This window comes from Flammeovirgaceae bacterium SG7u.111 (assembly GCA_034044135.1).
GTDB lineage: Bacteria > Bacteroidota > Bacteroidia > Cytophagales > Flammeovirgaceae.
Map to the genome: position 1 here is coordinate 4,592,375 of CP139021.1, position 115,343 is coordinate 4,707,717.

The 115,343-nt window shown below is 41.5% G+C and carries 79 protein-coding genes and 1 tRNA gene (1 of these 80 cut by a window edge); 26 read left to right on the forward strand and 54 right to left on the reverse strand.

The window, feature by feature from the left end:
* Positions 1-163: 163 nt before the first annotated feature.
* On the reverse strand, positions 164-889 hold the full coding sequence (locus tag R9C00_18050; GenBank protein ID WPO33608.1) for a LytTR family DNA-binding domain-containing protein: 726 nt from the start codon (positions 887-889) through the stop codon (positions 164-166).
* Positions 886-2,019, reverse strand: a complete 1,134-nt coding sequence (locus R9C00_18055) for a histidine kinase (GenBank protein ID WPO33609.1) — start codon at positions 2,017-2,019, stop codon at positions 886-888. Before R9C00_18055 ends, R9C00_18050 begins: the two co-directional genes overlap by 4 nt.
* 258 nt (positions 2,020-2,277) lie before the next feature.
* On the opposite strand from R9C00_18055, the gene R9C00_18060 reads away from it, so the two are divergent.
* Positions 2,278-4,743 carry a TonB-dependent receptor gene (locus R9C00_18060; GenBank protein ID WPO33610.1) on the forward strand — a complete coding sequence of 822 codons (2,466 nt, stop codon included), beginning with the start codon at positions 2,278-2,280 and terminating at the stop codon, positions 4,741-4,743.
* A gap of 149 nt (positions 4,744-4,892) precedes the next feature.
* Here R9C00_18060 and R9C00_18065 read toward each other — a convergent pair whose 3' ends face one another.
* From R9C00_18065 to R9C00_18080, 4 genes are all read right to left on the reverse strand, one after another.
* A complete protein-coding gene (locus R9C00_18065) occupies positions 4,893-5,861 on the reverse strand; it encodes a zinc-binding alcohol dehydrogenase family protein (protein WPO33611.1) in 969 nt (322 codons plus the stop codon).
* A 189-nt stretch (positions 5,862-6,050) separates the two neighbouring features.
* On the reverse strand, positions 6,051-6,590 hold the full coding sequence (locus R9C00_18070) for a DUF2911 domain-containing protein (protein WPO33612.1): 540 nt from the start codon (positions 6,588-6,590) through the stop codon (positions 6,051-6,053).
* A 194-nt stretch (positions 6,591-6,784) separates the two neighbouring features.
* Positions 6,785-7,171 (reverse strand): VOC family protein, encoded by a 387-nt coding sequence (locus R9C00_18075; protein ID WPO33613.1) that lies wholly within the window; start codon positions 7,169-7,171, stop codon positions 6,785-6,787.
* Positions 7,172-7,246: 75 nt separating this feature from the next.
* Positions 7,247-8,062: a helix-turn-helix domain-containing protein gene (locus tag R9C00_18080; GenBank protein WPO33614.1), complete on the reverse strand. Its 816-nt coding sequence runs from the start codon at positions 8,060-8,062 to the stop codon at positions 7,247-7,249.
* A gap of 247 nt (positions 8,063-8,309) precedes the next feature.
* Here R9C00_18080 and R9C00_18085 point away from each other — a divergent pair, with 247 nt between their 5' ends.
* From R9C00_18085 to R9C00_18095, 3 genes are all read left to right on the forward strand, one after another.
* Positions 8,310-9,515, forward strand: a complete 1,206-nt coding sequence (locus tag R9C00_18085) for a hypothetical protein (protein WPO33615.1) — start codon at positions 8,310-8,312, stop codon at positions 9,513-9,515.
* Positions 9,516-9,845: 330 nt separating this feature from the next.
* Positions 9,846-10,175, forward strand: a complete 330-nt coding sequence (locus R9C00_18090; protein ID WPO33616.1) for a helix-turn-helix transcriptional regulator — start codon at positions 9,846-9,848, stop codon at positions 10,173-10,175.
* On the forward strand, positions 10,172-12,787 hold the full coding sequence (locus R9C00_18095) for an FtsX-like permease family protein (GenBank protein WPO33617.1): 2,616 nt from the start codon (positions 10,172-10,174) through the stop codon (positions 12,785-12,787). The genes R9C00_18090 and R9C00_18095 overlap by 4 nt, the downstream gene beginning before the upstream one ends.
* Before the next feature lie 20 nt (positions 12,788-12,807).
* Here the strand turns inward: R9C00_18095 and R9C00_18100 are convergent, their stop codons facing one another.
* From R9C00_18100 to R9C00_18130, 7 genes are all read right to left on the reverse strand, one after another.
* Positions 12,808-14,007 carry an aspartyl protease family protein gene (locus R9C00_18100; GenBank protein ID WPO33618.1) on the reverse strand — a complete coding sequence of 400 codons (1,200 nt, stop codon included), beginning with the start codon at positions 14,005-14,007 and terminating at the stop codon, positions 12,808-12,810.
* A 74-nt stretch (positions 14,008-14,081) separates the two neighbouring features.
* Positions 14,082-15,329 carry a glycosyltransferase gene (locus R9C00_18105; GenBank protein ID WPO33619.1) on the reverse strand — a complete coding sequence of 416 codons (1,248 nt, stop codon included), beginning with the start codon at positions 15,327-15,329 and terminating at the stop codon, positions 14,082-14,084.
* 43 nt (positions 15,330-15,372) lie between these two features.
* Positions 15,373-15,930, reverse strand: coding sequence for a DUF1572 family protein (locus tag R9C00_18110; protein ID WPO33620.1), 558 nt, complete (start codon positions 15,928-15,930; stop codon positions 15,373-15,375).
* A gap of 94 nt (positions 15,931-16,024) precedes the next feature.
* Positions 16,025-16,549, reverse strand: a complete 525-nt coding sequence (locus R9C00_18115) for an N-acetyltransferase (protein ID WPO33621.1) — start codon at positions 16,547-16,549, stop codon at positions 16,025-16,027.
* 63 nt (positions 16,550-16,612) lie between these two features.
* Complete coding sequence (locus tag R9C00_18120; GenBank protein WPO33622.1) at positions 16,613-17,149, reverse strand: DinB family protein; 537 nt, start codon at positions 17,147-17,149, stop codon at positions 16,613-16,615.
* A gap of 56 nt (positions 17,150-17,205) precedes the next feature.
* Complete coding sequence (locus R9C00_18125; protein ID WPO33623.1) at positions 17,206-17,529, reverse strand: type II toxin-antitoxin system PemK/MazF family toxin; 324 nt, start codon at positions 17,527-17,529, stop codon at positions 17,206-17,208.
* On the reverse strand, positions 17,520-17,765 hold the full coding sequence (locus R9C00_18130; protein ID WPO33624.1) for an AbrB/MazE/SpoVT family DNA-binding domain-containing protein: 246 nt from the start codon (positions 17,763-17,765) through the stop codon (positions 17,520-17,522). The genes R9C00_18125 and R9C00_18130 overlap by 10 nt, the downstream gene beginning before the upstream one ends.
* 404 nt (positions 17,766-18,169) lie before the next feature.
* Between R9C00_18130 and R9C00_18135 the strand changes: the two genes are divergently transcribed.
* Complete coding sequence (locus R9C00_18135; GenBank protein ID WPO33625.1) at positions 18,170-18,703, forward strand: dihydrofolate reductase family protein; 534 nt, start codon at positions 18,170-18,172, stop codon at positions 18,701-18,703.
* Between the two features lie 63 nt (positions 18,704-18,766).
* On the opposite strand, the gene R9C00_18140 is transcribed toward R9C00_18135, so the two are convergent.
* From R9C00_18140 to R9C00_18155, 4 genes are all read right to left on the reverse strand, one after another.
* On the reverse strand, positions 18,767-19,345 hold the full coding sequence (locus R9C00_18140; GenBank protein ID WPO33626.1) for a PhnA domain-containing protein: 579 nt from the start codon (positions 19,343-19,345) through the stop codon (positions 18,767-18,769).
* A gap of 239 nt (positions 19,346-19,584) precedes the next feature.
* The gene (locus R9C00_18145) at positions 19,585-20,040 is read right to left on the reverse strand and encodes a MarR family transcriptional regulator (protein ID WPO33627.1); all 456 of its coding nucleotides are present in this window, start codon (positions 20,038-20,040) and stop codon (positions 19,585-19,587) included.
* Positions 20,040-20,525, reverse strand: coding sequence for a glutathione peroxidase (locus R9C00_18150; protein WPO33628.1), 486 nt, complete (start codon positions 20,523-20,525; stop codon positions 20,040-20,042). The genes R9C00_18145 and R9C00_18150 overlap by 1 nt, the downstream gene beginning before the upstream one ends.
* The gene (locus tag R9C00_18155) at positions 20,525-20,947 is read right to left on the reverse strand and encodes a hypothetical protein (GenBank protein WPO33629.1); all 423 of its coding nucleotides are present in this window, start codon (positions 20,945-20,947) and stop codon (positions 20,525-20,527) included. Before R9C00_18155 ends, R9C00_18150 begins: the two co-directional genes overlap by 1 nt.
* Positions 20,948-21,291: 344 nt before the next feature.
* On the opposite strand from R9C00_18155, the gene R9C00_18160 reads away from it, so the two are divergent.
* Positions 21,292-23,940, forward strand: a complete 2,649-nt coding sequence (locus tag R9C00_18160; GenBank protein WPO33630.1) for a carboxypeptidase-like regulatory domain-containing protein — start codon at positions 21,292-21,294, stop codon at positions 23,938-23,940.
* Between the two features lie 71 nt (positions 23,941-24,011).
* Here R9C00_18160 and R9C00_18165 read toward each other — a convergent pair whose 3' ends face one another.
* The 5 genes from R9C00_18165 to R9C00_18185 form a co-directional block, all read right to left on the reverse strand.
* Positions 24,012-26,900: an OmpA family protein gene (locus R9C00_18165; GenBank protein WPO33631.1), complete on the reverse strand. Its 2,889-nt coding sequence runs from the start codon at positions 26,898-26,900 to the stop codon at positions 24,012-24,014.
* Positions 26,901-27,327: 427 nt separating this feature from the next.
* Positions 27,328-27,744 (reverse strand): BrxA/BrxB family bacilliredoxin, encoded by a 417-nt coding sequence (locus R9C00_18170; protein ID WPO33632.1) that lies wholly within the window; start codon positions 27,742-27,744, stop codon positions 27,328-27,330.
* A gap of 47 nt (positions 27,745-27,791) precedes the next feature.
* Positions 27,792-28,103: an SUF system Fe-S cluster assembly protein gene (locus tag R9C00_18175; GenBank protein WPO33633.1), complete on the reverse strand. Its 312-nt coding sequence runs from the start codon at positions 28,101-28,103 to the stop codon at positions 27,792-27,794.
* Positions 28,104-28,149: 46 nt separating this feature from the next.
* Positions 28,150-28,584: a SufE family protein gene (locus tag R9C00_18180; protein WPO33634.1), complete on the reverse strand. Its 435-nt coding sequence runs from the start codon at positions 28,582-28,584 to the stop codon at positions 28,150-28,152.
* Positions 28,585-28,607: 23 nt separating this feature from the next.
* Complete coding sequence (locus R9C00_18185) at positions 28,608-29,840, reverse strand: cysteine desulfurase (GenBank protein WPO33635.1); 1,233 nt, start codon at positions 29,838-29,840, stop codon at positions 28,608-28,610.
* Between the two features lie 303 nt (positions 29,841-30,143).
* Between R9C00_18185 and R9C00_18190 the strand changes: the two genes are divergently transcribed.
* A complete protein-coding gene (locus tag R9C00_18190) occupies positions 30,144-30,557 on the forward strand; it encodes a MerC domain-containing protein (GenBank protein ID WPO33636.1) in 414 nt (137 codons plus the stop codon).
* Positions 30,558-30,599: 42 nt separating this feature from the next.
* A complete protein-coding gene (locus R9C00_18195) occupies positions 30,600-32,105 on the forward strand; it encodes an MFS transporter (protein WPO33637.1) in 1,506 nt (501 codons plus the stop codon).
* On the opposite strand, the gene R9C00_18200 is transcribed toward R9C00_18195, so the two are convergent.
* Positions 32,090-33,469: a DUF4173 domain-containing protein gene (locus R9C00_18200; protein WPO33638.1), complete on the reverse strand. Its 1,380-nt coding sequence runs from the start codon at positions 33,467-33,469 to the stop codon at positions 32,090-32,092. The genes R9C00_18195 and R9C00_18200 overlap by 16 nt on opposite strands.
* 574 nt (positions 33,470-34,043) lie before the next feature.
* Here R9C00_18200 and R9C00_18205 point away from each other — a divergent pair.
* Positions 34,044-36,317, forward strand: coding sequence for a sulfatase-like hydrolase/transferase (locus R9C00_18205; GenBank protein WPO33639.1), 2,274 nt, complete (start codon positions 34,044-34,046; stop codon positions 36,315-36,317).
* An 85-nt stretch (positions 36,318-36,402) separates the two neighbouring features.
* Here the strand turns inward: R9C00_18205 and glgP are convergent, their stop codons facing one another.
* Positions 36,403-38,037 (reverse strand): alpha-glucan family phosphorylase, encoded by a 1,635-nt coding sequence (glgP, locus tag R9C00_18210; protein WPO33640.1) that lies wholly within the window; start codon positions 38,035-38,037, stop codon positions 36,403-36,405.
* A 503-nt stretch (positions 38,038-38,540) separates the two neighbouring features.
* Between glgP and R9C00_18215 the strand changes: the two genes are divergently transcribed.
* From R9C00_18215 to R9C00_18265, 11 genes are all read left to right on the forward strand, one after another.
* The gene (locus R9C00_18215) at positions 38,541-39,839 is read left to right on the forward strand and encodes a T9SS type A sorting domain-containing protein (protein ID WPO33641.1); all 1,299 of its coding nucleotides are present in this window, start codon (positions 38,541-38,543) and stop codon (positions 39,837-39,839) included.
* Positions 39,840-40,310: 471 nt separating this feature from the next.
* Positions 40,311-40,664, forward strand: coding sequence for a PadR family transcriptional regulator (locus tag R9C00_18220; GenBank protein ID WPO33642.1), 354 nt, complete (start codon positions 40,311-40,313; stop codon positions 40,662-40,664).
* Positions 40,661-41,266: a hypothetical protein gene (locus tag R9C00_18225; GenBank protein WPO33643.1), complete on the forward strand. Its 606-nt coding sequence runs from the start codon at positions 40,661-40,663 to the stop codon at positions 41,264-41,266. The genes R9C00_18220 and R9C00_18225 overlap by 4 nt, the downstream gene beginning before the upstream one ends.
* A 173-nt stretch (positions 41,267-41,439) precedes the next feature.
* On the forward strand, positions 41,440-42,063 hold the full coding sequence (locus tag R9C00_18230) for a Crp/Fnr family transcriptional regulator (GenBank protein ID WPO33644.1): 624 nt from the start codon (positions 41,440-41,442) through the stop codon (positions 42,061-42,063).
* Positions 42,064-42,216: 153 nt separating this feature from the next.
* Positions 42,217-43,107 (forward strand): universal stress protein, encoded by an 891-nt coding sequence (locus tag R9C00_18235; GenBank protein ID WPO33645.1) that lies wholly within the window; start codon positions 42,217-42,219, stop codon positions 43,105-43,107.
* A 22-nt stretch (positions 43,108-43,129) separates the two neighbouring features.
* Positions 43,130-43,696 carry a YeeE/YedE thiosulfate transporter family protein gene (locus R9C00_18240; GenBank protein ID WPO33646.1) on the forward strand — a complete coding sequence of 189 codons (567 nt, stop codon included), beginning with the start codon at positions 43,130-43,132 and terminating at the stop codon, positions 43,694-43,696.
* Positions 43,697-43,717: 21 nt separating this feature from the next.
* Entirely contained in the window at positions 43,718-44,131 is a 414-nt protein-coding gene (locus R9C00_18245) for a DUF6691 family protein (protein ID WPO33647.1), read from the forward strand.
* Positions 44,132-44,251: 120 nt separating this feature from the next.
* Positions 44,252-45,976: a solute carrier family 26 protein gene (locus R9C00_18250; protein WPO33648.1), complete on the forward strand. Its 1,725-nt coding sequence runs from the start codon at positions 44,252-44,254 to the stop codon at positions 45,974-45,976.
* Between the two features lie 110 nt (positions 45,977-46,086).
* Positions 46,087-47,496: a rhodanese-like domain-containing protein gene (locus tag R9C00_18255; protein ID WPO33649.1), complete on the forward strand. Its 1,410-nt coding sequence runs from the start codon at positions 46,087-46,089 to the stop codon at positions 47,494-47,496.
* Positions 47,497-47,708: 212 nt separating this feature from the next.
* Entirely contained in the window at positions 47,709-48,230 is a 522-nt protein-coding gene (locus R9C00_18260; GenBank protein ID WPO33650.1) for a hypothetical protein, read from the forward strand.
* Between the two features lie 496 nt (positions 48,231-48,726).
* On the forward strand, positions 48,727-51,075 hold the full coding sequence (locus R9C00_18265; protein WPO33651.1) for a glycoside hydrolase family 3 N-terminal domain-containing protein: 2,349 nt from the start codon (positions 48,727-48,729) through the stop codon (positions 51,073-51,075).
* A gap of 63 nt (positions 51,076-51,138) precedes the next feature.
* On the opposite strand, the gene R9C00_18270 is transcribed toward R9C00_18265, so the two are convergent.
* The 12 genes from R9C00_18270 to R9C00_18325 form a co-directional block, all read right to left on the reverse strand.
* Entirely contained in the window at positions 51,139-55,326 is a 4,188-nt protein-coding gene (locus R9C00_18270; protein WPO33652.1) for a two-component regulator propeller domain-containing protein, read from the reverse strand.
* A 232-nt stretch (positions 55,327-55,558) separates the two neighbouring features.
* Entirely contained in the window at positions 55,559-58,759 is a 3,201-nt protein-coding gene (locus R9C00_18275) for a VCBS repeat-containing protein (GenBank protein ID WPO33653.1), read from the reverse strand.
* Positions 58,760-59,080: 321 nt separating this feature from the next.
* The gene (locus R9C00_18280; GenBank protein WPO33654.1) at positions 59,081-60,637 is read right to left on the reverse strand and encodes a RagB/SusD family nutrient uptake outer membrane protein; all 1,557 of its coding nucleotides are present in this window, start codon (positions 60,635-60,637) and stop codon (positions 59,081-59,083) included.
* Between the two features lie 33 nt (positions 60,638-60,670).
* Complete coding sequence (locus R9C00_18285) at positions 60,671-63,733, reverse strand: TonB-dependent receptor (GenBank protein WPO33655.1); 3,063 nt, start codon at positions 63,731-63,733, stop codon at positions 60,671-60,673.
* A 498-nt stretch (positions 63,734-64,231) separates the two neighbouring features.
* The gene (locus tag R9C00_18290) at positions 64,232-65,251 is read right to left on the reverse strand and encodes an L-rhamnose/proton symporter RhaT (protein ID WPO33656.1); all 1,020 of its coding nucleotides are present in this window, start codon (positions 65,249-65,251) and stop codon (positions 64,232-64,234) included.
* A gap of 42 nt (positions 65,252-65,293) precedes the next feature.
* Positions 65,294-66,325 (reverse strand): aldose epimerase family protein, encoded by a 1,032-nt coding sequence (locus R9C00_18295; protein WPO33657.1) that lies wholly within the window; start codon positions 66,323-66,325, stop codon positions 65,294-65,296.
* 58 nt (positions 66,326-66,383) lie between these two features.
* Positions 66,384-67,475, reverse strand: coding sequence for a mandelate racemase/muconate lactonizing enzyme family protein (locus R9C00_18300; GenBank protein WPO33658.1), 1,092 nt, complete (start codon positions 67,473-67,475; stop codon positions 66,384-66,386).
* A gap of 8 nt (positions 67,476-67,483) precedes the next feature.
* Positions 67,484-68,932, reverse strand: a complete 1,449-nt coding sequence (gene aldA, locus R9C00_18305) for an aldehyde dehydrogenase (GenBank protein WPO33659.1) — start codon at positions 68,930-68,932, stop codon at positions 67,484-67,486.
* Positions 68,933-69,047: 115 nt separating this feature from the next.
* On the reverse strand, positions 69,048-69,812 hold the full coding sequence (locus R9C00_18310) for an SDR family NAD(P)-dependent oxidoreductase (protein WPO38777.1): 765 nt from the start codon (positions 69,810-69,812) through the stop codon (positions 69,048-69,050).
* Between the two features lie 42 nt (positions 69,813-69,854).
* Positions 69,855-70,874, reverse strand: coding sequence for an alcohol dehydrogenase catalytic domain-containing protein (locus R9C00_18315; protein WPO33660.1), 1,020 nt, complete (start codon positions 70,872-70,874; stop codon positions 69,855-69,857).
* 69 nt (positions 70,875-70,943) lie between these two features.
* The gene (locus R9C00_18320; GenBank protein WPO33661.1) at positions 70,944-72,152 is read right to left on the reverse strand and encodes a glycosyl hydrolase; all 1,209 of its coding nucleotides are present in this window, start codon (positions 72,150-72,152) and stop codon (positions 70,944-70,946) included.
* A 44-nt stretch (positions 72,153-72,196) separates the two neighbouring features.
* Positions 72,197-74,728, reverse strand: a complete 2,532-nt coding sequence (locus R9C00_18325; protein WPO33662.1) for a glycoside hydrolase family 2 TIM barrel-domain containing protein — start codon at positions 74,726-74,728, stop codon at positions 72,197-72,199.
* A gap of 204 nt (positions 74,729-74,932) precedes the next feature.
* Here R9C00_18325 and R9C00_18330 point away from each other — a divergent pair, with 204 nt between their 5' ends.
* Positions 74,933-76,576 carry a tetratricopeptide repeat protein gene (locus R9C00_18330; GenBank protein ID WPO33663.1) on the forward strand — a complete coding sequence of 548 codons (1,644 nt, stop codon included), beginning with the start codon at positions 74,933-74,935 and terminating at the stop codon, positions 76,574-76,576.
* A gap of 22 nt (positions 76,577-76,598) precedes the next feature.
* Here R9C00_18330 and R9C00_18335 read toward each other — a convergent pair whose 3' ends face one another.
* The 8 genes from R9C00_18335 to R9C00_18370 form a co-directional block, all read right to left on the reverse strand.
* Entirely contained in the window at positions 76,599-78,821 is a 2,223-nt protein-coding gene (locus R9C00_18335; GenBank protein ID WPO33664.1) for a T9SS type A sorting domain-containing protein, read from the reverse strand.
* 91 nt (positions 78,822-78,912) lie between these two features.
* Positions 78,913-80,469, reverse strand: coding sequence for a hypothetical protein (locus tag R9C00_18340; protein ID WPO33665.1), 1,557 nt, complete (start codon positions 80,467-80,469; stop codon positions 78,913-78,915).
* A 30-nt stretch (positions 80,470-80,499) separates the two neighbouring features.
* Complete coding sequence (locus R9C00_18345) at positions 80,500-82,263, reverse strand: RagB/SusD family nutrient uptake outer membrane protein (GenBank protein ID WPO33666.1); 1,764 nt, start codon at positions 82,261-82,263, stop codon at positions 80,500-80,502.
* A gap of 86 nt (positions 82,264-82,349) precedes the next feature.
* Positions 82,350-85,469, reverse strand: a complete 3,120-nt coding sequence (locus R9C00_18350; protein WPO33667.1) for a TonB-dependent receptor — start codon at positions 85,467-85,469, stop codon at positions 82,350-82,352.
* Between the two features lie 352 nt (positions 85,470-85,821).
* A complete protein-coding gene (locus tag R9C00_18355; GenBank protein ID WPO33668.1) occupies positions 85,822-88,209 on the reverse strand; it encodes an ABC transporter permease in 2,388 nt (795 codons plus the stop codon).
* A gap of 200 nt (positions 88,210-88,409) precedes the next feature.
* Positions 88,410-88,483 (reverse strand) — tRNA-His (locus R9C00_18360).
* A 47-nt stretch (positions 88,484-88,530) separates the two neighbouring features.
* Positions 88,531-89,868, reverse strand: a complete 1,338-nt coding sequence (locus R9C00_18365) for a dihydroorotase (GenBank protein ID WPO33669.1) — start codon at positions 89,866-89,868, stop codon at positions 88,531-88,533.
* A gap of 149 nt (positions 89,869-90,017) precedes the next feature.
* On the reverse strand, positions 90,018-90,311 hold the full coding sequence (locus R9C00_18370; GenBank protein WPO33670.1) for a KTSC domain-containing protein: 294 nt from the start codon (positions 90,309-90,311) through the stop codon (positions 90,018-90,020).
* A gap of 422 nt (positions 90,312-90,733) precedes the next feature.
* Between R9C00_18370 and ligA the strand changes: the two genes are divergently transcribed.
* Positions 90,734-92,782, forward strand: coding sequence for an NAD-dependent DNA ligase LigA (gene ligA / locus R9C00_18375; protein ID WPO33671.1), 2,049 nt, complete (start codon positions 90,734-90,736; stop codon positions 92,780-92,782).
* Between the two features lie 141 nt (positions 92,783-92,923).
* Complete coding sequence (locus R9C00_18380; GenBank protein ID WPO33672.1) at positions 92,924-93,391, forward strand: NfeD family protein; 468 nt, start codon at positions 92,924-92,926, stop codon at positions 93,389-93,391.
* Positions 93,392-93,469: 78 nt separating this feature from the next.
* Here the strand turns inward: R9C00_18380 and R9C00_18385 are convergent, their stop codons facing one another.
* Positions 93,470-95,266, reverse strand: a complete 1,797-nt coding sequence (locus R9C00_18385) for an SUMF1/EgtB/PvdO family nonheme iron enzyme (GenBank protein ID WPO33673.1) — start codon at positions 95,264-95,266, stop codon at positions 93,470-93,472.
* A gap of 306 nt (positions 95,267-95,572) precedes the next feature.
* Here R9C00_18385 and R9C00_18390 point away from each other — a divergent pair, with 306 nt between their 5' ends.
* Entirely contained in the window at positions 95,573-96,076 is a 504-nt protein-coding gene (locus R9C00_18390) for a DUF2750 domain-containing protein (protein WPO33674.1), read from the forward strand.
* 116 nt (positions 96,077-96,192) lie between these two features.
* Here the strand turns inward: R9C00_18390 and R9C00_18395 are convergent, their stop codons facing one another.
* Together R9C00_18395 and R9C00_18400 are read right to left on the reverse strand one after the other, a co-directional pair.
* Positions 96,193-96,531: a hypothetical protein gene (locus tag R9C00_18395; protein ID WPO33675.1), complete on the reverse strand. Its 339-nt coding sequence runs from the start codon at positions 96,529-96,531 to the stop codon at positions 96,193-96,195.
* 27 nt (positions 96,532-96,558) lie between these two features.
* Positions 96,559-96,729 (reverse strand): hypothetical protein, encoded by a 171-nt coding sequence (locus R9C00_18400; protein ID WPO33676.1) that lies wholly within the window; start codon positions 96,727-96,729, stop codon positions 96,559-96,561.
* A 312-nt stretch (positions 96,730-97,041) separates the two neighbouring features.
* Between R9C00_18400 and R9C00_18405 the strand changes: the two genes are divergently transcribed.
* Complete coding sequence (locus R9C00_18405; protein WPO33677.1) at positions 97,042-99,405, forward strand: glycoside hydrolase family 2 TIM barrel-domain containing protein; 2,364 nt, start codon at positions 97,042-97,044, stop codon at positions 99,403-99,405.
* A gap of 115 nt (positions 99,406-99,520) precedes the next feature.
* On the opposite strand, the gene R9C00_18410 is transcribed toward R9C00_18405, so the two are convergent.
* The 5 genes from R9C00_18410 to R9C00_18430 all read right to left on the reverse strand — a co-directional run bounded on the left by R9C00_18410 (position 99,521) and on the right by R9C00_18430 (position 109,732).
* A complete protein-coding gene (locus tag R9C00_18410; GenBank protein WPO33678.1) occupies positions 99,521-102,064 on the reverse strand; it encodes a membrane or secreted protein in 2,544 nt (847 codons plus the stop codon).
* A 70-nt stretch (positions 102,065-102,134) separates the two neighbouring features.
* Positions 102,135-103,349, reverse strand: coding sequence for a glycosyl hydrolase 53 family protein (locus R9C00_18415; GenBank protein ID WPO33679.1), 1,215 nt, complete (start codon positions 103,347-103,349; stop codon positions 102,135-102,137).
* Between the two features lie 84 nt (positions 103,350-103,433).
* The gene (locus tag R9C00_18420; protein ID WPO33680.1) at positions 103,434-105,149 is read right to left on the reverse strand and encodes a SusE domain-containing protein; all 1,716 of its coding nucleotides are present in this window, start codon (positions 105,147-105,149) and stop codon (positions 103,434-103,436) included.
* A 5-nt stretch (positions 105,150-105,154) separates the two neighbouring features.
* Complete coding sequence (locus R9C00_18425) at positions 105,155-106,711, reverse strand: RagB/SusD family nutrient uptake outer membrane protein (protein ID WPO33681.1); 1,557 nt, start codon at positions 106,709-106,711, stop codon at positions 105,155-105,157.
* Positions 106,712-106,729: 18 nt separating this feature from the next.
* Positions 106,730-109,732, reverse strand: coding sequence for a SusC/RagA family TonB-linked outer membrane protein (locus R9C00_18430; GenBank protein WPO33682.1), 3,003 nt, complete (start codon positions 109,730-109,732; stop codon positions 106,730-106,732).
* Positions 109,733-110,147: 415 nt separating this feature from the next.
* Between R9C00_18430 and R9C00_18435 the strand changes: the two genes are divergently transcribed.
* Entirely contained in the window at positions 110,148-114,257 is a 4,110-nt protein-coding gene (locus R9C00_18435) for a two-component regulator propeller domain-containing protein (GenBank protein WPO33683.1), read from the forward strand.
* Here R9C00_18435 and R9C00_18440 read toward each other — a convergent pair whose 3' ends face one another.
* On the reverse strand, positions 114,258-115,133 hold the full coding sequence (locus R9C00_18440) for a DMT family transporter (GenBank protein WPO33684.1): 876 nt from the start codon (positions 115,131-115,133) through the stop codon (positions 114,258-114,260).
* A 196-nt stretch (positions 115,134-115,329) separates the two neighbouring features.
* On the reverse strand, positions 115,330-115,343 hold the 3' end of the coding sequence (locus R9C00_18445) for an energy transducer TonB (GenBank protein ID WPO33685.1). It continues 814 nt past the right edge of the window; only the last 14 of its 828 coding nucleotides appear in the window; the start codon falls outside the window, past its right edge; it ends in the stop codon at positions 115,330-115,332.

Here is a 115,343-nt window from a genome sequence, read left to right on the forward strand (position 1 = left end):
TTATTGAAAGTATCTAAAATTGATCCTAATCCAAAACTAATAGCTATTAAAAAAGAAACAAGCACATATTAAGAAACTCGACCTGCAAACTGGACCAGCTTCTGAACAAGGTAAAAGGGAGCCCGTCTTATCAAAAAAACATATACACCCCCTATACTTTTTACTACTTTTTCCAGAGCTTTCCTCCCAGCACTTTCTGAAGTACATCGTCACGGTAATTTCGGCTAATGGGCACTCGCGCCCCGTCCATTAGCAGCTCGTTATTTTCTATGCACTGTACTTTGAGAATGGAGGCTATATAGGATTTATGCACACGTACAAAGGGTTGCCCTTTCAGGTTTTCCTCAATGGTTTTCATATTGAGAAGGGTAACATATTTCCCCATTTCGGTATAGATGACAACATAGTTTTGCATGCCCTCTATGTACTTTATATCCTTAAAAAATATTTTCTCAAATTTGTAATCGCACTTCACAAAAAAATAGGAGTCTTGAAGTTCCGAAGGGGCTTCGGTTGCCAAAGAATTACACAAAAGTTGGTAGTACTCTTTCGCTTTGGCAGCTCCTTTAAAAAAGCGGTTGAAGGTGATGGGCTTCACCAAATAATCGAGCACATCGAGCTGGAAACCTTCCAAGGCATAACTGGGGTAAGCGGTAGTAATAATGACCATGGGTGGCTTTTTGGTCACTTTCAAATATTCTATGCCGTTCATGAGGGGCATTTGAATATCTAAGAAAACCAAATCCACATCTGTTTCTTCCAGCAGCTTGGTGAGCTCTATGGGATTGTTTCCCGTACCTGCCAGTTCCAAAAAATCAACCTTTTGCACATAATCAATAATGCATTCCCGTGCCAAAGGTTCATCGTCTATTACAACACATCTGATCATAGTTTTTCGCTTAAAACAGGTTCTGGTTTGATTAAGGTTTTTTCTTGAAGTTCCAAGCTGAGTTTTACTTCGTACTGCCCATTGGTTTTCCCAGTAGCCAACTCGAATTTGCCAGGATAAAGGAGCGCCAGCCTTCGCTTCACATTTTCCAAGCCCAGCCCTCCATACTCAATTGCTTCTTTTGCACTTTCGGAGCTAGCTGTGTAGCTATTCGCTACGTTAAAACTCATTTTATTATTCTGAATTCCTAGATGAATAGCAATCCAGTTTTTCTGATCGATATGCTGGGAAACATGCTTGAAAGCATTTTCAATAAAAGGCATTAAAATAAACGGAGCGATCATTTGGTTACCCGTTGCCTGCAAGGGAAGATCCACTTTCACTTCAAAGCTTTCGTCCAGCCTCAATTTTTCCAATTCAATAAACCCTTCCAGATACATTACTTCCCTAGAAAGAGGAATTTGCGCTTCGTTGCACTCGTACAACTGATAGCGAAGCAAACTCGAAAACTTAGCCAATGACTCGGTAGCCATCTCGGTGTTTTTGTTGATCAGTACAAAAATAGAATTGATCGTATTGAACAAAAAATGCGGGTTGAACTGCGACTTCAAAAACTTCAGTTCCGTTTCCAGTTTCTCTTGGGCTAATTCCTGTTCCCGCTTTTGCGATTCGAGGTAATTCTTTGCCAATTTTATACTCATGCCCAAGGTCATGCTGCCTATTGCAGAAGGAAACGAATTGTGGATAAAAATATCTATACCCGTCAGCCCTGGCTTTTGGTACAACTCGCCTACCTCTTTACCAATTAAAAAAGAACTAAGGTAATAACCCGACATAACCGTTAGCCCCATGGCTACCAACGTCGCTCCAAGGGCAAGAAAAAAGAGGGTGTATTTTCCCTTTTCCAAAAATCTGGGAATAAGAAAATAGAGACAGAAATAGACTCCTATGGCTTGGAAAACAACATAAAAGGAGAATTTAATGGCAAAAGGAGGATAGCTGATATTATTGACAGTTTTTACCGCATCGCCGTTTTCAAACACCAGCCACCAAAAAAAGTGGTACGCTGCCCAAAAGAGTAAGTGATGTAGTTTGTACTTAAAAATCCAGCTATAGTTATGTGTGCTCATGTCAATTGTGGCTATTCAACAACTTCTAATCTAAGTTGTTTTTTAAACTCTATTCCATATTAATTTACAACAAGTCCTTTTTTATTGATGAAATGCAGATAAGTTTATACATACGGTATGCTAATTACAAATTAGCTGATTTTTAGCGACTTATCAACGTTTCTTGCATCTCGTCAAAAATCCCAGCCCTCTTATCATTCATACTTTTAGCTCTTCCAGCTAAATGCTTGATTTGACCAAACCCAAATCAGAAGAAGTATGAAACGAATAACTATCACCCAAATAGCCCTCCAACTCTTGTTCTTGTTCTCTTTTGCTGTTGCCTTTGCACAGGTCCAAGGCAAGATCTACGACAACAAAGGCACTTCTTTGCCTTATACCAACGTGATTTTGATGAACGCCACAGACTCCTCTTTTGTAAAAGGATCGGTCACTGATCCAAGTGGAAATTTCCTAATTAATAACATCCCTAACGGCAAGTATTTTCTTAGTATTTCCTCCATCGGCTACCGCAAAATGTTCACAAATACTTTCTTTATAAATACGGAAACCAAAGCTAAAACATTTGATGACTTATCCCTTGAAGAAGAAGCTACCTACCTAGAAGGAGTGGAGGTACGAGCCCAAAAAGTGATGGTAGAACAAAACCCAGAAGGAATGGTGGTGAACGTGGAAAACAGCATCATGACCAAAGGAAGCTCTGCCTTGCAATTGATAGAACGATCGCCTGGGGTAGTGCTCGACCAACGAAATAATACGCTGACTTTGAATGGGCAAAGCGGTACACTGATCATGATTAATGGTCGCCCAGTGAGGATGTCGGCAGAGGAGATCACCAACCTACTAAAAGGCATGAGTGCCGATAATGTCCAAAAAATTGAGCTACTGACCAATCCCTCCGCCAAGTACGATGCCGATGGAGGAGCGGGGATCATCAACCTTGTGCTCAAAAAAAATGAAAGCCAAGGCACAAACGGCTCGGCTTCGGTTAGCTTTGGTTATGGCTACGGACAAAAAGAAACGGTGAGCCTCAACCTTAACCACCGCACGGGCAATACCAATTACTTTGGTACCTATGCCTTTTCCAACGACGATACCTACTCCAATTGGCGAGGAATAGGCACAAGTGTCATGTCGGTTTTTGATGGAAAAACAGCGTATGATTTCAAAAGCCAAACCGAACAAAACAACAAAAGCCACAACCTTCAACTGGGCATGGAACGGGAAATGAGCGAGAGTTTGTTTGCTGGAGCTACGCTGATGTACAACCATTCGGTGATCAAAAACGATGTGCTCAACGAGGCCGACTACTGGTTTGCAAACGATCCGTTTATGAGCGCCCAAATCAATATAAATGGGCAAAATACCTGGGATAACCTCAACGCTACTTTTTATGCTGAAAAAACCTTTAGCGAGAAATCAAAGCTCAAGCTAGATGCCGATTACCTCTATTATTCAAACAATTATCCCACAGTTGTCTACAATGAATTCTTTGACGAAAATGGACAACCGTTCGATCCCTCGAATGCAGTATTTGTGGAAAACAACCGAGGGGAAAGCGGTACCGATATTCAAATTGGGGTGCTGAAAATGGACTGGGAAAAGACCTTAAACGATAAAATAAACATTGAAACTGGCGTAAAGGGCTCTTATTCTGAGACCAGTAATTTTGCCATTATAGAAGAAGCTCGGGACGGGGAATGGGGGCTAGACCCTCGCAACAAAACCGAATCGCAGATTGATGAAATAATAGGAGCTGCCTATGCCTCCCTATACTACTCGCTGGACAGCAACACCAACATTACGCTAGGCGCTAGGTACGAACACTGGACCAGAGACTTTGGCGACCCTGCACTAGACCAAAACTCTGGTAAGCTCTTCCCTTCCCTCTTCATCAATAGAAAATTAACTTCTAACACAAGCTTGCAGTTTGTGTATAACAGGAGGATTTCCCGACCAAGTTACAACGACCTTGCCGCCAACCTGACCTATAACAGTCCAACTTCAGTTCTTGCAGGAAATCCCTATTTGCAGCCTACCATAGCGGATAATCTGAGGCTGAGTTACCTGATCAAAGACATCAACATTGCCTTGGTTTATACGCACGAAACGAACCCCATCGTCAGGTATCAAGTATCTGAACTAAAAGATACCGAGTTGGCAGTAATAGCTCCGCAGAACATGACCTACCAAAAGAATTTTGCCTTGCAAACCAACATCCCTTTGCAGCTTTTTAGTTGGTGGTCGGTAAATGTGGGAGGCAGCGTAGGCATCCGAGAATTCCAGCTTTCGCACACCAAGGAACAAGTAGTGAAAGACTATTTCGCCTACAACACCTATGGGAGCAATACTTTTTCCCTCCCCTTCAACATCACCGCAGAGATCTCTGGTTTCTATAACAGCGACCACTACTACGGCAGTATGAAAGCCCAAGGTTTTGGGCAAATGAATATTGGGTTGAAAAAGAACTTGAAAGACAACAAGGGCAGCTTCCAGTTTTCGATCACCGATGTATTCGAAACTATGCAATACGAAAACGAACTAGGAACACTCACCGAAGAAGCCTACAACTCTCAATTTAATGTGATATTCAGACCAGAATCGGGCGATACAAGAATCTACAGGCTCACTTATAGCAAAACTTTTGGCAACACAAAACTGAAAGGCAAAAAGCAACGCCAAGGAGGCTCTAATGAGGAAAAATCGAGGGTAAACAAAGGATAGCAGAATCAACAACATTACACCTATCTACAATATTCCACTTTCAGAAAGGTGTATTAAACTCTACTCAAGTATTTATAGAGTTTTATATTAGTAAACTAAGCACCCTTTCAAGCTTCTTGAACGGGTGCTTCTATTTAACCAGTTCTTGGCTAAACCTCCACCACTACCTTCCCTTTTGCCTTGTTATCTTCCATGTACTGATGTGCTTCTGCTACTTCAGAGAGGGTAAAAACCTTATCTATGTTCAGGCTTACTTGACCATTCGCCACTTCGTCAATGAACTCTTGGAGCAACTCTTTTGAAAGGTTTTTCGATTCGCCCATGTAGACGGTAAGCCTGCCCAAAGATGGAATATCGCCCATGGGGCTAAAGTCCGACATGGTCCATTCATTGCCCAAGATGCCTGTCATGCACACCATGCCTTTGTAGCCGATGCACTTGAGGGAATCTTTCAGCGTGCGTGTGCCTATTAGCTCCAACACTTTGTCCACTCCCTCGGGAAATAAGGCGCGCAGTTTTGGCGCAACAGTTCCATCGTCGATGAGCACATGGTCTGCCCCATTGGCAAGCAGCGCTTCTTCTTTGGCTGGGTTTCTCGTGGTGGAAACCACGGTCAAGCCCTTGGCTTTTGCCAACTGGCAAGCCAACATTCCTATGGAAGAAGTCCCGCCCCTAATGAGCAATTTTTCTCCTTTCTCAATTTCCAAAGCTTGATTGAGCGAACCCGAAACAGTTTGAAACATTTCAGGGATTGCCCCTAAGGTAGACCAAGGCAACGAGCTGGTAAATGGAAAAACGATCTCCAAAGGAACAAGGCTGTACTCGGCATAGCCACCGTCAAAAAAGCGCCCCATACCACCCATAATCGCCGCCACTTGCTGACCTTTTGGGTAAGTGCCAGAAGGGTCATTTTCCACTATTCCCACACATTCTATCCCTTGGATTCGGGGAAAGTCCACACCGGGCGAATCGCCACGGCGGGTAAATAACTCGGAACGGTTCAAACCAAAGGCCTTCACCTGAATAAGCACCCAACCTGATTTCACGTCAGGCTTGGGTACTTCTTTTACTTCAATTACGTCGGGGTTTCCCGCCTTTAGGGTAACTGCTGCTTTCATTTATTTTTGAGGGCTAATTTTGTTAAACATGTATCGGGCAATTTTTATGATAGTAAGAATACAAACAAGCTTGACACAAGCTATCAATTAGCTTTCGCTATTTTTCCAAGCAAAAGCAGAAAAAAAGCAACTACCGACTTTGCGATAGTTGCCTCAATATTATTTTGCAACAAATCTGTTAGAAACACCTTACATAAGCTTGATGGGAACAGTAAGTTTTTCCCATTTCAACACCAATGCATCGCCATCCATAACATATTCCAATGTTTCGGAGCTTTCGCCCACAGCCTTAGGGCTCACTGTTACTTTCAATACATCTTTGTCGGCATTGTGCTTGTAAGCACCCCACTGCTTAGGCTCTGAGTTAAAAATGATTGTCCACTCAGTTTCTCCAGGGATAGTGAAAAAGCTGTATTTTCCAGCTGCTAGCGTTTTCCCTTCTACTTTCACGTCTTTCGAAAGTTCAATGGTCGTAGCTTCGTTGGCACCAGCTCTCCAAACTTTGTCGTAAGGAACCAAGCCTCCCCACACTTCTCTTCCTTTCACCGATGGGCTTCCGTAAACCACTGTTACGGTAGCATCACCCACCATGGCTTTCATCTCCTTTTTAGGGCTAGGGATATCTCCTTTCAATACTTTTGTTTCATAAGCATCTTGCGCTTGGGCAAAACCGACAAAGCAAAACAAGGCAACAAGCATACTGCTAATAGTAATCGAATTACGTTTCATTTTTTTTTAAGTTTTAGATTTAAAAATGCTGATGAGTATTCACGTGGATTAGTTTATCAGCATTTTAACATCCGCTCTTTTGAAGTGTTCGGATTTTAAGGTTTTTTAAGATTTGAAGCTCTATAAATCACGCCTTATGGTGGATAATCCTGCACCCATTCTTGAAATAGGACTAAAGTGCATTTGTAACCTATCTACCCTTCTTGCGGCTGGTAGCGCACCAAGTCAATGGCTACCCCATTGGGATCAGTTATGGCAAAATGCCTATCCCCCCAAGGCTCATCCCTTAGCTCAATCTTTATTTCCGTTCCCTTGCTTTTTATTTCCTCGTAAAGCGCGTCTACATCTTCTACTTCAATGGTGAGGTAAACGCCTCTTCCACCAAAAGCTGGTTGGAACAAGGCTTTTTGGCTTGGGTGGTTGGGCAAGAGAAATGAGAGTTCCGCCTGCCTATTTGGTGTGTGCATGAGCAAGTAAAAATCATTTTCGAAGGTGATGCCAAATTCCAGCGTTTCTGTGTAGAACTTTTTGGTTTCTTGCAGTTTTTCGGTGATAATTCCAGCATTTAGTTTCATCGTCATTTTTGTTTTTAAGTTAAACTTATGACACAAAACTAGCGGGGAGCTAAACGATTTCTTTGTAAAAAACGGACATAATCAATGAAGTGCCGAGCTGGGAGTTTCCCCATACATATGCTTGAATTCTTTTACAAAATGGGCATGATCGTAATAGCCCGCATCGTAAAAGACCTTGTTTTTCCTCAAACTTTCTTTTGAAGGTTTTGCATTCAAAAACTGTTGAAAACGAACAATTTTGGCAAAGGTTTTTGGTGACTCACCAATGTAAAAGCTGAACAAGCGCCTTAGCTGCCTTGGGCTTATCCCCGTATCAAGTTCTTCTTGCACTTTCACCAGCCCTTTCGATTGTAAAATCAAACTAACTGCATGGCCAAACCTTGGATCCAACACTAAATCTGAATTGCCCAACACTTTTAGCAAATAGGCATCTAGCTTAGGTTTCAGCTCACCCAACGTTTGAACACCATCGGCTACTTCAGCAATCTCTTTGGACAAACTTGGCAACACCTCCTCCAAAAAGGCAAAGCGATCGGTGAGTTCTGAAGCCGCAACTCCGAAGAGGATGGGGAAAGCAGAGGGCAAAAAGCGCAAGCCGAAATAGTGGAATGAATTGTTTAGAGGAAATTCGGTGTAGGAATTTGAAAACCCGATGATGAAGTTATCGGAAGGGTTGGCTGTTTCCCAAAGCAGGTCAATGCAGCCATCGGCTACTACTCGGTACACAAAAGACTGGGAAAGAGGCTGTCCTGTTTTCAATTCCCAATAGCAATGCACCAAATTGGAAAGCCCAATTGCTGGAGTAGCTTCCACATAGGTCACATTTCCGCCCGTGCTCCCCACCGTAGGCTGGATGGGGGAAAACTGATTTTTGATAGAGGTGAATAGTTTGTCCATAGCACGCAATGAAATCCCCCACCAAATAACAAAAAAAAGCCTCCCCGTTCAAGTAACAAAAATTAATAGTTATAGAATTGGGCTAGGGTTTGAAGTCAATTCTTGTACGATAGAAGGCTTCACTTCTTTTCTTTGGGACATATCAATGGGGATGTCAATCGGAAAAGAATAACGCCTTCTCCTCGGAAAAACAATTCTCCTTCGCTAGATTTAGAAAGACAACCACCATAAACAGACACCTACTCAAATGCCAAATAAAAAGAAAGAGGACTCCGATTTGCAAAGCATTACCCGCTTGATAACGGATGCCACTTTAGGGGTGACAGATATGGTGGAAGCCATGCACAAGCGAGTGGTTCACCCTCCTCTTTTGCCATCGACCCCTATCCAACACCTAATCACCAAAATTGCTGGCTTCACTTTTAAAAATATCAGGTGGAGCACTCAACGCATAGGCGGTGGTTTAGATAAAGCGTTAGGGCAATTAGCCCCCATCCTTGGGAACATAAAGGCTACCGACGAAAGGGAGGCTCTCCGCTCAGTGCTGAACGGAGTAGTCGGTGACCATTTGGAAAAAAAAGAAAACCCTCTAAAAATCACGATGCAATTCAGGCATCGCTCAAAGGCAGTACCGCTCTATAACACGAGCCTTGCTGCTGCTTATCCCGCTATCAATGGCAAAATCCTTCTGATGGTGCACGGCTTGTGCATGAACGATATCCAGTGGACCAGAAAAGAGCACAACCATGGAGAAGCCCTAGCAAAAGAATTGGGGAAAACGCCCATTTACCTGCATTATAATAGCGGTCGGCATGTCTCGTCAAATGGGAAAAGCTTCAGTGAACTGGCAGAAGAGTTGGTGAAGCATTGGCCCGTACCCGTTGAAGAACTGGTCATAGTAGCACACAGCATGGGTGGTTTGGTGGCTCGCAGTGCTGTTCACTATGGTCAAATGCAACAGAAAACATGGACAAAACACCTCAAGAAAATCGTTTTCTTGGGAACGCCCCACCATGGTGCTCCTCTGGAACGAATAGGAAATTATGTGGATGTGATTCTTGAGACTATCCCGTATACAAAACCTTTTGCCCGATTGGGCAAGATCAGAAGTGCAGGCGTAACAGACTTGAGGCATGGCAACCTGATTGATGAGGACTGGCAGGGAAAGGATAGGTTTGAACAACAAGGAGACCAAAGGCAGCACATCCCCTTGCCAAAACAAATAACCTGTTATAGCATTGCCGCCGCTATTGGAAGTGAATTAGATCCAGTATCGTCTCGGGTAGTAGGAGATAGTTTGGTGAATGTAAAAAGTGCCTTAGGGCAACACGAGAACCCTGCTAAAAGCTTGCACTTTGAGCCGAATAACACGTGGGTTGCATACAACAACAACCATTGGGATTTATTGGATAACCCTAAAGTTTATGAGAAATTGAAGGCTTGGTTGGGCTAGGGAAAGAAGACCTGTTTAATTAAATCTGCTATTAAATTAATTATGCCATACCTACGGCGTTGTTTATTCCTCTTTTCTCATTCCTACAATTATGAAACTCCTTCGGGGTATTTATCCTGAACAGCCTACCTCGTAGAGGCTACAAAATTGTAGAAAAGGCTGACCAAACGGATTCAACCCAGTATGGGTTGCACAAATCTTCCCCTCCCCTTTTTTCCACCTATCCACTCATTCCATCCCACTCACAAAGGATATTTTACACTTATGTAAAATATATAAAATACCCGAGTTATTATTTTTACATTTATATAAAATATAGTTTAAACACCAATGAAAGGATATTACCTAGGAGAGTTTGAAGAAATTGTGTTGCTCACGGTTTGTGGCTTGCAAGAGGGCGCCTATGGCAATGCGGTAAAAGAAGAGATAAACCGCTGCTCGCACAGGCAAGTGGGGCTGAGCGCAATCCATGCGGCACTGTACCGAATGGAGCGCAAGGGCTACCTCACTTCGCAAAAGGGAGAGCCTACCAAAGAGCGTGGCGGAAAACGAAAGAAATATTTCTCGATCACTCCCTTTGGGGTGAAAGCCTTAAAAATGGCGGAAGAAACCCGACAAGAACTTAGAAGTGCTATTCCTAAAATCATCTGGCAGGTATGAAGCAAGTAATAGAAAACTACTGGAAAATCAGGCTTTTCCGTAACCTGCTCCGCCTTTTCTGCCATCCCGACCTACTCGAAGAAATAGAAGGCGACTTGGAAGAGGCATTTCAAAAAGACAGCCAACATCTGGGAGTTAAGAAAGCGACTTGGAATTATATCCTGACTGTGCTCACCTCCTTTCGCCCATATATGTTCCTCCAAAGAAATTATATACCTAATAGCTATAAAACTATGTTCAACTCAACAAGTATCTTGAGCACCATTCGGGTGTTGAAAAAACAAAAAACATTTACTTTCCTCCATGTTACGGGGCTTACTATCGGCATAGCCTGTGCCCTATTGGTGGGCATTTATGTTTCATATGAGCTTTCGTACAGTACTTCTTTTTCTGAAACAGATAATATTTACCGCTTAAACCTTGACGAGGATAACACGAAAATAGCTATTTCCCCTAACATCGTTGGCCCACTTGCAAAAAGAGAATTACCTGCTACTGAGTCTTTTTGCCGAATGTATGTGTGGGACAAGACGTCTTTTACCATTGACGGAAAGAGCTGGGTAGAGCCCACCTATTGCGTGGACTCTAGTTTCCTTGAAATGTTTTCGTGGGAAACCTTGGCTGGCAACCCGGATAAAATGTTGAAAGCCCCTAAAACATTAGTACTCACCGAATCCACTGCAGAAAAATACTTTAGAGATCTTAGCCCTACCGATGTAGTTGGACAAACATTGATGGTCGATGGAAAAACCCCTTACCTCATTGAAGGGGTGATAAAAGACCCACCTGCCAACTCAGATTTTTCATTTACTATGTTGAGTCCATTTTACGACCTCACTTGGGCACAAGAGGAGACATGGGGCAATGCTAACTACCAAACATTCGTCAAGTTGATAGAAGGAGTTTCCCCAGAAAAATATTATGCTGATTTGACAAATCTTGCCGATGGAAAACAACAAGATAAGGTCAAAGAATTCCGTCGGATGCCTTACTTGCAACCTTTTCAAGACATCCACCTTTCGAGTGGAATTGACTATGATTTTGACACAAAAACTGATAGCCAATATTTGTATACTTTTGCAGGGATTGCATTGCTCATCTTAGTGATCGCCTGCATCAATTACATCAATCTATCCACGGCTAGGGCTACCGAAAGAGCCAGAGAAGTAGGCGTTAGAAAAGTATTGGGTGCGCACAAAAGCCAGTTGTTTTTCCAGTTTTTCTCCGAAGCATTGTTGATCGTGCTCTTTAGCTTTGCACTTGCCATATTCCTCGTTTGGAACTTGCTCCCTTCGCTCAATAGCCTCATTGACAAACAGCTTAGTTTTCCTGCATTTTTCAACCTAGAAAATTCTCTTTGGATTGCGGGTGGACTTTTGGGCATTTCCTTACTTTCGGGAGCATACCCATCGCTATTACTGACTTCCTTTCGCCCTCTCGTAATCATGAAAAAGAATTACAAGGCTTCCAAATCGGGGGTGATCCTTCGGAAATCATTGGTAACGGTGCAGTTTGCCGCCTCGGTGTTCTTGTTACTCGCCACGTTCACGGTGGGAAGGCAATTGGCGTACATCCAAGAGAAAAACTTGGGTTTCGATAAGCAAGTATTCAGCCACTATTACCAATCTTCTACAATGGGTAGCCGCGATGCATTCAGAAATCAACTCAGCAATATTTCTGGGGTAAACAAGGTCTCTTTCGCTTCAAATACTCCCGAAAGTATTTCTTCGGTGTGGGATATGAGAACTGGGTCCACTGATGACGACTGGGCGCCAGTGTATTTAGCACGGATCGATGAATATTATTTGGAAACTTGTAAAGTAAAGTTATTGGAGGGCAGAAATTTCACGAAATCTAGTAGTATATTCCGAGATGATGACGATGAAGGACTTACGGAGTATATCATTAACCGTCCCGCCATGGAAAAACTGGGCTATACTCTCGAAAACGTTCTGGGACAAACGATAGCAGTTTCCGAAGAACGGGGAACTGTTATTGGTGTGGTGTCTGACTTCCATTTTGCGAATCTGAAAAAGGAAATAGAACCTTTGATATTTGCTTACAACCCTGAGGATACATGGCGAGTACTGGTGAGCATGAATGAAAACCAAGCGGCCGAAATCCTACCAAAAATAGAAGAGGTTTTTGCAGAACTTGCCCCCAACTATCCTTTCGACTACAGCTTTTTGAGCGACTCGTTTGAAAAACGGTACAGGCTTGAAAGCCAACTTGGCACTATCAGCAGCATACTTTCGGGAATAGCCATTATTGTTGCCTGCCTCGGGCTCATCGGCTTAACGTCTTTCACCACCCATCAGCGTTCGAAGGAAGTCAGTATTAGGAAAGTGCTTGGGGCTTCTATTCCAGATATTATTGTACTGCTTTCCCGTGAGCTTTTCTGGTTGTTGGTCGTTTCCATCGTGCTCGCCATACCGCTGGCATGGATGTACATGGATAATTGGCTCAATGAATACGCCTTCCATATAGAGCTTTCTTGGTGGATGGCTCTGCTGCCAGTAACTATGATTGTGCTGTTCACCTTTTCTACCGTGGGCTACATGCTCCTGAGGTCAGCAAACCAGAACCCAGCGAATAATTTAAGGTCGGAGTAAAACTCCTAAGTGCGGAATAATTAAAGTATTTTCTCTTTTTTGAGACGAATTAGAATTGGTTTGTTATTTCGAATCAATTCTAATTCAATATACTCGGAATTTGGGACTCGGAATCCCTCTATAAACCCACAATAGCTGGAGAAGTTATATTCCTTGCCATTAACCTTACCGATGGCATCTCCTGCCTTTATTCCTTTTGTAAAAGCTGTACTTGGCTCATAAACATAGCCTATCACTACTTTTCTGTCTTTATAATCGAAACTAAAACCATAAGAATAAATCGCATGATCTTGATCTCTAAAATTGGCAATTGCTTCGAAATACATCGCATTCTCTGAAAGGTCAAACAAGACTTTATATCTTTCAAAAATTTTACTGCCTAACAAATTACTAGATGCATTTTGCCTAGACTCCGCTACAACATTGTTTAATACCAAACCATTTACATCTACATTGTTCACCTTTATCAATTTGGAATCCGAAAATGTAACGCTGTTTCCCGCATTGCTTCTATTACCAACTTTGGTGACAGATAAAAGTGTATCAAAGGAAGAGATTCCCGAAACGTTTTGCAGGCCTAAAAACCCATTGAATCCAGAATCGAAACCTAGTGTACTGTTGAATGAGCCTATGCTAAAATCAATACTTGGTTTGTAAACATTATCAGTTTTTATCTCGACCTTTATGCCTTTTGATAGGATTGGAAGCCGAGTTCTGTTATCAGTAAAAACAAGTTTTTTCGCTTCATTATCAAATAACCAAAGGCATTCTTTCATGATGTTGGGACCTAAAGTCCCGTCAATCCCTAAACATTTAAACCATTCCGATTCGGTAAATCCAATTTTCGCAAAGCCAACATCCGCAAATGAAATATCACCAATTTCAAGCTTGTTTACTGTATAAGTTTGTATTCTTTTAGTTACACTATTTCCGTCCTTTACATCTATGTAACTCATTTTCCGAACATCCTTTAAAGAATTGACGAGTTCTTCGGAAAAGACCGTATATCCACCAGTATCGAACATAAAACGATATACGTTGCCTTCAATAGTCACATCGAATAACTGTAAGTTCGATACGACTTCATAATCGATTTCTTCATAAAAATCAGATGCTTCAATACTTGCCCGCACCAAGATGTTATTAGACCTGACCCGATGATAGGTAGCACAATTTGTTGTGCAAAACACCAACAAAACGATTTGGAATATTCTTTTCATATGAAGTATTTTAACTAGCTTCGATTCAAGCCACCCTCTTCTTGTCCCATAAAATATTTTAATGACTTCCCTCCTCACCCCACAATCTCGCCGCATAATTCCTCACTCAAATTTTCCTCGGCCATTTTTCTGGCTATCTCCTCTGCTTTTTCCTTGTAAGAAGGGTTGTTTATCAGCCCCAACAGCAAGGGCTCAAGTAGCTTCTTGGAAACCTTTCCTATCTTAATACCCAAAGGGCCTGCCCCAAGTTTACTAATAAGTTTGTTCCACAAGAATTGGTCAATGATATGGGGAATAATAAGCGTAGCGCATCCGTGTTTGAGTGCCATATGTGTAGTTCCTGACCCACCATGATGGACTATAGCGGACACTTTAGGAAATACCCAATCGTAGGGGATTCGATCTACGAAATGAACCAACTCTTTATCATAAAAAGCAGGTTCTGCCAAACCTCCTGCAGCGGTATTGATGATTGCAGGAATTTTATGTTTGGTAAGAATATCCAAAATGATCTTTGTCTTTTCCCCAGGTTTGGGGTTGGTCATGCTCCCAAAGGTGATAAAAAGAGGCGTCGGATGTTTTTCCAAAAATGCAAGCAATTCTTTACTTGGCGTCCAGTTCACCGTCTTGTTCCGTTCGTGGTAGCCCAGTACGTTGAGGTTAGGTTTCCAATACTCTGGTCTTGGGTAAAGTTGAGGTGAAATGGTATATATGACTTTGTGGTTGGCAATTACTTCCTTGATCTGCTGCTTCTTTATATTGGAAATGCCAAGCAATTTCAAAGAACTCATGATGGTTTTTATCAAACCCCAGTCGGCTATTTTAAAAGTGAGTTTGTTTAAGAACTCACCATAATTGCTATTGAAAGCCAAGTGTGTATTCCCTTTTACATAGTGTAAATTGGGAACAGGGCTTACGAATATAGTTTTATCTGGATGGGTTACATCCCAAATTACTGGGTACATCGCTTTGCCGTTGTGGACTATTCTGTCAGGTTTTTCCCTTGTGGCCACCTCTTGCTGTAGCTTTACCAAAAGCTTATTGTTCTTCGACTGGATCTTAGCTAGCTTCGTGTAGGCTAGTATCTTTTTCCATTGCGAACCACCACCGCCCAAAGCTGCTTTGCCTGCATCGCTTTCAAGCATTTCAATGAATTTAGTTCCTAGCGAGGCAAATCTCATGTTTGAATCTTCCACAAGATCCCTGAACTGTTCTGGAAATAAGCAAACAACATCATGCCCTTTCTGTTCCAGCATTTCGCCAATAGCCAAAAAAGGCTCCATATCTCCGCGTGTACCTATGGAAGTTAAAAGTATTTTCATTTTAAGAATCCAATTAGATTGACATTTAAATGCAACAACTTTATTATTTCAGATCATCTGAAAAATGACCTCCATGCTTTCCCTTTGCAAATTTGGCTTTATTAAATTCCGACGATCCCCCTTTTGGGATTGACAAACTCTGCCATTTGCTACCTTTTATCATTCTACCGATAAATATGATTTGACCAATATGGCTGGAATAGTGAGCCAATTGGCGGTTGATTGCATCAACAATGGTATGAGATTGATTTCTTATATAAACTTCTGTTCCAAAATTTTCTTTGTTTACAGAATCAAGGGCATCGAACAGGCACTTCCAGCCCTCATCCCACTTAGCCAGAAGTTCTTCTTTCGTTTTAATTATTGATTCAAATTCCTGGTCACGGTTTCGCCATTCTTTTTCCCCGTCGGCAATCAGGAAATCAGTCCAGCGCGATTTCATATTACCCCAAAGATGATTGACGATGATCGCGATCGAATTTGATTCTCCATTGTACTGCCAAAACAACTCCTCCTCATTGAGCTGATCAAAAGTCCGCTCTCCGAGAGATTTGTAATAGTCAAATTGCTTTTTGACGCTATAAAGATAGGTTGATTCCATGCTTCGTTTTTATCTAAAAAAGGTAGTAAAAATTAAATTCACAATGGAGGGAAGTGTATATTGAAGAAAAACCCGAATATTTTATACCCTTAATTCACACGTACTTCCTATTAAACCACGCCATCGGAATATCCGCTTCAAAGGTGTCGGTTTTGTTATCGATCCTCCTTTCAAAACGACCTTCTATTTTGAAGCCTAACTTTTTATAAAAAGCAATCGCTTTCTGGTTGCTTTCCCTTGCAATAAGTTCTACCCGCAAAATATCAGGGCGATGCTGTTCGATGTGCGTGAGCAAAGTCGAAAACAACTCTTTTCCCAAGCCTTGACCCTGATAGCTAGGGTGTACGGCAATGGTAAGCTCGGAAAGAACATGATCGAACACCCTTGGGGTTAGTTTGTAGCAATGAATCTCTGCGACCAACTCCTCTCCATTGGAAAGTTCCACTACGTAGCTTACTCCATTCTTCAGTGAATTGGTGAGATTCTGTATTATATATTCTTGTGATATTTCATCTTCTTCTCGCGCCATGCCACCAACGGTTTTGGCTACTTCCTTGTATAGCTGTAAGAGTTTATGCGCATCTGATAGAAGAGCTGGTCTGATGATGTGGTAAGCCATAAAAAAGAGAGTACTTAATCAATACAATTTCTTAAAATATTGCTTTTAGAATGATTATTAAAGTTACCCATTTCGCTGCAAATACACATTCTCTATCCTATCAATATGATGTAAATCGTGTCCAAGAATATGATACCCTAAAGCTCGTACACTAGCCTGGTTACCATTGGCAACCCCTTTTCTTCTGAGAGCTACTTCAGAAAACCCTTCGTATAATTTAATAGTAGAAATTCTCAGCGCTTCATATTCCTCCATTATGTTTTCAATTGTTCGCTCAGCTGCCCCCGAATTTGTATTATAATCCTCTTGCTCAAATCCCGGCAAGTTAGTTTTATCATTTCTTGCAAAGGCAAGGGCTCTATACCCATAGATTCGCTCATCATCAATAATATGAACCAATAGCTCTTTTATTGACCATTTATCTTTAGCGTAACTGAAATCCAATTCTTCATCGGTTAAAGAACCGATCAACTCTTTTGTTTTCTCTAAACTTTTTTTGAATTGCTTTAAAAGGCTCCCGTCTTTTTTGTACCATTTCATATACATTTCTGCATAGCTTGGATACTCTTCTTTCGATGGAAACCCAATATGTGTGCTCATAGTTATTTTAGTGGTTTTAATATGTACTCCGAACAAAACAACCGTATTGGCAGCAGTTAATCGACAAATGTCTCTCGGATAACTGCTTTAGTCTGGTTGATTTCCTTAGGACTCAAGCTGTTGTAAACCTCTACAATCCGCTGCTTATCTATGGTCCTAATTTGATCGATAGCCGCCCAGCCTTTTTGATTTTTGTGCTTCACCTCTACCCTTGTAGGGTAATTCTTGTTTTTGGTGGTCATAGGTGCAACCACTACCGTTTTGAGGTGCTTGTTCATTTCATTGGGGGAAATTACTACACAGGGGCGCGTCTTTTTGATTTCACTACCCACCGTAGGGTCAAGGTTGACAAGAACTATTTCGTACTGGCTTACTTCCATTCTCCAAACTCTTCATCTTCAAACACATCGCCCATTAATAACTCGTCATCGCCATTATCATGCATTTTCTTGAATGCTGTATCCCAACCCTTGCGAGGCTCAGCTTTTGGCTTGATAATAATAAATCCTTTTTCGAGTACAAGCTCAGCCGTGTCTTTAAAATTATACTTTTCTAGTACGGTCTTGCTCAACCTAATCCCTTTCGAGTTTCCTATTTTCACTATTGAAACATCCATAATTTATTCTTTGTGTAATTACAAAGTTAATACAAAATACAATTGGATTAAGTTCACTTTTTAAGATTCTTGATAAGGATGGCCTCTAAGAAGATTAAACCTAATGAAAGCACATACACACAAATCTTCAATGACAAACTTAGGGTAATAAAATAAGCAGTCGGGCCATCTGCCGCACCAATTACTCCCATTGAAAAAGAAGACCCGAATAAAAGATAACCTGAAATTGTCAACACAACCAGAAGTAACAATGAATTAACAACCAATACAATTATACTCAATAGCTTCATAGACCCTAAAAATAACTTCCGCACTGCTCAATAGCATAATTGCTATTGAGAAAAGTAGATATATCATTATATTAGATTTCATAGCATAACCAATCTACATTTGACCAAACACATATGAGACAATTAATCTATTACGTAGCGATCTCCCTCGATGGGTTTATTGCCAGACTAGACGAGGATATTTCAGGCTTTGTGCAAGGCGGAAATGGCGTTGAAAAATACATGAACGATCTCAAGGATTTTGATACGGTAATAATGGGCAGAAAGACCTACGAATTTGGGTATAAATATGGGCTACAGCCCGGGCAACCTGCCTATCCGCACATGAAACATTATATTTTCTCCACCTCTTTGTCTTTTGAAAACCAATACGAGCAGGTTCAGGTTTGCCCGCTAGATTTGAAGATTATCAAGGATTTGAAGGCGGAGGGAGGCTCGCCTATTTACCTCTGCGGCGGTGGCGAATTTGCCGGCTGGCTCTTGGAAAACCAACTGATAGACCAACTGAAAGTCAAACTCAACCCTCTGCTGATTGGGGAGGGAATCCCACTTTTTGGTTCTTCCAAAAAGCAGTATAAATTGGAGTTGCTAGAAGGGCAAGCGTATGAAAATGGGCTTCAAATCCTGACTTATGAAATCGGATATTGAAAAATTCAACACCCATCTTCGCCCAATGAGAAAACTGCTGTACGAAGATGGGTAATCGCCCAATTACGATTTCTTCACGAACTTGGTAAGGATCACGATCTGCTGCCCATTCACTTTCCCCTCAATATGCTCAGGGTTATCGGCTACAAGGGAAATACCCCTCACGGCAGTTCCTCTTTTTGCTGTAAAGCCCGCACCTTTCACATTCAAATCTTTAATAAGCACTACGCTATCGCCCGCTTGTAGCTCGGTTCCATTGCTATCGATGTGTTTTACTCTGTCTTCTTCGGCGATTCCTTCACCCGTAGCTTTTGCCCATTCCAAAGTTTCCTCATCGAGGTAGAGCATGTCCAGCAAATCTGCCGGCCAGCCTTCGGTGCGCAACCTACTCAGCATTCGCCAAGCCACTACCTGCACAGCGGGAACGGTACTCCACATACTGTCGTTGAGGCACCTCCAATGGTTCGGGTCCATTTTAGAAGCATCTTCTATTTGCTCTAGGCACACTCCACAAGCCATCAGGTTTTCGTAGTCATTCCCATTTTCTTTTGGAGGCACTTCGTATATTTTTAAGTCGTCTGCTCCACCACACAGCTCACATTTCGAGCCACTTCGCTCCATAATTTCTTTTTCTAAACTCATCTTGGTTTTCTATTTTGTGTCAATTGGTTGCCAAAAATAGCCATTTATTTACTGAACTGAAGCGAGACTGAGAGCGTGTTTAAAATTTAAGTTTTCCGAAGTGTCGGTTCGGTAAAAAATTTTCTTTTGAAGATACATTTCCAAACAGCGAACTGATTTAAACTTTTGGCTAAAGCCTCTTTTAATTAGGTCGAAAATGTACGACCTAAAGGTCGCACCTATTTATAAAAAAGAAGCAATTAACTAGCTTTCTCTTTGAACATGTTCAACATTTTGGAAAGCGTTGATCGAAACGCAACTACTTCATCCATACTCATATCTTCCGAATTAAATTCATTGATGATCATGGAAGGAATACATTCAGCCTCTTTTTTCAAGTCTTTTCCTTGTTCGGTAAGCGAAATCATCACCTTTCTTTCATCTTCAACAGATCGTTTTCGTTCTACCAATTGTTTTTCTTCCATCCGTTTGAGCAAAGGGGTCAGCGTATTGGATTCCAAAAACAATACTTCGCTCAATTCACTAACAGTTTGCTGCTCCCGTTCCCATAACACCAACAATACTAAATACTGTGGATAGGTAATATTTAACTTTTGAAGGAAAGGGCCGTATAGCTTTGTAATGAACCTAGATACGGCATATACTGGAAAACAAATCTGGTTTTCTAGCAACAGAGCTTGGTTGTCTTTATCCATTATGCAATCAATTTTTCCAAATATACATCTATCTTTTCCGGCTTGTCCGTAGGGGCAAACCTTTTGATGGGCTCACCATTTTTGTCGATAAGGAATTTGGTGAAATTCCATTTTATTCTGCTCACAAGCGTTCCTTTTTGCTTACTTTTCAGGTATTTGTAAATGGGATGGGCATTTTTACCGTTCACATCAACCTTTGCAAACATAGGAAAAGTAACACCATAATTTATGCGGCAACCTTGCTCAATGGAGTCTGCATCGCCAGGTTCTTGGTTGGCAAATTGGTTAGAAGGAAATCCAAGTACCACGAAGCCCTTATCCTTGTATTTCTGATACAACTTTTCCAATCCATCGAACTGAGGAGTTAGCCCACATTTACTAGCGGTATTCACCACCAACACAGTTTTTCCCTCAAAGTCGCTCATTTTAACATTGCTTCCTCTTAAATCAGAAGCTTCAAAATCATAAAACCGTTCGTCTTTCATTACGCTTTATTTTTTTTAAGTAAATAACCAAGAGCACCGCTTGACCACAATGCCCAAAGAATAAGTATAGGCTGGAAAAACAGTCGGATTAGTCGAGCCTTGTCTGTATCTAGCCCAAACGCATCCGTCCCGTTGAGGTATTGGGCAATATTCCCAGGGAAAATCAACACATAAAAAATAGCTAGTGCCAAACCTACCCGCACTTTTTGTTTCGTCCAAAAAACCATCCCAAGTCCCAATGAAATCTCAGCTATCCCAGATAGGATAACTACTAAGTCTTTGCTCAAAGGCAACCAATTAGGCACCTGGGCTTGAAATTCTGCGCGCTGAAACGTGAAATGCCCTATGGCAGCCATAACCATAAAGAGCCCTAAAACAATTCTTAAAATATTCTGGATGATATTTGTTTTTGGATTATTCATTACAAAAACATTTAAATCTTTATCGATTATATCGTGCACGATTCAAAATTATGAAACTAATCTGTCACATCCAAGAAATGAGACAAGAGCATTTTAAAAACTTTGCCATTTACTTACCGTTGATAAGCCTAATACTTTACGATTTACAGCTCATTTTGAGTAGTATATTCAGGAAGTATTTGAGCTTCCTGAAGAATGATGTATTTTCACAAATGGACAATTGAAAGAAGAAATTGAAATTGCATACAACCTTACGAAGATAGGGGTTGTCTTGCTCTTAATCGATAGCTTATTTTTACCGTGAAGGCTTCGATAAACCGGCGTTAACCTAAAGAATTGCACTTTTGGACACAACTAAAACTATAACCATTAACATTTTTTCTGCCGCACTACTAACTTTTATTTTTCTGTTTACTAGCCAGCTCGAAGCACAGTTGCTTCTAAAACAGCGGGTAAATGTAAATTGGGAAAAGAAGCCGTATTCGGAGGCTTTGGAAGAGCTTAGAGATGTTTATGGTTTTAGTTTTGTTTATAGCGATGATCAGCTCCCTTCCCGCTTACTCTCCTATCAGGTGCAAAATATGCCTTTGGAATATGTTCTTCTCCAGATGTTCAAAAACTCTAAAAATAACTTTAAGGAAATAAATGGGGAGATCATTATTTCCCATTACATACCCGGTAATCCTATACCCAAATACACCATTAATGGTAAAGTGACGGAGACTATTTCTGGAGAAGAACTAATAGGTGTGACGATTTGGCTCAAGGGAACTCCCGAGGGCGCAATCAGTAACTTTTACGGGTTTTATTCCCTCACTTTGCCTGAGGGCATTTATGAATTGGAATTTTCTTACCTTGGCTACAAAGACATTGTAGTGCCCATTCAGCTTGATAGTAACATAACGCTCGACATGGAAATGAAAGAGTCGGAAATCCAGCTAGAAGAGGTAGAAGTAGTTGGGAAAGAGCTGGAAGAGGATGTTAATATAAAGCAGGCTCAAATGAGTATTTTCAGGATGAATGCCAAAGTGCTGAAAGAAGTTCCTGTATTTTTCGGCGAGCCCGATGTTATCCGTACTATCCAGCTTCTTCCTGGGGTTCAATCTATTGCCGAAGGCAGTACGGGGATTTTCGTAAGAGGTGGGACGGCTAGTCAAAATCTGCTCCTTATAGATGAAGCCCCTGTTTTCAATGCCTCACACTTTGGGTTATTTTCAATATTCAATCCTGATGCGGTAAAAGAAATAGAGTTTGCCAAAGGTTCTATCCCTGCAAGTTATGGAGGAAGGCTTTCGTCTGTGTTGGATGTAAGGATGAAGGAAGGGAACTTTGAAAAACCCGTTTTTACGGGAGGAGTTGGGACACTTTCTACCCGACTTTCTTTTGAAGCCCCTCTCAAAAAAGATAAAGGTTCTTTCTTTGTGGCCGGCAGAAGGAGCTATGCAGATTTTTTCCTCAATAGCTTCCCTAGTCAAAGTTTTGGAGGTGGCAACACCCTGTATTTTTATGATCTTAATGGACGGTTTGACTATCGGTTCAATCTCAAAAACAAGGTTTCCGTTTCAGGTTATTTGGGAAGGGATAGGCTCGGATTCGATGACCTTTATGGGGTTTCTTGGGGCAATCAAAGTATTTCAGCTAGGTGGAACCACATTTTTAATCCCAAGCTTTTTTCCAACCTCACCTTCTATACCAGCTCTTTTCAAAACAGAAACATTGTCGACTTGGTGCAAGATTTTGGTTATGTTTCTCGCTCGAATATAAGGCATACGGGAATCAAGCAGGATTTTTCTTATTTCATCAATCCCAGCACTCAACTAGATTTTGGGTACGATATCAACAGGCATCGTTACTTCTTTGGAGAGGTAACACCCACAAACGAAACTTCGGTAATCCAAGAAGAATTCATAGACCCTTCCTTTGCCATCGAAACTTCGGTTTATGTAGGTTTCGAAAAAAACATTGGAGATAGGATAGACATCTACGCTGGACTACGCTACTCCCGCTTCGACAATGTAGGGCCAGGCAGAAAGTATATCTACGACACAGAAGATGTACTATCACCTGAAACTTCTGAAGAAAATATTATAGATTCTGTATCCTACGACTGGGGAGAAATTATCAATACATACCAAGGGCTAGAACCTCGGTTTTCACTCAGGTATTCTTTCAATAACAACACCTCGGCAAAGGTTTCTTATAACCGAACTAGGCAATATCTCAACCAAATGAGCAATACCAACACCCCTTCCCCTGTGGATATGTGGGCGCCAGTCAACAGCTATATCCCTCCTCAAATTGGTGACCAAATAGCGCTTGGTCTATTTAAAAATTTTGATGATAATACATTTGAAACTTCCATAGAGGGGTATTACAAGTTTATGGACAACCAAGTCGAGTTTAAACCTTTGGCAAACCTATTGCTCAACGACCACCTCGAAACAGAGGTGCTATTGGGGACGGGGATTTCTTACGGAGCAGAGGTTTTTATACGGAAGAAAAAGGGCAGGTTCACGGGCTGGACGGGATATACCCTTTCTAATACTACACGCGAAACACCCGGGATCAACCTTGGCGAACCTTACCCCGCTTCGCATGATAGGCGACATGATTTTTCTATAGTAGGAAATTACAAATTCAATGAGCTAATAAGCGTATCTGCCAATTGGGTTTACTCTTCTGGAGTTGCCTATACCTTCCCCGTAGGGAAATATGAGAAAGATGGCTTCCTGGTACCCTATTACAGTACTAGAAACGGATTTCGCTTACCTCCTACCCACCGGCTAGATATCTCGGCTACTTTCTTTAGGAAAATGAGCCCCGAGAAAAAGAACGAAAGCAGCTTCAATTTTTCTATTTACAATGTGTATAACAGAAAAAACACTTATGCATACATCTTCAGGCAAAACCAAGAAGACCGTTCTCAAACCGAAGTTGTCAAGATTTACCTCTTTAGTATTATCCCATCTTTCACCTATAATTTTAAATTCTAGGCACAAAAAAAGTGACCATTGCTGGTCACTTTTCTTTAATTTTCCAAAACTTCGGCTTTCAGACCAATAAACTATTTATCTGTCACTGTTGACAGACCACTATTGAGTTTCTTCTTTTCTTTGGCGTAATCCATCCTCATTACTTTAAACTCACAACGCCTGTTTTTAACCCTTCCTTCTTGCGTATCGTTATCGTAGCGAGGCGCATCTTCACCATAAGCCTTCACAAAGAAACGGTCAGAAGTGACACCTTTTTTCAGCATTTCCCTAGCGACTACTTCTGCTCTCTTTTTAGAAAGTCGTGCATTAAATTCGGCTGCACCACTGCTATCACTATGCCCACCTATTTCAATATATAAGCCAGGGTGTTTATCAAGGATTTTACAGGCTTCATTTATTATTTCATAACCAGAAGTAGAGATATCGAAGGAGTTGATATTGAAGAATACGATTGGCTTCAACCTTTTCCCTGGCATCAAATCTTCAAAAGGGATAATATTAGCTTCTTGCGCCAATAACTCATCTATTCTTCTTCTCATATCATCTTCAGGGTTCAATAATTTGAATTGCACCCTTAAGTTCTGGAGGTTTTCCGTATTACCGCCATCTGCAATCAGCTCCGAATCACCATAACCTTTGATAATGATCCTATCTTTAGAGATCCCATTGTAGATAAGCTTTTGAGCTACCAAACTTGCTAAACGGTAAGAAAGACTATCTTTAAAAACCTTATCCCCTTTGGCCATCGTGTGTCCACCTACTTCCACTTTCATTAATGGGTTTTCATCCATTAGCGTGACTAACTCCCTAATAGCCAACTCTGCTTCTAAATCCAAGATGTTCGCACCTGTTTTGAAACTAACCGAGTTTTGAAGTAAAATCTCATCGCCAATAGTGTTGATGGCAGTAGGCTCTTTATCCAAAAGAGCCGGGTCAATTGCCAACTGCGCATAGATTTTGGCATAATCAAATGAAGGAGTATCTTCTGTTATTTTCCTAAATACATATTCAACCCTTTTATTCTGCTTTCTACCAAGGTTTGTTTTGTTCGATGCCAGTGGAAAGGCAGAACCATACCCATGGCCTTTAGCTTCCAACCTGTCACCAGCAGAGCCTAAGCTTACCAATTCGGTTACCAAAGCTTCAGCTCTTGCTTTGGTTTTGTACAAATTCAATAGACTGTCTTCAGAGTTGGCTGAGTGAACAACCATTTCCACCCTGTATCCATCGTTATTATCCATCAGATCTTTCAAGGCTTGCAACTCTGGGAAACTACTTGGCAATACTTCTATTCCATCTCCCTCGGAGAAGAAAATATTCTCTAGCTCAACCACTTGGTAATCGCCAACCTCTTTCATTTGAAAGTCTTCCTTGATTTCCAAGTACTCAAACTGGTCTGATACATTTATATTTCTGGAGGCAAACAAATAGCCCTTGCGCTTCACCCTTACTCCATAATTCTTGTTAGGCTTGAGGTAAGCGGCATATTTGCCATTGAACCCATTACTATTGACAATATTTACAATTTTCTGAGTTTCGTTGTCTATAATTTCGATAGTAGCGGCCAAGGCTTTACCAGTTTTATCATCTACTACCTTACCCTTCAGTACAATCATTTTTTTGCGCACCTCAGGCAACATGATGATGTACAAATCTTGGTCACCATAGCTATCCGACTTATTGGTAGAAAAATACCCACGTGTCCCATCGGTTGACCAGGTCACAAAAATATCATCGTTAGATGTATTTACAGGATAACCCATATTCACAGGCTTCGACCATTTATTCTCTCGCTCATTATATTTTGAATAGAAAATATCATATCCACCCATTCCGTCATGCCCTTTTGAGCTAAAATACAAGGTTTTTCCATCGGCAGTAATATAAGGAGAGTCCTCATCGTAAGGTGTATTGATCACATCTCCTAAGTTTTCAGGCTCAGCCCAAGTAAGATCTGGCAACCTTCTCACAATATAAATATCTTTTCCCCCGAAGCTATTCTCGACAGTTCTATCACTACTGATAAACAGCACTTGTTCATCGGCCATAATTGCCGCATGTGTTTCCTGAGCCCTAGAATTCACTCCTTTCTGCATCATCTCAGGAGCAGACCATTGTTGATTTTTGAACACTGAAGAATAAATATTTCCTGAACTTTGCCCACCCATGGCCAAAGCACTTCTATAGATAAAAAGCTCATCACCATCTGGAGCCAAGCCAATAGATGCGTCGTGGTCAGGCGTATTGATTTCAGTCATATTCACAGGCTTTCCCCACTTTCCATCCTTGCCTTTTTCAGAAATATACACGTCCTCATATGGCAAATTATCTACAGGATCAAGCTCTGGGTTTTCATTGCTTGGCCTTCTTGAAGTAAAGATCAACCGGGATTCGTCTGCCGAAATTACCGGGGCAAAATCTGGATAAGGGCTATTAATATGATCGCCCAAATTATATATTTCAACATTTTTAGGTCTTGCCATCAAGCTCTTTCCAGTCTTACACTGGGCTATCAAATACGTGACTTCTTTTTCCCCTGCCTCTTCCTTCGCCAAGCTCTCTTGGTAATAATAGATAGCAGAATCGAATTGATGTGTACGATGAAAAGCAGTACCCAAGTAATAATGGATATTTTCGAAAGAACTATCTTTACTATAGGAGTACCTCAGCTTAGAAAAAGCCATCTGCTCCTCGCCAGTTTTCAAATAAATCACCCCTAGGAGGTAGTGGCACAAAGCATCGTTAGGAAGTTGGCTGTCGTACTTTTTGAGCTGAGGAAGGGCATAGTCAAATTCACCTACTCTCACAAGCTCTTCAGCATCGGCCAGCATGCGCTTAGCTTGTGCTAATTCTTTTTTAGATAGCTCCTGAGCTTGCAGCTGCGAAAGCTGTAAAAGGAATAGGCATCCTATAAATAATAAAGTACCTAATTTGAGTGTAAATCTGCTTGATGATGACATGGTCATTTTTTCGTTTGTATTTTGAAAGTCGTCTGTTGTTAGTTTCGTAGTTTTTGCCAGTTTGCAGCACAGCAAAAGGTCAATTACTCATTTCTCTTTCAGATAACTGTGGATCAATAGGAGGTATTGTAAGGTTTCGGTAAAAAACACACGAAAACCAGACCTACTTGCATATGTTAACAGAGATGTTTTAAGACTTAAATTCCATTCAATTGTACTTTTCCGACAATTAACCAAACATACAGCCTACGGGTCTTGGTTAAGAAACCTTTTTATATTTTGCCATATACACAAAAAGCCCAGCATTTCTACTGGACTTTTCAAACAACACTTACTTTTTATACTAATACCTTACACTTACAACCTGTATTGGCTTCACCTCAAGTCAAAAACTCAGTTTCACCTATGCAAGATTCTGAAGAAATTGTTAGCAATATTCTTCGAAAACAGCTACCAAATGTCCTCCGATCATGTCAGCCGAACGACCTTCTATGTGGTGTCTTTCTACAAAGTGTATCAATTCTGACCCTTTGAAAAGAGCAATAGAAGGAGAAGAAGGAGGGTAAGGCAGCATAAACTCACGAGCTTTAGCAGTTGCTTCCTTATCTACCCCAGCAAATACAGTAGCTAACTTATCTGGCTTCTTTGAAGAGTGCTGAACCGCCAACTTCACTCCTGGGCGGCAAGTTCCCGCTGCACAGCCACACACAGAGTTTACCACCAATAGCAAAGTTCCTTCATTATTCTCGATAAGTTCAGTTACTTCCTCTGCCGTTTTCAAATCGGCAAATCCAGAAGAAACCAAGTCTTCTTTCATAGGTATTGTCAAATGCTCTGGATACATATTCGTCTATTTATAAATTTTAGATTAAATTATTCGCAATCACACTATTACATAAAGCCTAGTTCAAGCTTTGCCGCCTCAGACATCATATCAGAAGTATAAGGAGGATCAAACGTAAGCTCTACTGTTACATCATTCACCCCATCTACTTCACGTATCTTCTGCTCAATCTCTCCCGGGATTTGCTCGGCAGAAGGGCATGAAGGCGAGGTAAGTGTCATGAGCACATAAACATTGTTTACAGGAAAAACATTCACTTCGTAAATCAGTCCTAGCTCGTAAACATCTACCGGTATCTCTGGGTCGTACACAAGCTTTATGGCTTCAACCACATTCTCTTTAAGTTCTCTATCGGTCATTTTAATATGAAATTAGAATCAATACCATGTTTTATCGAACGGGGAATTAACTTCCCGCATCTATCTTAGCTTTATAAGCAACAGCAAACAGCCTCATTTGCTTCACCATGGCCGCCAAGCCATTGGAACGCTGCGAGCCAATTACATTTTGCAAACCTATTTTTTTGAGGAAATAAAGATCTGCATCTAATATTTCCGCTGGTTTGCGCCCTGACAACACCCTGATAAGTAGCTGAATGAGGCCTTTAGTCAATGCTGTATTACTATCAGCCTCAAACTTAATTTTATCCCCTTCAAGCTCCGTTATCAACCACACTTTCGACTGGCAACCTTTAATGATATTGTCATCTATCAAGTGTTCTTCAGGCAATGAAGCGGCTTTCTCTCCTATTTCCATGATATAAAATATCATGCTCTCACGGTCATCACCTAGTATTTCAAACTCGCTAACTATTTCGTCTTGTACTTCGTTAATGCTCATTCAACTAGCTCTAAAAAAATCTATTAAACACTTATTTTTGTTCTAAACCTCGAGGCAATTCTATCGAGGGATTTCCCCACTCTTTCCACTTCCTCTTTGGTATTATACACCGCAAAAGAAGCCCTTGCCGTACCTTCTATACCAAACCTTTCCATCAGCGGTTGGGCACAATGGTGGCCAGTCCGGATGGCAATGCCTGTAGCATCCAATGCCATCCCTATGTCATAAGCATGGATTCCGTCGATAAGGAACGAGAGGACACTTACCTTTTCTTTTGCCTGCCCTACTATTCTTAAGCCATCTATGCTTTCAAATATTTCAGTAGCATAAGTGAGCAAGTCATTTTCATGGTCTGCAATATTTTGTTTACCGATCTGGTTCACATAATCAAAAGCCTTTTTCATGGCAATGGTATCGGCGATGTTGGGCGTACCTGCTTCAAACTTGAAAGGCAATTCATTGAACGTAGTCCCTTTAAAGCTTACCTCTTTTATCATTTCCCCACCACCTATAAATGGAGGCATTGCTTCTAGCAAAGCTTTTTTACCATAAAGCACTCCCATACCCGTAGGGCCATATACTTTATGAGAAGAGAACACATAAAAATCGCAGTCCATTTTCTGAACGTCAACATCGAAATGGGGGCTTGATTGTGCTCCGTCTACCAATACAGGCACATCTAGTTTGTGGGCTGCTTCTATAATCCTTTCCACAGGGTTGATAGTGCCCAAGGCATTGGACACATGCACCACAGCCACCAACTTGGTCTTTTCGGAAAGTAACTTTTCAAACTCTTCAAAAATGATTTCTCCCTCATCGGTAATCGGAATCACCTTCAAGATTGCGCCCTTTTCTTCACACAACATCTGCCAAGGAACAATATTGGAGTGATGCTCCATGGTGCTGATGATAATCTCATCGCCTTTTTGGATTTGGCTTCGACCAAAAGAATAAGCTACGAGGTTAATTCCCTCCGTAGTTCCTTTGGTAAAAATAACCTCTTCTGTGCTAGAAGCATTGATAAATTGCCTTGCTGCCTCTCGCGTATCTTCAAACTGACCAGTAGCAATATCGGCCAGCGTATGTGCCCCCCGGTGAACATTAGAATTCACACCAGTATAATAACTGTTGAGCGCATCAATAACCACTTTAGGTTTTTGAGAGGTAGCAGCATTATCGAAATAGACTAGCGGAAAGCCGTTTACTTCTTGCTGTAGGATCGGAAAATCTTCTCGTATCTTGTTTATATCAAACATATTCAAAATCTGTCTATCGTTTCTTCCAGCCGAAAGGCATACAAAATTAGGGAATAATCGAACACTCTTTGCCGTTTATTTAAACTTTTTCTAAATAAACCAAGTACCAAGAAGATAGTTCAATAGATTTTCAATTTGATTCTCCTAAAAGACTTATGCATAGAAGTGATTAAGCAAATCGACTATACTCACCATTATTTTACTTTTCCATGAATTATTCTTTTAGCAAAGATGTTATGCAACAAGGTTGCAAAAAAGACGTAATAACTGTAATATTGCACAAGAATTTGATTTTGGAGACAAATGAAGGAAAGGTTACTAAAATATGCTGATTTAATAGGGATTTCAGGCTCCGTACTATGCCTAATACACTGCTTGGCCGTGCCCATCATAGCCCTTTTTAGCGCTGGTCTCACTTCTGCCCACCAGCACCTTGGAGTTGGCAATGATATTATTTTCATGTTTGTTTGCCTAGTAGCTGTATATTTCGCTGTACGTACTGCTGCATCCAGTAGTATCAAAATTGCCCTTTGGGTATTCATGGGCACATTTTTTATTTCCATGTCTTTGGGAAGAAACTTTCATGAATTAGAATGGATGGAATACTTAGCCCACATTTCTACATTAGGACTAATCATCACCCACATCGTCAATATTAAAGAAAAGAAAAAGACGGTTCATTGCAAAATCCCCATGAGGCAGGTGGAGAAAGTATAAGCTCTAGATATATTCCCCCAAGCATTCAGGTACCACCAAACCATGATGGAAGAAAAAGAATTACAATCAACTTTGCGTCATTGTTGGATCGTCACATCTGTAGAAAGTCACATACAGGGCTTTTGGGAGCTTGAAACAGAATCATTCGATTTTCAAGAGTTAAAACTGGAAAAGGACGCTGTAGAAGGGGACTGGTTTTTAAGTAAACTCAACACACAGTTTATCATAGGAGTAAAAGGAAATGAATCCTATTACACAATCAACAAAATAGGAAAGGGCGATTTGAACTTAACCAGCTACTACAAGAGTCCTCAAAAAGAAGTAGGTTTGATAAAACTTGCCACCTTTTCTCTATCTTATAACATGAACCCCATCCCCAAACGAATACTTCCCATCATCGTTATTTCCCAGTTTTGCTGCACCTCGCTTTGGTTTGCTGGCAACGGGGTTATGGGCGACATAGTCCGTGAATTTGGCTTAGCCGAAAATGCCCTTGCCCACCTTACTTCATCGGTGCAGTTTGGCTTTATAAGCGGCACTTTGGTCTTCGCCTTTCTTTCCATAGCCGACCGGTTTTCTCCCTCCAAGGTGTTTTTCACTTGTGCATTGCTAGGTGCAATTTTCAATGCCGCTTTTGTATGGAAAGGAAATACATTTCCAACTTTGCTACTGCTCCGCTTCCTCACAGGCTTCTTTTTGGCAGGAATTTACCCAGTTGGAATGAAAATAGCAGCCGATTATTATGAGAAAGGTCTGGGCAAATCGTTAGGTTTTTTGGTGGGGGCATTAGTAATAGGTACAGGTTTTCCCCACTTGCTCACGAGCGTGGGCAGTTCCTTTTCCTGGACTGCCACTCTGTTTAGCACCTCCAGTCTCGCAGCTTTGGGGGGCTTGCTCATGGTCAGCTTCGTACCCGACGGTCCACATAGAAAACCCGCGCAGTCGCTCGACTTTTCCGCCATGTTCAACATCTTTGGAAACAAAGAATTCCGCTCTGCCGCTTTTGGTTACTTTGGGCACATGTGGGAACTTTATGCTTTTTGGGCTTTTGTCCCCATCATACTCCAGACCTACGCCAACTTACACCCGCAGGCAACATTGAACATACCCCTTTGGTCATTCGCCATTATCGGAATTGGCAGCCTTGCCTGCGTGCTTGGCGGCTACCTTTCCGAAGCGTTCGGCACAAAGCGAGTAGCCTTCATTTCCTTGCTACTATCCGGAATACTTTGCCTCGCATCTCCCCTTCTCTTCTCCATAACCAGCCCATTCATTTTTCTTGCTCTCCTTCTTCTTTGGGGGATGGCGGTCATTGCCGATTCCCCTCTTTTCTCCACTTTGGTAGCTCAAAACGCTTCCCCTCAGATAAAAGGAACTGCCCTCACCATTGTCAACTGCATAGGATTTTCCATCACCATCTTTAGCATCCAACTCCTCTCCTATTTGCTCCAATCCTTTAATCCCACCTTAATCTATCTCAGCTTGGCAGCTGGACCAGCCCTAGGCTTAGCAGCATTGCTGAGGGGAGGAAATCAATCTTTTAAATAACTCGATAAATACATATTCCAACTTTGCCATTTGCCCTCTTTTGCTTGTTCATTTAATTCCAGAATTTTAGCCTCCGACTTGTAGTAAAGTACGGTATATTTCTGTCCCGATTTTTCAAGATACCTCTTTACCTCCTTTAAGTCAGCATGGTTTAGCTTTAGCAAATATGCAATATCCTTTGTTTGGGAATACTTAAGGTTATACTCTGTAATGATATGATCAAAAGGCACTATAGAAATCACAACCGAACAGATAAAAGCATAAAAAGCTACTCTATTGAAATATAACCAATTGGTTGAAGGAATTTTTATCTTACGAAAAGAAAGCAGCAACCCGATTAGTGTACAAGCCAAACATAGAAATACAGCAACCCGCTTATAAGTTAAACCATAGACTTCCACATAAATCATGTTTTTATATGCAGTAAGCATAGCTAAGGCTATATTTTGAGAAATCCATACATAACTTGCCAACCTTAACTTTTGAATATTTTCCATAAAATTTAACTGATTACGGAAGAAGTAAACAATCAAACCAATAGCCAAACTCAATGAGAGGATCAGTATGTTAAACCCTTGATGGACATATTCTGAATAAGTCATGTTTTCAGGAAGCTTTCCTCCAAATAGGACTACAATATCCATCGTATTCACCACACACAATACCCCTGCAATAATCCAGATACTCAAATTGGCAATATTAAACTCTCGCTTCTCTTTTTCGGTAACTTTAGTAAAAAGCAAGGTTGTAGATTTCCGATTCCAGCCAACTACATCTTCATTGATCTTTATGAAAACCAAGCCAATCAGAAGTATAAAAATTGCAACAGCAGTAAAAAAGTATCCAAAATCGATGTAAGATAAATCTATATGGGAAAGTAAATTAGCAAATACAGGATTACCACTTGAATACAACAGGGTAAAACCAAATACGATCAGTGAAGTGATACCATAGGTAAACAGACGATCTTTCTTAGCTTTTCCTCTTGATTTAAAACCTTCACTATTCTTATATTTCTTCAGTATAAAAACTGGACTTTCTACCATAGAGAATATCCCTTGCAAAGGGAGCAACAGCGGTTGTAGTCTCAAAGGAACAGCACTCCACATCACTAAATAACTTATGAGCCAAACTGCATAAGTAAGACCTTGAGGATAAAAAACCAGCAGTAGAGCAGATGTTAATGGCGGTAAAACGGCTAATAATCGCCTATCCAAAGGCTTCGTTTTAGAGTTATAAAGCGCAAAAAGAGACGATAGCAATGTAAATATGAAGTAGTTGACCCCTACGCCCTGATTGTAAAATAAATAGCTACCAAAAGCTGCCAACGCACAAGTGATTCCCAGTTTAAAAGACATGTTCATGATCTATTGTTTTAAGTTAGCTAAGAAATAAATACAAAGCACTTTGAGAAACAAAGTTTTAATACAAAAAAAAGGAAGCAATCGCAGCTGCCTCAAAGAATATTGAATTATGTAAAGTACTTTGAATTACAAAGTACGTTTTTGAAAAGAACATTTACAAGAAAAATTGAAAGATTTTACAGCAAATATCCCGAGTAAACTCAAATGACCCACGAATTAAGCTAGGGCATCACAAAAAGTCCTTCAATAGATTTTAAAATTCTCCCCAGAATTTAAAACCTTTTACCAAAACAATGCATGGCGTTGACCATCCCTCTTTTCACTTTCGGGTTAGCAAAACACGTCCATAACAAAGAAAGAGCACAGATAATAGGACAAGCTTAATCAAGGAGGATAAAAACGAAGGTTTTCCCACTCAAAAGGTAGCGTTACCCCAAAAGCCGTTCTCCAATTTTTTCTATTAATTTAGCATCTATTGAATGCATAAAATGGAGGAGTATTGCTAATTAAACCCATAACTCCTTCTCCTTTTCTATACACTATCTAAAATTTCGCATAACATTTAACTAAGAAGATGAAAAGATTCCGACTACTGATTTTAGGCTTGGCCATGGCATCAAGCATCCACTCATTTGCCCAAATACCAACTCCCGAAAAAAAGCCCAATATTATATTAATAATGGCAGATGACCTTGGTCCAGAAGCCATCGGCAGCTACGGGGGAACGTCTTACAAAACACCAAGAATTGATCAACTAGCGGAAACAGGAGCCATATTTGCGCATGGCTATGCTTACCCATTATGCACCAATACGAGGGTCAGCCTCATGACGGGCAAATACAATTTCAGGAATTGGAAGGCCTTCGGCATTCTAGATCCGAAGGAAAAAACATTTGGGCATCTGCTGCAAGAGCAGGGCTACAAAACCTGCATGGTAGGTAAGTGGCAACTTCAAAGTTACGACCCTATAGGCTATCCGGGTGCAGAGCTTCGCAGAGACAAAGGGATGAAGGTTGAAAATGCTGGTTTCGATGAGTACTGCATGTGGCATACCAGGCATAACGAAGATAAAGGAAGCCGATATCCCGACCCGCTGATCTACCAAAATGGAGAGTTTCTTCAAAACACAAACAGCAAATATGGCCCCGATATCTTTGTAGAATATCTCAATGATTTTGTGAAACGGAATGCGGATGATCCATTTTTCATCTACTACCCTATGGCGCTTACCCACAACCCGTTTGTTCCCACCCCCGAGAGTGGCGAATGGGCTGATCCTACCCTAAGGCACAAAGAAGACGATAAATTCTTTGGAGATATGGTGGAATACACCGACCTAATGGTGGGCAAGATTATAGACCAACTAGATGAGCTGGGTATTAGGGAAAACACGTTGGTGATCTTCTACAGCGATAACGGCACCCACCAAAGCATCACTTCCCAAATGGGAGGAAAAACGATTCGCGGAGGGAAAGGAAAAACCATAGACGATGGCACCAGAGTACCGCTGATAGTTAATTGGCCGGCAAAAGTGAAGAAGCAAGTAAGCAACCAGTTTGTAGCTCCAAGTGATTTTATGCCCACCTTATTTGAGGTAATAGGACAAGAAATCCCTTCAGATAACCATACCGATGGGGAAAGCTTTTGGCCAGAGTTAGTTGGTGAAAAAGCACCACAGAGAAGGGACTGGGTGTTTATTGATTACAACCCTAAACCAGGTTGGGGGAAAGATGGTTTTACCCCCGTCAGCTTTGTAAAAGGCGAGCGCTACAAATTATACAGCGACCAGCGATTCTATGACATCGAAAAAGATCGGTTGGAAGAAAAGCCCCTCGATGCCTCTACTCCCAAATTGAAAAGCATTAAAGAAAAATACACCCACATTTTAGATTCGCTAAGGAGGTACAAAACCTTCGGGGAAATCCAATCCTTCGATCCTCAGTTTGATAAAATCGTGCCTCCTCATTCAAAAATTGAAATCATAGCAGAGGGTTTCAATTGGTCGGAAGGGCCTGTTTGGGTAGAATCCGAGCAATGTCTCCTCTTCTCAGATGTTCCCGAAAATACCATCTACAAATGGTCGGAAATGAATGGAACAGAAGTATTCTTGAAAAAATCAGGATATACGGGGTCTAAGCCTCGAAAAGGGGGAAAAGGGAGCAACGGCTTAGCACTCGACCTCGATGGCAGGCTACTTCTCTGCCGACATGGTGATAGAGAAGTTGCCCGCTTGGCAAGTAGTTTTCATGAACCTGTTCCTGTTTTTGAATCGTTGATAACCAATTACCAAGGCAAAAAGCTCAACAGCCCAAATGATCTGGTGCTAGACTCCAAAGGAAACATTTACTTCACCGACCCTGAATTTGGTTTAGACAAAGACTTGCTTCCCGAAGGAAAAGAACTAAGTGTAAATGGAGTGTACCGACTAAATACCGATGGCACGCTGGACTTGTTAGTTGACAACCTCGAAAAACCAAATGGTGTGGCACTTTCTCCAGATGAACAGCTCCTTTATGTGGCAAATTCAGGACCGCAACATTGGATGGTTTATGACCTTAATAGCAAAACGCTTCCGCTAAAAGGAAAAATATTTTTCGATGGAACAGAGCTTCATGTTGCCAGCATTAGCAAGCAAAACCCTGATGGGATGGATGTGAACAGCGAAGGGATCATATTTGCCACTGGCCCCGATGGAGTAATGGTCTTTTCCCCAGAAGGAAAACATTTGGGGACTATTTATGTAGGAAAACATACTTCCAACTGTGTACTGAGCGACGATGAAAAAACGCTCTACGTCACCTGCGACGATTATATTTTACGGATCATTATGGGATATGAAATAAAATAGAAGTTTCTATTTTCCATAAAAACCAAAATCCCTGAAAGATGACTCTTTCAGGGCTTAGTTTTTAATATCAAGCGTCTTTACTAGCCTACGCTTCATAAAGCAACGCATAATACTGATCAAGCATCCGCTTCACATCGAACGTTATTTTTGTTTCTACAATACTCGCCTTCATCATTTCCACCCACTTATCGCGGTTATCGTAGTAAGTCGGAACAACTTCTTCAAGCAATACTTTATAAAGAGCTTTCAAATCGTGCTCATCTAATTTTTTCTCTTTTTTGTGTTCGAAGCCATCGCCAAACTGCCAGCCGGTCACGCCATGCTCGCAGGCTTCAGGCCACCATCCGTCTAGCGTGCTAAAGTTCAACACACCATTCATCGCCGCTTTCATTCCTGAAGTTCCACTCGCTTCTTTTGGTCGGCGAGGGTTGTTGAGCCATACGTCCGAACCACGGGTGAGCATCGCCCCTATTTCCATGTCGTAGTTTTGCAAAAACACCACCGCACCAGGGTATTTCTTAGACATCTTCACCAACGTTTCCACTATCTCCTTGCCCCCATCGTCCAGCGGGTGTGCTTTTCCAGAAAACACCAACTGCAACTTCTTCTCTTTGAGCAACGGATCAATTATTTTCTCATCGGTGAAGATAAAATTGCTCCGCTTGTAAGCCACTGCTCTTCGCGAAAAGCCAAGTGTGAGCACATTTTCGTCTAGCTCCACCCCATTTCTTTCCTTCACAAACTTCACCAAGGCGCGCTTATTTTCCATGTGAATTCCCCACAAATCTCCGCCATTGTCCGCTGCTTCCGTCATTCTTGGGTCTACCCAAGTTGGCTGGTGGATCGCATTGGTAATCCCAATGATTTCAGCCCGTTCATCCACTTCTTCCCACATTTTGTTTGCAGTTTTCCCATGCAACTGCGCCACGGCATTTGCCATTTTAGAAAGCCTCAAAGCCCCCACAGTCATATTGAACGGGTCTCCACCAAGAGCAACCAATCTCCTTTTCGAAATCCCGTTGTTCGCCCCCATGTACATCAATTTATCCAGAGGATGCGATTCGTTGCCTTGTACCACCGGTGTGTGCGTGGTAAACACTACCTCTTGTTTCGTTTTTTTGAAGGCCTTGCCAAAGCTCATCCCTTCATCTTCCCGCTTTTCCCTAATCAGCTCGAAGCCAGCAAAAAGCGCATGCCCTTCATTGAAATGATAAATATCTACCTCAATACCCAAAGCACGCAAAGCTCTCACCCCTCCTATTCCCAACACCATTTCTTGGGCAATTCTTTCCTCTCCAAACCAACCGTAGAGCTGGCCCGTAATCCAAGCATCCGCATTTTCGGGAATATCTGTATCTAGCAAATAGATGGGCGCATTGCCAAAAGCATCTACTTTCCACACTTTACACTTCACCTCTGTTTTTCTGATATCCACCGATACCGTCACCCCAGTGTCTTCCAGAAAGTCATACGAATAGTTGTGGTACGTGTCGTAAGCCTTACCAGCCTCGTCCACGTATTGATCCGTATAACCTTGCTTCCATTTTATCCCAATCCCAACTATGGGGCGGTTGTTATCCTTCGCACCTTTCATGTAGTCGCCTGCCAATATTCCCAGTCCGCCGGCATAGGTCTTAAATCGGTTGTCAAGCCCATATTCCATGCAGAAATACGCCACACGGGGCATTTTTTCAGTACTAGTCTCTGTTACGTTACTCATTGTTGTGGAAATCGTTATTTGATCTAAAAAAGTAATCCAAATTCTTTTGAACTGTTAGTGAGCAGCTTACAATTACCAAAAACTGCTAATACAAAAAAGGTGAAGAATGCTTGTATTCTTTGCAGCTCAAATTAGAAGAAATCTATCAACCAAACAAACAAATAGTAAGCTAATAAACCAATTAACTACTCAACCACCTCATTTGCTTTCAATTTGTTTTTCAACACCTATGATTATCCCTAACAAGTTTTACATATAACAACTTTCTAATAAAGTAACCATTACAAGCTAAATGGATAACTTAGAAAACAGCACAAGGAATTTTAATATTAAATGTAAAAATCACATAAAAAAGAGGGTAAAATAGACTTGTTAATAGATAATTTGGTTGTAAAAAATGATTTTTTTTACGTTACGAAGGATGTTTTTTTTACATAACACATATATAATTCCCCATTATACTGACCCGTTACGTACCTACAAACCCAACATAGCCAGGTATAATGAAAACATTATTAATACTGACATTTACACTAACCATTTCTTCCTTCTATTCATGTGCTCCAGCCTTTGCTCAAAAAATATTTACATCTGTAAAAACGGGCGACTGGAATGATTGTACTACATGGAATAATGGGGCGTGCTCGGACATCTTAGGAGATACATATCCTGATGTAAACGATAATGTAATTATAGAAACGGGTCACACAGTCACTATCACGCAGCATAATGGCGAAAGACCTAGGGATTATGGCACCACCTCTTATGTAGGAGGTGATCTTGCCTTTTTACACTCAGGCAATATCACAATTAACGGAGGACTCACTACATCTACAAATGTAAAGCTACTCTTAAATGGAAATGTTGATGTATTCGGGTCATTAGCTACCGTCGGGAATACGGCAGATTTATTTGTAACTGGGAATTTATTTGTTTACAGTACAGCAAGCTCTTTTAGTGTAGGCGATGACTTTTTCATTTCTTCTTCAGGATCAGTAAATTTAGATATAGCCTCTTCCTCGGCAGACGATATTACTTTTGACGGTACAGGAGCTCAGCTTTGTGGGAGTGGGTCTTTAGACCTTAAAAATGCAACAGGTTCTGCTGATTCTGAAATTAAAGCTATTGAAGGAGCTGACCCCAATACCCAAGTTTGTGACGGGTTTGAAATTACAGGCTGCCCCTCTTCAGGTGTAACCTATACTTGCAAGTTTACCGGATCAGGGATTTTTTTATTACCTGTCGAACTACTTCATTTTTATGCTAAAAAAGGGAAGGGGAAGATAGATATGGAATGGATGACCGCTAGCGAGATCAATAACGCCTTTTTCACGGTTGAAAAATCATTGGATGGCAAGAGCTGGAAAGAGCTTGGAATTGTAGACGGGATGGGTACTAGCTATGAACCTACCAACTACCTTTTTTCGGACGAAGACCCTAACCAAGGGTTGAACTATTACCGGCTAAGGCAAAATGATTATGACGGCACTTACGCTTATTCCAAGGTTATAAATGTAATTTACACTGGCATTGTCATTTCCAACACTAGCCTTTTGGCTTACCCCAACCCAAGTAAAGGAAACCTGTCACTCAAGGTAACTGGGCTAGAAAGCGAAGACCTTTCACTTTCCATCACCGATGTTACTGGCAAGATAGTTTATCAAAACACCAAGGTGGAGTTCAACCCGTACAGCGAAATAGAACTTGATCTTCGAAACTTAGGCTTAAAAAATGGAATATTTTTCATAAAGCTCAACAGCCGATATAGCGAAGTAAGCGAAAAGCTCTTTTTAAACTTTTAGAGAAGCCTTCATCAGCACATTCAAAGCCTCTGCACTCCTTATGCAGAGGCTTTTTTTATGATTAAACCAAAAGAAACCTAAAGAGTTACGTGTTGAATTTCTTTGCTACTGAAAGCTTTAGTTTAGGCTAAAGCCAAATGTACTTATTTGCTAAACGGGGCTTAAAAGCCCCGCCTATTGAGTCTTTTATCACTAGCAACGGGTTTTAACCCGTTGTAAACCATGCTAACCAAAATGGCTTTAGCCCAAACTAAATACCAGTTTATTGTACGTTTTCATTTGTCCACTTACTTAAAAGCACTATACGACTTCTCAGTTTCTTTCCATTTAGACTTTCCTATATGTACCCACTCCATATCCTTATTTTCTACCTATTTCCCATTTACTTCTCTTTTTCTTCTTCTTATACAAAAACTTGGCATATAACTTGTTTAGTTATATATAAAATTCTTATATATAATTTTTAAAACAATGCCGCCACCAAAAGACCTACTTAGAGGAACATTAAAGACCATCGTACTGAAACTGCTTTCGGAGCAAAAGCAGATGTATGGTTACGAAATAACCCAAAAGGTGAAAGAGCTTTCCAACGGGGAAATTGAGCTGACCTTCGGAGCGCTCTACCCTATTTTGCACAAGCTGGAAGCCGAGGGCGAGCTAATTACAGAAACCGTGTTGGTTGATAACCGAGCACGGAAATATTACCAGCTCACCTCAAAAGGCAACGAAACGGTAAAAACCAAACTCCTAGAATTTCAGCAGTTTATAGAAACTATGGGCTTGTTGCTCAACCCTTCACCTACTAAACCCTTTTCCCTGTCATGAGCCAACTAAGCAAAGAAGATATCGACTTTTTGCACAAAAGCTTGGTGCAGAAAGAAATTAAGTACGACCCACTAGTCGATGAGATACTCGACCATATCTGCTGCGAGGTAGAAAGCCTGATGGAAAACGGGATGAGCTTTTCAGATGCTTATTTACGGTTTTCCAAATCACTCAAGCCAAAAGCTCTCAAACAACTTGAAGAAGAAACCATTCATTTAGTCAATTATAAATTATTTGTCATGAAAAAAGCGATTTATATCCTAGCGTCATTTACTGCATCCCTGTTTTTTATTTCCTCTATAGTGAAGATTATGCATTGGCCAGGTGCCAATCCACTTATCCAAATTGATATGATACTTTTTACTATTACTTTCCTTATTTGGGGAGCATATACCGTAAAGAAAGAGAAACTAAACAGAAGTGGAAAAGCCCTCTTTCCACTTTCGACACTATTTGTTTTTTCCGCATTGGGTGGCGCTTTTTTCAAGGTAATGCATTGGCCGGGGGCAGGTATCCTGCTCACAGTAGGGCTAGCAGGAACAGCACTTTTCTCGGTACCCTATTTCTTCATCACTTCTTACAAAGAAACTCAGAAAGGTTAGGCATCCTAGTGTCAAACCAATCACTTCCCAAGCCTTCTTTCTTTTGAAAGAGGGCTTTTTGTATGTATACCCAAACAAAACACTTTGGGATTTCCCTTTACTTTCAAGCAAAAAAAGAAGTGTTTTGTAGCATGAAGAAGTAACTTTAACCAACTTCAATGAACAATTAAACGATGGAAGAGCATTTATTGAAATATTATGGAAACCTTTTCGAAAAGGAGTTACTGGAAGAGATTTCCAACGAAGGCACTTACAAAAGGATTGAAAAGGGAACAACACTGATAGAAATCGGCAATTATATCAAAAGCATGCCCCTGCTGCTCAACGGAGCCATAAAAGTGCTGCGGGAAGATGAAAATGGTAGTGAGTTGCTGCTCTATTTCCTAGAGAAAGGAGATACCTGCGCCATGACGCTCACCTGCTGCGTAGGCAATGCCCGCAGTCAAATCCGAGCCGTAGCCGAGCTAGATACCGAGCTTTTCCTCCTCCCCAGCCAAAAAATGGAAGAGTGGCTGAAATATAAATCGTGGAGAGATTTTGTGTTTGAAAGCTACAATGCAAGACTCTACGAAATGCTCGACGCCATAGACACGTTGGCTTTCCTGAACATGAACGAGCGCCTTTACAAATACCTACAAAACAAGGTGATGGTCAAAAAAAGCAAGGAACTAACTATTTCCCACCAAGAGATCGCCTACGAGCTCAACACCTCCCGAGTGGTCATTTCCCGCCTGCTCAAACAGTTTGAAAATGAGGGTAAGGTCAAGCTGTTCAGGAATAAACTTGAGGTGGTTTAGGATTGTTTTTCTGGGTTAAACACGAGCCGTTGCATGCAACGGCTCTACAACCTATTTCACTATTTCCCATCCCACCACCACTCCAGCACATCGAACCATTTCCCTTATGTAACAAAAGTAACTGAACGGGCAAGTAGCACAATATAGTTTTGCATGGATTACGAATTATCACTAAACCGCAAAACGAAATTTAGCGAACAAATGAAAGTGCTGTTTCTTACCAAGTTTTCCGAAGTAGAAAACTTTTTACTCAATTTTACCCAGAAGATACACAAAGCGCTACCACTTGAGGTGGATGTACTACATGTGGTAAACTCTTACCCACAAGTGCCGCTTAAACTTGACGGAACTATTATAGACAAGTGCGTAGACTATGACCTTTCGGGATTGGAAAAACTCCAAAAAGAGGAGCAAATACTCGCCGAAGAAATAAAATCTGTCCATCCATTTATCAGTTCGGCTTCCGTAAAAATCGGAGATTTGAGGAGGATAGTAAAATACCTGCTTATCCAAAAAGACTATGATTTTATTTTTATGGGTTCGCACAAAACTAGCCTGATAGAAGACTGGACAAACGAAACCACTATCGACCGAATTTTGGAACAGGTGGATATCCCTGTGCTCAGCCTTAAGTGCGACCAATCGCACAATGCGGGGGTCGAACGCATCGGCATCTTCCACGACTTCTCTTCTTCCAAGCAACCTAAAAAAATAGAATCGCTTAGCAAATTGGCTAAAGCTCTCAGTTCAGAAGCCCATTTGTTCAAGTTCGTAAAAGAACCACTATCGGAAGAAAAACAGGCTGAATGGGAAAAAAGGATGAGAGCCTTTGCCACAGAAAACGAGCTGAACAACTATCAACTACATATCCTCCCGATGAAAGGTGCTAACGAAGAGGAACTTATGACCCAGCAAATAGCAGAAGAGGGTTTACAACTCATCGCCATTCCAGAGCTACACAGAAAGTCGGTGAACTGGATGTTTGGCAAAAACCTAAAGTCTAGCATAGCCGACCATGTGCTAGCCCCTTTACTCATTTACTAAATTCAACTGAACAAACTATAAAATGCAAATAATAGAATTCATTTCACAACCATGGCCATGGTATGTATCGGGTTTTGCCATTGCGCTTACCATGTTTTTATTAGTTTACGAAGGAAAAAACTTTGGCATGTCATCCAACTTGCGCACCATGTGTACCATTGGCGGAGCTGGTAAATTTGCCGATTTCTTCCGCTTCGACTGGAAATCCCAGCGCTGGAACTTGCTCGTAGTAATTGGCTCTGTAATCGGTGGGTTCATCGCTTCGCAATTCCTTACCCCCGAGCAGAGCCTCGAACTAAATACACAAACAGTGGAAGCACTTCAGGAATTAGGTTTTTCTGAGCCAAAAAACAGCTATGTGCCCCAAGAAATTTTTGCTATGGAAAACCTCATGAGCTTCAAGGGTATTTCCATCCTAGTCATTGCCGGTTTTTTGGTAGGGTTTGGTGCTCGCTATGCAGGAGGCTGTACATCGGGACATGCCATCAGTGGACTGAGCAACTTGCAGCTCCCCTCACTCGTTGCCGTTGTCGGCTTTTTCATAGGCGGTCTCATCATGACCCATTTCCTTCTTCCAGTTATTTTCTAAATACAAAATCGATTTAAACACATGAAATATATAAGGTTTTTAGCAATAGGCATGTTGTTTGGTATTGTCATGTTCAAATCACAAGCTGTTTCTTGGTACAGGATTTTCGAAATGTTCAGATTCGAATCTTTCCATATGTACGGCATTATTGGAACTGCGGTAGGCTTAGGGCTACTCATCGTGCAGGGTATCAAACGCTTCCAACTTAAAAGCAGAAAAGGTGAACAGATCCTTTTCGCACCCAAAAACAAAAGTATTCCCCGCTACTTAATAGGTGGAATTATTTTTGGGCTCGGTTGGGCACTTGCTGGCGCTTGCCCTGGCCCTATGTACGTCTTGGTAGGCAACGGTACATTTTCAATTCTAGTCGTGTTGGCCGCAGCACTGCTCGGCACCTTCACTTATGGCGTGTTCAGAGGAAAACTTCCACACTAGCCTTTATCTGTACCACAAAAAATAAAATACTAACAGTGTAATCTCCTCCTAATCTGTTAACTTGTAAGAAAGGTTTGGAGAAGGTTTATCACAAAACCAACAACCAAAACAATAATCACAATGAAACGATACTTACCTTTTCTCGATTGGATAAAAGGCTACGGAAAACATCAGTTAGCTGGGGATATCCCAGCGGGCCTCACCGTCGGGATTATGCTCATTCCACAGGGAATGGCCTATGCCATGATCGCTGGGCTTCCTCCTGTATATGGGCTATACGCATCGCTAATTCCCCAAATCATCTATGCTTTTTTAGGAACTTCCCGCCAGTTGGCAGTAGGGCCTGTGGCCATGGATTCTTTACTAGTGGCAGCCGGGCTAACCGTAATAGCACAAGCAGGAACGGAATACTATATTTTACTTGCTATTACCCTCGCTTTTCTGATGGGTACTATGCAGTTTTTAATGGGTGTTTTCCGCTTAGGTTTTTTAGTCAATTTCCTTTCAAAACCTGTAATTAGCGGTTTTACCTCCGCTGCAGCGCTCATTATCGGGCTCAATCAGTTGAAATATTTGATAGGCGTAGATATTTCAAGAAGCAACCAAATCCATTTGCTCATAGCCGATGCATTTACAAAACTTGGCAACATCCATTGGCTCACTTTTGTTATCGGCATTGCCGGCATTGCCATCATCAAACTCGCAAAAAAATATGTCCCGAAACTGCCCGCGGCCTTGCTTGTGGTAGTATTGGGTATTTTGGCAGTAACCTTTCTCGACCTTACCGAACAGGGAATTAAAATAGTGGGCGATATCCCACAGGGTTTTCCTATTTTCAGCATGCCTATTTTACCTGCCGAGCACCTCAACGATTTGTTGCCGATTGCGCTTACGCTTTCCCTAATTGCCTTTATGGAAGCCATTTCGGTAGCCAAGGCCATTGAACAAAAACACGACGACTACAAGGTAGACGCTAACCAAGAACTGATCGCCATAGGAGCATCAAATATCGTAGGATCATTTTTCCAATCGTACCCAACTACGGGAGGATTTTCTAGAACAGCGGTGAACGATCAAGCCGGTGCAAGAACAAGTGTAGCAGCCATTATCAGTGCGATAGTGGTCGGTCTAACGCTCTTGTTCCTCACTCCGTTGTTTTACAATTTGCCCAAAGCCGTTTTGGCTTCTATCATCATGGTAGCCGTATTTGGGCTAATAGATTTCAAGTACCCAATTAGGCTTTGGAAAAATAGAAAAGAAGAGTTTTTCTTACTGATTTTCACCTTTGTGATCACCCTTACGGTGGGAATAAAAGAGGGAATAATCTCGGGCGTATTGCTCTCGTTGTTGATGCTGGTATACCGGACTACCAAGCCACATTTGGCTATTTTGGGACATATTCCAAACACTACTCTGTACAAAAATATCAAGCGTTTCCCACAAGCATACGAACGGGAAGATGTGCTCATTTTGAGATTTGATGCCCAGCTTTATTTTGCCAATGCCCAGTTTTTCAAAGAAAGCGTGGAAGAGCAAGTGAAGCTCCGTGGCGATGAACTAAAACTACTTGTAATCAGTGCCGAGGCCATTAATTACCTCGATTCTTCGGCAACGCATATGCTGGTGCAGCTCATAGCTGATATCAAGAAACAAGGGATTGAGATTTACCTTACCTCTGCCATAGGCCCGGTGCGGGACATCCTGAAAAAAGGCGGGCTAACAGACCTGATTTCAGCACAAAACATGTTCAACACCATCGATGAAGCCCTTTCCAATTATGCTCATCTGGAAAAAAAGGAGAACGACGAACTCTTAAAATCGATTGCTACCCAGAGTAATATATGATCAATTCGCTTATGTAACAAATGTAGCTGACAGGATGACAAGCAACCTTTACCTTTGTTGCATAATTTAAAATAGAACAACAAAACCAACAAGTACAAAATATTTATAAGATGAAAGTAGAACAGTTATATACCGGTTGTTTAGCGCAAGGCGCTTATTACATTGAAAGCAATGGTGAGGCAGCAGTTATCGACCCTTTACGAGAAGTGCAAGGATATGTGGATATGGCGGAGAAAAGAAATGCGAAAGTCAAATACATTTTTGAGACCCACTTTCACGCTGACTTTGTAAGCGGTCATGTAACTTTATCAGAAAAAACTGGCGCCCCTATCATTTACGGACCAACGGCTAAGCCCGATTTCGAAAGCATTGTCGCTGAAGATAACCAAGAATTCAAACTTGGAGATGTAACTATAAAAGTGCTGCACACGCCTGGGCATACCATGGAAAGCACCACGTATTTGCTGTTGGATGAAGAAGGAAAAGAGCATGCTATTTTCAGCGGCGACACCTTATTTTTAGGTGATGTGGGAAGACCTGACCTTGCCCAAAAAGCAGCCAGCATGACCCAAGAAGAGCTAGCGGCTACGCTTTTCGATAGCTTGAGAAACAAAATAATGACCTTGCCTGACGAAACAATAGTTTACCCAGGACACGGTGCAGGTTCGGCTTGTGGCAAAAACATGAGCAAGGAAACAGTTGGAACAATTGGCGAGCAAAAAGAGACCAACTACGCTCTTCGTGCGGATATGACCAAAGAGGAGTTTGTGAAAGAAGTAACCGATGGATTGTTGCCTCCTCCTGCTTATTTCCCGCTCAACGTCATGCTCAACAAACAAGGCTACAAAGACGTGGCAGATGTGATAGAAAAAGGCCAAACAGGCATGAGCCCCGATGCTTTTGAAGCTGCGGCAAACGAAACTGGTGCTGTGGTGCTAGATGTCCGCCATCAGAGCGATTTTGCCAAAGGGCATGTTCCAAGGTCTATTTTTATAGGAATTGATGGAGGGTTTGCCCCTTGGGTAGGCGCGCTTATCCAAGACGTGAAGCAACCAATTTTGCTGATCGCCCCAGAAGGGAGGGTAGAAGAAACCATTATCCGACTTTCGAGGGTAGGTTTTGACAACATCATCGGCTACCTCAAAGGAGGCTTTGAAGCTTGGGAAAAAGCAGGTAAAGAATCCGATTCGGTAGAAACCATTTCAGCAGAAGATTTTGCCAAACTTCGTAACGAAGAAAATATTCATGTGTATGATGTAAGGAAAGAAAGCGAATACCTTTCGGAACATGTGATAGATGCGGCCAATACGCCACTCGATTTCCTCAACGACCACTTGGCTGAATTCAAATCGGAAGGCACAAATTATGTTCACTGTGCAGGAGGTTATCGTTCTATGATCGCCAACTCCATCCTCAAATCGAGAGGAATCCACAACTTGGTAGATGTACTTGGAGGATTCGGGGCAATCAAAAAAACAGAAGCCCCTGTTTCAGCTTATGTATGCCCATCTACGCTCTAGGTAGGGGCAAGTTAAACTTTTCCAAAAGGGGATTGCGGCTATAGCTGCAATCCCCTTTTTTTTGAAACTGCCTAGCAGTTCCTGTTGATCGCAAGTAGCCTATTTTTTAATGTTTTTGTTGGTAGACTTGATCATTGGAATGGTGATATGAACGTTGTGAGGAGGGGAGTCGATGTTTAACGAGAGGGGTTTATTACGAAAAATAGATTCATATGGACATTAAAAACTTTCTAAAAGGAAAATACCAAGCTATAACTATTGTTTTGGACTTAGGCTATGATTCAGCCTGTCAAAAGCTTGCTCATCGCAATAATAGTAATCATGTTTATAAAATAGGTGATGATAAATTCTATTTCCAAAATGGGTTTCAGATAAAGCTGACTTACAATTCGTTAGATGTCAAGGGATTAAAAATCATCCCAACACCTTCTTATCTACTGACTCCAATTTTTGAAGGTAGTATAAATAATGAAAATGGCGCCTTGAAGTTAAACGGTCATAATAGAATAACAAAAAAAGCGTATTTTTTCAATGTTATTACATTTTTACCAGCATTAATATTCTCTATTCAAAACCTTCTTTCTTCTAGTTACTATTTAGGTACTGAAGAATTGATTTTTAGCGGGGTAATGTTAATAGTATTTACATCTTATGTCATAAAAACCATAATTACCTCTCATTATTTAAAGAAAATAATAAAAAATGAATTAAAAATAATAATTGATACTCTTTGAAGTCATAAACCTCCACCTGGCCTGAGCCTCCGCTCGGGTCTTGATGGCATTGGTTATATGGCAAACCCGTCGTGGTCGTTTGGGACGCCCACGACGATGGATGTAGGCAAAGCGTCGGGGGCGTAAAAAAAACGACCCCGACGGGTAAGGCTTTTGCCGAGCGATGGGGTCGCTTTGAGCACCCCCATCGTTTTTTTTTGCGCCCGAACTAACGCCGTTACTTGCTTGCTAAAGGAGAGATGTTGGAGGGAAGAGAGGTTTTTGGGTTAGAGACGCCCTACTAGGGCATCTCTACGGGATGGTGGTGGGGATATGTATTTGCCATTCCCAACCTTTTTTATTCCCAAATCTGACAAACACCCATGCTATTTTATGAATAATAGGCCTGTTTTCTGGTAACGTTGGCAGAAAGAAAAAGTCTTATGTATCTTTGAAGCAACTATTATCAAAGCCTTTTACAAAAAAGGCATTTTTATAATTTACAACATTAACGAAGATGCAAAAACAAAAATTAATCACACTGCTTATAGCAGTGTTAGTGGCTGGGTGCACATCTACCACAAGCCATAGCCCAGGCAATGCCCCAAAGGCAGACCCCGAAATTGAAGAGTTGATTTCCAAAATGACAGTGGAGGAAAAAGTGGGACAGATGGCACAAATCACTGTCGATGTAATCACCAAAGGACCAAACGAATTTAGTAGTGATGAGCCAATGACGTTGGATCCTGCCTTGGTTAAAAAAGCCTTGGTCGACTACAAAGTTGGTTCTATTCTCAATACCGCCAACAACCGGGCACGTACTCCCGAAAAATGGTTCGAGATCATTTCCGAACTGCAGCGAGTAGCCATGGAAGAAACCAATTTAGGTATTCCGATCATTTACGGTGTAGATGCTATCCATGGAGTTACGTACACCGCTGGGGCAACTTTTTTCCCACAGCAAATTGCGCAAGCAGCCACTTGGAATCCTGAAATAGCCAGAAAAGGTGCTGAAATCTGTGCTTACGAAACAAGGGCTTCTTCCATTCCTTGGAACTTTTCACCTGTACTAGACATTGGTCGCGACCCACGCTTCCCAAGGCTATGGGAGACCTTTGGCGAAGACATGCTACTAGCCAAAACAATGGGTGCGCAAATGATAAAAGGTTACGAAGGAGATGAAAATGATATTGGCAATCCTGAAAAAGTGGCTGCTTGCCTTAAGCACTTTTTAGGATATTCTGTACCGCACTCGGGCAAAGACCGTACTCCTTCTTACATCCCAGAAATAGAACTGAGGGAAAGGCATTTGCCTACTTTCAGAGCTGCTGTAGAAGCTGGTTGCCATACACTTATGGTGAACTCTGGGCTTATCAACGGCACTCCTGTACACGCTAATTATGATCTTCTCAATACATTACTGAGAAAAGAGTTGGGTTTTGAAGGTGTGATAGTTACTGACTGGGCCGACATCGAAAACCTTCACAAAAGGGATAAAGTTGCCGCTACGCAAAAAGAAGCCGTGAAAATAGCGATCAATGCTGGCATAGATATGTCGATGATCCCTTATAACTTCAAGTTTTGCGATTACCTAGTGGAACTGGTGAACGAAGGCGAAGTGCCTATGAGCAGAATTGACGATGCCGTTCGGCGTATTCTTGTACTAAAAAAGAAATTGAACCTTTGGGAAAAGCCCGTGACCAACTACAAAGACTATCCTAAATTTGGTAGCGAAGAGTTTGAAAATGCTGCCAGACAAGCAGCCAACGAGGCTATTACCCTATTGAAAAACGAAGACGAAACCTTGCCTCTGAAAAAAGGGAAAAAAATACTCGTAGCGGGCCCTAACTCCAACTCCATGCGCACGCTCAACGGTGGCTGGACGTACTCTTGGCAGGGAGAAAAAGTCCCTGAATTTGCCGAGGGTTACAAAACAATTTTGGAAGCCATACAGGAAAAAGCTGGCAAAGAAAATGTAACCTATGTGGAAGGCGTTTCTTACGACCACGAGGGCAAATACTGGGAAGAGAAGGATATAGACATAGATGCTGCTGTAAAAGCTGCTGCTAATGTTGACTACATCGTCCTTTGCCTAGGTGAAAATAGTTATACCGAAAAGCCTGGTGATTTGCACGATCTTACTATTTCTCAAAACCAAATAGATTTGGCAATTGCCCTAGCCAAAACTCGAAAGGATATTATAGTGGTACTAAACGAAGGTCGCCCACGTATCATTCGTGAAATAGAACCACACTTGGAAGGGCTTTTACATAGCTACTTGCCAGGTAACTTTGGCGGTGAGGCTATAGCCAGCGTACTTTTTGGCGATGTAAACCCAAGTGGAAAACTTCCTTATACCTACCCAATGTATAGCAATACACTTGTCACTTACGACCACAAACCTTCGGAAGAACAAGCGAAAATGGATGGTATGTACGATTATGAATCTGATTTTGCCATCCAATATCCATTTGGCTTCGGTTTGAGCTACACGACTTTCGAGTATAGTGACCTCAAAATCAACAAAGAAACGTTCACAGCAAGCGAGGAAATAGAACTCAGCGTCACCGTGAAAAACACAGGCAAAGTGGATGGCAAAGAAGTAGTCCAATTATACGTATCTGACATGTACGCTTCTATTACTCCAGACATGAAACGCTTGAGGGGCTTTGAAAAAATCGATTTGAAAGCTGGCGAATCTAAAACCGTAACATTCAAGATTACCGCTGAAGACCTTGCTTTTGTAGCAGCAGACCTCAGCTCTACGGTGGAAAAAGGTGAGTTCGAAGCCGCTATTGGAGAATTAAAACAAAAATTCAGCGTAAGCGAAACCAAAAAATTCAATACGATAAAAAGCGTTTTGTAACGCCAACCCCAATTTGGTTTGAACTACACCGCCTCGCCTCTTCGGAAGCGAGGCGGTGTTTTTTTAGCTATCCTCAGCAAACTTCTCCCTTGGGTAGTCGCTGGGCAATACACCAAACTGCCTTTTGAAGCATTTGGTAAAGTAAGAAGGGGTATTGAATCCTGTTTGAAAAATAATTTCTTTTACAGAAAGGTCTGTTTTTTCCAAAAGCTGAGCAGCCCTTTTCAGGCGAACCGTTCTTATAAACTCGCTGGAAGACAAGTCGGTAAGTGCTTTTACCTTCAAATAAAAATGGCTTCGGCTCACCCCCATTTCATAAATAAGCGTTTCCACATTGAACTCCGAATCCGCCATATGTTTCTCCACCAAATCAACAGCTTTTTGTAGAAATACCTCATCATCTTTGGTAGCCGTTACTTCAGCTGGTTTCATTATTATTTCCTTTCTAAACCTCCGCTTCAGCTCCGCCCTCATGCTTAGCAAATTACTGATTTGCAGCCCTAATGCTTCAATATTAAAAGGCTTCATCACATAAGCATCAGCCTTCGTTTTATAGCCTTCTATTTTAGATTCCTCATCGGTCTTGGCCGTAAGCAGTATGATAGGGATATGGCTGGTTTTATCATTATGTTTTAATTGGTGGCAAAGCTCAAACCCATCTACCTTTGGCATCATAATATCACTTATGATTATATCTGGATGATGTTTAATAGTTTTTTGGATTCCATCTTCCCCATCCACAGCTTCTAGTATGGAATAACCTTCTCCTAAACTTTCTTTTATGAAACCTCTGATCTCTGGGTTATCATCCACTATCAGTAACTGGGGCTGTCCATTAGTCTCTGACTTTTCATTCCCTTCCCTTTCTTTCAGGTGAATATCAGCTTCTATCAGCGCGGAAATCGCCAACGTACTTACCTCTCCAAATGGAAGGCGTTCTATTCGCTTATTTTGCAAAGCTATTTTTTCATGATCCTCTTCCTTACTTATCGAAAAGGAAACTTTGAAACTCGTCCCTTTTCCCTTTTCGCTTTCCACCGCGATATTTCCTCCCATCAGCTCAACCAAACTTTTGGTGTATGCCATCCCTATGCCCGACCCTTCATTTTTCACACGTTCTTTGTGACCTGCTTGGTAAAATCGCTCAAAAATATAAGGAAGTTTTGATGGGGAAATCCCAACACCATTATCGCATATTTCAATCAAAACAGCACTTTTTGATCTATCATTTACATCGTCATCCAGAAACACGTTTACTGTTACCTCACCCTCTTCTGGAGTAAACTTAAATGCGTTTGATAATAAGTTATAAACAATTTTTTCAAGTTTATCGCTGTCAAACCAAGCCCAAAGAAGACCATTCCGAATATTTACATAGTAGTTGATATGTTTCTTATCTGCCAACAGCTCGAAAGGCTCCGATATTTCTCTCATAAAATTCACAAACTCGCCTAGCTCTTCTCGCAACTCCATCTTACCCTGCTCTATTTTTTGGAAATCGATCAACTGATTTACCAACCTCAACAAAAACCAAGCATTGCGCTGCATGAGTCGATAATGCCTCTTTTTCTCCTTCACCCCTCCATCTTCCTCAGATTTCAACAGCTTTTCCAAAGGACCTAAAATGAGCGTAAGCGGCGTTCTAAATTCATGAGAAATATTGGTAAAAAAACTCAATTTCATTTGATGCAAGTCATCCTCTTTTTCTTTGTTAAGATGTTCTAAAACCAAATCGTGTTTTTCTCTTACCCCAATCAACGTATAGCGTCTAAATATCCATAAGAGGAATATGACCAACATTACATAAAACCCATAAGCCCAATAAGTCCCCCAAATAGGAGGGTTCACGGTAATAGCCAACGATGTTGGTACTTCTGCCCAAACCCCATCGTTGTTGCTTGCTCTCACATAAAATCTATAATTGCCAGAGGGAATATTTGTATACGTTGCAAAGCGCCTTTTCGCAGTTGTTTTATTCCACGTTTCATCAAATCCCTCCAGCTTATATTCATATTGGTTTTGGAAAGGAGCAGCATAGTGCAGGGCGGCAAACTCAAAAGAAAAACTGTTGCTGTTATAATTTACCGAAAGCTGTTTTTCAAAAGAGATACTTTGTTTTAGGATGACTTTATCAGCTACTTTTTGCCCCACGCCTACTGGAATATTATGAATCAAAAAGTTGGTAATGACCACCTGAGGCTCGTAGGTATTATCGATTATATCGTTGGGATAAAACACATTAAACCCATTTACTCCACCAAAAAGCATCTCTCCATTCGCTCTTTTTAAGGCAGCCAACTCCCCAAACTCATCACTTTGGAGCCCATCGGTTTTGTCGTAATTTTTAAATGTTTCATTAATTGGGTCAAATTTAGAAAGCCCTTTATTCGTACCGAGCCACAAGTTGCCCTCATCGTCTTCCAAAATACTTTTGATCACATTGTTGGACAGGCCGTCTTCTTCTGAATAATGGATAAAATCACTTCCTTTTTTCTGGGGTAGTTTATTAAGTCCACCACCAAACGTACCTACCCATAAATCACCCACTTTGCTTTCATAAAGCGCCAACACATAATTATGACTGAGGGAAGCCGAATCTTCAGCATTATGGAGATAAGTTTTAAACCTTGGGTGTGCCCGGTATTTATCTTCTCTTAATATCTTATTTAGTCCATTTCCAGTACCTATCCATAAGTCACCTTCCGAATCCTCAATAATATTTCTTACTATGTTGTTTGACATAGTATTCAAATAAACAGGTTCGTTTTTAAGGTTGATTTTCCTGTCATAGGGAGAGGCATCTTTTTTATCTAATCGAATCCGGTAAAGCCCCTTATTATACGTCCCTGCCCACAAAAAACCAGAAGTATCTTGATAAACAGCAAGTACAGCACCATCAACTATGATATCTCTATACAAGGAAGCTCCTTCATTTTTAAGCTCATCTTGTACAAGATAGCTCAAGCCCATAGAATCTTGCGACCCTAACCAAAGGTTTTTTTTACCTTCGTACACGCCTCCATCCAACGTAAATACACTTCTAGGCTCATCTAATTGGATGAAGTTGTTATTATATTGATCCACTTCGGTTGGAGGAGCATAGGAAACCCCACCCCCTTCCGTTCCTATCCATAGCCCGCCTTTGTCATCTTCATAAAACGACCGGATTTTATTGTTACTCAAACTTCCTTTCTCCGTACCCTGCCTCACATGTCGAAACCGCTTTTTTCCTGGGTCGAACACATTCACCCCTCCACCATTTGTTCCTACCCAAATCAACCCCGTCCTATCTTTATACAATGATTCGAGCATATTCTTGCTCAAACTTTGAGTATCCATCAAATCGTTTTGAAACTTCTTGGCTATGTATGGAATACCTGCAGAATCGTCCTTTATGAGCAATAAACCATCTGTAGAAGCAGCCCAAATTTGGTTGTAATCATCAATTACAAATCCTATAACCGTATTGTCATAAATTTTGATGGGAGCTTCTTTCTTACCTTGCCTGAGTAAAAAACAACCTTTGTTTACACCTATATACAAATTGCCTTTTTTATCTTCGATAATGCCTCTTACTCCAGTGCCTAACTCTTCAATATTCAACTTTTCGAGCATGGTCATGCCGGGATCTAGGAAGGTATATATGCCATCTGCACCTCCTACCCAAATAAGTCCTTCGCTATCTTCAAAAACACAATTGACTCCCCTGTTATCACTGAGCTTTCCTGCGGGAGTAATTCTTTCTATTGTATAAGCACCTTCTCCTTCACCTCCATCATATTTTTTTCGAATCTTGTTCAACCCTTGATCTGTTCCAACCCAAATATTCCCCTTGCTATCGCCAAAAACACAAGCCACATAATCCCCTGACAAACTCCTGTTATCCTCTTCCCTATTTCTAAAGTTGGTAAATTTTTCTGTTCTAGCGTTGTACATGCTAACCCCACTTCCCGTAGTCCCTATCCAGATATTCCCTGAAGTATCTCCTGAAATGGCAAAAATCAAATTACTGCCTATGCTCTCGTTTTTTTGAGGTTTAAAAACTGAAAAATCATAGCCATCATACTTGTTGAGCCCATCGTGTGTACCAAACCACATAAACCCTTTTTCGTCCTGAAAAATAGCATTTACATCATTCTGAGAAAGCCCATCTTCAATGTCAAGATGCTTGAATGCTACCTGATTATTTTGGGCAAACAATCTTACGGAAGTCAACAAAAAAATGAACAATATGTATTTGGTAATTCTCATCAAGTGTTTGTAAGTGAAGGTTAGGCTTGATGAAATTTAATTAATTATAAGATCAAGAGCCAAGTTTGGCATAATGACAGGCAGCTAAAAGAGAAAAATAGCGCTGAAAACAATGAGAAACTAAGCAAAAAATGGGGTTAAAACGGTTGAGCAAAAAAATGCCCATTCTCCCAAGGGAAAATGGGCAAATCAAAGGATTCTTCGACTTTGCTTAATGGATATGCGAAGCCAGTTATTGAACCGAATTTTGGTCAATAGCGATAACTCGAAGAGCACCTTGGTTCACCCCCACAAGGTAGGCGGGCTTTTGGTCCGAACCAAGCTTTATTTTTCTTAGGGATTTCACATCTCCCTCTAGTAACAAGCCTGTTTCAATTGGCGATGTTGCCTCAAATCCCCCTCCACCTAAGCCTTCTAGCACCAAGCCCACGCCCGTATCGCCACGAGGAGTTTCCACTTCCGAGCCAAAAATATTTCCTGCTAGCACAAGGTCTTTTTTGCCATCTTCATTATAATCCAACACCTGAATGGAATTGACAGAAGACAACTGCGCTCGGTTAGGAAGTTGATGGAATTCCATACCAGCTTCGCCTTTGTTTTCTATCCAATAATGGGCAAACGTATTGGCTTCGTAATGTAGGGCTTTCGCCAAAACGGCCTCTCCGTAAATATCCGCCAAATTTGCACTGGCGTAAGCATCGAAGGTCTTGAAACGCTTGGCTATAACAGGGATTTGCTGAGAAGAGCATTCCCGACCACGCAGCGGTAGTTTTTTACCTTTTTTGGTGGTACTCAATACGATATCCATACTCCCATTTTCATCAAAATCGTGGCCATACACTTCAAAAGGAGCTTTGTCCGATGCTTTGTATTTGTAATTCAAACCCAAATTACCTGCTATCAAGTCTAGGTCGCCATCGTTATCCAAGTCGGCAACCTCTAAGCCGTACCACCAACCTTTCATGCTTTCTGTTTTATATGCTTTCGAAACATCGTCAAAAGCAGTACCGTTATTTTTGAGCAATAGAATATTCATCCATTCTCCGGCAAGCACCAAATCGACTTTTCCGTCGGCATCTATATCTGCCCACTTAGCTGAGGTCACCAAGCCAGCCTCCTTCAAAAGTGGAGCTACATCAGCAGTTACATCTGTAAAAACCAATTCACCATCTTTGCCACCTTCGTTCCTCAAAATATAACTGGCAGGAGGAAACGGATACTTACCGGGAATCACCCGACCGCCCACAAACAAGTCCAAATCACCGTCAGCATCAAAATCGGCACTGGTTACGCATTGCCCGCTAATCTCCATTTTAGGCAAGGCCTTCTCACTTTTCACAAACTTCCCACCTTGGTTGAGATACAACCTATCCTGATAATAGCTCATGGGTTTTCGGTAATCATTTCCACCACTGGCCACATACAAATCCAAGTCGCCATCTTGGTCAAAATCTTCTAGCAATGCCCCTGTATCTTCTTGGTCGCTATCCTGTTCCCATGGACCAGCAACTACCTCAAATTTTCCATCAGGATTTTGCAGGTACATAGCTGATGTGAAACCAGCCCCATTTCCCACAAAAAAATCGTCCAAACCATCGCCATTTACATCGCCAACAGCTAGACCAGGTCCCCATTGGGAGTTTTTGTGGGGCAATAATGGTTCTTTCGCAAAGTCATTGTACTTGTCTTCTTGGTGAAGAAACCCCTCCCCAAAAGCCTGTTTGGTAATGTCGGAAAAAACCACTTTTGATCCTGTTGCTTCACCAACTATTTCTTTTGCATTTTTATAATCCAACTCCAATACCTGATTGCTTTTTACCGAAGTAAGCATCTCCACTTTTAGGTCAGGCCATACCACTTTTACCTCGTTTATTTGCGCAACATTTCCCAGGCCAAAATGAAGCAACGGCTCTACGCTAGACTGAAATCCACGGGTAAGCGATAGCTCTTGCATTTGCTGCTCCCCATTTGATGTTATGAACACACGAGCACCCAAACCGTAGGTATTTTGCTCAGCTCCCTTCAGCCTAATTCTCAAATAGTTGTTTTCCGTTTGGTCAGAATGGTTTTCGATGAGAGAGAGCTCACTGTCAAGGTTGTTGATCACCACGTCCAAATCTCCATCGTTGTCCAGATCTCCGTAAGCAAGCCCATTTGAAAAACCTTCCTCTGACAAGCCCCAATCCGATGTTGCATTTTTGAACTTGAAGTCGCCCATATTTTGGAACACATAGTTGCTAAGGGGCTGGCTAGGTAGGATAGAAAAATCCTTCTTCGCATCTCCAAAAAAGGATTCTTCCTGATATTTTACCAACACATCGTTGTTGTTCACATCCCGTTTCATCCCGTTGGTGACTATCACATCTTTAGCTCCGTCATTGTCCAAATCGGCAAAAAGCGCCCCCCAGCTCCAATCGGTTGTAGCCATGCCAGCTATCCTCGCCATGTTCCCATAAATAGGAATCCCCTCGGTAGAAATGCCTTGGTTGAGCTGCAAACTATTTTGCATATACTGATAATGAAAGCCGAAATCCACCCCTTCTTCAAAAGCCGAAGTGCTCATGGAAGCCATATTCGTTTTGGAACGGTAATGGTCTGCCGGGGTCATGTCCAGCTGTACAATATCTACTAATCCATCGTTGTTGAAATCTGCTGCATCTGTCCCCATCCCAAACATGGAAGTTTGGCGGGTAGCCTGCTGCAACACTTCTTTGAACGTCCCGTCTTTTTGGTTGAGGTAAAAATAATCGGGCACATTGAAATCGTTGGAAACGTACATATCTACCCAGCCATCATTGTTCAGATCAGAAGTGACTAGCCCCAGCGTAAGCCCAAAGTTCCTTACCTGCGCCTCATCGGTCACATTCTCAAACGTATTGTTGCCCTTATTTCGGTACAGATGTCCTGATTCTTCGAGACGGTTTTCATCCATTTTCAACTTATAAAAGGAGTTTCCTTGCGAAACTTTTACATTAGGATAGTTGGCGACGAACACATCGAGGTCACCGTCTTGGTCATAATCGAAAAAGGAAGCTTGGATGGATGCGCTGCCGTCGTCTAGCCCAAATTGCTTTGCCGATTCGGTAAAGGTGTTGTCTTGGTTATTGATCAACAGCTGGTTTTTTCCCGGAGTATCTTTTCCCGAAGCGCAGAGGTAAATATCGAGCCAACCATCGTTGTTTACATCGGCCATGGTAACGCCTGTGTACCAGCGCATATCCCCACTGGCATTTGCTGACTCGCTAATATCTTCAAACTTCATATCACCTTTGTTGAGATACAGCTTATTGGGCACCATATTGCCCGTGACAAACACATCTGAAAGGCCATCGTTATTGATATCGCCAATGGCCACGCCACCTCCCATGTAGAGGTAAGGGAAGGTATAATAATTCAAAGTATCATTTTCTATTATGTTGTTAGAAAATGTCATTCTAGAGCGGGTTGATGGAACTTTGGTAAGCTTTTCATTTGAAGCTTCTCTTCTTTCATGGCAAGAAAAGAGAAGGCTTATTGCGAGGATTGTAATGATAAAACGGGTCATATAATCAAAAGAATAAGGATAAAAAAGTCGATAACTAAACGCTGGCTTTAACCCGACAAATCCCTTCTAGTTCTAGGTTAGAAGGGATTTATCAGTTATCAAATAATTAAGGGAGAAGGAAAGCATAAAAAATGCTTTCCTTCAAAATTTACAAATAAAAATGTCACCTATTACCTAATCATTCTATTTGCAAGAACTACGCCCAGCCTACTAATAACCAGGATTATGCTTGATTTTCGGGTTGGCATCTATTTCATTTTGAGGGATATCGATATACTCTCTACCAGGCTTGTAAGCACCTGTTCCCGAGCTTTCAGATTTTAGCTCTGGTTTATTTACCAAGTACTCTTCTATTTTCCCCCATCTTAGTATATCGAAGTAGCGGGTTCTTTCCAGAGAAAGTTCTTTTACCCTTTCATCTTCAATATCTTGCATGGTGATAGAAGCAAACTCTGGCATGTTCACTCTTCTCCTCACTTCGTTGACTGCTTCAACCGCAATAGCAGATGAACCATTGAGCATAAACTCTGCTTCTGCATACATCAACAATACATCGGCGTATCTCAAAATCCTAAGGTTGTTACCAGATTGGTGCCAGCCGTTTGCTTGAGAGGAAACGTACCCTTGTTTCACATCGAGGTGTTTGCTTGCAAAAATCCGAGTATCACCTGGGAATGCATCTTGATAGCTAGCATCGAGATATGTTCTCGACTTCAATACTTTACCTTGATAGGTTGTAGAATCTTCCGTATCCCAGAAAAGTGTATAGAAAGCCCTTGGGTCAATTTGACCATCTACAGTTCTCTCATCTAGGAACAAATCCAATACCCAATCGTTGATTCTCATACCATCTTGACCAGTAAAACCTGCTGGAGCCAAATCTGGGTGGAAACCAGCTCCTTTTCCTGCTCCTGGAGCATCTCCTCCCCAGCCATTGTTTCCGTCAGAAACGAGCTGTATCTCAAACAATGATTCCCTGTTATTTTCCGCATCCTCCGTGAAGTTGTCACCGTAATCATCCACCAACGAATAATTTGGGTTATCAATTACTTTCTGGAAAGCAGCTTTTGCTCCTGCGTAATCTTTTCTGTACAACAGCACTTTTCCTAAAAGAGCACTTGCCGAAGCAGTTGTTACCCTTCCCAAGTCTTTATCTGCCCAAGAAGCTGGCAACATTGTTTCTGCTTTTTGCAAATCACTGATGATTTGTGTCCAAACAGCCTCAGGGTCTGCTTGTGAAACATCTCCAACGGGATCTGCTATTTCACTTATCGGCTCTGTAATGAGAGGAATATTCAGCCAGTTGTTTACCAAACCAAAGTAGTTATACGCCCTAATAAAATGAGCTTCGCCTATTATGTTATCTCTCAGTGTAGTGTTCATTTCAATATTTGGCACGTGGTAAATCACCTCGTTAGCTCTTGTTATACACTGATACATCGTACTCCATACCCAAAATGTACCATTACCAGTTGAAATTCCATTAAAACTCCCAATAGCCGTACGCTCAGAAGTACCATATGCATTTACCACATCGTCGCGGTAATCGGAAAGGAATATCTCGAAACGCGTGTAATACCATATATGGGTAAATGGGCTGTATGCACCTATAATCCCTTTGGTAGCATCTTCCTCACTTTTCCAGAACGAACTTGGAGTTAACGCATTTGGGTTACTCTGATTAAGAATTTCTTCGTTACACCCCATCATCGAAAGACCGATAAAGATCAGGGCTAAAGCAATCGTTTTCTTATATATTGATTTCATAGTTATTTTCTTTTTAAAATTTGGAGAGAATGATTAGAATCCGAGCTGAACACCAATTTGCATCTGTCTTGCTGTTGGGTAAGCTCTTTCATCTACACCTGAACTAAAAATCCCTCTTGAACCTCTGGTATTTCTTCCTACTTCAGGGTAATAACCTGTATAGTTTGTAATGGTGAAGGCATTTTGGATAGAAGCATATATTCTAGCTTTTGAAATACTGGCTTTAGAAGAAATAGCACTAGGAAGCGTATAACCAATCTGGATATTTCTTAGCCTAAAATAAGCTCCACTTTCCAAGTAAAAGTCTGACATCCTCCTGTTAAACCCTGGGTCGCTTAACGTGTTTCTTGGGATACTGCTACCTGAGTTTTCAGGAGTCCAACCATTTAAAGCATCGGCCAAATAGTTTCCTTCTGTATCAAAGTAACCACGGTATTTGTTAGCATTAAGGATATCGTTCCCATTAACTCCATTGAAGAACATTGTTAAATCAAAGTTTTTATATGACGCATTGAAATTAAATCCGTATTCAACATTTGGAGTTGGGTTGCCCAAATACGTTTGATCATCTATATCAATATCGCCATCGCCATCTATATCTTTGAACTTGAGATCACCTGCCTGTGGGTTATTAGCATCATTAGCAGCTTCCGCTTCTGCATCTGACTGATAAATGCCTTCTACCGTGTATCCAAAGAAAGAAGAAATAGGTTCTCCTACATCCGTTTTAGTACCCTTCAGTCCGTTGGAAGTAAATTGCCCTTCAATAATCGGTGTAGCATCACCCAAAGCAGTTACCGTATTGTTTAGGATGGTCATATTTGCAGTAACATCGAATGAGAAATCACCAATTACATCACCGTAACCCAGTAAGAACTCAAATCCTTTGTTTTCCACACTTGCGGTGTTGAAAGGAACACGGTTATCAAATCCAGCATAACGTGGCACGCCAAGCTCAACCAATACGTCTTCTGAATTTTTTATGAAATAATCCATGGTAAAATCCAATTTCCCATTCAGCGCCTTAAACTCAATTCCTATATCAGTCGTCTTTGTTGTCTCCCAAGTAATATTAGAGTTTACCCCTTTTGTGATAGAATAACCTGTCGCTCTACTCTGGTCAACTCCTATCGGGTATTCACTGAACAGGTTCAATTCTGGGTCAATAGAGTAAACGGGGACATTATTAGAACCAATTTCACCGTAACTAGCCCTTAGTTTTAAGTTGGTAATAGCCGATACATTCGACATAAATGCCTCATTACTAACATTCCAGCCCAAAGCAAAAGATGGGAACGTACCCCAACGAAGCTCTTCTCTGAACAATGAAGAACCATCCCTACGGACTGTGGCAGTCAAAAGGTATTTGTCATCAAATACATAATTCACCCTACCGAAGTAAGATTGAATAGCAGAGGTGTTATCTCCTGAAGGCATCTGCGCTCTTTCTTCTGCTGCTGAAGCTACTCTGATATCATTCGAAGGAAATTTCCTTGCTACTACACCCAAATATCTTGTATTAGATTTTTGTTGTGTATAACCCGCTAGCACGTTCACAGAATGCTTGCCTGCAATTTTACTGTAGCTCAACGTATTTTCAATTAGGGATGAAAGGAAATTGGTATTTCTTTCATTTAACTCGGCAAAAGGTTCATTTCCTACCTCAGAACTATTGAAGAAGTATTGAGGAGTGTACTTAAAATTGTTATCAGCATAAGTCTCTATACCGAGGTTTAATTTATAAACCAAACCATCTATTATCTCAAATGAAGCATCTATATTGCCAATCAGCGCATTTCGAGTCACCGTTCTGTCTTCAATGGTTGACAATCCCAGCGAGTTTCTGATATTGCCAGGGCCATAATATCCACCTAGACTTGAATTATTTCCTTCTGGAATGTTCTGGCCTGTAAAATTGCCATCTGCATCGTAGATCGGAATAGTTGGAATCAAATCTCTCTCACTATTAAAATAAGGATTGGGGTTGTTAATGGTACGAGAAAGACCAATAGTTTCTTGAATCGTAAATTTCCCTTTCGTAAAAGAAGAGTTAGCTCTTAAATTGGTTCTTTCAAAAGAAGAGTTTTTCAAGATACCCTCTTGGTCCAGGTGGTTAGCCGAAATACTAAAACTTGAATTTTCTCCACCACCAGAAACTCGAAGGTCGGCATTGAACACAGGCGCTGTCCTTAAACTTGCCGCTTGGATATCGCTATCTACAGTAGGATCAAACTCTGTATCATTAGCTGGGAATCGTGGGTTTCCATCGTTATCCCTTGCCCTGTTCACTATGTCGGCATATTGCCTTGCATTTGCCCAATCAAGAGTTTTGATGGCTTTTTGTGAACCATAATTCACATCAAGGTCTACACTAATCCCGCCTTTTTTAGATCCTTTCTTCGTAGTGACAATCACTACACCATTTGCAGCCCTTGAGCCGTAAATAGCACTTGCAGAAGCATCTTTCAAAACAGTCACGCTCTCAATATCTTGCGCACTGATCATGTTCATGTTGCCAGTAAGCATACCGTCGATCACGTAAAGAGGGCCCGAATCGGAAAGTGTACCAGAACCCCTGATAGTCACAATTGGGTTCGCTCCTGGCGCGCCGCCGTTGTTTTCGACCCTGACACCAGCCATACGCCCTTGCAGCGCTTGTGTAGCATTTGTAGCAGTGAATTTGCTCAATTCTTCGCTATCAACTGAACCTACTGAACCGGTCATGTCACTTTTCTTTTGTGTACCGTAACCAATTACCACGACTTCTTCAAGCTGCTCTAAATCCGGCTCTAATGATAGATTGATCTCTGTTTGGTTTTCAATTGTTATTTCTTGAGTCAAATAACCAATATAGCTAAACTGCAAAACAGATCCGGTGGGAACATCAAGCTTAAACTTACCATCAATGTCTGTGGTAGTTCCCGTTGCAGTTCCTTTAATAAGAATACTAACTCCTGGTAATGGCTGACTATCTTCGGCAGATAAAACTGTTCCTGTAATCTGGCTTTGACCGAAGGTAACAGTGGTATGGGAAGATAATAGAAAGAGGCAAATACAGCAAAGTATTAACTTTCTGGAAGGTAAGGATTTTTCCATAATCATATTTGTTGATTTATATTAATAATTAATTGAATACTAAAACACGCATTGCTAATAGGAGGAGGAGTAAACTGGGGAAATCCTCATTTGATAGTATGAGTACTTTTGGGTAGGGCTGCACCAAGTAGTACTACTAGTCGTTCAAATGTATATGGAAGAAAAAGAGGAAGGGGAAACATATGGTTTTAAGAATAGAACATATGGTTTTTAACCTATAATACCACTGATAACAAGTATGTTATATTTACAAAAAACATTAGTTGCCCAGAAACGAACCATTTAAAAACAATAAAAAGTATCCGTTTTCATTGCAAAATCACTTTTCAAAAACCTTGGAAAGCCACCATTTTGAAGGCTATTATGAAATAGAAAAAACAGTAAGATGGGTTAGTATAAACACAAAAAAACCTGACCTGAAACTCCTAAACGCTTCCACTTATTCGCTTCAAATCAGGTGAAGGCAGAACAGTAAATCCTACCGAATTCGATTACGTATTACAAGCCATTTCCCACAGCTACTACCACTACGCCTATAATCATACTAGCCAAGCCAATATAAAGGAAGCCTTTAGCTTTGCCAGAAGCTTTAACCCATTCGCCAGTAACCAAACCACTAACAATAGCTACTGCTACAGAAATGGTATTGAAAATAGCATAACCTACAGTACCACCAGCTTTGCCTAACTTAAATGCAGCGAAAGCAAATGCAGCAGAAGCAGCAAAGTTAAGCACTGCCATAATAGTTGTCATTGTTAGGTTTTTACCTAGAGGAGCCGATGAGAATTTGCCCCAAAGTCCTTTTTGAGAAAGTTGCACCACAAAGTAAGGTACAACAAACAAGCCACCTGCAACATAAATGATAAACATCACAGCCAAGGCGCTCATCCACTCAGGGTTGCCCTGGGCAACAACAGCTTCGGTAATAATAGGAGCACCAACTGCATTAGCATAGCTAAATCCAGTAGCTAACAAGCCTCCGATAACAGCAATCAATATTCCTGTTGTCATAGAACCTTTTTCGCTGGTTGAATCGGCTTCTTTAGCCGCATTATCTTCCTCAGCTTGACGCAATAAACCCGCTTTGCCATTGGCGAAAACACCAATTAAAACAATAAAAATACCGCCCAAAATAGTAGTTAGTACGTTAGATGCTGGTAGGCCTACAACGAAGAATGGGATCAATGAACCCACTAAAATAATGGTACCTATAAATAATGAGAAACCAAGCGATAAACCGATGTGGTTAATTGCTTTACCCCACATCATTACACCAACCCCCCAAAGTAAACTTGCAATTGCCATTTTAATAAGCACATCGGTTGGGATTGCTCCAAGTACAGCTCCAAAACCTTGAATTAAACTAAAACAAGCAATAACAGGCACAACAAAAAGTGCTGTGAAAAACATGGTTCCCCAAGTATGCTCAAATTCAAAACCTTTCGTAAACTTTTCTGGCAAGGCGTACAAGCCTAACATCACGCCTGCCATAAGTGCCCAAATAATTCCTTCTATCATAGCTTTATAATTTTGTCATTTTCAATTTTTATATAAAATTCTCTACCAAGAAATGGCATAAACCGTTTTGCTCGAATACGGTTTGTTGGGAGTTGTAATAGATCCCGGCGATCCTGCTATATTTGGTCCGTTAGCGTATCGGCTGGTTTCGCAGCAAAAGGCCTTGTACTTGCCAAACTGATCGCCATTTTCCCTCTTCAGTTCGTCTGAAGTGAAGTAGCCCGTGTAAAACAAGAGGCCTGGCTCATTGGAAAGCACTTCTAGCTTCCTGCCCGAAGTTGGGTGGTCGAACTCGGCTACAGTTTTTACTTCGCCATCGGCTGGCAAGGCATAAAAATGCTCGTAACCTGTTTCCATTTCTTTGAAAAGATCTCCAAGTTTTTTGCTTGTCCTGAGATCATCTACCTCTGTAACCGCTGCTTCCTCTCCTACTGGCACACCTGTTTCGTCTGGTACCAACAGCGTATCCGAAACTATTTTTGCCAAGTGGTTTTCAATCGTTTCGGCAAAGCCCGAAAGGTTAAAATACGTATGGTTAGTGAGCGACAAAGGTGTTGCCTTGTCTGTTTCACCTTTATAGTCAATCTCTATTTTGTTGTCTTCGGTGAGGGTGAACTGAACAGAAACTTTTACGTTTCCCGGATAGCCTTCTTCCATATCGGCACTTTCCAAGCTCATTTCTACGCTATTCGGCCCTACTTCTTTCGCTTGCCACACTTTTTTATCAAAACCAACTATACCGCCGTGCAAGTGGTTAGGATCGTTGTTGGTAGCTAGGGAATATTCCTTTCCTTCCAAGGTAAACTTACCGTCTTTTATGCGAGAAGCGAAGCGCCCAACGGTACAGCCAAAATAGGGAGCATTGGCTTTGTAGGCATCGGAAAAATAACCTTCGAGGCTATCGAACCCGCAAGCAAGTTCAACTCGTTTGTCATTTTCTCCTGGAATGGAAATAGAGGTGATAGTTGCGCCATAGGTCATAATTTTGACCTGCATACCAGCAGTGTTTTCTAATACAAATAAGTCGATATCAGCTCCGCTTACTTGCCCAAATTCTTGTTTTGTCATTTTCATTTTCTTTACTAATAAAAAAGTCAGCCCACTTACAGCGGGCTGACCTCCAAAAAGATATTTAAACTTTGTATGGCTTCAATTTTTCCCAATCGAAAATCACGCCTACGCCCGGATAATCAGGCGCAACAGCCCTGTGGTTTTCCACCACTAGCGGACGCGTAGTATATTCGTCTATAGGGAAGCTGTGCACCTCTAGCCAGCCAGAGTTTGGCTGAGAAGAAACGAGGCTCACATGAAGCTCTTGCATGCCATGCGAACAAACGGGAAGCCTGTTTTCGTTGGCAAGCCTTGCTGCTTTTAACCAACCCGTTACACCACCACAGTTTGAAGCATCAGGCTGTACAAATGACAACTTCGATTGCTCAAAAGCATATTCAAACTCATGAATGGTGTGCAAGTTTTCACCCATAGCCAAAGGAACGCCCGTAGCATCCGCTATTTCGGCATAGCCTTTATAGTTATCGGGAATGGTAGGCTCTTCAAACCAGTAAATGTTACATTCTTTGAATGCATTCGCCGCTTTTATCGCCTTTTCCACACTCATAGAGTAGTTGGCGTCTACCATAAAGGTAACGTCGTCACCTATGAGCTTGCGAACCGCTTTTATACGTTCGATGTCCTCGTCGAGGTTTTCCCTGCCTATTTTGATCTTCACTGCATTGAAACCATTGTCCAAGTAACCTTGGATGTTGCCGAGCAGTTTTTCGAGAGGGAATTGCAAGTCGATGCCTCCGCAATATGCTTTGCAGGTATTTCCTTGCCCACCAGCGAGTTGCCAAAGCGGCTTTTCTTCCGTTTTACAACGGATATCCCAAAGGGCAATATCTACTGTAGAAATAGCAAAAGAAGCGATTCCACCCCTACCCACATAGTGGATATGCCATTCCATAAAATCGTAGATTCCATCTATGTCGCTTGCGTCTTTCCCTACCAAAGCAGGGGCAAGATCATGGTCGAGCATGGCTTTGATGGCATGGCCACCTTTTCCACCTGTGTAGGTATATCCTGTGCCTTCTCTGCCATCTGCCAAGGTGATAGTAGTGGTCACCAACTCAAAATGAGTATGGTCGCCGTGCTTGGCATCGCTCAATACCTCGGGAAGAGGTACACTAAACAGTTGGCTTGTTACTTTAGAAATTGTATTATCCATCTTTCAGGCTAGTATTTTACATAAAACGTTTTCTTCTCCATGTACTGCTCGAAGCCGTATTTTCCATCTTCTCCACCTGTTCCACTTAGCTTGTAACCGTTGTGGAAACCTTGGTGCTGCTCACCGTGGCCACGATTTACATAGATTTCGCCAAACTCAAGCTCGTCGTTGCATTTCAAGATCGTGCCCATGTCTTTGGTGAAAATCATTGCTGCCAAACCGTAATCACAGTCGTTGGCATAGCCAATTACTTGGTCGAAATCAGAGAATTTGATTACTGGAAGAATAGGACCGAATGACTCTTCGTGAACGATGGTCATATCCTGAGTTACCTCGGTAAGTACCGTAGGCTCAAACCAGCAGCCTTTTTCAAACTGAGCACCTTCAGGTTTTTTACCACCTATCGCTATTTTTGCACCTTCTTCTACACTTTTTGCTATCAGGTGCTCCATGTTCCCAACTTCCTTCTTGTTCACCTTAGGGCCTATGGTAGTTTCTGGGTTCAAAGGATCACCCAATTTCAACGCTTCTACTTTTGCCATGAATTTCTCCATGAACGCTTCGTAAATATCTTCGTGCACATACATACGCTCGTTGCACGTACAAACCTGACCGCAGTTATCGAAACGAGAATGGAAAGCAGCTTCCGCAGCCACGTCCAAATCGGCATCGGCAAAAACGATAGCAGGAGCTTTTCCACCCAATTCCAACTGAACGTGTATAAGGTTATCGGCAGCCGTTCTGAAAATCTGCTGACCTGCAGGCGTACTACCCGTCATGGTCACCATTTTAGTGATTGGGTTAGCTACCAAAGCATTTCCAAGTACTCTGCCTTGTCCAGTTACGATGTTGAGCAAACCTTTAGGCAAACCAACTTTTTCGGCAATAAAGCCTAATTCCAATGTAGCCAACGGAGTTTCTTGGGTAGGTTTTACCACTATACTATTTCCGGCGATAAGCGCTGGTCCTATTTTCCTGCCGGCAAGTGCCAATGGGAAGTTCCAAGCTGTGATAGCCACAACTACACCTTTAGGAATTTTGTGGATCCAGATGTGCTCCTCAGGATTGTCAGAAGGGATGATGTCACCCTCGATGTGGCGGGCACAATCGCAGGCATATTCTATGAAAGAAGCTGTTACTTCCACTTCCATGTTGGCTACGCCAATCAATTTACCTTGCTCTCTTACCAAAAGCTCGGCTAAGTACGCCTTATTTGCTAAGATTTCAGCGGCAAATTTTCTTAGGATATCTGCACGCTGGCGAGCAGGAACTTTTTTCCATTCCTTTTGTGCTTTTTCGGCAGCTTCAAGGGCAGCTTGTGCATCTGCCTCCACTCCCATTTGTACTGTTCCTACCACAGAGTCATCGGCAGGGCTTAAAATATCTTCGGTCTTGCCAGTAGTCGCATCTGTCCACTCGCCTCCTATAAAAAGTTGGTAATTTTTCACTTCAGCCATATTTAAAATGATTTGATTTACAAACAAGCAGAACTAGAATTAGCTTGAGCCTTCCAATTCCACTTGCATTTTGTGTAATTTAATAGAGAGAAATAGTGAAAGAAAGACAAAGGGTTTACCTGCCCATCCATCCACCGTCTACGAGCATGGTAGTACCATGCATATATGCCGCAGCTTCAGAACACAAGAACACTACTGGCCCTGCAAAATCTAAAGGCTCGCCCCAGCGGTTGGCAGGGATACGAGAAAGAATAGATTCTGAGCGAACAGGGTCGTTGCGCAAAGCCTCTGTGTTATCTGTATTGATATAGCCTGGAGCAATCGCATTCACGTTCACACCTTTTCCAGCCCATTCGTTAGCAAATGCCATGGTCATTTGACCAATAGCTCCTTTACTTGCTGCATAGCCAGGTACGGTGATTCCACCTTGGAACGTAAGCAATGATGCTGTGAAAACAACTTTGCCAGAACCTCTTTTAATCATTTCTTTTCCAAACTCTCTGGTAAGAATAAACTGAGAGTTTTGGTTTACTTCGATCACCTTGTCCCACATTTCATCGGGGTGCTCGGCTGCTGGAGTTCTTAAGATAGTACCCGCATTGTTCACCAAAATATCTATTTGGGGAAAGTCTTTTTTTGCTGCGGCAATGAATTCGTAAAGTGAGCTACGGTCAGAAAAATCGCACTGGTAAGCTTTGAATTTCCTACCTCTTGCCACTACTTCTTTTTCTACTTCGCTTCCGCTAAGCTCCAAAGAAGCTGAAACCCCGATGATATCTGCACCAGCTTCTGCTAAGCCTATGGCCATCGCTTTACCAATCCCTCTTTTGCAACCTGTAACTAAGGCTACTTTTCCTGCTAGTTTGAATGTATCTAAAATTCCCATTGTTATATTTTTTTATGTTTTGTCAAAAAAATGGCATTAAGCGCCGCAATCGATAAGGTATTTCATACCTGCTGGATTGTTGTCAATTTCCTCAAAAACTGACTGGATATTCTCTAGCGTATCTACTTTGGTGATAAGCTTTTCGAATGGGATATTTCCAGAAGCAGCAATTTTGATAGCTTCTTCGTAATCGTCTTCTTGGTAGAGCCTTGCGCCCAAAAGCTCAATTTCAGACCAGAAAAACTTGAACAAATCAACTGGTTTTTTCTCACCGCCGTGGATAGCCACCATCACGATCCTACCTCTTGCATTTACCACTTCGGTCATGGTTGCTACGCCCGGCGCAGATCCTGAAACTTCAAAAGCACAATCGATCATGGCTTCGCCGGTAAGCTCAGATATTTTCGCCATCAAGTCTTCTTCGATAGGATTGATGGTAGTGAAACCTAGATCGTTGAGCATGGTGAGGCGAGCTTCGTTCACTTCAGAAATGAAGACATTTGCTCCTTTTTCTTTGAGCACATAGGCAATGAGCGTACCGATAGGGCCGCCACCTATTACTAAGCAATTTTCACCTTCTACTACACGTCCGATTTTTACATCGTGGCAAGCTACTGACAATGGCTCAATAAAAGCTCCGTGCTTCAGGCTCATACCTTCAGGCAATTTGTGGAGGGTGTAAGCGGGAACAGTCCAGCTTTTTTGGAAAGCACCTGGGCTATCTATACCAATAAACTTGAGGTTTTTGCCTACGTGAGCGTTGCCTTTATCAAACGGGTGAGGTGCACCAAAGTGCAAGGGACGAACTGCTACGGTATCGCCTACTTTTACATTATCTACGCCTTCGCCAATCTCAGCTACTGTTGCAGAAGCTTCATGACCTACGGTTTGAGGCTTGTCAACCCTATGGTCCATCACCCCGTGGAAAATATGTACGTCAGTACCACATACGCCACAATAAGCTACGTCTAATCTTACTTCATTTTTACCAGGTTTAATTGGCTCGGATTCTCCTACGGTGAATTTTCCTTTTTCGGAATAAAATGCTGCTTTCATAATTTTGCTTTTAAAAAAATTGGATACTAAACTTCTGTTATGTTATGGTAATAGCCTTAATCTTCATTCTCAGGGACTAACTGGTACTTTGCCTACAAACCTTCTTATGTATTGGTCATCGTAGGTTACATATTGATGAGTGAGGCCCCAAAGTAGCGCATTGGTAGGTGCTCCTTCGAAATCTTCCGAAGTGATAAGCCCTGCGGCAGGAGGTCCCCATTTTATGTGCGATTTGATCTCGAAATTCACACCATCGGGCGACCACTGAATTGTGTTCCTTTCTGGGCCATCGGTGATAATGAGTGCGGCAATTCCACCATCGTATTTCCATACACATAGCTCATGCCCACTATTTGTTATCGGATTGTACTCTGATTTCACATACGGCCCTTCAAGCTTGTCTGAAATAGCTACACCCCATTTGATTTCTCTTCCACCAAATGTTTTGTGCTCGCCCATTCGCTCGCCTTTGTAGTAGAGGTAGAACTTATCGTTGAAATGTACCAACGTTGGGTCATGCACCTTATGGCTATCAAACGAACCTTGCTTTTTCACATAAAAGCGGTTGTCTTCTTCGCCTAGCCACTCACCATCATCGCTTGGCGACAGGATTGGCTCAGCTAGTTTTTTGAAAGGGCCTCTTGGTGAATCGGAAATAGCCATTCCCACTTGGTTTTTCACACGGTTCACATACGGGAACTTCACTGTTTGATACACTAAAATGTATTTGCCCTCGTGCACTAAAACTTGTGGGGTAAACACCGAACGGTCGTCGTAAGCACCTGCTTCGCCTCTTCCTACAGCCAAGCCTTGCTCGTCCCAGGTAATACCGTCTTTAGAAGTTGCATACCAAACTTCTGTTTTGTCCCAAGGAAACACTTTCTTTTCGGGATCGCCTGTGCCAAAGCCATATGTTTTGCCTGTGCCTTTGCTGTAGTAAACATAGTACAAGCCATCCACCATTATCACGTCGCTAGGATCTCGGCGGGTCACCCCTTCTTCAAAGGCAAAATCACCTTTCAAGTCTTGCATTTCAAATTCTATATACCACTCAGGTCCTTGAGCATAGTTTCTTTCCAAGGCTCTTTTAGATGCTGAGCTAAGCTTGCCCCCTTTGGGAATAGCCAAAAATTCGTAGACCGAATCGGGGTAGTCTTGAGTAGCTTCTGTTTCGGCAGAAGCTGGAGCTGTAGGAGGGTTTTGGTTGCAACCGACTAGGGCAACCGAAAACATTGCTACACTAAAAATAAGACTTTTAAAAGATGTCTTCATTTTCATAAAAGGATATGTTTGATTATTAATTAATTTCAGAAATGGTATTTTTATAATTTAAGAGAGGCTGCAGCCAGCTTACCCGATTTTGCTGAAACAACAATATTCGATTTAGCACCTTGGAGCTGAAGAAGCATGAGCGTACGCCCTTTGCTTGTCACAATTTTGTTGCTCTGAAACTTTTGAACATTGTCGGCCGCACCGTTATCTACCCCAAGTATTTTTACAGCACCTTCTGTGGCAAATTCAATCTCAACCTCTTCGTTTTTTACAGGATTTCCATTTTCATCCAATACTTGTGCGATTACATGCACCACATCATTGGCATCAAGTGAATTTGCATCTTCCTCAACCGAAAGTTCGATAGAAGAAGGTTTGCCAGCTGTTTGGATTGTGGCAGCTATTTCAGTCCCGGCTTTTTTCCCCTTGGCTTCAAGCTTACCAGCCTCAAAAGGCACTGCCCATTTATAAATCCTGTCGGGAAAGCTCTCTAGTTTTTTTGTTCCCAGCGATTTCCCATTTAAAAAGAGCTCTACCTCTTCGCAGTTCGATAGGACTTCTACAATGGTTACTTCATTTGCTTCATAATTCCAGTGCTCATTTACATCGTGCCAAAACCATAAAGCATGTTCCCAACCGTTAGGCTTCCTCTCAACAGGTTCGCCAGTAGCTTCGTCAACCTTGAAAATAGACTTACTTTCCGTTTGAGATGAGATGTAGATATGTGGTTCTTCCGTCCAAAGAGTTTTCATCATATGGTAAGAAGGTTTTTCAAAACCAGCCAAATCTAGCAATCCGCTTGGTGTAGCTTTTCTTGGCCACTGCTTGTTCGATTCGCCCATGTAATCGATCCCCGTCCACAAGAATGTACCAGAAATGTGTGGTCGTTCCTCTATACTTTTCCACTCATGCCACTGCCCAAGATTTTCTGTGCCCATGATAATCTTATCAGGATAGTTCTCGTGCCCATAATCATATAAAACCCTGCGGTAGCTATACCCTACTATATCCAGCGCATCGGCATAACCAGAAATATGGCTTGCAGAAGGAAGGATACAATTGGCTATGATATACCTTGTGGTATCAAGTTCCCTTGTCCATTTTGCCAGCTTTTGAGCCGTTTTTTCTATTGCATACTTGCCTTTTGGGTTTTCCTCGTACCTCTTTTTTATTTCTTCAGGAGAAATTGGCGGCAAAGACCAAAAGTAATTGCCATTCCAACTCATGTTGAAAAAGCCTGTCGCATGTGCATTGCTAGGATAGGTCCATTCAATTTCGTTCCCTATGCTCCATTGGAATATACTTGGGTGGTTTCTACTACGGAGCATCGTACTTTTTAGATCGCGCTCTGCCCATTCTTGAAAGTGTTCTGCATAACCTCTGGTGATATAGTCCACCGATTGTTCATTTTGGTTAAGCCTTTTGTCCTTTGGGTTGTCCCATTCGTCAAAAAACTCTTCTTGCACCAAAAAACCCATCTCATCGCAGAGTTGCAAAAACTCATCTGAGGCAGGGTTGTGAGAGACTCTTATAGCATTGCAGCCGCCTTCTTTCAATGTCTCCAACCTTCTTCTCCACACAGCTTTGGGTACTGCTGCTCCAACTAGTCCACCGTCATGATGAAGGCAAACGCCTTTTATTTTCATATTCTTTCCATTCAGGAAAAAGCCCTTGTCCTTGTCAAAATGAATAGTTCTAATTCCAAAAGGCGTCTCGTAAACGTCAATTACTTCACCGCCTTGCACTACAGATGTAACCGCCTTGTAGATGTTTGGAAATTGAATATCCCATAAAAGAGGATTGCTCACATTCAGCTTTTGAGAGAATGTACTCTGAGAGTTTTTTCCCACTTCAAACTTCTCGGTTACTTCGGCAACCAATGCACCTGAAGGATCAAAAACCTGTGTGTGTAGATCAAATTTTTCGTCAAGCCCTTTTTTGTTTTTTACAGTAACTTTTAAAGAAACCGTAGCACTTGATTTGGTGATTTCGGGAGTGGTGATGAACGTACCCCAAACAGGAATATGCAAATCTGCCGTAGTGATAAGCTTCACATTGCGGTAGATGCCCGAACCCGAGTACCATCTGCTATCGGCATAACGTGAGTGGTCTACCTTCACTAACAGATTGTTCCCATCAGTTTGTAGTTGATCGGTTATGTCAAAATAAAAGGGGGAATATCCGTAAGGGTGCTCGCCTAGTTTTTTTCCGTTGAGCCATACTTCTGAATTGTTATAAACCCCATCGAAATAAATATAAAACGTGTGACCAGGTTCTGGGTCGAGTTTAAACTCTTTTTGATAGAGGCCATACCCTCCTGGCAAATAACCTGTGGCTCCTTCTCCATTAATAGAATCAAAAGAAGCTTCTACGCTCCAGTCGTGCGGAAGTTGAACATTTTTCCAATTAATCGCATTTATTTGTGGAGCTTGGAATTCATCTTTGTCTACCAAAGAAAATTTCCAGTTTGAGTTGAAATCAATTTCTCTATTATGTAAGTTATCTTTGCCAGCAGGAAAAACAAAGTACGCCCCAATGACAATAAAAAAGAAAAATGTAAATGAATAATAGTATTTTTTCATGATCATATCTTGAGAAAAAAAATCAAAAATATCAGCAGCTATAAACACCAATTGCTACCTGACAAAAGTTGTTGAAAAATCCTTTCTTTCCTCAGAACACTACTAGACAAAAACTCAATACATATGTGTAAAACAAAAAAATAAACTAGATTTAATATAATTAATACTAATATCGAACTCTGTTTTTCAGGTATTTATAAATCGATGAACAAACAATTAATAAAAAATTCAACTAGACACCTTATCTTTTTCTTCTTCATGGGGCTGTACATTACTGCAAATGGACAGGTTCCTGAAAACCTTTCTGTATACGAGCAAGGTGACCTAGAAAAATTACTTAGCCAAGCAGAAAGTTTCCGACTAAAAGAGCCAAAAAAGGCAATTTCACTTTTTGAAGAATGCAAAGCCCACTATTACAGCAAGCAAGATACCTTGGGGGTTATCATTGTACTGGAAAAATTATCGAACCTTTATGCCAACCTTGCCAACTACGACAAATCCTATGACGGCTACTGGGAAGCATTGATCTTGGCCGAACAGTTGGAAAATGAAAGTGCAAAAGCTTCCATTTACAATGGACTTGGCTGGCTGTATAGTTTTTTTGGTAGGAAAAAAATAGCAGAAGAATACTTTAACAAAGCGATCAACATCAACAAGAAATTGCTCCAGCAAACTCCCCAGAACAGGCAAATGTTGCTGGATAATTATTATGCAATGGTCACATTGCACAGGAAAGAGAATGAGTTGTTTCAAGCCCGTTTATATCTTGATAGCTGCAAAATGCTACAAGACCCTAACTCAGACCAAATTTTCTTGAAGGCAGAGCTAGGGTACATTCTTACAAAAGAACAAAAGTATAAAGAGGCCGAAGAAATTTTACTTGAAGTAAAAGCTAGTTTTGAACAACGTGACAGCAGTTACCTCATTATCCTTTATCCTTTTTTGGGAGATGTGTATATGAATATGGGCGACCTGAATACAAGTGAAAAACTTTATTTAGATGCGCTCTCTATTGCCGATGTTTTCAAAAGCCACCTAGACCTTATCCCCAACATCCTTGAGAAACTGGCAGAAGTTTACCACCTAAAAGGTCTGAACGAGAAAGCATATAATGAAATGAAAGAAGCCAAACTGCTAAATGAAAACCAGTTTGGAAGCCGTAGCCAACATAACCAGCGCTTGTTGGAAATCAAAGATATCTACCGAATAGAAATGGAGCGGCAAGAACAGCTAATTGACGAACAACGCCTTACTTTTTTGGAACAACAACACAAGATTGGAGAACTCCGCTCTTACCTTTTAGCTGGCACTATTGTTTTCCTTATTGTAGTTGGCTTCATCTTTTACCGATTCCTCCGAACAAGATACAAAGCCGAGAAAAAACTGCTCCGCCAAAAGCAGCAGCTTGAAATGCAAAAAAAGGAGGAAGTCTTGGTTGTAAAAAACAAAGAACTGACGAGCTCAGCTCTTCAAGCCATTGAAAAAGAAGAACTTTTGGTAGAAACCAAAGAAGAGTTACTAAAGCAAAAAGACAACCCTGATCCTAAGGAAATCAATAAAATCATCAAAAAAATAGACCGGAGTACCAACCTGAGCTGGGATGAGTTTGAGCTGAGATTCTTGGCCGTGAACCAAGATTTTTATGATAAACTGAGAAGTGGCTTTCCGAACCTGAGCCAAAATGACCATAAACTTTGTGCGCTTATCAAGCTGAACTTCTCTTCCAAAGACATGGCCAAACTACTTGGCATTACTGTAGAATCGGTACATACATCGCGCTACCGAATCAGGAAAAAAATGGAATTGGACAGAAGTACAAACCTAGAAGACTTTATAGCTAAACTCTAAGAAGCCTTCTAGGCTTTAGCGGCTACTGAACCACAAACTTCTTCCCCAAACTGGTCGAATTATTTCCCAACTTCAACACATACACTCCTGCTGGAAGGCTTTTGATATTGATGGGTACGAACTGTTGTGAAATCGTACCCATTTTTACATCACCGCCCACCGAGTTTACAATATAATACTTAGAGCCAATTGCTTTCGAATCAACCTCTATGTGGAGAGTTCCCGAAACAGGATTAGGGTAAAGCAACATTGATTTTTCAAAGCCCATATCATCCCCCAAGCCCGTAACAGGAGAATTGGCAGAACGCTCTACCTCTCGGCTGAATGCATAATGCCGCAAAGCTACGCTACTGATATGCCCGCCATTATCCCAAAAAGAAACAGAAATACTGTTATTTTTTTGAAGAAGGTCAGCTGGTACGGGAATTTCCAACACCCCAAAAAATCGTGGCCTGTCTTTCTGAACATCCCCCCTGTAGTTTTCAGGGATTTCCAGAATTGTCCCGTTGAACATAACTGTTGGGCGTAGGCTACTACCATGATCTCTACCAATACCTAATCGAAGTACGGCCTCTTCATGCTCAGCAACTTCAACACCATTGATATTAAAAACCTCAGACACTCCAGCGGAAATAGGTTTATAATAAGCATCTGCATAGTGCTTTACTTCTTTGGACAACTGGTCAATCTTAACTTCTTGGTTGAACGTATAAGCCAATACGATTGTACCTTCACTTTCCAAGGTTACTCCTTGGGGTGCTGAAGCAAATTCTTCTTTTTTCAATACCGGGACTTGCCCTTCTAGGTACACATGTTTCATCTCCACTTTTTCAAGAGAGTTTCCCGAAAAGCCGAAGTGGTTTAAACTAATATTGACAGGTTCAAATTTCAAATTATTTAATATCACATACGCCTTTTTCCCATCTACGTATGCATCCGTCATTATATCAAGATTGGTCGCATACGAATCTACACGAGTTCCTTTCACATCGGACCACAATTCAAATATTTTTATATACTCGGTGTACACATAATGCTCGCCTGTTTGCCCGGGCAGTTCATTTGCCTTGCGGAGCAAACGGTTGTTGTAAGCAGTGCCATCAGCATCCCTTCCCCACTCTGCTTTTAATGGAATGAAGGGAATAGTTTTATTGATGATATTTGGGCGTTCCATAAACTGCATCATCATAGAATTGACGGACTTCACAAAAAGCCAATCACGGAAAGGAGTCCATTGCTTGCGATAATCATGCATTTGAGCCCCATATTCTGATACCATAAACGGCTTCACTTCGTCAAACTTCATGAAGCTGTATTGCTCCATCATATCGAAAGTAGCTTCCATATTGCTGCCCTTTCTGTACTGCTGCGTACCTCCAAAGGCAGGGAAATCGTACAAATGGATGGTCCAAAAATCCATATTCTCCCCAGCAATATCCATGAACAGTTTCCAGCGGTTTTCCCATTCTTTGAAGTTATCCTCATCGTGATTTGGGAATGCAGTACAATAGCCACCAATCACCAAATCTTTGTTGTATTTCCTTATTTCTTTGGCAACGGCATTGTGGAATTTAAAAATCTTTTCGGGCGAATCGGTGCCATAATCTACCAAGTGCCAGAGCGGCTCGTTGATGATCTCAACATAATTTGGCCTACCCTGCCCTGTAGTTCCTCCAGTGCCAAAAAACTCTTTGATGAACCTGCCCATGTATTCGCCTGTTGCCGTTCCGAAGGGTTCATCTTGGGTATCGGCTTGGGAAAATGCCCATCCATTTTTGGTTGTTTGCCCATCGGGCCAAAAAGGGTGCAGTTGGGCGCAGATTATCTGACCATTCCGACTTTCATAGGAATGGTATTGGGTTTTACTTGCATAGGTATTCCTCACATTTTGCCCAAAAGTGGCTATATCTACCGAATCGGCATAGCCTGGTCGGTTAGGGTCTTCCTTTACCATGGCATTGAGCCACCAAGAAATACCGCCTGTATCCCGCCCCAAATACGCATCGTAACCATTGAGAAAGTTATCTCTTAAATCTGGAGTAAAATTATCTCCATCCCATTCTTGTTCAGTAATATTAGAATGAATAGTAATGAATTTGTTTCGGTCAAATGTGGAGATATTGCCTACCTCGTGCCTCAGGTCGAAGTTGATATCTACCTTTACGGAATCTTCTGAACTTGCCCACGCTGAAAAGGAGAGGAAAAGAAGGAAGGAAAGGCTTGAAATGTATAGATAGTTTTTCATCAATAGAATATTTGTTAGCTATAAAACAAGGTGAGCGACCCCAAAGAAGTCGCTCACATTTTTAATTATACATACCTAAAACAAATTATAATTATGGCCTTAAATCTAATTCTGCAACAGTGATATTATCCATGTAGAAATTCAATTCTTGAGAATTAAACTCATTATGTCCTCTAATATTAAAGCTATAATTATTGTCAGTTGCTGGCTTCATTCTTCCTGACCTATAAACCCACTTTCCTTCAGGGAAGTCTGCGTCAAAAGCAACGTTGTCCCCAATGCCCCAATCAGTCTCAGGAGCCCAGTAGAAACGGATATTAGGAGTTGAGGTTTTATCTCCCAAATTCTCAACATACACCCAGCAGCCAACTTCATAAGTCTTACCACCTTCAAGAGGTACAGTAACATTATTTCCTAAGTCATCTTTGTGGCCCATGATCATGCCACCATTAGCATCAAAGTCGATTTTGATACTCTTATCTCCTTCATAAGCCATAGCATTGGTTACTGAAGAAGAATACATTTCCCATACGCCACCCCACCATAGGTAAGCCCAGTTGGCATCGGTAGATTTTTCAAACCCGTAATCATAACTTGTTTCGGGTAGCATATTTACTAATGTGAATACAGCAGGTTGGTCAGTAAAAGAGGTAGCACTTACTCCATCAACTGTTCTCAAATTGCCTACGGAAGCATCATAGCTTACGGTAATGATGTCTGAGTTGTAAATGGCAGCATCCAAAGCCATATCAATGATATTATTAGCTCCAGATTGCAATGAAAAACCTGTTACGTTTACTGGATAAGTTTTGCCGTCGTTAGTAACAGATAGAGTTATTGATGAAGCAGGGTTGATGGCCGGAGAGAACATATCTCTACTAAACTCCATACTGAGTACTTTTGCATCAGCTTTAATCCCAACTAATTCGACAGGGTCAGTTGATGGAATTACGTTCATGTAATCGGTATAAGAAATAGTATCTGCACCAAGAGGGCTTGAAGCGATGAGCATCATGTTATACTTTTCCATGCTACTAAACCTCGCAGTAGCAGGGTTTCCTTCAAAAGTTACTACTTTCCCACTCTCGCTAGTGAAGACCCAAGCAAAGGTAGTTGGCTCTCCTACAGAAGTACTTGTAAGCAACACTTCCCTAGAAGCAATTACTTCATTGAGCGCTCCGTTGGCATTAGTTAATGCTGTACCTTCTTTCACTCGTACTGCTTCAAAGTTAGCCTTGACGCTGTCAAGCACGGTTACCATGAAAGTAGTGTCATACTTATTTACACCTTGATCCACCCCATTGAAGAACACATTCCCTGCATAGATTTGCTCCATTTTCACTTCATACACACCAGCCTTCATGAACTTAGCTTTTACTATTTGCTGGAAAGAAACTGTATTGCTAGTCTCATCATCCAGCTCTACTACTCCTTCTGGAAATGTCCAAGTCCTTGACTGTACACCTCTCGAAAGGTCGGCAAAGTCCATTTCACCATATATTTGCAACCTACTTTCTACTGTTCCAAAAGAAGTTGTTACATAGGCATCGTTTGGCTCACCAGTTGGCGCAATATACTCATCGCTACAGCCCCACATAAGGAGCAAGGACGCTGTAACTGCTAAAAAATATTTTATATATCTTTTCATTTTTATCAAGTTTAAATGATGTTTAGTTGATTAAAGATTGCCATTAGCTTGAACCTCGATAGAAGGAACAGGGAAGTAATCGTGAGCAGTACTAGAGTAATTTGCTGCTGGCTTCACAAAATCTAACCTTACCCTCTGGTTGAGGTACAATGGGAAAATCTTAGGCTGAGTAGCAGGAATAGGGTTGCCTAATCTGCCTTCAATCTTTACCTCTTCTGCCCTTCTTGCATCAAACACTTCTTTCACTATTCCCCATCTCACCAAGTCGTACCATCTGTGCCCCTCGAAAGAAAGCTCCAACGGACGCTCAACCATTCTTAGGTGAGTCATGATTGATTCTTTGTTCACTGCCGTAAGTGGGTGGCTGTCCAAGCCGTTGGCGAAGCGAGATACGTGAAGCTGAGGGATTTGGCCTCCATTATCAGCCCTGTATTGCTCCAAAGTAAGCACGCCAGCTCTTTCCCTTACCATATCTATGTAAGATATCGCTTCGGCTACACCACCGTCACCGTCTCTTTCAAGTACAGCTTCTGCATACATCAAATACACATCTGCCAAACGAATATGTCTAAAGTTGACTCCAGACCTTCCTCCAGTAGCTACGTCCTCAGAATCAGCCCAATACCAGTTTGTCCATTTTTTCACTTTTGAACCTTGCCCGTAGCTAAAGTTAGCTTTAGAGTTTTCATCAGCGGTACTAGTCAATGGTGCATTGTAATACTCCCCGTCACCAAATTCAACCACAATAGATGCATATGTTCTTCTAGAGTAGCGCTTACCAAAGTTATCTGGGTTTGCTATATCAATAGAGTCTCCTGCTACAAAAAGCTCTTGCAACCAGTAAGTTGGCATACAGGAGTTGTACCCCCCACCACCTGTGATACTTGCAAAACCACTTGCTATAGAAGTAGCTTCTGAACCTGTAACACCATTGATATCGTCATGATTATTACCACCTGCACCAGGCTTGTAGTTATCAGAGAAAACTACTTCAAAAATTGACTCAGAGTTAAATTCCCCTTCAGAAGTAAAGTTCTCCATGTAATCATCTGTAAGGCGGTAAAGACCTTTATCGATCACTTCTTTGAAATAAGTAGCAGCTTTCGCCCAGTCTTTTTCATATAGGTACGTTTTACCCAACATAGAAGCGGCAGCACCCCAAGTCACACGACCTAGTTCAGCATCCCCCCATTTTTCAGGAAGGTTGTTATACGCAAACTCAAAATCAGGGATAACCATTTGAGAAATAACTTCGGCTCTTGGAGAGAATTCTTTTTTCAAGTCATCGTCAAGCTCAGCAACAGTTGTATGAATTACAGCACCATTGTAAGTATGAGCTAACCAGAAATAATTTAAACCCCTGATAAATCTTGCTTGAGCTTCAATCAACACCTTGTCTTCCTCTGTCATTCCCGAGATTCCGTCTTTTTGCAAGTTGTCAATTACTTGGTTTGCTCTAAACACACCAATATAAAGTTCAGACCAACGATTAGTAACAAAGTCAGATGCATCATTCCAAGCCAAGTTAGTATACTGCAAGTGCACACCATACCAGCTTTCAGTACCTCCAAAATCACTTCTAAGCATTTGCTTATTTAGCTCCCCCCCACTAACTGAAGGAAATTGCAAAGCACTGTATACAGCATTTAGCCCTTTATCGAAATCTGAGGCAGATTTCCAAAACGAACCTGTTGTTACCGCATTGGGATTTACCTGTTCCAAATCATCTTCACATGAACTCATCACAAGGAGAAAGCTCAAAAGTGATATCAAATAAAATTTAAATTTTTTCATATTTATTTATTCTTTAAGCAGGGTTCTACAAAAAGTTAAAAACCTACTGTTGGATTAAAAATTTAGTTTAGAAGTAAGGCTGTAGACTAGAAGTCAACCTGGATACCCATCATTATCTTCCTTGTTACAGGGTAGCTACCTTTGTCAATACCCCTTGTAGAAACACCATTTCCACCTACTTCAGGATCGTACCCTTCGTAGTCAGTGAAAGTGAATAAATTTTGAGCATTGGCATAAACCCTCAACCTGTCAATCTTGTTGTTGAACATGGCTTTAGGAAAGCTATAGCCTAACGAAATCGTACGAACTCTTAAGAAGCTACCTTCTTCTAAAAAGAAATCTGACCTTGAACGGAAGTTATCGTGTTCAGAGTTTTGCCTTGCAGCCATAACATCAGAATCTGAATTGGCCTCGGTCCACATGTAGTACAAGTCTTTATGCCTCTTCATACTATATGCAAACAATTTAGATCCATTAAATACTTTATTTCCATGAGAGTAGAAGAAGTGTACATTGAAATCAAATCCTTTGTAATCTGCTCCTAATTTTAAACCTGCTTCAAATTTCGGCATTCCCGAACCTTGATACACCCTATCTTCGTCATTGATCTGACCATCAGTAGCATCTGGAATGCCGTCACCGTCAGTATCTACAGTAAGTTGGTCAATGTATTTCAAATCACCTAAGCGAGCGTTTGGCATGTATTCTTTTACAGCAGCAAGCTCATCCTCCGTTTTAATAATTCCATCGGTAGGAATAAGGAAGAATGCACCCGCCTCGTAGCCTGGTCTCATGTACGTAGTGATATCTTGTTGATTAGCTCTCCAGTTACCCGGCTTACTATCAGTTAATGGAATACTCTCCAAACCAGCTAAATCAGTAATTTCATTTTGATTAGCAGTAAACACACCGGTTACGTTCCAATTCAACCCAGAACTTGACGTATGTCTATAGTTTGCCGAAAGTTCAATACCTTGGTTAACCATATTACCAATGTTCGAAACCTTAGACTTATAATCACTATTCCAGTCATTTGGAACATTTGTTCCGGTAGAGGCTGGTAGCAATACATCCAAGAGCATGTCTTTCTTGTCGTTTTTATATACATCGGCAGTAAAACTCAATTTCCCACTGAACATAGAGAGATCGACACCAATGTTTCTTGAAATATTTGATTCCCAACCAATAAGAGGGTTTGCATAACCACGCTGAATAGCGCCTGATACCAACTCGTCAGAACCTTCAGGTCCCCACACATAATCGATATTTGCATCTATGAAGCCCTCGTACAAATAATTAGGAATACCTTCGTTACCAACTTCTGCATAACTACCCCTCAGCTTCAAGCTTTCAATTGCATCTACACCTTGTAAAAATGCTTCTTCACTGATATTCCAACCAACAGAAACACCTGGGAAGGTTCCATATCGATTAGATTCTCCAAATTTAGAGGAGCCATCATGTCTGATACTTGCTGAAAATAGGTACTTGTCTTTGAAACTATATTGAACTCTTGCCAACTTACCAATCAAAACATTTGTCGTATTATAACCATTGAGCCTAGTCAATTCACTACCTCCGTTGAATACTTGAACATCGTTGCTGATAAAGTTTCTCTTTTCAGTAGTTACTTCTTTAAATTCAGTATTCTCGTATGTATAACCTGCTAGTAAAGAGACATTGTGTGAGCCAAATTTCTTCTCGTACCTCAAAACATTTTCAAGTGTTCTTTTAGTTTGATACCTAAAATCTTCCTGCAAAATTGCATCTTTGCGGCTACCTAGCTCATTAAGCGTCCCATCTTCTGCATAAACCAAATACTGTGGTCTCCAAAAGTTTCTTTGATAGTTGTACTTGTTCAGACCAAAATTCACTTGATAAGTTAATCCATCAATGATTTCGTATTTCAAGTTACCAGCAATATTGTAGCTATTTTCATCACGTACATCCGTCTGGTCAAGCAATTGAGAGAAATAACCTACATGATCTGGGTTATTGCCAGGAATGATCACCTCACTACCATTTTGTTCTAAATCTCCTAGCGGCTTACGATATGGACCTTGGAAAATTGCAAACTCGTACAAGCCCCATGGTTCCTGATCTTTTTGAGTAGCCTGAATCCCTACACTGGCAAAAGCCTCAAATTTTCCTTTTTTGAATGTGGCATTACCTCTTGTAGAAAACCTTTCATACCCAGATTGGATTAGAATACCGTCCTGATTAAAGTAGTTGGTATTTACACTAAACTTAAGGTTATCCTGACCTCCAGATAGTGTCAAGTTATGGCTTTGGATTGCAGCATTGTCGTTTACAATAGAACCTACGAAGTCGGTATTATAATCCAATGCATCCGGATTGTAGAACAAAATTGAAGAATTACCTCCTTCGGCTCTGTTTACCATTTCATCTACATACAAATGCTCTTCGGTATTCATTAGAGGAGTACCCGAAGTGATGTTCTGTATACCATAGTAAGAAGAAAAGCTTACTTTAGTTTTTCCTACTTCACCTCTTTTGGTTGTGATTAAAATCACACCGTTCGATGCTCTAGTACCATAAACAGCAGCCGCTGCTCCATCTTTCAAGATATCTACAGTTGCAATGTCTTCCGAAGCAATGTTAGGGTTTCCTTGGTAAGGAATGCCATCCACTACATAAAGCGGAGATGAAGAACCAGAGATTGATCCCAAACCTCTAATTTGGATGTTTGCCTGATCACCTGGGCGACCACTGCTTTCTGTCACACTTACGCCAGCCATCTGACCTTGAAGTGATTTGGTAAAGTCAGAGGCAACTACACGGGTCATTTCTTCAGCCTTAATAGAGGATACCGCACCTGTTACTTCCTTTTTCTTTTGAGTACCATAACCAATAACCACTACCTCTTCTAGTTGCTGGATATCTTCTTCGAGTGTAATTGTAAAAACAGTTTGCCCTTCTATTGCTACTTCTTGGGCTATAAAACCTATAAAACTAAAAACCAGAAGGTTGTTTCCATCTTCTACGTTTACACTGAACTTACCGTCAATGTCCGTAACTGTACCTTTATCTGTTCCTTTTATGATTACACTAACTCCTGGGAGGGGATCACCAGCATTATCGGTGACTGTTCCTGAGATAGGGGTTTGCGCAGCGGCAAGAAACCCAAACAAGATGAGCTGAAAAGATAGAACCCACCTTTTCCATTTTGTAGTTGCTTTTTTCATTTAATCATATTTAATGTTTAAGAAAAATCATTTGCTTATCCCGATATCGGTATCGTTACCGAAATAAGAAAGCCACTAAACTTTTAGCGTGATACAATTATGCGGCTATAACCCACCCAAGTCAAGTAACTTTACTGAACTTAAACTGAACTGAACCTTAACAATAAGTCAACAATAGCCCTTAATTGAACTTAAATAAGGTTTTTCAAAAATCAAGTCTTGACAAATCGAGAAACCATCTAACAAGTATGACCAAATGGCTTTACACAAAAAAAGCCTTGCCACATACGTGGCAAGGCTTCAAAATCTATTACAATAACATACTTTAGTATATCTATGCTTTTTTTATCATTTATTCATCTTTCAGAGACTTCACAGGGTTCGCCGTAGCCGCTTTAATTGTGTGGTAACTTACGGTGAGAAACGTGATAAGAATGGTAAGAAATGCTGAGGCAACAAAAGTTGTCCATTTGATTTCGGTTTGGTAGGCAAATGCCTGAAGCCAGTCGCTCATAAAGTACCATGAAACAGGGAAAGAAATCAAAATTGCGACCCCAATGAGGTAAATAAAATCTTTGGATATGAGCACAACGATGCTCGGCACACTCGCACCTATCACTTTCCTTATCCCAATCTCTTTGGTGCGCTGCTCAGCTGAGAATGATGCCAAGCCTAGCAAGCCCAAGCAGGCGATAAGGATCGTTAGCCCTGAAAAAGTAGTAAAGATCGTCCCTCTTCGTGCATCTTCCTCATAAGCATCGGCAAAGTTTTGGTCGAGGAAATCATATTCAAAGGGACGGGTTGGGAATACTTCGCCCCAAGCACTTTTTATCAGGTCTACCGTTTCCCTAATATCCCCTGTGTTCATCTTTATATGCACTACCCTATCGTTAGTGCCATACATCAAAATCATTGGCTCAATTTTGCTATGCAGCGATTGCTGGTGAAAATCTTTGATCACCCCTACTACTTCGGCATACTGAGGTTCTTCGTCCTCTTCTCCCCTTCCTCCTAACTGCACTTTCTTGCCCAGTGGCTCTTCCCAACTCATCCGGCGAGCCGTCTCCTCATTTATCAACACACTGTTAAGCGTATCCGCAGGATAATCTAGGGAAAAACCTCTTCCTTCCACCAGCTCCATCCCCATGGTGTTCAGGAAATTATGATCTATCCTAAAAGGTCGGAAGGCTTTTTCTTCCATTCCCGTAGCCGTTTCCACCGTAAAAATCTGCCTACCCCCTATCGAACTCGTCCGCCCCCAAGCTGTAGCAGCATTTATAATTTCCTCATTTTGGATAAGTTTATTTCTAAGCACCGAAAATTTCGCCCGCTCTTCCTGCTCCCTTGGCAGGGAAACTGTCATTACCTGCTCTTTGTCATAACCCAGGTCTTTATCTTGCATAAAACTGAGCTGATCGAACACAATCCAGGTACAAATTAGCATGAACATAGAAATAGAAAATTGCAGCACAACCAACACCTTTCTGAATAGTGCATTATTTTTTCCTGAAACCACTTTTCCTTTCAGTACCATAATGGGTTGAAATTTCGAAAGCACCAAGGCTGGGTAGCTTCCACCGAGCAATCCGGTAATAAGCGTAATGAGCAAAAGGACTATTAGCACCATTGGACTACCGAGCACTTCCATCCCAATTTGTTTTCCTGCTACATCGTTAAAAAACGGCAGCAACGACACTACCACTAGCAGGCTCAGCAACAATGCCACAAAAGACAATACAATAGACTCGGTGAGGAACTGGGCGATGAGCTGGCCTCTCCTAGACCCCATCACCTTCCTTACCCCAACTTCTTTCGCCCTACTGGCAGAACGAGCCGTAGCCAAATTCATATAATTGATGCCCGCTATCACCAGCATAAATACCGCCACTATCGCCATTATATATACATACAAGATATTGCCCCCATTTTCCCCTTCCATGTTCGAATACAAATGGATGCTAGCCAAAGGCTGCAAATCGTATTGGATATCGATATTCATCCGCTTAAAAATCTCTGCCATGTATTTCTCGTACATCTCGGGCAAGAGTGATTTGAGTTCGGCGGCTTTCTCGGGTGTGGGAATGACCAAGTAAGTGCTCAAATAAAAGCTTCCCCAGTTATCTGATGTTTTTTGGTCATCGTTGAGCGACATTAACGCGGCAAAATCGATGTGGGAGTTGCGAGGGACATCTTCCACTACCCCAGTTACCTTCAGCGAAGTATTATCTTGCATAGAAAGAATTTTCCCAACCGGGCTTTCACTCCCAAAATATTTCGCAGCCACTTCCTCTGTAAGCACAATCGAATTGGGCTCGCCTAGCGCTGTAGCGGGATCGCCTTCAATTAGCTTAAAATCAAAAACCTCAAAAATGGTAGAATCAACAGCTATCACATCCTCTTGATAGAGACGAGTATCGCCATTTTGGAATAAAACCCTCCCCATTCCAAAAAACCGCACATAATTTTCCACCAATGGGTAGTCTTCCATCAATTGCGGTCCGGTAGGCGCTTGGGTAGATCCCCAGCTAAAAGACTTATCGGGTTCGGAAATATGGGAGACTACACGATAGATTTTCTCATGGTTTCCATGGAATCGGTCGAAACTCACTTCATCGAGCACATAAAAGAAAAGCAAGGTACTCGAGGCAATTCCGATAGTAAGCCCAATCAGGTTGATCGCGCTGTAAGCCTTGTTTTTCAACAGCGAGCGGATAGCAGTTTTTAGGAGGTTTTTAAACATATTCGTAGGTTTTTCTAGTATAGAGCCAAACCTACGATTCTTGTCGTAATAATTCACACCCTTTTTTACCAACGGGGAAATGAGTGTGTAAAAGGGGCAGGAAATCGAGTTGAAACCAAAAGGCATAAAAAAAGGTCTTTAGAGACTAAAGACCTTCAAATCGGTAACCAATATTAATAATAAATAAAGGAGAGTAAAAGGGCGGATAATGGGACTCGAACCCACGACCAACGGTACCACAAACCGCTACTCTAACCAGCTGAGCTATATCCGCCGTTTTGGGAGTGCAAATCTAAATAAAGATTCTATTTTGCCAAATATTTATCTCAAAAATCTTAATCTTTTTCCTTTCACATGCTCATCGAACTCACCTTTTTCATAGACCAAGTGCCCAGAAACTATCGTATGTGTTACGCTAGAAGAGAATTCATAACCTTCAAAGGGAGACCAAGCGCATTTTTGGTAAATGTTTTCAGGTTTTACTGTATAAGGCTTTTCGGGGTCAATTAATACCAAATCGGCCCAGTAGCCTTCCCTTATATATCCCCTATCTTCTATTTGGAAACACTTTGCAGGTGCATGGCACATTTTTTCCACCACTTTTTCCATACTAATTTTACCTTGCTTATAAAACTCGACCATCAGGTTGAGGCTGTGCTGCACCAAAGGCAAGCCCGAAGGCGCATTCCAATAGTTATTGTCTTTCTCTTCTTTGGTATGAGGAGCGTGGTCTGTGGCAATAATATCCAACCTATCGTCCAACAAAGCTTCCAATAATTTTTCCTTATTAGATGCTTCTTTAATAGCAGGGTTACATTTTATAAGTGTCCCCAATCGCTCATAATCCGTCTTATCGAACCAAAGATGATGCACACAAACCTCTGCGGTAATTTTCTTTTCTTCGAGCGGAAGTTCATTGCTGAATAGCTCCAATTCCTTCGCTGTACTTATGTGCAAAATATGTAGTCGAGTTCCGTGCTTCTTAGCCAGTTCTACCGCCATAGAAGAAGATTTGTAGCAAGCCTCTACGCTACGAATATCCGGATGATAACTGATCGGCATGTCATCCCCATATTTTTCTTTATAGATAGCAGAGTTTTCCCTGATAGTCGCCTCATCCTCGCAGTGTGTGGCAATAAGCATAGTACTACGCTTGAAAAGGTTTTCCAGCACCTCTTTATCATCCACCAACATATTTCCCGTAGAAGAACCCATGAACACCTTCAGCCCACATACCCTTTTAGGGTCTGTTTTGAGCGCCTCTTCCAAATTATCGTTCGAAACCCCCATAAAAAAGGAGTAGTTCGCCAAAGAAACATCAGCCGCCCTACTGTATTTTTCTTCCAACAATTCCTGAGTTAGCGCTTGAGGAACCGTATTGGGCATTTCCATAAAAGTAGTAGTCCCACCCGCCACGGCAGCCTTTGCTTCGGTATATATTTCAGCTTTGTGGGTAAGACCCGGCTCTCTAAAATGCACTTGGTCGTCTATTACCCCCGGCATCAAAAACTTGCCGGCAGCATCTATTTCTATTTCTGCATTAACCCCTTCTAGCACTTTATCAATTTTCTCTATAAAACCATCTTTTACCAACACGTCCTTTTCTTCGATGGCACCTTCATTTACCACACGGGCATTTCTAATCAGTATGGATTTCATATTTTTTACTTTTTTTGAATGTTCAACTCCTCCAACACAATTCTTTTACACTGGATATATTAAGGGCGGAAAGGTACAAAAAAAGCCTCGGTGTTTCCACCGAGGCTTTCTCAGAATTTTATAAAAACTTAAGTATCTTTTATCTTTTTCTATACAAATAAAAACGTGAACAGACGCTGTAATACAGATGGGGTCTTATCGGTCACATTCAGTAACCCTTCTTCTCTTTTTGTACTCACCAAACTAATAAGTGCATGACCCGCCGAATCTGAAGATATAATGGAGTTAAAATCATCGAAAGTAATATTATGATACCTTCTGGTCTGTCCCTTTTTCTTTCCGCTTTTATATTTCACATCGAGCTTGAATGTCTCGTGGTCATAAATCATATACTCAACCAGACTCGAATTCGGAATAAACTTTTCTTTTAAAATCTGCCTCATCTATTCAATCATTTTCTTTTTCTGTAAGCTAGTAGAATCATTGTCAAAAACATGCCAATGTATTTTTGGTTTTTTAGCCAAATAGTCAAAAACTTACACATTAACACTTATTAAAAGTAATGGAAGTAGATTGTTAAGGATCAAGATTGGATTTATGTAGTAAATATACTTAGTAAACGTACAAAAAAACACTTATTATTTGGAAGGTTAATATTTTACTAAATGTACGATAGATTAAGACATTCCGTATAAAAAACACCCTTCCAATAGTTTGTTTTTCGACGAAAAGGCAAAATAAAAGTATAAAATAGCAAATATCTCCAGCCTCTTCTTTTCGATACGAATACCCACCATTTCCGCTAAAAATCTCAACCAAACCTTCTATCTTTAAGCCCAAATTTGGATAATGCAACAGAACAAAAATGACAGATAAAGAAGCGATCAAAGAGGAAATCCTTTCCTTGTCCAAGAAAATTGACCATTATAATACTCAATACTATCAAAACGATACATCGGAGATCTCCGATTACGACTTCGACATGCTGATCCAACGCCTTGTTGAGTTAGAGGAAAAGCACCCTGAGTACCGCTTGGCGGACTCTCCTACCCTACGTGTGGGCGGTGCCATTACCAAGAATTTTCCCACAGTGAGACATAAGTACCGCATGCTTTCCCTTGGGAATACTTACAGCGCAGAAGACCTGGACGATTTTCACAACCGAATTGTGAAATCCATTGGAGATAGCTTTGAATATATCTGTGAATTGAAATTTGACGGAGTAGCCATCAGTTTGTGGTACGAAAACGGGATTTTGACTAAAGCGGTGACCCGTGGAGACGGAGTGCAAGGCGATGATGTCACGCCCAATGCACGCACCATCCAAACGATTCCATTAGTAGTAAAAGGCGAAAATATTCCTGAGTTTTTCGAAGTACGAGGAGAAGTTTTCATGACCAAAGGGGCTTTCCAAAAAATAAACGAAGGCATTGCCGAAGAAAATAAAGAACGAGAAGTTGCGGGTAAAAAGCCACTAAAACTACTTGCCAACCCTAGAAATGCAGCCTCTGGCACGCTCAAGATGCAGGACTCGAGTGTAGTTGCTAAGCGAAAACTGGCTTGCTTTTGCTATTCCCTTATGGGTGACAGCTTGCCTTACGAAGGCCATGGCGATGCACTCAAACAACTAGAAAAATGGGGCTTCAACGTTTCTGACTCTTACCGCAGGTGCAAAACCCTCGACGAGGTAAAAGCTTTCATAGCCGAATGGGAAGAAAAACGCTTGGACTTCCCTGTAGAAACCGATGGAATTGTAATAAAAGTGGATAGTTTCCACCAACAAGAGGAATTAGGTTTTACGGCAAAAAGCCCACGCTGGGCCATCGCTTATAAATATAAAGCTGAAAGCGCTTCCACCACGCTCAACGAAGTTACCTACCAAGTGGGTCGTACGGGGGCGGTTACCCCTGTTGCCAACCTCCAACCAGTTTTCTTGGCCGGAACGACCGTGAAACGAGCCAGTTTGCACAATGCTAACGAAGTAGACCGGTTGGATTTGCACTTAGGCGATATGGTTTACATAGAAAAAGGAGGCGAAATTATCCCGAAAATAACAGGGGTAAATAAAACCAAGCGACCTCTAAATGCAGAAAAAGTCTTATTTATCCATGAGTGCCCTGCTTGCGGAACTCCTTTGGAACAAAAAGAAGGAGAAGCGGCGCATTACTGCCCAAATATCCTTTCTTGCCCACCTCAGGTCAGGGGCAGAGTAGAACATTTTATCCAACGAAAAGCGATGGATGTAGATTCAATTGGCCCTGAAACAATCGACCAACTATTTTCCACGGGCTTGATTGCAGAACCCGCCGACCTCTACAGCCTAAACAAAGAACAATTGATAAGTACCTTGGAACGCTTCAAGGAAAAATCAGCTGAAAAACTGCTGGAAGGAGTTGAAAAATCTAAAACCATAGCATTTCCACGTGTACTTTTTGGGCTGGGCATCCGCTATGTGGGAGCTACCGTGGCGGAAAAATTAGCCATGGCTTTTGGTTCTATAGACAAATTAGCCGCAGCTAGCTTTGAAGAGCTCATTGCCGTAGATGAAATTGGAGACAGGATAGCCGAAAGTGTGATTGAGTACTTTGGAGAAGAAAGAAACTTAACACATGTAGAAAAACTTAAGCAGGCTGGTGTTCAGCTAGAAATGCAAGCTGGGGCTGTGGTAGAAGTCACCTCCGACGCCTTGGCAGGAAAGTCTTTTGTGGTTTCTGGAGTTTTTGCCGAATTCAGCCGCGATGAACTCAAAGATACCATCAAGCAGTTTGGAGGAAAAGTTGTATCAGGAGTTTCCTCAAAAGTTGATTTCTTGGTAGCGGGTGACAAAATGGGACCAGCCAAACTTGAAAAAGCGGAAAAACTTGGAGTTCAAATCATTTCTGAAGAGGAGTTCAAAAAAATGGTTTCTGAATAAGAAGCTGTTTCTATGTAAAAATGATTTTTGTGTTTTTTACATGAAAGCCGAACGCCAGCACATCGTTTTCCGTTCAAAATGATTGATGGGACGTGAGAAGTTGGATAATACCATTCTTTTTTACCTTAACAACAGAAAAAAATGATAGAGTGGGTAACAGTCATCACCTTGGTTCTTTTTGGACTGGTGCTGCTTATTTTAGAATTGATTTTTATTCCCGGCACTACCGTTATTGGTTTTGTAGGATTGGTCAGTGGAGGTTATGGCGTTTACCTTGGCTACGATTATTTTGGAACGACAACCGGCACTATGATTTTAGCAGGAAGCATTGCTATTTCCATGGTCGGTTTTTATTTTAGTTTCAAATCAGGAACATGGCACAAGTTCGCCCTCAATCAAGTAATTTCCTCTCGGGTAAACGAAGACAGTGAGCCAGTGATTATTGGGGACGAAGGCAAAGCTATTTCTGCTTTGAGGCCCTTTGGGTCAGCGGATTTCGGGACTATTACCAAAGAAGTAAGAACCATTGGCGATTATGTAGACAAAGGTGCGAAAATAAAAGTGATACAGGTAAATGGCCCAAACATCATTGTAGAACCTGTAAAATAACACAAGAGGCTGCACTTATCAGCCTCTTGTGAAAAACGTTATCAACCCCATGCAACCACATGGGGTTTTTCATGCTTATTATTTTGACATTGCCAAGCGAAACCCTAGCCCGTTGAAACCTGCGCTTGGTGGATAAGAGCTCCTATCAGTTGTCCTACAACTCTCCGCACTGTTTGTCCAGTTTCCTCCACGGCAAATCCGCTTCACTCCCGTAGAAGGACCTTTCGGGTTGCTACTATCCTTACTTCTTGCATAAAAATCTGTAGCATACCAGTCGTTACACCATTCCCACACATTTCCGCTCATATCGTAAACCCCCAAGGCATTAGGTTGCTTTGTCCCCACTGGCTGCGTTTTCCCTGCAGAATTTACTTTATACCAACCCATGTTTTTCAAAGTATTACCTCCCGAATACGTATGGTCTTTTCCTCCCGACCTTGCCGCAAACTCCCATTCTGCTTCGGTAGGAAGTCTATACTTCTTTCCTGAAGTGCTCGCCATCCACTTCGCATAAGCAGTTGCTCCCATCCACGTAACCGAAATCACGGGGCAACGTGGGTCATTTGCAAAAGCACTTCCCTTAAAATAAAAACCATTGTTATATCCTATTGCACAGCCCTCGTCTTGAATATCCAAGAGCTCTTCTCCATTATAAATACCATTTGCCCCACAACCCACGGCATTCAAAAAATTGATAAATTCAGCATGGGTAACTTCGTGTTTGGCTATGTAAAAATCAGAGACTTTTACATTATGGACAGGGCGCTCATTTTTACCGCCCAAATTGCTCCCCATCAGAAAACTCCCACCCTTTACAAAAACCATATTGGGAATTAGGTCGGCTGGCGCAGGAGTTGGCACAAATACTTGCTTGACACCCTTAGCCACTAGCTCCAATGTTTTGCTTGGCTCAATAATCATCACTTCTGACCAATTACCTAATTTTATGTCATATTTCCCGGGCTGTAACTCAAACTGCAATACCTCGTGCTTTTTCACCTTGCCCATATTTTGTTTGCCTATCCACAAGTCCCCGTCTATATTGCTTGTCAACTTCACCTTTCCTTTCAGCTGCGTTCGTGTGATCACCACATCGTTCAGTGAATTATTAGTATTTACCACTGGCTGTTGCTGGCCTTTTCTGGTAAAATAAAAATCGCCTGTAAGCTTGCTCCATTCCTGCGGAACTTGCGTACCACCCGTCGCATTTCTCACTCCTATTCGGGTCAGTTTAAACATTTGCTCAATAGAAACAGGTTTTTTCATGTTTTTTACCAACTCAGCAGTATAAGGACCATTTGAACTTTGCCCATCTGCTGCTACGGCTCCAGCACTGGTGGCAAAAGCGATGATAGTCCCACTGGTAGGATCAATCACCTTGAAGCCCCTGTCCCCACCTCTGGACCAAGAACGGAAAGGATCATTTCGGCAAGCATCCAATATCACAATGTTTATTTTGTCATTGTTTTGGTCGAACTTCCTTGCCAGCTTACTCATGGAAATAGCCTCGAAGTCCACCATGTTCTTGTCTTGTAATTTTGCATCTACGGGAATGAGATAATTTTCCCCTCCAACCTGAATTCCATGGCCTGCATAATACAATAAAACCACATCGTAATCAGGAATTTTATTAAGAAAGGTAGAAATAGCATAAGCCATTTCCGAAAGAGAAGCATCCGTCCTTTTGATCACATCAAAATCAAGGTCTTCCAAGGTGGAAGCCATCAAATTTGCATCGTTTACAGGATTTTTGAGGGCTTTCCCTCCAGGATAATCAGCATTTCCCATCACCAAGGCTAAGCGGCGCTCATTGGACTGGGCAATTAGCAGGCTTGCACAAAGCAATGTTACAACCGTAAGTAAATACCGTTTCATAGTTTCATGTTAATTAGAGAGTTACTTGACACAAGTACAAAAATAAGGCTTCCCAACTGTCGGTCAAGCTTTATTTCACCTCGTATCTTAAAGTTAATTTATCTTTCATTTTCCCTTTAGCAAATGCTCAAAAAGGAAATCATTATTGGGTAGTAAGTAAAAAAGAAGAGTTTGTATGCTTTATATATTTACAACCTCAAAAGTAAAAGCATTTGTTCTTTTTTTAAGGACGACATTTCAATTTTAAAGTTGGTTTTTTTTTCAATTTCCTGACAAAAGCCTGTCCCTATGCAAAGCCCTTGTCATATGCACATAAAAATCTTTGTAGTAGATTTGGCAAAACGTCAAACACTATTTGCTAATATGTATTCAGAAAACGACTTAGATTTAGGCAAAAAACCACTTCAATTTATAAAAAACATCACGTTCTCCCACACAGCTTGGGGCTTAGATTCCCCTCGTGGATTTGCCTCTATTGACACTGGCAATGGAATAGAAACACTTTGTTTTTGGTCGGAGAAAGAAAAGGCGGAGCAAAGCGCCATTGGAGACTGGGAAGGCTATAGGCTCACCGAAATAGAAATGGGCGAACTGTTGGAAAACTGGCTAGTAGGTTTGGGGAAGCACCACGGCTTGGCTTGCATAGATTGGGAAAAAGACGAAAACCTTGAAATAGTAAGTCCATTCGGCATCATCATCCATCTTATAGACTTTTACAAATCATCCGATTACGAGTTCGATTTCACCATGTTCAATGGGCTGGAAGATATAGAATATGCCGTGAAAGACATTTTGGGAATGGACTATTAGAAGCTGCAAACTAAGTATGCCTACCCTATACCGACCATTGCAGCTATTTTTTTAGTCTGCTGTTGGTTACTGATCGTATGTTTCTAGCTACTGGGGGCTAAAAGGAAAGACCTTAGCTAAAAAAACAAGAAATAAATACCTAATACGATGGCTACAATTACCATAAAAACAAGCAAAAAAATAGCGGGACTCCGTTTTTCCCTCATCTTCGCTACTTTAGGCTGAGCCCTTCGCAACTCCCATTCGTATGATTTCTCCACTTTTTCCTCTAGCTGAAAAATCTGGAACTCATCAGGATTGTTTCGTTTTAGCAACTGGAGCTCGTGCCTGATCTTGGAGAGTTCAAAGGAGTCTTTCGCCAGCAAAAGCCGCTGGTTTAGCTCACTTATTTTCTTCTGTTGCAACTTACTGTCTTCGCCCTCATCTCCCTCTTCTATTTTCTTTAAAAGGCTCAAAAGCGAATGGTTGATCTGATTAAATGCCTAATCGGTATTTTCCAAGCCCAAGCCTGCATCTCTCACTTTCTTTTTGTACAACGCACTTATTTTTATCGCTTCCTCATACTCGAAATACAACGTTTCATTTTCCTTCAAAAGGGAAATAAGCACATCTATTGCCCGCTCAGTTTTCCCACCAGCAAGCAACTTACGCACTTCGGTTATGTTTAAATTTCTTTCAGGTATGTACGAATGATAAAACTATTACTTAAAAATAGATTTTTAGATTGGAAACACTCAACCTTACCACTAATTTATAATTAAGGACATGCATCAATTCACCTGAACCAACTACACTCCATACTCTTGTGCTATTTCCCCCAATCCATCGAAAAACCACCATCAGACCCTCTTATGTATGGTTTTTACAAGTTCTTGGTCATTTTTTTTTGCTTTGTCTAGAAGATTTTTTCGACCATTGTAGGTACATCATTTCAACATAACCACCACCTTAATTATCAATGATTCATGAAACTTCCTTACCTTACTTTTGTCCTGTTTTTTGTATCTACCCTATTTATTAGCAGTTGCTCTAACCCCACAGGTTCGGCTTCTTCCAACCAAAGAATTGTTCTTGATTTCAATGAACAATGGAAGTTTTTAAAGGACACTGCCAACCATCAAGCTTGGCAAGAAATCCAACTTCCGCATTCTATGAAAATAGAACCCTTAGTGGTAAATGACATGTGGCAAGGAACGGCTTGGTACAAAAAATCTTTCAAGCTCGGTCCTCAAAAAGGGAAAAAAGCATTTCTCTACTTTGAAGGAGTAATGCATGAAGCAAATATTTATCTGAACGGGGTAAAAATAGCCAATCATAAAGGCGGTTTTTTACCTTTTTCGATTGATCTCACCAACCAACTGGCAGAAGGAAAGGATAATGAGATTTTGGTGAAGGTGAACAATGAAGACAATCCCATGATACCTCCTGGGAAAGCCATCAACACACTTGATTTTAGCTACTATGGAGGTATTTACAGAGATGTCCAATTACTCCTGAAAAACGATGTATATATCACCGATGCAGTTCATGCAAACAAGGCTAACAGTGGTGGCGTATTGATTCATTTTACGGAAATAAGCCCCGAAATAGCGAAGGGAATAGTGAAAATTCATGTTAAAAACGAATCGGACAAGCCTAAAAGAGTTCAGTTCAAGGCTTCAATCGGTTCTAGCAGCATCAACTCTAATAAGGTGACAATTTACGCAAATAGTGACACTACGCTAGAACAAACCATCGAAATTGCCAAGCCTAAACTCTGGTCGCCTCAAGCTCCTGAGCTGTACAATGCGACTATCAACTTATTGGTAGATGGAGAAATAAACGACCACGTAGAGACAAGAACCGGCATTAGAAAAATAGAATTGGCAGAAGATGGTTTTCGCCTCAACGGGGAAAAGATTTTCATAAGAGGGACAAACCGCCATCAAGAATATCCTTATGTAGGTTATGCCATTTCGGACAGTGCCCAATACAGAGATGCAGTGAAGATCAAAAATGCAGGGTTTGACCTAGTAAGGCTTTCCCACTACCCGCAAGACGAAGCGTTTCTGGCTGCCTGCGATGAGCTAGGTATCATTGTAATGAACTGTATTTCAGGCTGGCAGTTCATTGGCAACGAAGAATTTGTAAAAAACTCTCACCAAGAAATCAGAGATTTGGCAAGAAGAGACCGGAACCATCCTAGTGTTTTCTTCTGGGAAATTTCTCTCAACGAGTCGGGCATGGACGATGCTTATATGACAAGGGCTAATGAAATCCTCGATGAGGAACTTCCCTACAAAGACATCTTTAGCGTGGCCTGGATCGACCATCCTTCTTACGATTTGTTCATTCCCGCAAGGCAACATGGCAAAGCTCCTGATTATTGGAATTTTTATAAAGAAGGAAAAAGAAAAGTATTCATTGCAGAATATGGGGATTGGGAATATTATGCCCAAAACGCTGGGTTTAACCAAACCGCCTTTGCCGACCTGAGCGAAGCAGAGCGAACTAGCCGCCAGCTGAGAGGAGATGGCGAAACCAGACTGTTGCAGCAAGCGATGAACTTTCAAGAAGCGACAAATTCCAACCGAAAAGGAGAAGGAACAATTGGCCATGCCAACTGGGTAATGTTCGATTATAACCGTGGTTATGCCGACGATTTGGAGGCTTCGGGAATCAGCGATATTTTCCGTATACCCAAATTCGCTTACCATTTCTACCAAAGCCAACGCCCAAGTAGCGAAACCTATTCGCACCCTGGCATTACAGCCGGACCGATGGTCAAAATTGCCAGCTACTGGACCAAAAACTCACCTAAAAAAATCCGGGTATATAGCAACACAGAGGAAGTTGCCCTTTCACTCAATGGAAAACTAATTGCCAAACAGAAAAGCACATTAGACAAATACAGCAGCCACCTCGGCTATCCTTATTTCGTGTTTGAAATCCCAGCTTTTGACGCAGGAGAATTGAAGGCAGAAGGCTTTGTGTCTGGAAAAAAAGTCTGCGAAGACCTTGTGAAAAGCCCAAAAACGGCTAAAGCCATTCAACTGGAAATAGATCTATCTGGCGTTTCCCTAGCCCCAAACAGTGCCGATGTAGCTTTTATCTATGCCAAAGTGGTAGATGAAAACGGAACGATAATCCCTACTGCGCAACATACTATTAAATTCAACATCAGCAGCAACGAAGCCCAGCTGATTGGGGAAAATCCTTTTACAGCTGAAGCAGGAATTGCTTCCATCCTATTGAGAACAAGCTCTTTTACAAAAGAAATTACGATTACCGCTGAAGCGGAAGGTTTGGTAAAAAGTAGTCTAACTATTCCTATCCAAGGCGGGAAATAACAGAATTAAAAAACACCAGCTATTAATAAGAGTATCTTCACCAAAGAAGCCCTACCAAATTAGTAGGGCTTCTGAATTACGTAACATATCACCATGAATTTTGCATAAAAAACCTCTATTCCAACCGAATACTTTGGATCTGTACTCCGGACCTGTCATCACCAATTGCCTGAGAGGTATCAATAGAGATCTGCAAGGTTTCGACCTTTGAAATATCAAAAGTTGCGTCTTCCCTTCCCGACTCAAAATAATAAGGCAGAAAATCTGGATATGGTCGCGGCAAGGTCACCAACTTGCTTTCTATCAACTCGGAAAGCTTTACTCGGTAATCTCCCTTGCTAGGGTGCAAACAAACCATCCCTCCAAATATTTCTGCCTCACTGGTAATCAGGGATACTTTTACCCAAGCCGTATCGGTTTTAACTGAGTTTCCATGAACCACAATTTCCTTGTAACTTGTAAGTTCTGTCTCTCTTGCTGAAACCTTCTTTCCAAAATGGTAGCGTAGCGAATAGTCAGGCTGAGGATTATCCTCTGGCTTAAAAAGTTCATCATAAGTCAGGTTCAACATTGCTTTTGTAGGATCTGCTGTAGGCAAAAATTTCACACCTGGCATCCATTGCATATTCAACTCTTCAAAATCGGTGAGCGCATTAAACAAGTAAAGTGCCGAGCCAACTGGCACCACACTCACTTTATATGAGTTTTGCCATTCAAAATCCCAATCGGATGGGCTGCCTGCCTTGCCTCCTGGGTAGGTCACTTCGCCAGTTTCCTCAGTCACCACAATATAATAGTGAAGAAAGCCACTTTTTACTGCTTCCTTGGGAAGTTGAACTTCGTAATCGTAACCTGAAACACGGGTCATTTTATAGGACTTAGGCCTCCAAGTCCCAATCTTTACCTCTACACTTTGCGGCAAGCTAGCACTTACCACTTTGGCTTTGATTGTATAAACCTCATTCTCATTTATTTGACTTGGAGGGCTATGTAGCATATATTCTTTACCCAAGGTTGATTTTGGTGCAATAAATTCCCCAAGTTCAAAATTCTTGAATCTTTCTTCGGCTTTCCTATTGTATTCCTTCCCTTTTTGCGAAAGTAAATACGTACCCGGCTGCACTTCAAAAGAAGAATTTGCCGATTCAGCGGAAAAAGTATTGCCTTCATTTATCCCTTTGATAGAAAAACCCTTGCCCAAATCTGGCAAGTTCACCGACATGTTCCATTTGCGCCAATTGATCACAGCCAACGTCCTGTCCAAGCTGTTTTTCCCAAAAAGGTTATCCACCCAAATAGCATCGGGCAACACTTCCAGTCTCCATAAGCCATCCTCCAGTTTATCGAGGAAATAAGCTCCTTGGCCTTCGTACTGCACCAGTGAGGAATTTCCAAAGCCTGCTATTTCTTCCAACTCCTCTATACCTGAAGGCTTGGTTTTGGTTGAGTTGGTATAAAAGAACTTTCCGTCTCCAAGGTATTCAGCCAAATCTTGCTGATAACTCACAGAAAACCCATCGAAAGAAGCATTTTGAGGATACGAACCAAAGTCTTTGTAGAGCGGGATTTTATGAAAAACCTCCGAGGAAATTTTCAAGGCCAACGCCTTTTGTGGAGCATAGACCAAGTTCATGTAATGTGTATCGTATTCCGTATTGGCATAAGCCAAAAAAGTAGGGTCGTAAGAAAAATGCGTTGCCCATTGGATACCCGCCGTCCTGAAACTCCGAGCCATGGCTGGGTAAATATACGAGCGGCCAACATCGGCAGCATCAAATTCATAGACAACTTTGGCTTTTTTCCTAAAGCCTTTGTACCCCTTAAAAGGAACATCATAGTTATCTACATTAGGCAACAAATTCCCTCCTAGCTCTTCTTTTGAACCTAGTCCTGTTGGATACCACTGAAAAGTCCCTCCGTCGATGCCCGCTTTGTAATAGGCATCTGCCAAGTGAATACTATGGCTCACATTATAAAAAACAGGCTTTTTGCAACCCGTCCTTTTCATAGACTTCACCATTTTGCCCACATAGGCTGTCACTTCTTCTGCTTCCTCTCCATGATGGGGCTCATTACTTATCTCAAAAGCAACAATGTTCGGGTCATTTTTATAGGCTATTCTTGTATAAGGATTTATGTGGTTCAAAAACTGAAAAAGATAGTTTTCCTGAGCTTTAATGGCAGCCTCATTAGTAAGGCAATCAGCTTTGCCATATTTGTGGGAAAACCCTGGCGTGTCTTCGTCAGGTTCTGGCCAACCATTTCCCCAAAAAGCAATGGGCGTGATCAAAGACTTGATGCCTCTTTCATTGAGTTTGAACAACAAATAATCGAATAATTCTAAATGCTCATTCGCAAGTAGATTACCCACAGAATCACTGATTTCGGTATCCCACACATGGACACGAAAAGCATCGAACCCAAGGCGGGCAAAATGGTAAACATCATTGTCTATCGCCTTCTTGGGGTCGACACCCAGCTTTTGCGCCGAACGATAAGCGTGGGCAAAAGGCACGGTATAGTTCACCCCAAAACCATGGACTTCCGAACCGTCTGGCCAAAGCATAACACCTTGGTTATTAACAGTCACCGGTTTATCTTGGGCATAAGCCGCCAAGCCACATACCACAAAAATGAATAGTGTAATTGTCTTTTTCATAATCATATTTTAAAAGCGGTATTTAGCAAAACTGAATACCTGTAAGAAATCAGAATAGAGAAGGTTGCTCTTAATCGTCTAGCCCATAGTCTAAATCCATAAAGTCAAAACCCTGATTGGCATTTCCTTTATAATCGTAAAAAGCATTGTTTTCCCAAGAAGAACCCGTTCCCCATCTATCTTTCAGCTGGGAAGTGACCCATGCCGGCTCCCAATAAATCACTCCGATACCTCCGCCATCTACTACACTTTGCGTAATATCTTTCATGATATTCTTGTGCCCTTCTAGGGTAAATGGATAGCCTGAGACCATTCCGCTCCCGCCAAACAAGTTGTTATAGCTATCATTTCCTTCGGTGATCCAGGGGTAGGCTACTTCTAAAATCATTACATCTTTATTGAAAGTAGATTTGAAACCAGCAATGGTCGATTTCAGTTGGGGCAAGCTTACTTGGGTATGCCAAATTGGGTAATAAGAAAACCCGATGATATCAAAATCCGAAACAACGTTATTCTTGGTGATGTTATCAAACCACCACTTTACGTTTTTTGGGTCGGCGACGTGGAGGATGACTTTGGGCTCAATATCAGACGTTTCGGCAACTTTTCTAATAGCAGCAATAGCACTGTTCACTACTTGCTGCATATTACTCCAACCATCATCGCACACATTGCAAGATGGAAAAGCAGCAGGCGCATTGGAAAACAACATGCCGCAATTGGTCTCATTTCCCACTTGAATCATTTCAGGCATCAAGCCCTTTTCTTCCAAGTAGCTTAGTGTATTGAAGGTATATTGATAAACCGAATCTGCTAATACGGAAATGTTTGTTATATCCATCCAAGCCGCAGGAATTTTTTGATTTTCAGGATCTGCCCAATCGTCGGAGTAATGGAAATCCAACAATACCTCCATTCCTTGGGCTTTAGCCAAACGAATAGATTTTTCCACATCCAAAAGATCGTTGTACAACTGTGTCCCCGACCCTCCATAAACTTCTTTGGTCCACGCAGGGTTATGCCATAACCTGAACCTTGCCAAATTAGCACCCTTCTTCCCGAACGTGGTATATGGATCTTCCGCCACACCTTCATTGAGGTAAACCCCTCCTTTATCTAAGATTTGATTGACATAGGATAAATCTGCTCCAAAGTAAAATGTTGATGTTTCAGTAGGTTCTTCAGGCAGATCAATAGGCTCCGGATCATCAGTCCCACTACAATTCACAAAAAACACCAAAAAGATCGCAGATAAAATGAAGTTGTTTTTTTTAAGTAAAGCCATCTATCTTATATTTTTCTTTCAATAAATAAACAAAAAAAAATGACCGCCCTTCTCAATGAAAAAACGGTCACTTCAACTATATTTTTATTGGCTAAGTAAGAGCACTTTTCCAAATAGGTCTATTTCAACAGTATAAGTACCAGCTGCCCCAACTACCTCAAAATTACTGTCTGGATCGGCTTTATCGCCTAACACATCGCTGCTCCCTTCTGTAAAATGGCTATAGCCATATTGAGGATCTACCCAGTCATTCGTACCGAAAAACCTGAAAGTGTTCCCAACTTCTAAAGTTAAGCTTCCGGTAAACTTGCCCCCGTTTACCCAAGTTAGACCTTCAAAAGCCCAGCTGGTATTATCTCCGGCCACAAACAAAGTAGGTGCAGTTGCCGACTCGGCCGCAATGGTCTTATTTTCCAAATCGACAGTGATTTTATAAATTCCTGTCGCACCATTGAAAAGGAAGTTTGAATCACCGTCACCCTTATCCCCAAGGTCACCCGTTACGCCCCCAGTGAAGTAACTGTACCCGTATTGGGTTGCGCTCCACTCTGCTTCATCAAACAACCTCCACATATTCCCATTGGTAAAATTGCCAATCACTTCAAACACGCCGTCTCCCTTATTTTCTAGTTGCAAAGCCGATGCAAGATCCCAACCCTGGTCATCACCTATAATGAATAAACTGCTTCCATCTGGCTCAGGCTCCGGTTCTATAATTTCCCCCACTTCCATCGTAATCGTTTTTTCAGTCAACGACACAGTGATTTCGTACGTCCCAGATGCCCCTCCAAAGGAAAAGTTAGCATCGCCTCCACCATCGCTGGTCAAGTCCGAAGGGACAGTGCCATCTGCAAAGTAATCGAAGTTGTATTGGGTAGCGCCCCAGTCTGGCAATTCGAAGAATCTCCAAATACCTCCGTTTGCAAAAGTAGTAGTGCCTTTGAATGTATTAGGCCCAACTGCGGTCAAGGAAAAAGCATTTGCCAAATCCCAACCCTGATCAGAACCTATAATGTACAAAGTAGGAGGAGGAGAAAGGGTAATCGTTTTTGTATTTACATTGATATAAATAGCATAGCTACCGTCCGTTCCTGTATACCTAAAGTTAGCATCGTCATCACCTGCATTTTCAAATTCGGCAGGGATAGCTCCTCCAGCAAAATCATCCGCATTTATTTGCGGAGCATCCCACGATGGAGTCTCGAAAAACCGAAATGTTTCACCGTTCACAAACGCCCCAACTCCTTCGTATTCACCAGGTCCTGTGCTTACCAATTCTACGGCTTTCGCCAAATCCCAGCCTATAGCCCCTCCTATCATATAGATTGGGGGGAAAACCACGGAATAAGGAGTAATAGTTGTGCTAATGACACCCGAATAAACAGGTTTCACATTATCGTTTATTTGAGATACAACCCTGAACTCTACTTCCACAGGCTGCTCAGGTGCAGCACCAAGTGCCAAAAGAGCCTTGTTGATCTCACCTATTGCTGTGGTCAGGGTTAATTCTTGCGTAGTGCCCAACTCTTGCACAGTAGAAAAACTAGCTCCCGCTAATGCAACTTGAACTTTGTAGGTTACCGAAGCGGAAAACCCAAAATCACTTGGACTCCATTTGAATGGTTCGAAGGCGCTTTCTGCATTTTCGAACAAAAATGTATAAGAATCTGAAGCAAGGGCATCTAAATTATTCGCCTCTACCGATGATTTGAGCGTTGCCTTCTCCACCAGATCTTCTTGGCAAGAACCAAGAAAAACCGAGTAGGCAATGAGTAAGTATATATATAAGAGCTTTTTCATATTTCTTAATATTCAGGGTTTTGGATAAGATTAGGGTTTGCCGAAATTTGTGCAGCAGGTACTGGGAAAAGGTTTCTATGAGAAGAAGTAGCTACACCTTCAGCTACTTTCCCTTTCCAGGGCCACTGGTAGCTTCCATTGGTAAACTGCCCAAAGCGGATCAAATCCGTTCTTCTATGTCCTTCCCAAAACAACTCTCTTGCACGCTCATCCAAAATAAAATCAAGCGTCAACTCTCCATCTGCGATATTTCCTGAAGCATCGCCATAAGCTCTTTCCCTCAGTTCATTCACATAGCCAAGTGCCAAGGCTCTTGAACCTCCAGTTCCACCTCTTAGCACCGCTTCGGCATACATAAGGTAAGCATCGGCCAAGCGGAACATCGGCCAGTCGGTATCTACCTGAACATTGTGCTGTGAATCGGAAGGAGTTCCATCCAATTTCCTGTTTCTGAACTTTGTAATGGCATAACCGTCGGTAAAAAGCCCGATATCGTTGATTTCCAAAGACTGTCCATCCGTCCAGAATAAGGCACGTTTGTCATTGTCCATATCAAACTTATTGACCAAAGCAGAAGTAGTCCTCAGCCCAGCCCAAGCATCAGCAGTGCCAAACATACCCTGAGCATCCATAGAGCCACCTATTTGAGAATGCACCAAGTACACCATCCCGCCAAATGTTTGTGTATTTACACCGTCGTAGGTAATAGGTAAAATCATTTCTGGGCTAGTATGGTTATCTGCCACAAAAGTGTGCAAATACTGAGTAGAAATAGAATAAGGACCATTGATCACTTTGTCCAACACTGCAATAGCCTCATCGTACATGGCAACTCCTTTATACACTTCCGCATTCAAGTACAGCTTGCCAAGCAACATCCAAACCGCACCTTTATCTGCTCTCCCGTATTCAAAACCTGCATCGCCAACCAATGGCTCAATGGCTTGCAGTTCCCCAACTACGTAATCAAACAGATCACCTCGTGTAATTCTATCGGGAAAAAATGCGCCTGGCAGGTCCTCTTCAGTAACGAAGGGCATCGTACCAAACAAATCAATTCCATGGGAATACGCTAATGCCCTTAAAAACCTAGCTTCTGCATTAAACGTTTGTATATCGGCATCTTCGCTACCCGCCGTTAGGCGAATGAACTCATTGGAAAGTGCCACGGTGTACATAATTCGAGAATGCATGGCAGCTACAAACACATCCGTTGGTGTCCATGTATGCCAGTGAAAATCTTTGATAGTGGCATCGTTCCAAGACAAAACCGCTTCATCGGTAGTCAATTCCTGATGGTTCCAATACTGGCGCAAATAATTACCAAAGCCTTCGTCAATCCCTTCAATATCTGCCTGACCTGCTGGACCCTGCTGGCCGCTTAGGGCAAACGTTGCATAAAGCTTGGCCAAGCCTTCTTTATAATCTTCGGTGGTTTTATAGACATTTTCCGAACTTACCACATTAGGGTCTATTGGCACTACATCTAGATCGCCCACACACGCACTTACCAAAAGTGCAGTAGCAACAACCATTGCTGTTTTTATGATTATTCTTTTCATTTCTTTATGTCTTTAAGCTTAGAAATTAAGATTGACTCCAAAGAGGATAGTCCTTGGTCTTGGGTAGATGTTATTATCTATGCCTCCTTCTACTTCTGGGTCAATTCCTTTGTAGTCTGTGATAATAAAAGCATTTTGAACAGTAAGGCTCAACCTTGCGTCAATATCACTTGTCCACAAGTCCTCAAAACTGTAGCCTACACTTATATTATCCATTTTGAAGAACGATGCATCTTGCACGTAGTAGTCTGACCAGTATTGAGGGTTTACAAAACCCAAGTCAGCCGCTTCGGTGCGAATATTTGAGAAGTAACCAGTTGCATCGTATAAACCTGAGTAGGTATTATTAGACAATCCATTGTTATACACATAATTATTCAAGCTTATGCGACCTGAAAAAGAGAAGTCGAGTTGTTTGTATGCTAACCTCGAATTGATACCTATCAAATAATCCGCATTGGGGTTTCTATTGTGATATTTATTGAATTCATTACTTATCACTTCCCCACCTTCTCCAGAGCGATCCACATACAAACCTTCTACTGGTTGCCCGCTCTCATCATATACTTGTTGGAATGTATAAAAAGAATTGGGCGCATTCCCTACTGTATGAATTTGGATATTATTACCAACACCACCTGAAATACCGCCAACATTTACACCCGGATCAGAAGGGTCATCCGTTTTATTAAGCTTGGTGATCTCTCGGTTGTTGTAAGAAAGGTTAGCCGAAATAGACCATGAAATATCATTTGTAGTGATTGGTCTAGCTGTCAATGAAACCTCATATCCTTTTATTTCCATCGTACCTACATTTGTAATGAGGTAATTGCCAAAGTTGCTGCCATCGGCTATTGGAATCCTGTTGAGCACATCTTGTGTTTCACGCTGGTAAACATCGATACTACCAATCAACTTATCTTCTAAGAAACCAAAGTCAATACCTGCATTGATAGTCGTTGTTTCTTCCCACTTCAGGTTGGCGTCGTAAGCCGAAGGGCGAAGTGTATTGATAAACGAATCTCCAAATTGGTAAGAAGCGCCGCCTATACTCCTTTGGTACTTGGCCAAAGCAGGATAGTAAGGGTCCGATAAATCGGGAGAAAGACCTTGCTGCCCTGTGATACCGTATCCTAACCTAAGTTTCATGTTAGAAACCACTTCAGATTCGGACAAAAAACCTTCTTCGTTTATTTTCCAAGCAAAGGCTAACGCTGGGAAAGTACCCCATTGATTATCGCCTGTAAACCTAGAAGAACCATCCCTTCTCACGGTTGCCGTTGCAATGTATTTATCGTTGAGTGTGTAGATAGCACGACCAAAGAAGGACACCAAAAAGTTTTCTGACTTAAACTGAGAATCCTCTACTATTTGGTTTTCATCGCCATTACGGTCAAAAGCAGTACCTCCTCTTTCAAAATGCTGCCAAGAATATCCACCTGTTACATCTAGTTTACTCGTACCAAATGTTTTGTTGTAATTCAGGTAAAAATCGAGCAGTTCAGAGCTGGTTTCATTAGTATAATCCCTCAACCTTCCATTGTCTCCTGTATAATCGCGGTATGTCCATGTAGAACCTGGCAATGCGTTGTCAAAGCCATCTGTGTCGGTTTTATCCATACCTAAATTGAGGTTTGCCCTTAGCTCTGGTAAGAAGGGAAGCTTGTAGTCTAGCTGAACATTTCCAATAAGCCTGCTTACATCAGATTGATTATCTCTTAGCGCAAGCGAGGCAACGGGATTGCTCACAAATGTATTGGCAGGACCTTCTAGATCCATACTACCGTCGGGAAGTGTAGTGGTGGTATAGGCAAAATAACCACCATACTTTGAGTTCCCATTATACACTGGTTGGGTAGGATCAAAATTAACCGCTTGGCCAACAGCTCCCTCATCCCCAAAGTTGGAGTGGGCAAATGTTCCCTTAGCGTTCAGGTTGACCTTTAAGTTATCATTCAAAAACGTTGGGCTTAGGTTCAAAGACAGAGAATGCCTTTTTGCCGAAGTTGTTTTCAAAATACCTTGCTCGTCGGTATACCCATAAGATGCCCTAAAAGGGATACCTTTTACCATACCATTGGCGCTCAAGTTATGGTTGTGAGAGATGGCATCTCTAAATATCTCTTTTTGCCAGTCCGTATTTTCCTCCCCCAATCGGGCCATCACCGTTTCATCAATCCCTGAAAAACCTGACTCGTTAAGGTCATTGATCAGGGTACGGTACTCGTCTCCGCTTAGTACGTCCACATACTTGATAGGAGAACTTACCGAAACCTGACTGTTGAGATTGAGCTTTAGCTTGCCTTCTTTTCCCTTTTTGGTGGTAATAATAATTACACCGTTCGAAGCCCTAGAGCCATAGATAGCTGCTGCTGAGGCATCTTTCAAAATGGTGAACGATTCTATATCGTTGGGATTGAGCGTATTGAGTGGATTGGATAATCCACTTACGTTGCCATCGTCCAGAGGGAAGCCATCTATTACGATGAGAGGATCATTTGTAGCACCTCCTAGAGAAGAGCCACCCCTGATACGGATAGTAGAGGCACTGCCAGGTGCACCACCTGCGCTTGTTACTGTTACGCCGGCTACTCGCCCGGTCAATAAATCTTGAGGGGAAGTAGTGACCCCTTGGTTGAATTCTTTGGTACCAATAGTGGCTACCGCTCCGGTGAGGTCGTCTTTTTGTACTTCACCGTACCCAATTACTACTACTTCTTGCAATGCAGTAATATCCAAATCGAGCACGATATCTAAACTACTCCTGCCAGAAACACTTACTTCTTGGGTTACAAAACCCACAAAAGAAAATACCAAAGTTGCATCATCTGCTACCGTGAGCGTGTACTCGCCCTCTATGTTTGTGACAGTCCCTTTGTTCGTTCCTTTTTCAAGGATACTTACACCGGGAAGAGAGCTTCCGTCTTCTGCTGTAGTTACTTTTCCTGATATGGTTACTTGTCCATAAATAATTGTGGAAGTAAACATGAGCAAACAAATCAATTGTAATCGTCTTCTCATTTTCGTACGCTTATGTTGATGTTAATTTTACCTTTCAAAGGTAATTTTGAGCGAGATCATCAAGCGCAACGAATCTTACAGAAAGTATGAATTTTAGCACATTGGGCTAGCGAAAAACAGATTTCAAGCTAAAAAATCGAGTTTTACTAAAAAAACATTCAACCTTAAAAGCAAGCTCCTTTTTTTATTTCGTTCAAAAACATCCTAAAAAACACAAGCACTATCCTTTCGGTTCGGTTCAAAAAAAAACGTTATTCCTGAGCTTATTCCCAAGCAGTATTTATTTTAATGGCCTCCAATGATCTACCCTATTCTTAGCTGAGTATATTTGTTATTCCAACAACATTACTTTAGTACATAGGCTTTACAAACGGGTAAACTGAACCCAGCTAACTTTTGTCTAAGTCATATAAAGATGAATTTTCTCTATTATTTATATTACACCCTATCTTCCATTAACCGCCCTTTCGAAACTACGTTGAAAGGGCTGGGGCTACTCTCATGGCTTCTTGTAGCCCTAAGCCATAGCAGTAAAGCCGAAGACTTGTTTTTTTCCACATTATCAATGAAAGATGGGCTTCCTTCCAATATTATGGCGGGAATTGCCCAAGATAAGCATGGGTTCCTCTGGGTAGCTACAGGTGGTGGGTTGGCAAGATACGATGGCTATGACTTCGATGTTTTCAAGAAAGATATATCCCAAAATTCATTACCCTCCAACGAGCTCACTGCAATAGTGGCACAGGGAGGTTATGTTTGGGTAGGGAGCTGGGGTGGGTTGTGCAAAGTCAACACCGAAACTTTTGAAGTCACCCGCATAAAACTAGATAGCTCTGAAGTGGTACGGACGCTCCATTTGGGAAAGAATAATATCCTTTGGGTAGGAACTGGAAATGGACTGGTTCGCTATGAACTGGACTCTCAAACGCAGACACTTTTTGACAAACACAATAGCGCACTGAGCCATAATATGGTCCGAAGCCTTTACGAAGACGATAAAGGAATACTCTGGGTGGGTACTTACAATGGGTTGAACAGGCTAGACCCAAATACAAAAAAGATTCGCAGCATTGAACTGGACAAACCAAGCATTCCTGAAAACAACTTGATACTGGACATTAAGCCTTTTTCTACCCAAGCAGATTCTTTAATTTGGATAGGTACCGAAACAGGCATTCACCTTCTTAATACACATACATTTGTAATAGAAAAATTAAGCAAGGAAGAAATTAAATTTAGCAACGAGGTTATTAAATGTGTTTATACCGATGCGGAAGAAAAGCTATGGCTTGGAACTGATTTCGGTCTCAATATAGTAGACACAAAAAAGAATAGCCTCAATGTCCATTTCCATAACCCAAAGAAACCCTATTCAATTACCAGCAATGTTATTTGGCAAATTTTTGAAGATGCTGGCGGCATCATCTGGTTTGCCACTTCCAATGGACTGGCTCGGGTAAACAAGCACAGTAATTTCTATTCTTTCCAAGAAGTCTCGCACAGTTTTGACCAATTGGTTATTGGGAATCAGGTAAAGTCAATTTTGATTGATTCTGAAGGCAATTACTGGTTGGCCACCCAATACGGTGTGGAACTTATAAATAAGCGTACTGGAAAAAAAACGACATTTAGCACGGACTCCCCTAGCCCTCGGAAAATCTTGCTCAACAATGTTTATGCCCTAGAAGAGGATATTTACGGACGGATATGGATAGGTACAGCAGGGGGAATAAACGTTTGGGATAAAAACACCAATACGATGACCAGCATAACGGCATCGGACAAAAATGGGCTTACGTCCAACTATGTAGGAAATTTTTCCCAACAACCCGACGGTACACTTTGGGTAAGCTATTGGCATGGTGGAGTCTTCAAAATAGATGGAGACTTCCAAACCCTTGAGAACATCCGTTTTATACCTGTAAAAAACTTAAGTACTGGCTCTGAAAAGCATATTTTTGGAAGAGGGTATTTATGGTATAATGAAAATGACAAACTACTAAAAGTTGACCCTTCTACCCTCAAGGCAACATCGGTAACGGCATTTGATGAAGTTGCTGCAAACAAAACAATTTACAGTATTTATTTTTCCAATAAAGGAGATTTATGGGCAACCACAAGCAACGGTTTCATCCAGTATTCCCCAAAATACGGCAGAGCAGAATTTTACCCAATAAACACAGGGGTTGAAATTATCCTCACTAGTTTGATAGAAGATGACAATGGGAATATATGGGGTTCGTCAAACACCTCATTACTAAAAATATCTCCCAACAATTATCATATTGATATTTACCCGCTCGATAAGAACCTCCCTATCAACAACTTTTATTATGGGTGCGCTGCTATTGACAAAAAGGGAGAATTGATTTTTGGAGGTGACAATGGATTTATCGTTTTTGACCCAAAAAACGTTGTGCCCAACCGTTACAAACCTCCGGTTTATATTACCAGCTTAGAAGTCAACAACAAAAAATTATTTGTAAGCGAGGAAAACAATCTCCTTATTAAAGACATTCCCTTCACGTCGTCTATAGAGCTAGAATACCAAGAAAGATCTGTTTCTTTCGAATTCTCTTCCTTGTTTTTCTGGCAACCAGAAACAAATTTTTACGCCTACAAGCTCGAAGGATTTGACGAAGATTGGAAATATGTATCGGGGGCAAAAAATATTGCAAGCTACTCAAAATTGCCCGTAGGAAACTACATATTCAAAGTAAAAGGATCTAATAACTTTGGGGACCTGAATGGAAACGAAGCTTCGCTGAGCCTTACCGTCTCCCCACCGTTTTTCCTCAGCAAATTCTTCATTGCTGCTTATATTATCCTTGCCGTTCTAGCAATTTATTATGCACTTCGCATCTATTCGCAACGGGTACACCTCAAAAATGAGCTAAAAATCACACTTCTCGAAAATGAGCATGCCAAGGAAATTGAAAAAACGAAGGAGCATTTTTTTACAAATATTTCGCATGAACTGAGAACACCAATTAGCCTGATATTGCCGCCCATCCATGAAATACAAAAAGGTGGAGATCTGAACGAGAAAAACGAAAACCTGATCTCCCTTGCGGAAAAAAATTCAAGAAGACTCTTGAAGCTAGTGAACCAAATCTTGGATTTCAACAAAATAGAAACCGATACTCTTCAACTCAATGTATCACAAGTCGAAATGGTGTCGTTTTGCCAAGAAGTAGTTTCCCTATTTACCGACAAGGCTAAGAGGCACGATATTGAGCTTACTTTCAGCAATAAAATCCCTGAGCAAACTACATGGGTAGATGCCGAAAAAATAGAAACTGTTCTTTTCAACCTTTTATCCAACGCATTCAAATTCACCCCAAACGGAGGCAAAGTGGAACTAACAATCGACATAGATGAAGCAAGCCAAGAGCTAAAAGAAGGGGCAATTGTATTTAAAATAAGCGATACTGGAATTGGTATTTCTCCCGAAGAACAAACGAAGATTTTTGAGCGGTTTTACCAAACGAAAGATGGAAAAAAAATGGGATCGAGCAGTGGGATTGGGCTTACCCTCGCCGCTGAATATGTAGAGCTCCACCATGGCAGCATAAAAGTAGAAAGCGAAGTAGACCAAGGGACAACGTTCACCGCCCTCTTGCCACTGGGCACAAAACATTTGCCTATGGAGACCATAGACTCGAATGAAAACATTAACCTGCTGGCAAAAAAATCGGTACATGGCAGGAAAGGTGGCTCTACCCAATTTCAATTCGACCTAGAATCTGACAAGCCTTTGGTCTTGCTCATTGAAGACAACAATGATATTGTAGAATTCATCAGAAATAGCCTAAGCCACAAATATAATTTTATTTCGGCTGAAAACGGCGAGGAAGGCTTAGTAAAAGCCAATAGTTTTTTACCCCAAGTGATAGTCAGCGATATTATGATGCCCATTATGGACGGGCTTACTTTCTGTGGAAAAGTGAAGGAAAACCCCAAAACAAGCCATGTAGGCATTATTTTGCTCACGGCAAAAAGCCTCACCTCCCAAAGGGTAGAGGGAATTAGAAAAGGGGCAGATGCCTATATTACCAAACCTTTTGAAATTGACCTACTTGAAGCCTATATAGACCATCTTATCCACCGAACAGAAGAACTAACCAACTACTTCAATAATGAGCTGATCCGCTTGCCCTCAGACCCTGACGCTATGAACAATGAGGACACCAAATTTGTAAAACAGGTGATGGATATAATAGAAGCCAACATCTCCAATTCGAACCTATCCGTGGAAATGATCAGCAATGAGATGGCAATGAGCTCCACTCATTTGTACCGAAAACTAAAAGCGACTACCGATCATTCTGCAAACGAAATTATCAAAAAATATAGATTGAAAAAAGCTTCTATCCTCCTACAAAATAAAGAAGGGAATATTACCGATATTATGTACGATGTAGGCTTCTCTAGCCTTTCTTACTTTTCAAAATGCTTTAAAGCAGAATATGGTCTTCCCCCCAAAAAGTACCAAGAAAATATGGGGAAGAAAACTGTTTTTTAATCACCCTGCCAAGGAAGTTTTGCTTACTTTGTTGAGCCTGAACTGCCTATACCAAAGGTTAAGAGCCACACCTAAAATTGAAAGCATCATACCGATATAAGCTACCCAACCATAGGTTTCTTCAAAAAAGATATAGCCAAAGCTGAGGGCAAAAACGATACTTGTATAACGGATGATCACCACTTTGGACAGGGCTTCTATTTGCAGCGATTTGGTCATGAGGTACTGGGCTATTTGCGTGAGCAAGCCTATACCAAGCAACAAAAGCCAATCCCAACCCATAGGAGTTTTCCACTCAAAAAAGAGGCAGTACAGACCTGTAAGAGGTAGGGTAATGAGCGGGAAATAAAAAATAATTACAAGAGGATGTTCCGAAGTTTTGAGCTTTCTAATGAAATTATGCGCCAACCCTGAGGAAAATGACGCTATCAAACCAAATAAAATATAAATCCATTTTACCCTTGGGTCAAAGCCTTCTACCAAGAAAATCCCTACAAATGCCAATAGGAAAAATACCCATTGGAGTTTGTACACCTTCTCTTTTACAATAAAGACTCCCAGCAAAGTGGCGAAAACAGGGGCAATAAACCCGAGCATAACGGCACTTGCCAAAGGAATGGCTTGCAACGTGATAAAGTAAAGAATGAGCGCGATAGCACCTGCCACTCCTCTCAAGATCAAATACTTTTTATTATTCCCCCAAATAGAGACCTTTTGCACTTTGAGCATCGTAACACTCATAACCAAGGATATAAGAGAACGGAAAAACACTACCTCTACGGCAGGAATGTGTTGGGCAAGCTTTACCAGCAACCCCATGCAGCTAAAGAAAAACACTGCCCCAAACATATACCAAACACCTTTTGTAAATATCACCTTTTCAGTTTTTTGTTCATCAAACCTGTAGAGAATAAATACTTTCCCCCACAATGTAAGCTCTTACAACAAGGGTGCGGTAATTTCAGTTTGCCCAAAACCAAAAAAATGCCCCGCCAAAAGACGGGGCAAATGTTAATTGTAGCTTTAGTTTATTTTGGTTCTTTACACTCCTTAGAGCGAATGTGTTTGTATGTTATTTCGCCAACT

Excerpts from the sequence above, each read along its gene's own strand:
- R9C00_18050 (WPO33608.1), bottom strand. The coding sequence starts at position 889 with ATGATCAGATGTGTTGTAATAGACGATGAACCTTTGGCACGGGAATGC.
- R9C00_18055 (WPO33609.1), bottom strand. The coding sequence starts at position 2,019 with ATGAGCACACATAACTATAGCTGGATTTTTAAGTACAAACTACATCAC.
- R9C00_18060 (WPO33610.1), top strand. The coding sequence starts at position 2,278 with ATGAAACGAATAACTATCACCCAAATAGCCCTCCAACTCTTGTTCTTG.
- R9C00_18065 (WPO33611.1), bottom strand. The coding sequence starts at position 5,861 with ATGAAAGCAGCAGTTACCCTAAAGGCGGGAAACCCCGACGTAATTGAA.
- R9C00_18070 (WPO33612.1), bottom strand. The coding sequence starts at position 6,590 with ATGAAACGTAATTCGATTACTATTAGCAGTATGCTTGTTGCCTTGTTT.
- R9C00_18075 (WPO33613.1), bottom strand. The coding sequence starts at position 7,171 with ATGACGATGAAACTAAATGCTGGAATTATCACCGAAAAACTGCAAGAA.
- R9C00_18080 (WPO33614.1), bottom strand. The coding sequence starts at position 8,062 with ATGGACAAACTATTCACCTCTATCAAAAATCAGTTTTCCCCCATCCAG.
- R9C00_18085 (WPO33615.1), top strand. The coding sequence starts at position 8,310 with ATGCCAAATAAAAAGAAAGAGGACTCCGATTTGCAAAGCATTACCCGC.
- R9C00_18090 (WPO33616.1), top strand. The coding sequence starts at position 9,846 with ATGAAAGGATATTACCTAGGAGAGTTTGAAGAAATTGTGTTGCTCACG.
- R9C00_18095 (WPO33617.1), top strand. The coding sequence starts at position 10,172 with ATGAAGCAAGTAATAGAAAACTACTGGAAAATCAGGCTTTTCCGTAAC.
- R9C00_18100 (WPO33618.1), bottom strand. The coding sequence starts at position 14,007 with ATGAAAAGAATATTCCAAATCGTTTTGTTGGTGTTTTGCACAACAAAT.
- R9C00_18105 (WPO33619.1), bottom strand. The coding sequence starts at position 15,329 with ATGAAAATACTTTTAACTTCCATAGGTACACGCGGAGATATGGAGCCT.
- R9C00_18110 (WPO33620.1), bottom strand. The coding sequence starts at position 15,930 with ATGGAATCAACCTATCTTTATAGCGTCAAAAAGCAATTTGACTATTAC.
- R9C00_18115 (WPO33621.1), bottom strand. The coding sequence starts at position 16,549 with ATGGCTTACCACATCATCAGACCAGCTCTTCTATCAGATGCGCATAAA.
- R9C00_18120 (WPO33622.1), bottom strand. The coding sequence starts at position 17,149 with ATGAGCACACATATTGGGTTTCCATCGAAAGAAGAGTATCCAAGCTAT.
- R9C00_18125 (WPO33623.1), bottom strand. The coding sequence starts at position 17,529 with ATGGAAGTAAGCCAGTACGAAATAGTTCTTGTCAACCTTGACCCTACG.
- R9C00_18130 (WPO33624.1), bottom strand. The coding sequence starts at position 17,765 with ATGGATGTTTCAATAGTGAAAATAGGAAACTCGAAAGGGATTAGGTTG.
- R9C00_18135 (WPO33625.1), top strand. The coding sequence starts at position 18,170 with ATGAGACAATTAATCTATTACGTAGCGATCTCCCTCGATGGGTTTATT.
- R9C00_18140 (WPO33626.1), bottom strand. The coding sequence starts at position 19,345 with ATGAGTTTAGAAAAAGAAATTATGGAGCGAAGTGGCTCGAAATGTGAG.
- R9C00_18145 (WPO33627.1), bottom strand. The coding sequence starts at position 20,040 with ATGGATAAAGACAACCAAGCTCTGTTGCTAGAAAACCAGATTTGTTTT.
- R9C00_18150 (WPO33628.1), bottom strand. The coding sequence starts at position 20,525 with ATGAAAGACGAACGGTTTTATGATTTTGAAGCTTCTGATTTAAGAGGA.
- R9C00_18155 (WPO33629.1), bottom strand. The coding sequence starts at position 20,947 with ATGAATAATCCAAAAACAAATATCATCCAGAATATTTTAAGAATTGTT.
- R9C00_18165 (WPO33631.1), bottom strand. The coding sequence starts at position 26,900 with ATGTCATCATCAAGCAGATTTACACTCAAATTAGGTACTTTATTATTT.
- R9C00_18170 (WPO33632.1), bottom strand. The coding sequence starts at position 27,744 with ATGTATCCAGAGCATTTGACAATACCTATGAAAGAAGACTTGGTTTCT.
- R9C00_18175 (WPO33633.1), bottom strand. The coding sequence starts at position 28,103 with ATGACCGATAGAGAACTTAAAGAGAATGTGGTTGAAGCCATAAAGCTT.
- R9C00_18180 (WPO33634.1), bottom strand. The coding sequence starts at position 28,584 with ATGAGCATTAACGAAGTACAAGACGAAATAGTTAGCGAGTTTGAAATA.
- R9C00_18185 (WPO33635.1), bottom strand. The coding sequence starts at position 29,840 with ATGTTTGATATAAACAAGATACGAGAAGATTTTCCGATCCTACAGCAA.
- R9C00_18190 (WPO33636.1), top strand. The coding sequence starts at position 30,144 with ATGAAGGAAAGGTTACTAAAATATGCTGATTTAATAGGGATTTCAGGC.
- R9C00_18195 (WPO33637.1), top strand. The coding sequence starts at position 30,600 with ATGATGGAAGAAAAAGAATTACAATCAACTTTGCGTCATTGTTGGATC.
- R9C00_18200 (WPO33638.1), bottom strand. The coding sequence starts at position 33,469 with ATGAACATGTCTTTTAAACTGGGAATCACTTGTGCGTTGGCAGCTTTT.
- R9C00_18205 (WPO33639.1), top strand. The coding sequence starts at position 34,044 with ATGAAAAGATTCCGACTACTGATTTTAGGCTTGGCCATGGCATCAAGC.
- glgP (WPO33640.1), bottom strand. The coding sequence starts at position 38,037 with ATGAGTAACGTAACAGAGACTAGTACTGAAAAAATGCCCCGTGTGGCG.
- R9C00_18215 (WPO33641.1), top strand. The coding sequence starts at position 38,541 with ATGAAAACATTATTAATACTGACATTTACACTAACCATTTCTTCCTTC.
- R9C00_18220 (WPO33642.1), top strand. The coding sequence starts at position 40,311 with ATGCCGCCACCAAAAGACCTACTTAGAGGAACATTAAAGACCATCGTA.
- R9C00_18225 (WPO33643.1), top strand. The coding sequence starts at position 40,661 with ATGAGCCAACTAAGCAAAGAAGATATCGACTTTTTGCACAAAAGCTTG.
- R9C00_18230 (WPO33644.1), top strand. The coding sequence starts at position 41,440 with ATGGAAGAGCATTTATTGAAATATTATGGAAACCTTTTCGAAAAGGAG.
- R9C00_18235 (WPO33645.1), top strand. The coding sequence starts at position 42,217 with ATGGATTACGAATTATCACTAAACCGCAAAACGAAATTTAGCGAACAA.
- R9C00_18240 (WPO33646.1), top strand. The coding sequence starts at position 43,130 with ATGCAAATAATAGAATTCATTTCACAACCATGGCCATGGTATGTATCG.
- R9C00_18245 (WPO33647.1), top strand. The coding sequence starts at position 43,718 with ATGAAATATATAAGGTTTTTAGCAATAGGCATGTTGTTTGGTATTGTC.
- R9C00_18250 (WPO33648.1), top strand. The coding sequence starts at position 44,252 with ATGAAACGATACTTACCTTTTCTCGATTGGATAAAAGGCTACGGAAAA.
- R9C00_18255 (WPO33649.1), top strand. The coding sequence starts at position 46,087 with ATGAAAGTAGAACAGTTATATACCGGTTGTTTAGCGCAAGGCGCTTAT.
- R9C00_18260 (WPO33650.1), top strand. The coding sequence starts at position 47,709 with ATGGACATTAAAAACTTTCTAAAAGGAAAATACCAAGCTATAACTATT.
- R9C00_18265 (WPO33651.1), top strand. The coding sequence starts at position 48,727 with ATGCAAAAACAAAAATTAATCACACTGCTTATAGCAGTGTTAGTGGCT.
- R9C00_18270 (WPO33652.1), bottom strand. The coding sequence starts at position 55,326 with ATGAGAATTACCAAATACATATTGTTCATTTTTTTGTTGACTTCCGTA.
- R9C00_18275 (WPO33653.1), bottom strand. The coding sequence starts at position 58,759 with ATGACATTTTCTAACAACATAATAGAAAATGATACTTTGAATTATTAT.
- R9C00_18280 (WPO33654.1), bottom strand. The coding sequence starts at position 60,637 with ATGAAATCAATATATAAGAAAACGATTGCTTTAGCCCTGATCTTTATC.
- R9C00_18285 (WPO33655.1), bottom strand. The coding sequence starts at position 63,733 with ATGGAAAAATCCTTACCTTCCAGAAAGTTAATACTTTGCTGTATTTGC.
- R9C00_18290 (WPO33656.1), bottom strand. The coding sequence starts at position 65,251 with ATGATAGAAGGAATTATTTGGGCACTTATGGCAGGCGTGATGTTAGGC.
- R9C00_18295 (WPO33657.1), bottom strand. The coding sequence starts at position 66,325 with ATGAAAATGACAAAACAAGAATTTGGGCAAGTAAGCGGAGCTGATATC.
- R9C00_18300 (WPO33658.1), bottom strand. The coding sequence starts at position 67,475 with ATGGATAATACAATTTCTAAAGTAACAAGCCAACTGTTTAGTGTACCT.
- aldA (WPO33659.1), bottom strand. The coding sequence starts at position 68,932 with ATGGCTGAAGTGAAAAATTACCAACTTTTTATAGGAGGCGAGTGGACA.
- R9C00_18315 (WPO33660.1), bottom strand. The coding sequence starts at position 70,874 with ATGAAAGCAGCATTTTATTCCGAAAAAGGAAAATTCACCGTAGGAGAA.
- R9C00_18320 (WPO33661.1), bottom strand. The coding sequence starts at position 72,152 with ATGAAAATGAAGACATCTTTTAAAAGTCTTATTTTTAGTGTAGCAATG.
- R9C00_18325 (WPO33662.1), bottom strand. The coding sequence starts at position 74,728 with ATGAAAAAATACTATTATTCATTTACATTTTTCTTTTTTATTGTCATT.
- R9C00_18330 (WPO33663.1), top strand. The coding sequence starts at position 74,933 with ATGAACAAACAATTAATAAAAAATTCAACTAGACACCTTATCTTTTTC.
- R9C00_18335 (WPO33664.1), bottom strand. The coding sequence starts at position 78,821 with ATGAAAAACTATCTATACATTTCAAGCCTTTCCTTCCTTCTTTTCCTC.
- R9C00_18340 (WPO33665.1), bottom strand. The coding sequence starts at position 80,469 with ATGAAAAGATATATAAAATATTTTTTAGCAGTTACAGCGTCCTTGCTC.
- R9C00_18345 (WPO33666.1), bottom strand. The coding sequence starts at position 82,263 with ATGAAAAAATTTAAATTTTATTTGATATCACTTTTGAGCTTTCTCCTT.
- R9C00_18350 (WPO33667.1), bottom strand. The coding sequence starts at position 85,469 with ATGAAAAAAGCAACTACAAAATGGAAAAGGTGGGTTCTATCTTTTCAG.
- R9C00_18355 (WPO33668.1), bottom strand. The coding sequence starts at position 88,209 with ATGTTTAAAAACCTCCTAAAAACTGCTATCCGCTCGCTGTTGAAAAAC.
- R9C00_18365 (WPO33669.1), bottom strand. The coding sequence starts at position 89,868 with ATGAAATCCATACTGATTAGAAATGCCCGTGTGGTAAATGAAGGTGCC.
- R9C00_18370 (WPO33670.1), bottom strand. The coding sequence starts at position 90,311 with ATGAGGCAGATTTTAAAAGAAAAGTTTATTCCGAATTCGAGTCTGGTT.
- ligA (WPO33671.1), top strand. The coding sequence starts at position 90,734 with ATGACAGATAAAGAAGCGATCAAAGAGGAAATCCTTTCCTTGTCCAAG.
- R9C00_18380 (WPO33672.1), top strand. The coding sequence starts at position 92,924 with ATGATAGAGTGGGTAACAGTCATCACCTTGGTTCTTTTTGGACTGGTG.
- R9C00_18385 (WPO33673.1), bottom strand. The coding sequence starts at position 95,266 with ATGAAACGGTATTTACTTACGGTTGTAACATTGCTTTGTGCAAGCCTG.
- R9C00_18390 (WPO33674.1), top strand. The coding sequence starts at position 95,573 with ATGCACATAAAAATCTTTGTAGTAGATTTGGCAAAACGTCAAACACTA.
- R9C00_18405 (WPO33677.1), top strand. The coding sequence starts at position 97,042 with ATGAAACTTCCTTACCTTACTTTTGTCCTGTTTTTTGTATCTACCCTA.
- R9C00_18410 (WPO33678.1), bottom strand. The coding sequence starts at position 102,064 with ATGAAAAAGACAATTACACTATTCATTTTTGTGGTATGTGGCTTGGCG.
- R9C00_18415 (WPO33679.1), bottom strand. The coding sequence starts at position 103,349 with ATGGCTTTACTTAAAAAAAACAACTTCATTTTATCTGCGATCTTTTTG.
- R9C00_18420 (WPO33680.1), bottom strand. The coding sequence starts at position 105,149 with ATGAAAAAGCTCTTATATATATACTTACTCATTGCCTACTCGGTTTTT.
- R9C00_18425 (WPO33681.1), bottom strand. The coding sequence starts at position 106,711 with ATGAAAAGAATAATCATAAAAACAGCAATGGTTGTTGCTACTGCACTT.
- R9C00_18430 (WPO33682.1), bottom strand. The coding sequence starts at position 109,732 with ATGAGAAGACGATTACAATTGATTTGTTTGCTCATGTTTACTTCCACA.
- R9C00_18435 (WPO33683.1), top strand. The coding sequence starts at position 110,148 with ATGAATTTTCTCTATTATTTATATTACACCCTATCTTCCATTAACCGC.